This window comes from Mesorhizobium sp. RCC_202 (genome assembly GCF_041355295.1).
Classification (GTDB): domain Bacteria; phylum Pseudomonadota; class Alphaproteobacteria; order Rhizobiales; family Rhizobiaceae; genus Mesorhizobium.
This window is the reverse complement of record NZ_JBFUPO010000007.1, coordinates 164,086-272,938: the sequence shown is the minus strand read 5'-3', so window position 1 is coordinate 272,938 and position 108,853 is coordinate 164,086. Positions and strand designations below refer to the sequence as shown.

Here is a 108,853-nt window from a genome sequence, read left to right as displayed (position 1 = left end):
ACCACCTTCGCCACCATGATCGTATCCGTCGCGGTCGGCTGGCAGATCTATGACCTGACGCGCGATCCTTTCGATCTCGGCATCGTCGGCATCGTCCAGTTTCTGCCGTCGCTGTTGCTGGTTCTGGTCACCGGTGTCGTTGCCGACCGCTTCGGCCGCCGCCTGATCATGGCGCTGTCGACCGTGATTGAGGCAGGCTGCGCGCTCGTTCTCCTGTACCTCACGCTGCGTGGCCTCGTCAGTCCGCTGCCGATCTTCGTCGTCTTGGCGCTGTTCGGCATGGCGCGCGCCTTTTTCGGACCGGCCTCTTCCTCGCTGTTCGCCAATCTGGTGCCGCCGGAAGATTTCGGCAACGCGATTGCCTGGAACTCGTCGGCCTGGCAGACGGCGACGATCATCGGCCCGGTCGCCGGCGGCCTGCTCTACGGCGTCTCGGCCGAGATCGCTTACGCCGTTGCCGCCTTGCTGATGCTGATTGCCGCCTTGCTGATCTTCACCATTCCCAAGCCCGCTCAGCAGAGCGCCACCGACAAGCCGACCATGGAGACGCTGTTTGCCGGCTTCCGCTACATCTGGAGCGAGAAGATCGTGCTTGGCGCCATCTCGCTCGATCTGTTCGCCGTGCTTCTGTCCGGCGCCTCGGCGCTGCTACCGGTCTATGCCCGCGACATCCTGCAGCTTGGCCCCTGGGGCCTCGGCCTGCTGCGCTCGGCGCCCGGCGTCGGCGCCATCTGCGTCGCGGTCTGGCTCGCCGGCCACCCGCTGCGTGACAATGCCGGCAAGATCATGCTGGGTTTCGTGGCGGCGTTCGGCGCCTTTACCGTGCTCTTCGGCCTGTCGACCGTCACCTGGCTGTCGATCGCGGCACTTGCCTTCCTCGGCGCCACCGACATGTTCAGTGTCTACATCCGCGAGACGCTGATCCAGCTGTGGACACCGGACGAGGTGCGCGGCCGCGTCAACGCCGTCAACCAGGTCTTCGTCGGCGCCTCCAACGAAGTCGGCGAATTCCGCGCCGGCACGATGGCGGCGCTGATCGGCACGGTGCCCGCCGTGGTGATCGGCGGCATCGGGGCGATTGCGGTGGCAGGGTTATGGGCCTGGCTGTTCCCGGCGCTCAGGCAGGTGCGGCATCTGAATAGCCGGCACTGATCGAGCGCTTGACCTAACCGCTGCACTCGACGCTCGGGCCGGTTAGGCCGCGCTCGTGATGGCCGGAATTGGAAGCAGACCCGCTGCCCTTCCCGCATCGATGACGTCGTCACGAAAGCGACCCGTTCCTTGCCGGGACTTCGTAAAGTTCGAGCGGCAAGTCGTCGGGATCTCTGAAGAATGTAAACCGTTGGTGGGTATACGGGTCGATTCGGATTGGCTCAACGGCAACGTTGGCGGCTTCCAGCCGCGCTTTGACCGGATCAAGATCCGCCACGGAAAATGCCAGATGTCTCAAGCCTGTCGCCTCTGGATGGGACGGTCGCGCCACTGGTGCGGGGAAGGAGAACAATTCCAGCTGGACCGATCCGATCCGCAGATCCGCCTTCCATGACTGCCGCTCCGCCCGGTAGACCTCGCGGATCAGATCGAGGCCGAGGAGTTCGACGTAGAAGCGTCGCGACCGGTCGTAGTCGGTGCAGATGAGCGCGACGTGGTGAATAGCATTTAGCATGGTACCAACTCTAGCCAGCCAGGGATTTGCGGCCAAGGTTGCAAAGTTCTGATTTGGCTTCTTGCAGCCGACATCAGTCGCCCCTTAAACGTCGCCCAAGCAATATCGGCTTTGGAAGCTGTCCAGCGTAATTAGGGTCTACCCTATCCCTCGGCCGGCTTGCCGAAAATCCGCCCCAGAAACTCGCTCAGCCAGCGCTTCAGATGGATATCCCAGATCAGCCGGCCGCCGAGATGGTCGCGGCCGGGCTGGGCTCCGGGCAGCTCGAAGCGGTGCGCGCCGCGCACCACCCAGCGCTGCATCATCACCCTTGTCAGTTCGCCATGGAACTGGATGCCCCAGGCATTGTCGCCATAGCGAAATGCCTGGTTGGGATAGGTTTCGGCCGTCGCCAAGAGCGTTGCATCCCTGGGCAGCGAAAAACCCTCGCGATGGAACTGGTAGACCATCTCCGGCCAGTGCATCAGCTTCTTGCCGGCCTCGGTTGCCTTGAGCGGATACCAGCCGATTTCGACCAGCCCCTCGCCATGCCCTTCCACCTTGCCGCCGAGATGATTGGCAAGCATCTGCGCGCCGAGGCAGATGCCGAGAAACGGCCGGTTCTCCTTGAGCGGGATTTCCAGCCAATCGGTCTCGCGGCGCACGAACTCCTCGTCATCATTGGCGCTCATCGGCCCGCCGAAGACGACGGCGCCGGCATGATCGGCGAGCGTGCAGGGCAAGTCGTCGCCAAGCGGCGGCCGGCGGATGTCGAGATCGAAACCGTCTTCCAGAAGCATGTGGCCGACGCGACCGGGGCTCGAATTTTCCTGGTGCAGCACGATCAGGATTTTCGGTCTCGGCCTTGGTGTCGATGCCATGGAAAAGGAAAGGCCCTTATTCGTCGCTCGATTTGCCGCTCGCGCCGGGCACCTCGGCTGCCGCCTTGCGGCGCGCCTCGATGCGGTCATGGCGCTCGACGCCGATCAGTTCGGCGACGCGCCAGACCGTATTGTCCTCGAGTTCATGGAGTTCGCCATCGGCATAGACGATCTCCCACATCAAGCCGATGAACCCCTTGCGCGCCTCGGTGTCGAGATGGCGCTTGAGCACGCTGGTGAAGGCGTAGAGGTCGATCGCTTCATTGTCGGCGCGCTCGCCGGCCGCGGCCAGCGCATCGAGCTCCGCCCCACTTACAGAATAGGTCTCGGCTAAGATATCCTTGAACCGCTCCCACTCGACGTCCTGGCGTACGCCGTCGGCGTTCATGACGTGGTAGAGCAGCGCGGATGCCGCGACGCGCGGATCGTCGGCGCTGGGCTTGGCCTCGCCACCCGGCAGATCCCTCAGGAATGAAAGCACGCGTTCGAACATCGACGGTTTTTCCCTATCCACCAAACCCAGCCTCAAAACAACCGAAACCGGCGTGGCGATTTTTCCGCCTCGTCTTCCGGCGCGACACCGGGATCGTCTGGCAGCCGGGTCAATTCCTCGGCCGGCCCAACCGGTTCGGCATCGGCAGACACCGCGGCAAAGCCGGCAGCCGTGACCGGCCTGACCGGATCGCCGCCGGCCGAACTTGCCGGTTCGTCCGGCCTGTCGGCCGAAACGGAGTGATTGTCGGCATCGACAACGCTCTCTTTGGCCAGTTGCGCGGGCGCGGGAATCGCAGCCGCCGGCCTATCCTCATGGCTGTCGATCAACTGTCCCAGCCGCTCCATCGGCGCGCGCCAGGTGAAGGCATCGAGCCTGCCGGTCGCCGGCGATACCGGCGCCCAGCGCTCCGAGACCACGCCGTCGGCAACCCAGGCCGGATCGCGCGGCGCGCGCACCGCCTTGGACAGAAGCTGCCGCACCTTGCCCTGGTCGCCGGTCTCGGCTTCCTCGATATCGGCGAGCAGCAGATAGGCGCCCTCGCGGCGGTCCATGCGGATCGCGGCCTCGGCCTCGCGACGTGCGGTGGCGAAATCCTGCGCATCGAGCGCGGCGCGCGCCACGACCATCGAGGATTCGGCATGGTTCTTCTTCAGATCCTGCAGCTTCTTCGCCCGGTTGAGGCGGTCGAGCACGGCATCACCCGGCCTTGCATGCGTGTAGAGCTCGGCAACGTCCGGATGCGGCTCGGCCTTCCACGCCGTCTCCAGGATCTTGGAGCCCTTGCGCACATCGTTTTGCCGGAAAACCATGTCGGCTGCGATAACCGCCGCCGGCGCGAAATCGGGCGCCAGCTTGTTGGCTTCGAGCGCCGCGGTCCGCGCGGCATTCGGGTCGCTGTCGACCAGCGCCTGCGCCTTGGCGGTGAGCAGGACCGCACGGCGGCGGTTGGCGGCGTCGCGCTCGATCTGCCGAGTCGATTTCTGCGTTTCGACCAGCTTCAACGCGCCGTCCCAGTCGCCGCGCTCGGTCAATTCCTCCAGCGTCGATTCCGCCGCCCAGGCAAGCTGCGGCGCGACAGCCGCGGCGCGGCCGGCATAGTGGCGCGCGGCGTTGCGGTCGCCCAGGCGCTCGGCCTCGAGATAGAGCCCGCGCAGGCCGAGCAGCCGCATTTCGGGATCGTCGAGCATACGCTCGAATTTCTCGCGCGCGCCTTCATGGTCGCCTTCGAGCAGCGAGGCCTGCGCGTCGAGCAGGTTGATCAGCGGCTCCTGGTCGGAGCTGATCAGTTTCGCCGCCTCCTTGGTCTTCTTGCGCGCCAGCGCGCCGTCGCCGGCGCCGGCCGCGATCATGCCGGTCGACAGTGCCTGATAGCCGCGATCGCGGCGGCGCACCCGGAAATAGCGCGAGATCGTGTAGGGGCTGTTCCACAGCGACTTGACCAGCCACCACAGGATCATCACCGCGGCGACCACGGTAACGATCGCCACCGCCGCCACCATCAGGCTGATCTGGTACTGGTAGCCGCCGAAGGTGATGAGCATCTCGCCCGGGCGATCGGCCAGCCAGGCAAAGCCCAGCCCCAGCGCAAAGACGACAGCGAGGAAGATGAGGATGCGGATCATCTGGCCACCTTCACGTCTTCATCGCGCCGGCAATCAGCGAATCGATCTGCTTCTCGACGTCGATCCGCGCCTTTAGTTTGCCGGCAAAATCGGCGCCGGCGGCCTTCACGGCATCGGGCAGCGTGTCGTATTCGGTGAGCGCCTTGGCGTAGTCGCCCTGGTTGACCGCCACCTCCATGCGCGCCACGGTTTCGGGCGCGCCTTTGCCTTCGACGGCGCCGACCGGCCGCACCTTGACCAGCGATTGCGCACTCGACACCAGGCTCTGGAAGAAGCCGGCATTCTGGTCGACCGGCGTTGCCGCCTCGACCATGGCGTTGGCGGCCGCATCCATTTCCGAAGCGATGACGGCGCGGGTGGAGACGCCCTTTTCGGCATAGGGGCGCAGCGCCGCGACTTCGGGCGCATTCGGCGCGATCGCGGCGAAGGTCTCGAGTTCCGTCGCAAACGGCGCGCCGCGATCGAGCGCGGCCTTCAGCGCCGAGGCGCCGATGGCCAAGGCGATCTTCGGCTGCGAGGCCTGCGCCTCGACCTTGCCGGAAAGCTGTGACACCGACTGCTCCAGCGCCGCGACCCGGCCATCCTCGGCCTTGGCGGCGTCGCCGGCCGATTTGACCAGAGTGTCGAGGCCGGTGATCTTTTCGTTGAGCGGGGCGAGATCGACAGGCGCGGCGTTGCCGGATTTTTGCAGAGCGGCGACAGTCGTCTCGATCTGCCCGACCTTGTCATTGAGCGCCTTCAGCGCCGTGCCGTCGCTGCCGGCCTGTCCTGCGGTGGACTTCAGCGCCGCGATGTCCGTCTTGACCTGCTCCAGCGCCGAGGAGAGACCATCGACCTTGGCTGCGGCGCCGGTATCGCTGCTTTCCTTTAGGGTTGCGATCTCGCTCTTCAACGAAGCGATCTCGCCATTGACGCCGTCGAGCGATCCAGCGCCGGAGCCCGGCGCGCCGAGCAGGCCGACGGCCTGCAGCAGGCCGGCGCCGGCCAGCGCGATCACGCCGCCGATGACGCCGGCGGCGATAGCGTTGACGCCTGTTCTGCGTGATGGCTGCAACACGCGATCAGCGCTCCTCGTCTCGTTTGCCTTGGAAGCCGAGGCGTTGGCCGATGACGCGGCCGACGCGGCATCCTGGAAATCATAGCCTGAACTCCCGACATTGCTCTTGGCCGAGCTCTTGGGCGCATCCGATGAAGCCGGCGAGCCGCCGGGATAGGGCGCCTCCGGCTCATCCTTGCCGCTGGCTTCGGACTTGTCGGGTCCCGCCTGTCCAGTATCGCTGTGTTCCCACGGCTCGATGTCGGCCTGCTCGGCATGGATCGGTTCTTGCGGAACATCCGGCTGCGGTACCGCTGCCTCTTCCTCGGCTCTTGCCTCTTCGGCCGGCGCATTTGCGGCCTCGGCCTTGGCGGCATCCTCGTCGGTGATTCGCGAGACGGCGCCGGGCTCGAGTTCGATCGTCACCGGCTCCCGCCGGCTCTTCGAATGTCGCATCTTCGGCGTCTTGACCATGCTTGGGCTCCACGAACTGGCTTGAGGATGGTTCAATGGGTCTAGAGGATGCTCTAGCACATCACCATGCGGTGAAAAGGGGCGGTGTGATGACGCGGCCTATCGCTGCGGCGACAAAAGCTTGAGAAGCGCGTCTTCATCCGGTTGCTGCGCGATCCGGATCTTGCGTCCGGCGATCCGGTCGAGGGGCGCGGCAACCCGGTTTGAAAGTGCCAAAAATTCAGCTGTTTCGAAGAGATGGCGAAGCGCCGGGCGCCCTATCAGCTTGATAAGCGCCGCGGTCGCCTTGGCCGAATAGAGCAGCACGGCCTCCACCGTCTCGTTCGACAATCGCGCCAGCACATCGGCATCGTCATAGTCGATCTCGACCGTGTCATAGGTCTCGACGGCCTCGACGCCTACGCCCGCCGACGCCAGCCGCGCTTCGAAGGCCGGGAACCGCACGCGGCCGCAGAGATAGACGATCGCCTTGCCGGCCAGGTCGACGGCGATGGCATCGGCCAGCGCTGCTGCATCGCCCGGGCCTTCGCTGACGGATGAAAATCCCGCCGCGCGGCAGGCCTCCGCTGTCCTTTTGCCGACCGCATGGCAAGGCAGCGCGGCAAGCGCCGCGATCAGCGCCTTCGGTGCATGGCGCACCGCATTGGCGCTGGTGACGGCGATAGCGATTGCATTGCCCGGGTTGGCTTCGACGGTGAGAGGCACCGTCTGCGTCAGCGGCAGCAGGATCGGCTGAAAACCCTGGGCCTCGAGCAGCGCGGCTGTGCGCGAAGCGCCCGGCTCCGGCCTCGTCACCAGGACGCGGACCATATCAAGCCCAGCCGTCGAAGAATGTGGCACCTGCCTTGCCACGAACAATTCCCGCCGCTTCCGCGCCGATGTCGGCGGCATCGTGTGCCTGGCCGTCCAACCGGACCTCATGCCATTGCGTGCCGTCCGGCGAAATGATCAGGCCGGCAAAGGACAATTTTTCGCCGGCGGCCGTCGCATAGCCGGCGATCGGCGTGCGGCAGGAACCGTCGAGCGCGGCCAGGAAGGCGCGCTCGCAGGCGAGCGCCTGGCCGGTCGGCACATGGTGAACTGCCTCAAGCATCTTTTCGACGTCGCGGTCGCCAATGCGGGTTTCGATGCCGATCGCGCCTTGCCCCGGCGCCGGCGGAAAATCCTCCAGCGGCATCAGGTCGGTGACGACGGTTTCGAGTCCGAGCCGCCTCAGACCGGCATAGGCCAGGATGGTGCCGTCGGCGATGCCTTCATCCAGCTTGCGCAATCTCGTCTGCACATTGCCGCGGAACATCACCACGTCGAGATCCGGCCGCATGCGCCGGATCAGCGCCTGGCGCCTCAGCGACGACGAGCCGACCCGGGCGCCTTGCGGCAGGTCGGCGATCCGCTTCGCCGCCTTGCCGATAAAGGCGTCGCGCGCGTCTTCGCGCGGCAGGAAGGCGGAAAGCTCCAGACCACCCGGCAGCACCGTCGGCATGTCCTTGGACGAATGCACGGCGATGTCGATGCGGCGTTCGAGCAGCGCCTCCTCGATCTCCTTGGTGAACAGGCCCTTGCCGCCGGCTTCCGACAGCGGCCGATCCTGGATGCGGTCGCCGCTGGTCGAGATGACCATCACCTCGAACGCCTGCTCGGGCAGGCCGTGCGCCTGCATCAGCCGCGCTTGCGTCTCATGCGCCTGGGCCAGCGCCAGCGGGCTGCCGCGTGTTCCGATTTTCAAAGTTTGCATGGCGCGCGGTCCGTGATAACCCCCGAGAGAACTCGAGGTCTGCAAGGCCTGTTCCTAATTGGGAATGGCCAGTGACACAATCTTTAGGAACAGCGACCAATTGATCCGCGTTCTGGGCATTGAAACGAGCTGCGACGAAACGGCGGCCAGCGTGGTGGCGCTGGACGGCGACGCCGCGCCCGAGATTCTGTCCAACGTGGTGCTTTCGCAGATCGAGGAGCATGCCGCCTTTGGCGGCGTCGTGCCGGAGATCGCCGCGCGCGCCCATGTCGAAGCGCTGGATGGCATCGTCGAGGCCGCGCTTGCCGATTCGTCGGTGTCGCTCGACGAGATCGACGCCATCGCCGCAACGGCGGGCCCAGGCCTGGTCGGCGGGCTGATCGTCGGCCTGATGACGGCCAAGGCCATCGCCGCCGCTGCCAACAAGCCGCTGATCGCCATCAACCACCTCGAGGGCCACGCGCTGACCGCGCGGCTGACCGACGGCCTCGATTTTCCCTACCTGCTGTTGCTCGTCTCCGGCGGTCACACCCAGATCGTCGCGGTGCGCGGCGTCGGCGACTATCAGCGTTGGGCGACCACCATCGACGACGCATTGGGCGAAGCCTTCGACAAGACCGCCAAGATGCTTGGCCTGCCCTATCCGGGCGGCCCGAATGTCGAGAAGGCGGCAGCCGGCGGCGATGCCCGCCGCTTCGCCTTCCCGCGCCCGATGAAAGGCTCGGCGCAGCCCGATTTCTCGTTCTCCGGCCTGAAGACGGCCGTGCGCCAGGCGGCGACCGCGATTGTGCCGTTGAGCGACCGGGACGTCGCCGATATCTGCGCTTCCTTCCAGGCGGCAGTGGCGGACGCGCTGGGCGATCGCGTGGCGCGCGCGCTCACCCGCTTCCGCCAGGAATTTCCCGACGCGAAGCAGCCGGCCCTCGTCGTTGCCGGCGGCGTTGCCGCCAACCGGACGATCAAGGCGACCCTCGAAACGCTTTGCGCCGACGCTGGCTTTGCTTTTATCGCGCCGCCGCAAAAGCTCTGCACCGACAACGCCGCGATGATCGCCTGGGCCGGCATCGAGCGGCTGCGCGCCGGCATCGCCGGCGAGAACACCGCCGACTTCGTGCCGCGTTCGCGCTGGCCGCTCGACAGCATTTCCACACCCCTGGTCGGCTCGGGCCGGCGCGGTGCCAAGGCATGAGCAGCAAAAGATCGGAAAGCGGCTGGCGCGTTGGCGTGCTCGGCGGCGGCGCCTGGGGCACCGCGCTGGCGCTCGCCATGTTGCGCGCCGGCCATTCCGTGCGACTCTATGCGCGCGATGAGGAAACCATCGCCGCCATCCGCCGCGGCGAAAACCCGCGCTATTTGCCCGGCGTCAGGATCGAGCCCGGCATTGTTGCAACCGGCGACATTGGCGCCGCGCTTGACGGTGTCGACTGCGTGCTGGCGGTGACGCCGGCGCAGTCGTTGCGCGCGGTGCTCGCGCAAGCGGCCGGCCATGTTCCTGGAGGCGTGCCGCTGGTGCTGTGCGCCAAGGGTATCGAGCGCGATACCGGCGCGCTGTTATCCTCCATCGTCGAAGAAAACCTGCCTGGCAATCCGGTCGCGGCACTCTCCGGCCCAAGCTTTGCCAGTGACGTCGCCCGCGGCCTGCCGACGGCGGTCGTAGTGGCTGCCCGCGAGGCGGAGCTGGCGGCCGACCTTGCCGCCCGCTTCTCAGCCGAAAACCTGCGCTGCTATTCCAGCGACGATTTGATCGGCGTCGAGATCGGCGGCGCGCTGAAGAACGTTTTTGCCATCGCCGCCGGCGCGGTGACCGGCGCCGGGTTAGGGGCCAGCGCCCAGGCCGCCATGGTGACGCGCGGTTTTGTCGAACTGCGCCGCATCGGCGCCGCTTTTGGGGCCAAGCCGGAGACGCTGATGGGCCTTTCCGGCCTTGGCGACCTGTTGCTCACCTGCTCATCGTCGCAGTCGCGCAATTTCGCCTATGGCCTGGCGCTCGGCCAGGGCAAGGAGCTTACCGGCCTGCCGCTGGCCGAGGGTGTGCCGACGGCAGGTATCGCTGCCCGCATCGCGGTCGAGCGCGGCGTCGAGGCGCCGATCATTGCCGCCGTCGCCGCCATTCTCGATGGCAAGGTGACCATCGGCCAGGCCGTCACGGCGTTGATGACGCGGCCGCTCAAAACCGAAACCGACATCTGAAACCAGCGGAGTTGAAAAAGATGCTTTTTGCGTTTGTTTGCAAGGATAAACCCGACAGCCTGCAGCTGCGTATCGACACGCGGCCGCCGCATGTTGCCTTCCTCGAGGGCCTGAACGCCGAGGGTAAGCTCGCCTTTGCCGGCCCTTTCCTCAATGCCGAGGGCAAGCCTGACGGCAGCCTGGTGGTGGTCGAAGCGCCGGATCTGGCCGCGGCTCAGGCGCTGTCGGCGGCCGACCCTTATGCCAAGGCCGGCCTGTTCGCGAGTGTCGAAATCCGCCAGTGGAACTGGACCTTCAACAAGCCTGCGGCTAGTTAATTCGGATCGATCGCGCCAGACGCAATTTCAGGAAAAGTGTCACACGGTTTTCCGTCAGGAATTGCGTCAAAAAGACAGAGGAGCAACAATGAACTACTGGCTGTTCAAGTCCGAACCCTCGGTCTTTTCCTTCGAGGCGCTGAAGGCCAAGGGCAAGGCCGGCACGCAATGGGACGGTGTGCGCAACTACGCCGCCCGCAACAACATGAAGGCGATGCAGATCGGCGATCTCGGCTTCTTCTATCATTCCAATGAAGGGCTGAACATCGTCGGCATCGCCGAAGTCTGCGCGCTTGCCCATCCCGACACCACCACCGACGATCCACGCTGGGAATGCGTCGACATCCGTGCCTTCAAACCCGTGCCGAAGCCGGTGACGCTGGAAGAGGTCAAGGCCAATCCGAAGCTCGCCGACATGGCGCTGGTGCGCCTTGGCCGGCTTTCCGTGCAGCCGGTGACCCCGGCCGAATGGAAAGAGGTCTGCCGGATGGTCGAGCTCCACCCGGCGCCGTGACCAGGCTGACCCCGGACACGGCAAGAAAATTCATCCTCGACAACACGGCGCTGATGGCGCCGCCACATGTGCCGGAAGTGTTTTTGCACCTCGCCGACGAGGCACATGCATTGTGGCTGCGCACCGAGGAGGAGCTGGCCGAGATCGGCCTGCCGCCGCCTTTCTGGGCCTTTGCCTGGGCCGGCGGCCAGGGCCTTGCCCGCTACGTGCTCGACCACCCGGAGTGCGTGCGCGGTAAGCGCGTGCTCGACTTTGCCTCCGGTTCGGGTCTGGTCGCCATCGCGGCCGCCAAGGCCGGCGCGGCGAAGGTGATCGCGGCCGATATCGATCCGTTCTGCGAGACGGCAATCGCCCTCAACCTGGAGGCCAACGGCGTGAAGGCGTCTTTCCGGGGCACGGACTGCATCGGCATGGATGAAGGCTGGGACGTCGTACTTGCCGGCGATGTCTTTTACGACAAGGCTTTCGCCGACAGGCTGATGCCATGGTTCACCACGCTGGTGGCGCGCGGCGCCGACATCCTGGTTGGCGATCCCGGCCGCGCCTATCTGCCCAAGGCCGGGCTGCAATCGCTCGCCATCTACCAGGTGCCGGTGACGCGTGTGCTTGAGGACGCCGAGGTCAAGCGCACGACGGTGTGGCGCCTGATGCATGTCGCGCAAAAGTGACCTCGGTTTTGCGACAACGACATGCATCAAGCAAAAAGAGCCTGCTGCTTGACGCCGCCGCCGAACAGGGATTCCATCGGCCATCGAGCAGGCATGTCGTTGCCAGCCCCGCTGCGCATCCACACGACACGCATTCAGGAGGGGGTTCATGGATTTTTCGGTGGTGAATTGGCTGGCGGTGATTGTCGCCGCCGTGGTCGCGTGGCTGTTTGGCGCGGTCTGGTACATGGCGCTGAGCAAACCCTGGATGAAGGCGGCCAAAATCGAACCGGCAAACAAGAAGCCCTCCATTGCTCCCTTCATCATCAGCTTCGTTGCCGAGGTGGTCATGGCGTTCGTCCTCACCCTGGTGGTCGGCGCGATGACCGGGGGCGAGCCAAACCCGCTTGCCGGCGTCATCTTCGGCTTCGTGCTCTGGCTGGGCTTTGTTGCCACCACGATTACCGCCAACCACCGCTATCAAGGCTTCGGCTGGGATCTCACCCTGCTCGATGCCGGCCATTGGCTGGGCGTGCTGCTGATCATCGGCGCCGTGATCGGCTGGTTCGGCGCGCCGGCCGCACCGGCGGGCTGAGCCGACGTCGAGATCGAGGTCAGGCCGCACTTGCAGATCGGCCACACCTGAATCCTATGTCGGCGTTTTCGCCACCTCGTCCAGCAACCACGCGCGAAAGGCGATGATGCGGGCATCGTCTTTCGTTGCCTGCGGATAAACCAGGAAATAGGCGAAGTCCGCCGCGACCTTGATTCCGAGCTCGAAGGGCCGCACCAACCGCCCCTGCGAAAGATCGCTGGCGACCATGGCGAAATCGGCCAGCGCCACGGCATTGCCGTCGAGCGCGGCTTGCGTGGCGTCGGTTGACGACCCGAACACGAGCGTGCGGCTGTCGTCGAAGTCCTCGACGCCGGCCGCCTGCATCCACATGCGCCAGTTCGGCCAGGTCACACCCTGCCGCGACCATTCGATATGCGCCAAGGTGTGATGGAAAAGGTCGCGCGGTTCCTTGAGCGGCGGACCTGACGCCAACAGCCTCGGGCTGCAGACCGGGATGATGATGTTTTCGAACAGCCGATGCGCGACAAGCCCCGGATATTTGCCGGTGCCGAAGCGGATGCCGACATCGACGTCGTCGAGATCGAAATCCCTGACATCGTAGCTGATGTCGAAGCGCAGCTCGATGCCGGGTTTGTATTTGTGGAAATCGTCGACGCGACGCATCAGCCACTTCGTCGCGAACTGCGCGTCGAGCGTCACCTTCAACAGCGCCGTGCCACGCGTCATCTTGCGGGCGCGGCTGACGGCTCGGTTGAGCAGGTCGAGCGCGTCGACCGAGGCATCGAGCAGCACAGTGCCCGCCTCCGTCAGCCGGATCGTCCGGCTGGTACGCGTGAACAGCACCAGATCAAGCTGATCCTCGATTTCCTTGATCTGATGGCTGACCGCCGCCGGCGTCAGCCCGAGCTCATCGGCGGCGCGCGTGAAATTGAGATGTCGGGCGGCTGCCTCGAAGGTCCGCAGCGCACGCGTCCCGGGCAACAGGTTGGACATCCGATCTCCAAATTAAACTTGATGATCTGAAAAGAACTACTCGTTTCCCGTTTGTTTTTCAATCCGTAATGATGGACGCAATCGAAACACCATCAAACCGGATTTGATATCCGGAGAAGCCGGAAAGCACCATGTCGGAGATCGTTCTGAAGTCTCACACCGCCCTGAAATCACCCGTATCGCATTGGCTGCGGGCAATTTTCGACTGGCTGCGTCAGGCCAATGTCGCCGCGCGGCTTCCGCTGGAGTCGGTCGACGACCTCTCCGACCGCCAGTTGCGCGACATCGGCGCGGGGCGTCACGATATCGCCAAGGCAATAGACCGGGAACTTCGTGAGATCGGGCTGCTGGGCACGGGCTGGCAGCAGCGCAGATAGGCAATAGGCGTTAGGGAGTAGGCAATAGGGGAAAGAGAACCCCTACTCCCTACTCCCTACTCCCTACTCCCTACTCCCTATTCCCTACTCCCCTACCTCACCACCTTCACCACCGTCCTGTCCGACAGCAACGGCAACAGCCTCGCCATGGTGCGCGCCGTCACCGCCACGCAGCCCTGGGTCGGCGTGAAGCCCGGGCGCGCCAGGTGGAAGAAGATCGCGCTGCCGCGCCCGCGCCGGCGCGGCGCGATGTTCCAGTCGAGCACCAGGCAGACATCGTAGAGGCGGTCGTCTCGCTTCATCCGCTCGTGGCTGGCGCCATAGGGGATCTTCACCGGACGGTTGTAGTTGCGGTCGTCCGGTACCTCGCACCAGCCGAGATCCGGGCCGATCGGCGCCATCGCAAGCCGCGTCCTGCGGCCGCCTGGAAAATGATCGCCCCGAAAATAACCCGACAGGATGCGCATCGACGCCAGGGGCGTCGCGCCGTCGCCCTCATGCTTGTTGGCGGTGATGCCGCTGCGCCCCAAGGCGCAGGGAAACACCGTTTTGCCGGCTTGCAGGAACCCTTGAGAGGGGTTGCCGGGCCGCGCCCGCACCACCAAAACACGCAAGGCTTTTGGCAAAAATGCGCCTGCCGCATTGCGCGCGCGTTTTTTCTTGTATGATCGTGTCACGGAACAAATCACTGTGATCGGCTGTTGCGCCGGTGAGCTTCCGCATAAATGGGGGGAGGTCAACTGAATATTCTTTTTAAAACAACGGATTGATCCATGACATCACGCACCATTCTGATCGTTGACGATGACGACGACCTGCGCGCCACTCTTGTCGAGCAGCTAGCCCTCTACGAAGAGTTCGACGTCCAGCAGGAATCCACTGCCGCCAAAGGCGTCGCCGCGGCGCGCAGCGGCGTTGTCGACCTGCTCATCATGGATGTCGGCCTGCCCGATATGGATGGCCGCGAGGCGGTTAAGATCCTGCGCAAGGGCGGCTACAAGGCGCCGATCATCATGCTGACCGGCCACGACACCGATTCCGACACGATTCTCGGACTCGAGGCCGGCGCCAACGACTATGTGACCAAGCCGTTCCGCTTCGCGGTGCTGCTTGCGCGCATCCGCGCCCAGTTGCGCCAGCATGAGCAAAGCGAGGATGCCACCTTCTCGGTCGGCCCCTATACCTTCAAGCCGAGCCAGAAGCTTCTGATCGACCCGCGCGGCGCCAAGGTGCGGCTCACCGAGAAGGAAGCCTCGATCATCAAGTACCTCTATCGCGCCGACCAAAAGGTGGTGACGCGCGACGTGCTGCTTGAAGAAGTGTGGGGCTACAATTCAGGCGTCACCACGCACACGCTGGAAACCCACGTCTACAGGCTGCGCCAGAAGATCGAACGAGATCCTTCCAATGCCGAAATTCTTGTGACAGAAAGCGGCGGCTACAAGCTGGTTCCTTAAACATTTAATGATCTAAGGCAATTCCAGGAAAAGTGTGACGCGGTTTTCCGTCCGGAATTGCGCCAAAGAGACAGAGCGGTCGGGCGGGACCGCTTCAGGTTCGATCCTGGTGCTGGAGGGTGATGGATCGGCTCGCTGGATGCCTCGCACGAAATGCGCGGGCTGTAAGTGTTGGAGCGAAACAGCGCGTCCCCAAGGACGCGCCGCTCCAAAGGAGGGACTGGACTGACCGCTCGGGGACACAGCTAGGATGGCGCTGGATGACGACATCCGCATCCTGTCCAGCGTGAAGCTTTTTCAGGGCTTTACGCAGGAACAGCTGCGCCTGCTCGCCTTTGGCGCCGAGGCCACCTCGCTCCAGGCCGAGCGTAAGCTTTACCGCGAGGACGACGAGGCCGATTCGGCCTATATCGTGGTCAAGGGCCGGATCGCGCTCTATCGCGAACAGAATGGCGAGCGCATCCCGATCGGCACCGCCGGCCCTGGATCGATGCTGAGCGAGCTCGCCTTGATCGCAGACACCAAGCGCCTGACCAGCGCGTCGGCTGCGGTCGATTCGGAAGTGATCCGCCTGAGCCGCAAAATGTTTCGCCGCATCCTGGAGGAGTATCCTGACGTCGCAGTGCAACTGCACGCGCGCATCCTGGAGGAATTCCAGCAGATGATCGCCCGCATCGAGGAACTGGCGCCGCGCTTTACGGGGTGATGCATAAAAGACGGCTCAATGGCGGCTCGTCATTCCAGGGCGGAGTAAGGACCAAAGCGACGCGCGCAGACCCTAGGATGACGAACGTGAGGGCTTGCGCCCCTTAACCGTCACTTGGCGTCAGTCCAAATCAAAGCGCGCAATCACCGGCACATGGTCCGACGGCTTGTCCCACCCCCGCGCGGCCTGCAGGATCTCGTAGCCGGTGAAATTCGGCACCAGATTGGCGGATGACCAGACATGGTCGAGCCGGCGCCCACGCCCCGAGGCCTCCCAGTCTTTCGCGCGATAGCTCCACCAGGTGTAGAGCTTCTGCTCGACCGGCACGTTGAGCCGCATCAGGTCGACCCAGCCGCCGGCCTTGCGCATTGCCTCGAAATTCTCCGTCTCGACCGGCGTATGGCTGACGACGTTGAGCAATTGCTTGTGCGACCAGACGTCGTGCTCCTGCGGCGCGATGTTCAAATCGCCGACCAGGATCGACGAGGACAGTTCGTCCTGGCTTGCCGGCATGCCGTTCATCTCGGCGACGAAATCGAGCTTGTGCCGGAATTTGCGGTTGATCTGAGGATCCGGTTCGTCGCCGCCGGCCGGGACATAGAAATTATGCACCAGGATCGATCTGTTGCCGGCCTGGACCTTGACCGACAGATGCCGGCTATCTTCGATCTCGCAGAACCGCCGCTTCTCGACCAGCTCGATCGGCCGGCGCGCGACGGTGGCGACGCCGTGATAGCCCTTCTGGCCGTGGAACAGGATGTGCCTGTAGCCGGCCTTGCGGAAAGCCTTTTCCGGAAACAGCTCGTCCGGCACCTTGGTTTCCTGCAGGCACAGCACATCAGGCGCGTATTCGTCCAACAGCCGCTCGACGATCGGCATGCGCAGACGCACGGAGTTAATGTTCCAGGTGGCAATGGTGAAAGGCATGCGGCGGGTCCGAAAGAAGGTCGCCGATCTACTGCCAGCCGCGCGTCAGAAAGACAAGCTGAGCGATAATTACCGGGGGCCAGCGCCGCCCCTCATTGCCCTGCCGGGCATTTCTCCCGTAAACGGGGAGAAAGAGCCTATCTTGTCTTCGTGTTCACCTCGCGGTTGGCCGTATAGTCGATGGCGAATGTATCGGCCGGGAAGCTGACGCCTTCCTTGGTGTTGAAGATCATCACCGTCGTGTCTTTGCCTTGAGCGTCGGTGATCGTCCACTGGCGCAAATCATAGGTTTTCGGGTCGAACATCATGGTGATCATCGCATTGCCGAAGACCGACTTGTCGGAGAGCTTGATGGTGGTGAGGTCGTCCTCTTCCTTGATTGCCTTCACGCGGCCGCCTGAGAGATCGATGCGGTCGTCGAGGAGCAATTTCAGCGGCGTCTTCGACAGCGGATAAAGGTCGGACGTGTTGAGCTTCTTGTTGAGGATGACCACCGACTTGCCGTCGGAAATGACACGGAAATTCGATGAGCCGTCATAGTTGAAGCGGATCTTGCCCGGGCGCTCGAGGAAGAATTTGCCGCCGGTCTGCTCGCCTTTCGGCCCGAACTGCACGAATTCGCCACTCATCGACTTCACCGAGGAGAAATGATCGGCGATCTTCTGCGCCGCCGGCGGCACGGCGGCCTGCGCGGCGGCCACAAGCTGGTATCCGGGCACGAGATTGAGAGCGGCAACCCCGCCAAGCATCAAACCGAAACCAAGCACCTGGCGGCGGGTAAGGGCGAATTCTGTCGGGGTCTTCATGCCGGTCACTTTCTGTGATTCGTGTCGTGGCAGTCTCTGGGCTCCCAGTAGGGCTTAAGTTTGGCGGCTGCGCGACAGTCCGTCGGTAAGGCGCGGGCGACAGTCCGTCGGTGAGGCGCGGGCGACAGCCCGTCGGCTAGGCGCGGGCGACAGCCCGTCGCCCAAAACGCGCCAGTCGACCTCAGGTTGCCTGAAACCGCCAGGCTAGAACTTGTCGTCTTCGGTCGGCACCAGAATTTCACGTTTCCCCGCATGATTGGCCGGGCCGACGATGCCTTCCTTCTCCATTTTCTCGATGATCGAGGCGGCGCGGTTGTAACCGATGCCGAGCCGGCGCTGGATGTAGCTGGTCGAGGCCTTGCCGTCACGCAGCACGACGGCCACCGCCTGGTCGTAAGGATCGTCGGAATCGTCGAAATTGCCGCCGCCCCCGCCGCCGGAACCACCTTTCGCCGACGGACCATCGTCGTCATCTTCGCCGTCGTCTTCGGTGATGGCGTCGAGATATTCCGGCACGCCCTGCAACTTGAGATGCCCGACCACCTTCTCGACCTCGTCATCGGAGACGAACGGGCCGTGCACGCGCTGGATGCGGCCGCCACCGGCCATGTAAAGCATGTCGCCCATGCCGAGCAGCTGCTCGGCGCCCTGTTCGCCCAGGATGGTGCGGCTGTCGATCTTCGAGGTCACCTGGAAGGAGATGCGGGTCGGGAAATTGGCCTTGATGGTGCCGGTGATGACGTCGACCGACGGACGCTGCGTGGCCATGATGACATGGATGCCAGCGGCACGCGCCATCTGCGCCAGGCGCTGCACGGCGCCTTCGATATCCTTGCCGGCCACCATCATCAGGTCGGCCATCTCGTCGATGATGACCACGATATAGGGCATCGGCTCGAGATCGAGATCCTCGGTCTCGTAGATCGCCTCGCCGGTCTGGCGGTCGAAGCCGGTCTGCACCGTGCGCGAGATTTTCTCGCCCTTCTTCTCGGCCAGTTGCACCCGCGCATTGAACCCGTCGATGTTGCGCACACCGACCTTGGACATCTTGCGGTAGCGGTCCTCCATCTCCCGCACCGTCCACTTCAACGCCACCACCGCTTTCTTCGGATCGGTGACGACCGGCGTCAAAAGATGCGGGATGCCGTCATAGACAGAGAGTTCGAGCATTTTCGGATCGATCATGATCAGCCGGCATTCCTGCGGCGTCAGCCGGTAGAGCAGCGACAGGATCATGGTGTTGATGGCGACCGACTTGCCCGAGCCGGTGGTGCCGGCGACCAGCACGTGCGGCATCTTGGCGATATCGACGATGACGGCTTCGCCATTGATGCTTTTGCCGAGGGCCAGCGCCAGCTTCATCTTGGTGGTCTCGAAGTCGCGGCTGGCCATGATCTCGCGCAGGTAGACCGTTTCGCGCTTGGCGTTCGGCAGTTCGATGCCGATGGCGTTGCGGCCTGGCACGACGGCGACGCGGCAGGCGATCGCGCTCATCGAGCGGGCGATGTCGTCGGACAGGCCGATGACGCGCGACGATTTGATGCCAGGCGCCGGCTCCAGCTCGTAGAGGGTGACCACCGGACCGGGGCGCACCGCGATGATCTCGCCCTTGACGCCGAAATCCTCCAGCACGCCTTCGAGCAGGCGGGCGTTCTGCTCCAGCGCATCCTTCGACAGGCTTGCGTCCTTGGCGATGTTCTTCGGTTCGGACAGGAAATGCAGCGACGGCATCTCGAACGTGTCGGAGCCGATCAGCGAGGTCTGCGCCTCGCGCTGCACACGGGCGCCGGGCACCGGACGCGCCGCCGGCGCCTCGACACGGGTCGCTGCATCGGAGCGGAACTGCTGCACCTTGGCGTTCGGCGCGGCGCGGCGCGGCGCCGGCGCCTCGTCATCGAGTTCGTCAAAGTCTGTATCGTCGTCGAAGATGTCCTGGTCGTCCGGATCGACGGACACGCTGCGGTCATTGACCATGGCGGCGAAGAATTCCGGCTCGACTCGGGCGCGGCCGTCCGGACTCATCCGCGCTTCGGCATATTCGGCCGATTCGACCCGCTCGGCGGCACGCCGCCAGGCGCTCGCCTTCGGCTCTATCGGTGGCTTGAACTCGTCGCGCTCCCGCTTGCGGCGCGCGGCGCGGCGATGCAGGAAGGCGCGGAACGACAGCCACCAATGGGTGATGGCGCCGAGCGCCAGGATCCCTTCGTCGCCGTCGTCCTCATCCTCGTCGAACAGCATCTCATCCTGTTCGCGCGGATCGGGCGCAGCGGCGCGCTCCATGACGGCAAAGCCGTTCTTGCGCGCAATCAGCGCCGAACCATAGGCGAACAGCCACAGCGTGGGCGCGGCGAGAATGACCGCGATGATGCTTGCGAAAAGCCCCTTCGGATAGCCGCCGACGGCAATGCCGGGGATCTTCAGCACCATGTCGCCGAACACGCCGCCAAGGCCGGTCGGCAGCGGCCAGGTGTTGGGCGGCGTCACGCAGCCGGCGATGGACGCGGCAAGCAAGGCAAAGCCGAACCAGGCGAGCCCGCGCTTCGGCAGCCTGTCGACACCGCGCGCGGTGAAGAGCAGAAAGCCCCAGACAACCGCCGGCACCAACCCGGCAACCGCGGCCAGGCCGAAGAACTGCATGGCAAGGTCGGAGAACACCGCGCCGGGATAGCCCATGGCGTTGGTGACGACGTTGCTGGTGGCGTGCGAGAAGCTCGGGTCGGCAACGTTCCATGTGGCCAGCGCGGCGACGCCGAAAGCCGTGAACGCGAACAGCCCGGCCCCGACCAGCCGCCCGACCTGGCGCCGCGCGAATGCCTGAAGACCGTTCCCCGTGCCGGTCAGCGCGAGCGGTGCTGAAGCGCCTGAACGCATGCCTCTTCCCCGTTAGTCCGTTGCCTGGCCGGGCGCATGGCGCACCCGGCAGATTCGAACATCAGACTATCGGGGGGAAGGTTAAGGCCGCATTAACCATGGCCATTTACCGGCACCGCGGACACAAAGATGGCGGACCGTTGGCCCGCCATCTTTCATTTGAAACGCCGAAACGATCAGGCCCGTCCGCACCCGATCTTGAGCATCACTTGCTGGCGCCGCCATACGCCATCAGGTTGGCGCAGAACTCGGCGTGAGGCTTGCTCATCGCCGCGTCCTGGCACTCCTTCATCATCTTGTCCTGCTTGTCCTTGGCCGTCGAAGCCCAGGCCGCCTTGAAGTCGGCTTCCGGCTTCATGGTCTTCATGCTGGAGTCGGTGAAGAACGGGGCCATGTTGTCCGGCTCATCGAGAGCACCGGCAAGTGCAACGCCGCTGATCATCGAAAGAGCCATCGCTCCCAAAATGATGTTCTTGAAGTTCATCAGGTAGTTCCTTCCCTTTTGTTTGGCGAGCACCACGTTGGCGCTCGCTATCCCAGTACGGAGCCAAGAGGGCCAACGTTTCATGCTGCCGCGATCAGATGAATGTGATCGAAACGCCACGTGCCGATCTCTTCGGGCAAAAAAGCAGCCCGGAATGGCTTCCGGGCCGCTCGCTTGCTGACAAAAAAGAGGCCCGGAATGGCTTCCGGGCCTCAAGGCGTGAGCCTCTTGCGAGAGCGTCACGACGGGATCTTGGGAGTGAACCTGAGTTAAGAAATTCGTGTCGGGAAATTCGGGCCGGCGGGACGAGGATCCGCCGGCCCCAGGTTAAGCGCGCCTTACGGCACCACTTCGCCATGCTGGGAGATGTCGAGGCCTTCGACCTCTTCCTGAGTCGTCGGACGCAGGCCGACCAGCGCCTTGACGATGTAGAGGATCACGAAGGTGGCAACCGCCGTCCACAGGATGGTGAAGGCGATGCCATAGAGCTGCTTGCCGACCGAAGCGTCCTTGCCGAGCGCATTGATCGCCGGATCGGCGAGCGCGCCGGTGAGCAAAGCGCCGACGATGCCGCCGATGCCATGCACGCCGAAGGCGTCGAGCGAGTCGTCATAGCCCAGCGCATGCTTGAGCTTGACCGCCGAGAGGTAGCAGATGACGCCGGCAAGGATGCCGACGATGAAGGCGCCGGTCGGGTTGACGAAGCCGGAAGCAGGCGTCACCGCGACGAGGCCGGCGACGGCGCCCGAGATGATGCCGAGCACGGAAGGCTTCTTGGCGACGATCCATTCGGCGAACATCCAGGCCAAGGCCGCGGCCGCCGTGGCGACCTGCGTGTTCATCATAGCCGCGCCCGCAAGGCCGTCGGCGGCGAGTTCCGAACCGGCGTTGAAGCCGAACCAGCCGACCCACAGCAGCGACGCGCCGATAACCGAATAGACCAGGTTGTGCGGCGCCATGTTGGTGGTGCCGTAGCCTTCGCGCTTGCCAAGCACCAGCGCGCAGACCAGGCCCGCGACACCGGCGTTGATGTGAACGACCGTGCCGCCGGCGAAGTCGAGAACGCCGGCCGAGCCGAGGAAGCCGCCACCCCACACCCAATGGGCGATCGGCGCGTAGACGAACACCAGCCACAGCCCCATGAAGAGAAGCAGCGCCGAGAACTTCATGCGCTCGGCAAAGGCGCCCGCAATCAGCGCCGGCGTGATGATGGCGAACGTCATCTGGAACATCGAGAAGACGAATTCAGGAATATTCGACACGCCCGGCAGCCACAGTGTCGAGACGGTGATGCCGTGGTGGAAGAGCCTCGAGAAGCCGCCGATATAGGCATTCAGGCCGGGGGAATCATTGGTCGTGAAGGCCAGCGAATAGCCGATGATGAACCACAGCACCGTCACCAGGCAGGTGATGGCGAAGCTCTGCATGATGGTGGCGAGCACGTTCTTCTTGCGCACCATGCCGCCGTAAAACAGCGCCAGGCCCGGGATGGTCATCATCAGCACCAGCGCCGTGGAGGTCAGCATCCAGGCGGTGTTGCCGGTATCGAGCACGGGTGCTGGCGTGGCCGGCGCCGCGGCGGTAGCGGCCGGAGCGGCTTCCTGCGCGAAGGCAGCGACGGTGCTTAGCGCTACCAGAGCGAGCGAAGCGGCCGCGCGCCCTGTCGTCTTCAAGGTGGAAGGAATAGTCATTGAACTCTCCGTTGAATTGGTGTTCGCCGCTTTAGAGCGCGTCGCTGTCTGTTTCGCCGGTACGGATGCGCACCGCCTGGTCGATGCCGAAGACGAAGATCTTGCCGTCGCCGATCTGGCCGGTCTTGGCGGCCGCGGTGATGGCTTCGACGGCCTTGTCGACGGTGTCGGCGCTGACGGCGACTTCGATCTTGATCTTCGGCAGGAAGCTCACCGCGTATTCGGCGCCGCGATAGATTTCCGTATGCCCCTTCTGACGCCCGTAGCCTTTGACTTCGGTGACGGTCAGGCCCTGGATGCCGACGGCGGTAAGCGCTTCGCGCACCTCGTCGAGCTTGAACGGCTTGATGATTGCCATCACGATTTTCATAAGGTTTCACCCTTTGCTGTTGCGGTCCCCCGCGTTTGCACGACTTCGCCGCCCCCTGAGAGCCGGAGAGTGCTCAGCAGGATTCAAGCTCCGTGCCAGTTGCCGAAACGGGGTGTTAACCTGTTGTAAACAAAGGGGATGAGTGACTCGTGCACGGTTTTCGTGCGCGGGTGCGAGGCGACAACTGATTAAGAAATAGGCAGAATTTGAGAAATGCCTGTTTAGTGGGCTTGGATTCGAATCGACTCATCGCTTCAGGCGGATGAGCCCTTCCTGGGCGACCGAGGCGATAAGGGTTCCGTCGCGCGCAAACAGCGAGCCGCGGGTAAAGCCGCGCGAGCCCTGCGTTGACGGGCTGTCCTGCGTGTAAAGGATCCAGTCGTCCAGCGAATGGCTGCGGTGGAACCACATCGCATGGTCGAGGCTTGCCGCCTGGATGTCGCGATCGAAGATGGCGCGGCCATGCGCGAAGGTAGAGGTGTCGAGCAGCGTCATATCGGAGAGATAGGCAAGCACGGCCGCCTGGATGGCGCGGTCTTTCGGTACCGGCCCGGTGGTGCGGATCCAGATGTTCTGTTCGGGCTCCAGCTTCTCGCGGCTTGTATAGTGCTTGAGCATCACCGGCTTCATCTCGATCGGCCGGTCGCGTTCCCAGTAGCGCTTGATGCCTTCCGGCACCGCCTCGCCGAATTTGCCGAGCAGTTCGCGCTGCGACAGAAGCGTGTCCGGCGCCGGCACGTCGCGCGGCATCGGGAACTGGTGCTCAAGCCCGACTTCGTCCTGCTGGAACGACGCTTCCAGCGAAAAGATCGCCTGGCCGTGCTGGATTGCCACCACCCGGCGCGTGGTGAAGGAGCCGCCGTCGCGGATGCGGTCGACCTCGTAGACGATCGGCAGCTTGGTGTCGCCGGGGCGCATGAAGTAACCATGCAGCGAGTGCACGTGGCGCTCCGGCTCGACCGTGCGCTGCGCGGCCACCAGCGCCTGGGCGATGGTCTGGCCGCCGAACACGCGCTGCCAATCGAGCTTGGGGCTGCGACCACGATACAGATTGTGTTCGAGCTGCTCGAGGTCGAGAATGCCGAGAAGCTCGTCCATCGCCGCGGTCATGTTTGAAATCCCTCAAAGATGTGCCATGGCCGGTTTCGGACAGGACGCGCGGGCAGTCAAGGCTGGAACGACAGCCGGCCAAAGCCGCGAAAGGATGATGCGATGGTCGACCGCAAGGCGAACGGAGCAAGCGAGACATCGCTCGATGTGCTGATTGCCGGCGCCGGCTATGTCGGCCTTACCGCGGCCGTATCGCTGAAACAGGCGCGCCCCGGCCTCGCCATTGCCATAGTCGACGCGGCGCCCGCCGGTGTGTGGCAAAAGGACGGCCGCGCCTCGGCGATCGCCGCCGCGGCCTGCCGCATGCTGGAGCAGCTCGGCGTCTGGGACGAGATCGCGCCGGAAGCGCAGGCGATCACCGAGATGATCATCACCGACTCGCGCGCCGCCGATCCTGTGCGTCCGGTGTTCTTGACCTTCGATGGCGAGGTCGCGCCCGGCGAGCCCTTCGCCCATATGGTCGCCAACCGCGACCTCAACGGCGCGCTGCGCCGGCGCGCTGAAAAGCTCGGCATCGATATCATAGCGGGCATGGCGGTCAACGGCTTCGACACCAGCGGCGCCGGCGTCACCGTGCATCTCGCCGATGGCTCGACGCTGAAGGCGCGACTGCTCGTCGCCGCCGATGGCGTCAATTCGAAATTGCGCGACATGGCCGGCATCAAAACCATCAAATGGGAATACGGCCAGTCCGGCATCGTCTGCACCGTCGCGCATGAGCGCCCGCATAACGGCCGCGCTGAGGAACATTTCCTGCCCGCCGGGCCTTTCGCCACGCTGCCGCTGAAGCCCGGCAAGGACGGCACCAACCGCTCGTCGCTCGTCTGGGTCGAGCGCGCCGAGGACGCCCGGAAACTTGTCGACGGCGACGACTTCGTTTTCGAGCATGAGCTCGAGCAGCGTTTTGGGCTGAAGCTGGGTGAAATCCGTGTCGTCGACAAACCCCGCGCCTGGCCGCTTGGCCTGACGCTCGCCCGCGCCTTCGTCGCGCCATGCATCGCGCTTGCCGGCGACGCCGCGCATGGCATCCACCCGATCGCCGGCCAGGGCCTCAACCTCGGCTTCAAGGATGTCGCCGCTTTGGCCGAAGTCGTGGTCGAAGCCGACCGGCTGGGCCAGGACATCGGCGCGCTCGACGTGCTGGAGCACTACCAGCAATGGCGCCGCTTCGACACGCTGCAGATGGGCATCACCACCGACGTGTTGAACCGCTTGTTCTCCAACGACATCAACCCGCTGCGCGCCGTGCGCGACATCGGCCTAGGCCTCGTCGAGCGCATGCCCAGGCTGAAGGAGTTCTTCATCCGCCAGGCGTCGGGCCTGTCCGCCGACACGCCGCGGTTGTTGAAGGGCGAGGCGATCTGACGTTACAGTTACAGCGCTGCCGCGCAAATTCAGGTCAGGCCGAGGCGAAAATGGTGGGTTCCGAGAACCGGAGCGGAGCGTACTTTTCGTACGTGAGCACCGGAAGCGAAGGAAGCCGCCATTTGCAGGCCGGCCTCACCTGAATTCTAGTTCACCTCGAAGCCGAGCTTCTGCCGCAGCCTCAGCATCCGCTGATCCGCAATCCGCAGGCTGTCACCGCCGCCTTGCGCGACCCGGTTCAGCATCTGCAGCAAATCTTCCCGCTCATGCGGATCGAGCCGTTCGCGCAGGAACGGCGCCAGCTTGTCGATGACGATCGTCGTGTCGTCGATCTGGGCTGCTGCCCATTTGGCGTAGACGACGGCCTCGTCGGTCTTCTTCGGGTTTTCCGCGATCTGCGAGATCACCTCGCGGATGACTTTTTCGCGCGGCGGCAGGACCGGACCTTGCTCCGAAACCATCGCGGTGATCAGCGTCGCCGCCGCCACCACCGGATCGTCGATCGCCGTCAATGGAGACAGTGCGGCCTGCTTGCGCAGCTTCTTGCGGCGGATGTTTCCCTGGACGCGCCCGACGACGTCGGCAACCTCGCGCGCCGCCTCGTTCATCGCCTTCATCCGGTACCACCAGAGCGCCGCCGCACCCAGGACGCCGAGAATAGCAATCAGAAAAGGCATGCGAACGTCCCCCGAAATCGCGACGACGATAGGAGAACTCTTGGATTGCTTCAACACGCAAGAGTTGCCGCCAATGACGAATCTTCGCGTCGTCGACGCCATGACTCGGCCGAGCGCCGCCCATTGTCCGGACCCAACCTTGCGGGACCAGCACAACAGGCGTTATCGCGCCTATTGCGGCCTTGCCGATACGCTGCGATCGTTCTGGGCCGAACAGGCCGCAGGACCGAGTAGAACACCGCAATGACCAAACGGCTCGATGGCGACTACGACTACATCATCGTCGGCGCAGGCACCGCCGGCTGCGTGCTGGCCAACCGCCTGAGCGAAAACCCGGCGACGCGCGTGCTGCTGCTCGAAGCCGGCGGCAGCGACAATTACCACTGGGTGCACATCCCGGTCGGCTATCTCTATTGCATCGGCAATCCACGCACCGACTGGATGATGAAGACCGCGCCCGAAGCCGCCCTCAACGGCCGCACGCTGGTTTATCCGCGCGGCAAGGTGCTGGGCGGCTGCACCTCGGTCAACGGCATGATCTACATGCGCGGCCAGGCGGCGGACTATGACGGCTGGCGACAGATGGGCAATGTCGGCTGGGGCTGGGACGACGTGCTGCCTTATTTCCTCAAATCCGAAGACCACCATGCCGGCAAGACCAACCTGCATGGTTCCGGCGGTGAATGGAAAGTGGCGCGGCAACGCCTGTCCTGGCCGATCCTCAACACGGTGCAGGAGGCGGCCAAGCAATTCGGAATCATGCCGCGCGAGGATTTCAACGACGGCGACAATGAGGGTTCGGGTTTCTTCGAAGTGAACCAGAGCAACGGTGTGCGCTGGAACACGGCCAAGGCGTTCCTGCGGCCGGTGCTGCGGCGGCCGAACCTGCGGCTGGTCGTCAACGCCCATGTCGAGAAGGTGCTGTTTGAAGGCAAGCGCGCGACAGGCATTCGCTACCGCGCCGGCAGCGAGACCATCGAGGCAAAGGCCGGGCGCGAGGTGCTGCTGACGGCCGGCTCGATCAACACCCCAAAACTGCTCGAGCTTTCCGGCGTCGGCCAGCCGGACCGCCTCGCCGGACTGGGCATCGAGGTCGTCCACGCCAGCCCTGATGTCGGCGAAAACCTGCAGGACCATCTGCAGATCCGCACCGTCTACAAGGTGTCGTCGGCGCTGACGCTCAACACGCTTGCCAACAGCCTGACCGGCAAGGCGCGCATCGCGCTGCAATATGCCTTTGCCCGCTCGGGGCCGATGTCGATGGCGCCGAGCCAGTTCGGCATGTTCTCGAAATCCGATCCGTCGATTGCGACGCCGGATCTGGAATATCATGTCCAGCCGCTGTCGACCGACCGGCTCGGCGACCCGCTGCACCCATTCCCGGCGATCACCATGTCGGTGTGCAATCTGCGCCCTGACAGCGTCGGCTCGGTGCACGCCACGACGCGCGAGCTGGCGGTGCAGCCGGAAATCCGGCTGAATTATCTCTCGACGGTGCGCGACCGCGAGGTCGCGCTGCGCTCCGTGCGACAGGCGCGCGAGATCATGACTGCCAGGGCGCTTGCAGCCTTCCAGCCGGAAGAAATCCTGCCCGGCCTCGCCCACCGGTCCGACGACGACCTGCTGCACCAGATCGGCTTGATCGCGACGACGATCTTCCATCCGGTAGGCACCTGCCGCATGGGCGTCGACAACCGCGCCGTCGTCGGCTCCGACCTGCGTGTGACCGGTGTCGAGGGTCTGCGCGTCATCGACGCCTCGATCATGCCGCGCATCGTCTCCGGCAACACCGCCTCACCGGTGGTCATGATCGCCGAGAAGGCGGCGGACATGATCCGCCGCGCGTGAGCCCGCGAAGGCTTTACGATCCCGGCACGTTATAGATTGCCCTGATTTCGACCGTGCCGATCTCGGCCAGCGGAATATCGGCGGCAATCTTCAACGCCTCGTCGAGATCCGCCGCCTCGATCATGACGAAGCCGAGCAGCTGCTCCTTGGTTTCGGCGAACGGCCCGTCGGTGACCAGCGTCTTGCCCTTGCGCCGGCGCAGCGATTTCGAGGTCCTCACCGATTGCAGCGCCTGCGCGATGATCAGCTTGCCTTGGCCCTCCAGCGTCCGGTTGTGAGCCAGCGAATCGGCGTCGAGCCTTGCGCCGCGTTCCGGGGTCAGCGCGTAAAGGTCCTTTTCCTCGCCATAGACCAGCAGCACATATTTCATTTGAAGCTCCCTTCCTGCGATGAACCATAAGAGGCGATGACGAGCGTGTCAGCCTTGCCCGCGACGTGGTCGAGAAGGCACGCGCCTATGCCAATGACAGCGACGGCCACAAGCAGCCGGCCAAAACCGGATGCCGGCGGACCGAGCCAGGGATCTTGCCGCCGGGCGATTGGGCGCTTCCAGAGTGTGAAAAGCAGATTGTCCATTTCGAACCTCCATCCGGCCGCGAAAATCCATGGCCGCCCGCAGGACGATCCGGCCGACCGGAAGTCGACATTTTTGCACGCGCATTTTTTCGGGAGATTTTTGGCGCCCGCCGGGAACCCTGGCGCGGTCGCTTCAACGGTATGGATGGTCTTCCGCCGCGCCCGCGCTATAGTCCTGAAGAACGCCGGCGTCCCGCTGGCGCAACCCTCGACACTCAAGGAGGAACTTCATGGACCGCACCGCAAACGCCGTCTGGAAAGGCAATCTGAAGGAAGGCAAGGGCACGATCGACACGCAGAGCGGGACGCTCAAGGGCACGCCCTATTCGTTCAAGGCGCGTTTCGAAGACGAGAGCGGCAAGTCGGGCACCAATCCCGAAGAGTTGATCGCCGCCGCCCATGCCGGCTGCTACGCCATGCAGCTCTCACACTTCCTCGCCGAAAACGGCACGCCGGCAACCGAGCTCGACGCCAAGGCGGTGGTGACCCTGGTTCCCGGCACCGGCATCACCGGCAGCGCCATCACCCTGGTCGGCAAAGTGCCGGGCATCGATGCCGCGAAGTTCAAGGAACTGGCCGAGAAGGCCAAGGCGGAGTGCCCGGTGTCCAAGGCGCTCGGCGCGATCAAGGTTTCGCTGGACGCGAAATTGGGCTGAGCTAGCGATCCATCGCACCAACGTTTCTGGTGAGCTAAGCGCCCAGCGCTTCGATCTTTGCCCGTAAGGCCGCGACCTCTTCCTCCAGCGCGCTGACCCGCGCCTCAAGGTCGGAGCCGGACACGACCGGCGCACTGCGCGGCAACGATAGCGCCGCAACGTCGACCGGGCCAGCGAGGAGGTGCACATAGCGGTCCTCGCGCTGGCCCGGCCCGCGCGGGATTTCCTGGACCAGCGGCGGTCTGCGGCCGATCAGCATATCGAGTTCACCGCGCAGCCCCTCGATCGACGAAAACCGCGCCATGCGCTCAGCTCGCGCCAACAGCTCATGCGCCGTCTGTGGCCCGCGCAACAGGAGCAGGCCGAGCACCGCGCTCTGCGGCGTGGTCAGCGAGAAGCGCTGCGCCATCTGATGCTCGTAGCGCTCGACGCGCGAGCCGAACATTTGCCGCACCAACCCCTTCTGCTCGAGCAGCTTGAGGGCCCGGTGCACCTCTGTCTGTTCAAGCGCCATGACAGGCTCGCGCGCCGTTTTCTGGTTGGCGGCGGCGAGTGCGGCATTGAGCGTCAGCGGATAGACATCCGGCGTCAGCTCCTTCTTCTCGATCAGGCAGCCGAGCACGCGCGCTTCGACGACGGAGAGGATGGGAAGGTCATCACTCATTGAGTTGCAATCCTTTCTAGCGCCGGCGGGGCAGCGCCCCCCTCTGTCCTGCCGGACATCTCCCCCACAAGGGGGGAGATCAGCAGCTTGGCCGACGACGCATCATCCTTCAACCTCGGAGATTGGCGAAAGCCGCGATGACAGCCAATCTCTCCACCTGTGGGGGAGATGTCCGGCAGGACAGAGGGGGGCGCGAAGGATCGCTGCGTTCGAAAGCGAGCGACCTAAACCCGCCGCTCCACCATCATCTTCTTGATCTCCGCGATCGCCTTGGCCGGGTTCAGCCCCTTCGGGCAGGTCTGCGCGCAGTTCATGATGGTGTGGCAGCGGTAGAGCCGGAACGGATCTTCGAGATTGTCGAGCCGCTCGCCCGTCGCCTCGTCGCGGCTGTCGATCAGCCAGCGATAGGCCTGCAAAAGCGTCGCCGGGCCGAGATAGCGATCGCCGTTCCACCAATAGCTCGGGCACGATGTCGAGCAGCAGGCGCACAGGATGCATTCATAGAGCCCGTCGAGCTTCTCTCGGTCCTCATGGCTCTGCAGCCATTCCTTAGCCGGCTGCGGCGAGACCGTCTTGAGCCATGGCTCGATCGAAGCGTGCTGGGCGTAGAAATTGGTGAGGTCGGGCACCAGGTCCTTGATCACCGGCATATGCGGCAGCGGGTAGATCTTCACCGCACCCGAAATATCGTCGCACCCCTTGGTGCAGGCCAGCGTGTTCGAGCCGTCGATGTTCATGGCGCAGGAGCCGCAAATGCCCTCGCGGCAGGAGCGGCGCAGCGTCAGCGTCGGGTCGATCTTGTTCTTGATCCACAGCAGCGCGTCGAGAACCATCGGCCCGCAATCGTCCATGTCGACGAAATAGGTGTCCATGCGCGGATTCTCGTCATCGTCCGGCGACCAGCGGTAGATGCGGTATTCGCGCAGGTTCGTGGCGCCGTCCGGCTTCGGCCAGGTCTTGCCCTGCTGGACCTTGGAATTCTTGGGGAGCGTGAGTTCGACCATTACCTGCGGTCCTTTCGGATGACGAGCTTCAGCCCGGACCAGATTTCGTTCACGGCGGCGACCTTGACGTCGACCAGGTCGCGCTTCAGCGCCTCGCCGCGGATCACGTCCTCGGTGACGTCGGTCGGCACCTTCGAGGCCTTCTTTGGCCATGAGACCCAGACCATGCCGTCGCGCTTGATCGCGGTCTCGATGCCGGCCAGGCTGTCCTCGATCTCGGCGCGCTGCTGGGTGAAGGCATGCACGGCATCGTATTTCTGGCTGCCCGAGATCGCCGACCACTTGGGGAGCCGATCGACGCCGGCAAAGGAGACGGCGCCGGCCAGCGCATCGAGCTCCGGCGGTAGCGCGATGAAAGCGGCAACCATGCCGTCCTTCAGGCCGAGCTTGGCCGGAAGCGGCGTGCCGGAATATCCTGAGGCCGCCGGCGCCATCATCAGTACACCCGCGCCTTCGGCGCGATCTTGGCCAGGCTGATGCCGCCGTCCTTTTCCGCCAGCAGCGGTTCGGTGTGCACCGGTCGGTAGGTGAGCGTCACCTTGCCGTCTTCGCTCAGATGGGCAAGCGTATGCTTGCGCCAGTTGGCGTCGTCGCGTGCCGAGAAATCTTCCCGCGCGTGCGCGCCCCGACTCTCCTTGCGCGCTTCGGCCCCGTGGACCGTGGTGATGGCGTTGGCCATCAGGTTTTCCAACTCCAGCGTCTCAACGAGGTCGGAGTTCCAGATCATCGAGCGGTCGGTGACCTTGATATCCTTCAGCTCATGCCAGATTTCCGAGATGCGCTTGCAGCCGTTCTCCAGCGATTCCTGCGTGCGGAACACGGCGGCGTCTTCCTGCATGGCGCGCTGCATCTTCTCTCTCAGCACCGCCGTCGGCGTCGAGCCGTTGGCGTGGCGGAGCCTGTCGAAGCGGTCCATGATCTTTTCAACCGAAGCTTCGTTGGGCGAAGGGATCGCCGATGTGCGGTCGATGACCTGGCCGGCGCGGATGGCCGCCGCGCGGCCGAACACGACAAGGTCGATCAGCGAGTTGGAGCCGAGCCGGTTGGCGCCGTGCACGGAAGCGCAGCCGGCCTCGCCGACCGCCATCAGGCCGGGCGACACGCGGTCGGGATTGTCAGTCGTCGGGTTCAGCACCTCGCCCCAGTAATTGGTTGGCACGCCGCCCATATTGTAGTGCACAGTCGGCAGCACCGGGATCGGCTCCTTCGTGAGATCGACGCCGGCAAAGATCTTGGCCGATTCCGAAATGCCCGGCAGCCGCTCATGCAGCACGGCTGGATCGAGATGGTCGAGATGCAGGAAGATGTGGTCCTTCTTCTTGCCGACGCCGCGGCCCTCGCGGATCTCCAGCGTCATGCAGCGCGAGACGACGTCGCGCGAGGCAAGGTCCTTGGCCGACGGCGCGTAGCGCTCCATGAAGCGCTCGCCCTCGGAATTGACGAGATAGCCGCCCTCGCCGCGCGCGCCTTCGGTGATCAGGCAGCCGGCGCCGTAGATGCCGGTCGGGTGGAACTGCACGAACTCCATGTCCTGCAGCGGGAAGCCGGCCCTGGCCGCCATGCCGCCGCCGTCGCCAGTGCAGGTATGCGCCGAGGTGGCGGAGAAATAGGCGCGGCCGTAGCCGCCGGTCGCCAGCACCACCATCTTGGCGGAGAAACGGTGGATGGTGCCGTCGTCGAGATTCCAGGCGACGACGCCGGTGCAGGTGCCGTCCGGCTCCATGATCAGGTCGAGCGCGAAATACTCGATGAAGAACTGCGCGTTGTTCTTCAGCGACTGGCCGTAGAGCGTGTGCAGAATGGCGTGGCCGGTGCGGTCGGCGGCGGCACAGGTGCGCTGCACCGGCGGCCCGTCGCCATAGTTCATCATGTGACCGCCGAATGGCCGCTGGTAGATCTTGCCTTCCTCGGTGCGCGAGAACGGCACGCCGTAATGCTCGAGCTCGTAGACCGCGGCCGGGGCTTCGCGCACCATATATTCCATGGCGTCGACATCGCCCAGCCAGTCCGAGCCCTTGACGGTGTCGTACATGTGCCACTGCCAGGAATCAGGCCCCATGTTGGACAGCGAGGCGGCGATGCCGCCTTGCGCCGCGACCGTGTGCGAGCGCGTTGGAAACACCTTGGTGATGCAGGCCGTGCGCAGCCCTTGCTCGGCCATGCCGAGCGTGGCGCGCAGGCCGGCGCCGCCGGCGCCGACGATGACCACGTCGAATTTGTGGTCGACGAAAGTATAGGCGTCCTTGGCCAAGGCTTCAGCCTCCGAATGCAAGTTTGAGCAGCGCAAACAGCGAAGCGACGCCGACAGCCACTGCGAAGAATGTGTTGAGCGCGATGAGGGCCAATTTCATGCCTTCGCCATGCACATAGTCCTCGATGATGACCTGCATGCCGATACGCATGTGATAGAGCGCGGAAATCAGCACCAGTGCCAGCACCAGGCCTACGAAGGGATTGGCGAGCGCCGTCCGCACGTCGGTGTAGCCGTGGCCGTTGATGGCGATGAGGAAGCCAACGAAGAACAGGGTCAGCGGAATGTTGGCGATCGCGGTCAGCCGCTGGCGCCAGAAATGGCCGGTGCCTTCGCGGGCCGAGCCCAGGCCGCGCACCTTGCTCAGCGGCGTGCGCATATCGTTGGTTGAGCCGCTCATGCCAGGCCTCCGCGCGCCATATAGCCGGCGATCCAGATCAGAAGGGTGAGCAGAACCGAGCCGGCGAGCGTCGCCCAGGCGATCTTCGAGGCAGTGTGCTTCTCCAGCCCCGCGCCGGTGTCCCAGACGAGGTGGCGCACGCCGCCCAGCATGTGGTGCATCAGCGCCCAGGTGTAGCCGAACAGGACCAGCCGGCCGAGCCAGGTGCCGAAGGCCCAGTTCACCCAGTCGAAGGCGGGTTGCGAGGTCGAAGCCGCGATCAGCCAGGCCGCCACCAGAAGCGTGCCGAAATAGAGCGCGCCGCCGGTGATGCGATGGACGATCGACATCGTCATCGTGATCGGCGGGCGGTAGATCGTCAGATGCGGCGAGAGCGGCCGTTCACGTCTGGCAACTGCGCGGGTGGCTGGTGATTTGCTCATGGCTGCCCCAGTTCGGCGTCCTGGATGCCGCTACCGAAAATCGGCGCTCGCCGCTCTCATATATGGCTCTGGACAGCCGGTTTCTAATGCTCTTTTTGCACCGCGTCAAAGCCGGAAAATCGTTTTGGAAAAGTCATTTAGTCTGACAAATCGAGGGCCCGACGCTTCAATCGATTAGCGATCGTTTCGAAGCCGGCGCAGCGTTCGTTGCAGTGCAGCAAGCGCTCACCTCTTACAGGTCTGCGGCGTCGAACCTCTCTTCATCACCAGTGCTTCGCGGCCGTCGATCACGATTGCGTCATGCGTCGCCGCTTCCTGGTAGCGGCTGTTCTGATTGGCGGGCGATGCCGCGAACTCCTCGGTCGTGCCATCGGGCCTCACCACGCGCAGGGCGTTGCCTAGGTTCTGGATGGCGATCGTGCCGCCATTGCCGCATCTGTAAGTGGCCATGCCGACACTGGAGCGCGGCGCGGTAAGGTCAGTGATGGTCTTGGTCGGCGGCGCGGCGGGCATTGCTGCTGGCGTCGGCGATAGCAGGGAGGCTGGCGGTGCGCCGGACTCCGCAATCGGGGCAGGCGAGGCGGTGGGCGGGAGAGCGTTCGCCGACTTCGGCGCGCCGTTCTGCGCCACACAGGCAGCGACCGCCAGAAGCAGCGGGATTGTGATCGACATGCGAACCGTGCGGCCAAAAATCATACGCTGTCCCTTTTCGTGTGCGGCACGCTAGCCATGCGGCTCGCCAAGATCAAGTTCACCAGTAAATAAGCCACTGGCGACCGGCCGACGCCGAGGTGGATGCCGGGGACGCATCAGTCCCGCAAAATTAACCATGTTTGTTAAGTCCGCGCCTCGAAGACCGTCCCGGCCCTTAACAAAGGTTAAGAAAAGGTTAATTTCTGATTCGAACCGCAGTCCAGGCGCGATCTCGCGTCGACCAAGGGAGAGCGACATGCGTTTGAATTCAGTGCGGGCAAGCCTGGCGGCCGCAGCGCTGGCGGTCTTTGCCGTTGCGGCAGCCGCGCCGGCAGAAGCCGGTCGCCACCATGACCGCGTCTATGCCGACTCCTTCGGCAATCTCGTCATCGACAGCGCCGCCGGCTACAAGCGCATCATCGTCGGCGAGGGTAAGCTGGCCAAGAAACTTGCCGATTACACCGGCGCCGGCCAGCCGGCTGTCGTCTATGACGACGCCGACGAGCCGGGTTCCCCGGGCTGCTACCAGCCGCCGGTGCTGGTGAAGGGCCGCTCCTATATGTACGGGCTTTCCGACGGCGAGATGCCCAACCTCAGCCCTTGCCGCTGAAGCAGTTGCCGGAAAAGTGTGAAGCGACTTCCGTCCGGAATAGCGTGATCCTGATCTAGGGCGGCCGCCTGCCACGCGACCGGTGTCATTAGACAGCGACCGTCAGGAGACCGCCGCCAACAGCCCGGCGACGAACAGTTTGATCATCAGGATGAATTCGGCGCTGCCCATGTCTGCCGACCGACAGCAAATCATCGACCGGCGAAACCCACGTTAACGCGGGGAGGGTGTCGCTGGGGCCGCCTGCCTCAGCCGACCGCGAGCGGCTCCGCGGTGAAAGCCGTTTCAGGCCGCTCGTAGGAAAGCCGGACGCTGTCGCGGCCGTTCTTCTTGGCCTTGTAGAGCGCCTCGTCGGCACGCCGCATCATCGGCGGCAGCCCTTCCTTGCCAGTGCGGGCGGCAACGCCGAAGCTCGCGGTCACCTTGACGCCGGGCAGGCCGACGATAGTGCCGGCCGAATAGAAAGTGCGGATCGCTTCGGCGAACAATCGCGCCGCGGCCAGATCAGTCAGCGGCAGCAACACGGCAAACTCTTCACCGCCAATACGGCCGGCCGCCCCGCGAGCACCCGTGGCGGCGCGCAGCTTGGCCGCGAAGTCGACAATAACGCGATCGCCGGCTTCGTGCCCGTGCTGGTCGTTCAACGCCTTGAAGTGATCAAGGTCGGCGAGCACCAGCGCGACCGGAAATCCGGCCTTGTCGCATTGCTCAAGCAGGCGCGCGGCGCGTTCCTCGAAGCCACGGCGGTTCAGGATGCCCGACAGCGGATCGGTGTGGGTTTCGGCCTTCAGCGTCTTCATCACGTCGAGCGCCGCTGCCGAGAACAGGCAGAGCGCGATCAAAAGCGACAGCAGCGCGTGCGACAACAACGCGGTCGTCCAATAGGACGAGCCGTAGAACCCGTCATAGCTGGGGAACGGCCCGTGCGCGATGACGACGATCAAGGTGCGGGCGGTGAAGTTCAGTCCGGACAGCAGCGACAGAACGAACAGTATCTTTTCGGTCGGTCCATTGTTGCGCACCGGCCTGAGCTCGGCGGCAACCAGTAGGCTGAGACCGCCGAAGCCGAAATTCGTGGCAAGCACGCGCCAGGTGAGGTCAGGCTGGACGAACATGAACCAACAGAACGCCGCCAGCCCCCCGCCGACCATGACCGCGATGCCGATATAAGGCACGCGCCGGCCGTAGCGCGCGACGATCGCGCTGGACAGGCAGCAGGCTGCGATGGCGAAGCAGATGTTGGAGATGAGTTTGGTCATCGCCACGCCGACGGGAAGCGTAAAATACTGGAACAGAAAGCCCGGCGCCGACAAACAGTAGCTTACGGCCAACGCGGCGAGATACGGCCTGTGGCGCTGATAGGACCACAGCACGGCGAACGCAGCGCCAAGCGCCAGCGCTATCGTTGGATTGAGCAGCGCTATAAGCAGACCGGTATCCAAAGGACTGCGACTTTCCCCAACTTACCCAAGGGGAGATCGTAGTGCGCAAGCCCAAACAAGCGGTTAAGCACCGACAGACGCGTTGCAAATACAAGCGGAACCGGCTCACGCAAACAGCGTTGTCCGGGCACACAGGAGACAATGCAGATGGCCGATACCGTGACTTTGACCGACCACGATGAAATCCGCACCTGGGCGGCGGCGCGCGCCGGTTTTCCAGCCATCGTCGACGTCTCCCCCGAGCCGGGAACGCAGGCCATGCTGCGTTTGGTCTTCGATCAGCAGGCTTATGAGGACGAGGACAGGCCGGAGCGCCCGCCCAATGCCGGCGGCTACGATCTCGTCGAATGGGACGAGTGGTTCAAGATCTTCGACGAGCGCAAGCTGGCGCTGGTCGTTGCCGCCGATGAGCCCGGCCGGCGAGAAGAATTCCACGAGATCGTCCGCCGCTAGAGCGCTTCACCGTTTCATGGAAACGGCGAAACGCTGTAACTCTTTGCCGAAAAGGCAAAAAAGGCCCAGGCTTTTTGCACTGGGCCGTTTTTACGTCCGATGACGGGACGTTATTTCCAGTCGCGGATGTCGACGAAGTGGCCGGCGATCGCAGCGGCCGCCGCCATGGCCGGCGACACCAGATGCGTGCGACCCTTGAAACCCTGCCGTCCCTCGAAATTCCGGTTCGAGGTCGAGGCGCAGCGCTCATGCGGCTTCAACCGGTCGTCGTTCATGGCAAGGCACATCGAGCAGCCCGGCTCGCGCCAGTCGAAACCGGCGGCGAGGAAGATCTTGTCGAGACCCTCGGCTTCCGCCTGCTCCTTGACCAGGCCGGAGCCCGGCACGATCATGGCGTTGACGCGCGGATTGACCGTCTTGCCCTCAACCACCTTCGCGGCGGCGCGCAGGTCCTCGATACGGCCATTGGTACAGGAGCCGATGAACACGCGATCAAGCTCGATGTCGGTGATCCGGGTTCCGGGTGTGAGCCCCATATAGTCGAGCGCGCGGATTTTCGACGTCCGCTTGTTCTCATCCGTGATCTCTTCCGGATCGGGCACGACGCCCTGCACCGAGACGACGTCCTCGGGCGAGGAGCCCCAGGACACGATCGGCGGCAGTTTTTGCGCGTCGAGCACGACGACCTTGTCGAAATGCGCGCCTTCGTCGGACTGCAGCGTCTTCCAATAGGCAAGTGCCGCATCCCAGGCCGCGCCCTTCGGCGCGCGCGGCTTGTCTTTCACATAGGCGAAGGTCGTCTCGTCCGGCGCGATCAGGCCGGCGCGGGCGCCACCCTCGATCGACATGTTGCAGATCGTCATGCGGCCTTCCATCGACAGCGCGCGGATGGCTTCGCCGGCGTATTCGATGACGTAGCCGGTGCCGCCGGCAGTGCCGATCTCGCCGATGATGGCCAGGATGATGTCCTTGGCGGTGACGCCTTCCGGCAACTGGCCGTCGACACGCACCAGCATATTTTTGGCCTTGCGCTGGATCAGCGTCTGCGTGGCCAGCACATGCTCGACTTCCGACGTGCCGATGCCGTGCGCCAAGGCGCCAAAAGCACCATGCGTGGAGGTATGGCTGTCGCCGCAGACGATGGTCATGCCGGGCAGGGTAAAACCCTGTTCCGGACCGATGATGTGGACAATGCCCTGGCGGATATCGTTCTCGGAATAATACTCGATGCCGAAATCCTTGGCGTTCTTGGCCAGCGCCTCGACCTGGATGCGGCTTTCCTCGTTCTTGATGCCGAACTTGCGTTCCGGCGAGGTCGGCACGTTGTGGTCGACGACGGCCAGCGTCTTTTCCGGATGCCGGACCTTGCGGCCGCTCATGCGCAGGCCCTCGAAGGCCTGCGGGCTGGTCACCTCATGCACGAGGTGGCGGTCGATATAGAGCAGGCAGGTGCCGTCGTCCTGGCGGTCGACCGTATGGTCGTCGAAGATCTTGTCGTAGAGGGTGCGCGGTGCGCTCATGTGCGTAAATCCGTCGATATGAGAATAGGAAACTAAAACGCCGGCAATCCGGCGCGACGACTGCGATCAGTCGGCTTCAGCTAAGTCGGCTGGTGAGCGCGCCGCAAACGCGCGCGGAGAACCGCGACGGCAGGCGCTTTCTGTCCTGCAGCACGAAACCCTTATAGGCCGGATCGCTGAAAAGCTTTTCCATGGCGGGCTAGATAGCAATGTTTTGGCTTTTCGGCAATTGCGGCGCCTTCCCTTCTCCCCTTGTGGGAGAAGGTGGATCGGCGCGTCGCGCCGAGACGGAAGAGGGGTGTTCCAGCGGAGTGAGGCGTTGGCGTTCCCTGGAGCGCCCCTCATCCGGCCGCTTCGCGACCACCTTCTCCCACAAGGGGGGAAGGGAAGAAGCGCTCACATCACCTCAAAGACAAACGTCTTCACCAGCGCTTCCGGATCGCCGATCGCGTAGCAGCGGAACCATGGGCTCTGCTCCACCGCGCGCCATTTCCCTGCCTGCGTCAATTCATCGAACACAGCTTGAAACCCACCGCTTCCGAAAACCTGGTCGCGCACGGTGAAGATAGCGTGGCCGCCGGCTTTCGTGATGCGCACGAGATCATACAGGCCGGAAGCCGGCGCATGGCCGATGGTAAAGACACCGGTCGAGAAGAAGGCGCGGAAATGCCTGTCAGGCCAGGGCAGCGGTCCGCCGAGCATCGCTTTCTTAAGCTCGCTGTAGGCGTTGCGGCCGCCGGCGAGCTTCAGCATATCGTCGGAAAGGTCGAGGCCGGCAATGTCACTATAACCCAGCGCCTTCAGCGATGGCCCCGAAAGACCGGTGCCGCAGCCGGCGTCGAGCAATGGACCTTCGCCGGCAGGCACATGCCGCGCCACCCAGGCGGTGATGAGGAAAGGCAGGAGATAACCGAGCGACGCGGTCTCGCTGTCATAGGTCGCGGCCCATTCGGCATAAGCCTTGGCCAGGCCCTCCGGCGTGTCTGCCGAATACACCGAATCCAGCGCCGCATTGGCCTTGTCGAAATTCATGGGGTTGTTTTCTCCGCGATATCAAGCCGAAGGATCGTAGCGCGGACTTTGCCGGCCGCCTATTCCTGATGCTGCCTGCGCAACCGCTGCTCCAGCGCCCGCAATGCCAGTGACAGGCTGACCGTCAGGATGAGGTAGATATAGGCGACGATCGAATAGGTCTCGAAGAAGCGAAACGAGCCGGCGGCATAGACCTTGCCCATCTGGGTGATGTCGGCCACGCCAAGCACCGACACCAGCGAAGAATCCTTGACCATGGCGACGAAGTCGTTGCCGAGCGGCGGCAGGATCATGCGGATCGCCTGCGGGAAGACGATCAGCCGGAACCGCTGCACGCGCGACAGACCAAGCGCCTTGGCGGCCTCGATCTGGCCCTTCTCGACCGACTGGATGCCGGCGCGGAACACTTCCGAGATGAAAGCCGAATAGCCGATGGTCAACGCCATGATGGCGCGCCACAAGAGCGAGACGTCGCGCACCAGCAATTCGCCGATGAGGCCAGCGCTCTGCAGCGGCGCGGTCAGCGCATTCCAGGCCGCGACGAAGGCCGGCGCGCCGGCAAAGGCGATCCAGAACAACAGCACCAGGATCGGCACGCCGCGGATGATCTCGACATAGAAGCGCGCGATCTGGCGCAGCCACTGCGAGCCCGACAGCGCCATCAGCGCAATGCCGAGGCCGAGCGCGGAGGCGAACGCGAAGGCGACGGCGGTGACGAAGATGGTGATGAAGATGCCCTTGGCGACCGTGGCGAAGACCTGGGCATAGAGGTCGCTGGAGGCGATGGAGAGAGCGGCGGCCAATGCAAGCACAGCCGCGGCGGCCAGCCACCAGGGGAATTCGGGCTTGGCGGAGGATGATGCGGCGGCCATTAGGCGGTTTCGCCTGACAGGAAGTTCCGAAAGGGCGGTGCCCAGGCGCCCCTCTCTGGCCTGCCGGCCATCTCCCCCTCAAGGGGGGAGATTAGCAGCTTCGGCCCCGCCGCCCATTCTACGGCGTCTGAGATTGGCGAAGGTCGAGATGACATCCGATCTCCCCCCTTGAGGGGGAGATGCCCGGCAGGGCAGAGAGGGGGGCCTGGGCGCAATGTCAGCGCAATTTCCTGCAAGCCCACTGCGCGCAACAAAGACGAGCTCACTGCCCCATCTTGTAATCGAGGAACCACTTCTTGTTGAGCTTGTCGAACGTCCCGTCGGCCTTGAGCGAGGCAATCGCGGCGTTGACCGGCTTCACCAGCTCCGAGCCTTTCGGGAAGATGAAGCCGAAATCCTCGGTGCCGAGCGGTCCGCCGATCAGCTTCAGCTTGCCTTCGGAGGCATCGACATAGCCCTGGCCGGCGGTGCCGTCGGTGAGCACGACGTCGACGTCGCCCGTCTTCAGCGCCTGCACGGTCGCGCCGAAGGTCTCGAACAGTTTGATGCGCGGATTCTGCTCATTGCCGTCGAGCACGCTGTAGACGGCGGTGTAGAAAGGCGTGGTGCCCGGCTGCGCGCCGATCAGGCCATCCTTGAAGGCGCCGAAGCTCTTGGCGTCGGTGAAGCGGCTTTCGTCGCCGCGCACCAGCATGAACTGTTCAGAGCGCATATAGGGGTCGGAGAAATCGACCTTCTCCTTGCGGTCGTCCTTGATGGTGATGCCGGTCATGCCGATGTTGTACTGGTTGTCGGAAACCGCCTGGATCATCGCGTCCCAGGACGTGTTCTGGTACTCGACCTTGAAGTTCAGCCGCTTGGCGATCTCGTCCATCGCGTCATATTCCCAGCCGATCTGCTTGCCGGTCTTCTTGTCGATGAACTGCAGCGGCGGATAAGCGTTTTCGGTCACAACCACGACCTTCTTACCGGCGAGATCGGGCAGTGTGTCGGCCCAGGCAACGGCGGGCGCGAGAAGACAGGCCAGCAGGCCGGCCAGCAACAGTTTCGACTTGGTCATGATAAAAGCTCCAGGATGAAAAAGCCCTATTACAGAGCTTGGCCCCACATCAAAATCCGAGCGCGACTTTAGCCGTCCGCAGACGGCTTGCAAGCCGGTCCGGTGCTCGGCGCTATGCGAAAGCGGATTCCAATGCCTTCCGCCGATGCTGTCTTAGAACGCATCGCCATTGGTATTTATCGCGCGGCGGCAAACTAGGCATCTGAAAGACAGAAGGAAATCCGTCAAACGACGGTCAGGATGCTGACGCAACGTCACGCAGCTTGGCGACAAAGCCAGTTAAAGTCCGGTGCAGCGACTTAAGCTCCTCCGGCTCCAGCGGCATGCCGCAGGCGAGACCCGCCTGCACATCCTTCATGCTGGCGCGCAATGCCTCGCCCTTGGCGGTCGGCTCGACCAGCACCCGGCGCTCATCGGCGCTATCGCGCCGGCGCGTGACCAGTCCGCCGGCTTCCATGCGCTTGAGCAACGGCGTCAGCGTCGCCGAATCCAGCCCCAGCGCCTCGCCGAGCTCGCCGATCGTGCTCGGTGAACGCTGCCAGAGCGCCAGCATCACCAGATATTGCGGATAGGTGAGACCGAGCGGCTCGAGCAGCGGCCGATAGAGCTTGGTCATCAGGCCGCTCGCCGAATAAAGCGCGAAGCAGAGTTGCTGGTCGAGGCGCGGGACGGCAAAAGCCCCGGCGTCTTGCGGCGCCGGAACTTCCCTGGTTCTCGTTTCGATTTTTGTCGTCATGCAGCCTTTACCGAAAGCGCCACATCGACATTGCCCCTGATGGCGTTCGAATAGGGGCAGATCTTGTGCGCTTCCGATACAAGCGCTTCCGCTGCCGCCTGATCAAGGCCTTTCGTTTCGGCCGCCAGCGCGACGCCGAGCTTGAAACCCTCGCCGTTGGGCAGCAGGTTGACGGTGGAGGTCACCGCCGCATCCGCCAGCGCCAGCTTCTGCTTGCGCGCGACGAAGCGGATGGCGCTTTCGAAGCACGCGGCATAGCCGATCGCGAAAAGCTGCTCCGGATTGGTGGCGCCGCCCGGCCCGCCGAGCTCCTTCGGCATGGCGAGATCCACCTTGAGCAGACCGTCGCTGGTTTCGCCATGGCCGGCGCGGCCGCCGGTGACGTGAGCCTGTGCGGTGTAGAGTGCCATATCAAATCTCCAAATTATCTTGTACACGATTATTTAGTACACAAGGTAATTGGAGGTCAAGCCCCTCGCTGCTGTGTTTTTTCGCTATCTTGGGGACGGCGGAAATCCCAGACTTCGTCATCCTAGGGTGGAGCAGTCGCGAAGCGACGTCGCGGAAACCCTAGGATCCATGCCGTGGCGTTCGACACGCGCGCAGCGGTTCAGAATGAGAGTAGCGCTAACCAGCCGGTTCTGCACCGTAGCGGCGCTCAGAAGTCGCGGCATGGATCCTCGGGTCTGCGCCGCGTCGCTGCGCTCCTTGCTTCGCCCGTGGATGACGAAGCACTGATGTCACGGCTAATCGCCAAAGTATCCGCAAACACGAAGCGCCATGGTCGAATGCCTTGGCTGTTCGCCAAACGAAAAAAGGCGGCCGAAGCCGCCTTTTTAGAAATCATGCTTCTTGAAATCTTATTCGGCCGGGGTCGCTTCCGCGGCCTTGGCGGCCTCGTCGGCGGCCTTCTTCTCGGCGGCTTCCTTTGCGGCCGTCTCGGCGGCCAGCGCCTGCACGGCGGCGATCTTCTCGGCCTCGATGCGGGCCTTCTCGGCGTTCAGCGCGTCGCGCTCCTCATCGTTCAACTTGCGGGCGCGCACGCCGGTGTTTTCCGAAATACGGGCCGACTTGCCGCGACGGTCACGCAGGTAATAGAGCTTGGCGCGGCGCACCTTGCCGCGGCGCACGATCTCGACGCCCTCGACCATCGGCGAATAGACCGGGAAAACGCGCTCGACGCCTTCGCCGTAGGAAATCTTGCGGACGGTGAAATTCTCCTGGAAGCCGGAGCCGGCGCGGGCGATGACGACGCCTTCATAGGCCTGGACGCGGGTACGGGTGCCTTCGGTGACGCGCACCTGGACGCGCACGGTGTCGCCGGGCTGGAATTCGGGCAGCTTGCGCTTGGCTTCGATCTTGGCGGCCTGTTCGGCCTCGAGCTGACGGATGAGATCCATCTCAAAAATCCACTTCTTGTTCTTCCGACAGTCAGAGCGTCCTGCGCTCGCCTTGCAGTTCCTATGACCGCTCGGCTATGCCCTTTGTCGAAACATCGGGCAGGGACGACTACACCGCACTTGTTGACGGGTCCAGAAGATCGTTCTTCCGGTTCGGGCGGGCACATACAGCCATTTTGCCGCTTTGTCACGCCCTAATGCATGTCGCCCGGAAGTGTGAGCGGTTCTGGGGCGACGACATGCATCAAAAAGCATATTTTTGCGTTCGATGGCACCATGTTATTGGCGTCGTGCCGGGTTGCGCGAGGCCTATAAGCTTTCTAAGCCGGGAAAATGAGTTTTTTCGATGCTGTCCTGCTCTTTCTCTCGGGTTTCGTCTCCGGCGCGGTCAATGCCGTCGCCGGCGGTGGCACCTTCGTCACCTTCGGCGCTATGACGCTGGTCGGCGTGCCGCCGATCGTCGCCAACGCCACCTCCTCGGTGACGCAGTTTCCCGGCTACATCACCTCGACGCTGGCCTATCGCGACGACATCAAGCACTTCTGGCGTCAGGCGCTGCTGCTTTGCGTGATCTCCGCCTTCGGCGCGCTGGCCGGCTCTCTCATCCTGCTTGCGCTGTCCAACCCTTCCTTCCGCGCGCTGGTGCCGTGGCTGCTGATCGCCGCAACCGCGCTGTTCGCCGCCGGACCGTGGCTGAAACCGACGGCCGGACCGGAGCACCAGGCCTCGGTCGGTACGCTTGCCGGCTCGCTGGCGCAGTTCCTTACATCGGTCTATGGCGGTTTCTTCGGCGCCGGCATGGGCGTGATGATGCTGGCGACGCTCGGACTGACGCAGGCCGGCGACTATCACAAGCTCAATGCCTTGAAGAACATGCTGGCCGTGGTCATCGCGGCCATCGCCATCCTGGTCTTCGTCTCGGGCGGCGTCGTCGCCTGGCCGCAGGCGATCGTCATGATCCCCGGCGGCGCGCTGGGCGGCTACGCCGGCGTCTGGATCGCCAAACGCGTTCCGCAAGGCGTCGTGCGCGGCTTCGTGGTCGGCGTCGGCCTGTTTTTGGCTTTCTACTATTTCACCAAGGCCTGAACCCTATCCGTGCCCGGTGGCATTGCCGGCAAGGTCATCATGGAGTTCGCCAGCTCTCCGACGCGTCGTAGTGCCTGGCGATGGGCATCGTCCCAACGCCCGCCGAGCCCGAGCCTGATGCAGTGACCGAAATAGCCGGTGGCGCTGAACATCTTTCCCGGCGCAATGACGATGTTTTCCGCCAGGCAAACCTTGAACAGCTCCAGCGAATCGATCGCCGGCGGCAGCTCGACCCACAGGATGAACCCACCCTGCGGATCGGTGAGACGCGTTCCAGCCGGGAAATGCCGCGCGATCAAGCCGCGAGCTTCGTCGACCCGCGTCGCGACCGTCGCGCGCAACTGGCGGTATCCGGCTTCGATGCCTAGCTGCGTCAGAAGGTCGGCCAGCGCCCGCTCCAGAAACGCCGTCTGGCTGCCGCTGGTCGATTCCTTGAGGCGCACCAGCTTCGCGCCCCAGCGCCCGGCTTCGACCCAGCCCAGCCGCAGGCCCGGCGCCACCGTCTTGGAGAATGAGCCGCACATCATGACGTGCCCGCTGCTGTCGAAGGCGCGCACGGCGCGGCGCTGGTCCTCCTGCTCGGCGAGATCGTTGTAGAGCACGTCCTCGACCAGCGGGATGCCGCGTTGCGCGACCATCAACGCCAGCCGCTGCCGGTCGGCGAGCGGGATACTCGATCCTATCGGATTGGAGAGCGTCGGCACGCAGAGCACGGCCTTGACCGGCTGGGTGTCGAAAGCGAGTTGCAGCGCGTCGAGCGAGAAGCCGGTGCGCGGATGCGTCGGAATCTCCAGCGCCCGCAAATGCAGGTTCTCGAGGATTTCCAGGAAGGCGAACAGCGTCGGCGATTCCAGCGCGACGATGTCGCCGGGTTTGGTCACCGCGCGCAGGCACAGCGTGATCGATTCCAGGCAGCTGTTGGTGACGATGATGTCCTGCGGGTCAAGCTGGCAGCCCATGCGCAGCGCATGGCGCGCGATCGCCCGGCGCAGGCTCTCGTCGCCATAGCCGGTCGTATAGCTGCACAGCGTTGCCCGGTGGCGCTGCACCGCGCGGCTGACGGCGCGCCGCACGCGTTCCTCCGAAAACAGGTCCGCGCTCGGACAGGCTGCGCCGAAGGAGATGTAGCCGGGATCGTGCGCCAGATGCATGACGCGGGCCGCAAGCGAGCTGACATCGACCGCCATGGAATCGGCCGGCGGGTTCGACGTCTCCGGTTCGGGCAGGTTGAGCGGTCGGCTGGCGACGAAATAGCCAGAGCGCGGCCGCGCCTCGATGAGATGGGCGTCTTCCAGCATGCGATAAGCCTGCAGCACCGTGCCGATCGACACCTCGCGGCTGCGCGCCAGTTCGCGCACCGAGGGAATGCGTTCGCCGCGCATCAGCGTTCCCGCCCGGATCGGCGCCGCGATCGACTGCGCCAGCTGCTGGTAAAGGATCTCGGCGGATTGACTATCCTGCATGTGCAATGCCTAGCGCAAAATCGACCGCGCCGACTGACACAGATGGCCGGCACTTCGCCTGGTACAGATGCCCGTTGGATCGCACTGTACCACATCAGATGCCAGCTGGCTGTGGCTGTGCGGGCAAGCAGCCGCTCTCTATCGTTCAGCCCATGACGACCGGCGCGAGCTGTCCTTCAGATGCCCGATTGAAATCAGCAAGGACTGCCGCCGCCACCAACGCCTTGATGGGAGAATAGAGCCATGTTTCCGATCGATATCTGGCTGGCCTATACGCTTGCGAGCGTTCTTATCGTGCTTGCGCCCGGACCCGACATCGTGCTGTCGATTGCACGTGGGCTTAGCCAGGGCCGCCTGGCGGCCTCGGTGTCGGGCTTGGGCGCCGGCACCGGCATCCTGTTCCATTCGCTCGCCGCCACCTTCGGCCTGGCGCTGCTGATCCAGACCTCCGCCGCCGCATTCCTGGTGCTGAAGATCGCTGGGGCGGCTTATCTCATCTGGCTGGGAGCCAAGGCGTTGTTCTCGCGCAATCTGGTCAGCTTTGCGCCGACGACGCGGCGGCCGCTTTCCGCCATCTATCTGGCCGGACTGATGTCGAACGTGCTCAATCCGAAGATCGGACTGTTCGTGCTTGCCTTCATCCCGCAATTCGTCAGCGCCGAGCGGGGCCCGGTCAACACGCAGATGCTGACCTACGGAGCCTGGCTCGCGCTCATCGCCGCCATCGGTCTTTCCGTGATCGGCAGCTTCGCCTCGGTGCTGAGCCGATGGCTGCTGCGTCGGCCGCGCGTGGTTGCCGGGATCAACATCGGCGCGGGTTTGACTTTCGTCTTGACGGGCATCTCCGCCGCCGCGATCGGACACCGCTGAACCAACCAGGAATTCGGCCAATGGAGACGGCGATGACCAGACACTATGCCGGTGGATGCGCTTGCGGCGCGATCCGTTACGAGACAAGCAGCGAGCCGATGGTCGAGAACCACTGCCAATGCCGCGACTGCCAGAAGCGCAGCGGCACCGGCCACGGCTCCTATCTGACTTTTGACAGGCGCGCTGAAATGACAATCACGGGCGAAGCGAAAACCTGGCGTGTGAGAGGCGACAGCGGCAATGAAAAGATCCACGCCTTCTGCCCGACCTGCGGCACACCGGTCTACCTGACCTTCGCCGCGATGCCGGAGCTGATCGCCATCCACGCCACCAGCCTCGACGAGCCCGGCCAGTTCAATCCGCAAATGGTGACCTACGGCATCCGCGGCCATGTCTGGGATAGGATGGACCCGACGCTGCCGAAATTCGAGCGAATGCCTGGATGATGCCGGCTGCAGCGAGATCCTAGCGGTCTTTTACCATCAAATCCGGTCTGCGCGCTTGCGTCAGCTTCCGTGCCTCGGCGCGCCGCCATTCGGCTACTTTCTTGTGGTTGCCGGAGATCAGCACGTCCGGGATCGGCCTGCCCTCGAACTCCTGCGGCCGCGTGTAATGCGGATGTTCGAGCAGGCCGTTCTCGAAGCTCTCTTCCTCGCCGGACACGGCATTGCCCATCACGCCGGGCAGCAGCCGCACCACCGCGTCGAGCAACACCAACGCCGCCGGCTCGCCGCCGGACAGGATGTAATCGCCGATCGAGACTTCCTCTAATCCCCGCGCGTCGATCACCCGCTGGTCGACGCCCTCGAAGCGCCCGCACAGGATGACGGCGCCCGGCCCGGCGGCGAGCTGGCGCACGCGGGCCTGGGTCAGCGGTTTTCCACGCGGGCTCATCAGCAGACGCGGACGCAAATCGCCTTCAGGCGAGGCATGGTCGATCGCCTTGGCCAGCACATCGGCGCGCATCACCATGCCGGCGCCGCCGCCGGCCGGCGTGTCGTCGACGGTGCGGTGCTTGTCGGTGGCGAAATCACGGATCTGGATCGCTTCCAGCGACCAGGTGCCGGCCTCCAGCGCCCGCCCGGCCAGCGACAGGCCGAGCGCGCCCGGAAACATCTCCGGATAGAGCGTCAGCACCGAAGCGGCAAAGCTCACCGGTTGCCTCCGGCATCCTTCGGCCCGCGCGGACGGCCTTTCGGGTCGAAATCTTCCTCGCGCGGCGCATCCCCATCTTCATCCTCGACCAGACCGGCCGACAGCGGATCGATGCGGACGAAGCCCTCAGTGATCGACACGTCCGGGACCGCTGCCTGCGTGAACGGGATCAGCACGCCTTTGCGGCCGCCAAGCGTGACATCCAGAATGTCGCCACCGCCGAAATTGTGCACCGCGACGACCTTGCCGACAGCACCCGTGTCGTCGCGGACTTCGAGGCCAACAAGGTCGGCATGGTAGAATTCGTCTTCCTCGCCATCGTCGGGCAGCATCGAACGGTCGACGAACAGTTCGGTGCCGGCGAGCGCCTCGGCCGCATTGCGATCGCCGACGCCCTTGAAGCGCACCACGACAACGCTGTTGGCGGGCCTTATGTCGATGATCTGGAAGGCGCGACCGTCCTTGGCGTAGAGCGGCCCGTAATCGGCGAGCGCCAGCGGATCGCCGGTGAAGGTCTTCACCCGCAATTCGCCCTTGATGCCGTGCGCGGCGCCGATCACGGCCATCTGTACGGGGTTCTGGGGCTTGGACATGGTGGCTTTTCCTTTGCCCTGCTCTAACGCCGCGCGACGGTCATTTCAATGATCGCGCTCTTCACCGCTTCCTAACCAGCCTGCCGGACAATGGCGCCATGCAGGAATTCCTCATCCCGGCGAAACCCGACCTCCAGGCGGCGCGCGAAGCCTGGTTGAAGATGCTGGCGCGCGAACGCCGGCTGTCGCCAGAAACAGTCGAAGCCTATGAGCGCGACACGCGCCAGTTCCTGCATTTTCTAACCGGGCATAATGGCGGCCCGCCCGGCATTGCCGACATTGCCGACCTGCGCCCGGCCGATCTGCGCGGCTTCCTCGCCGCCCGCCGCAATGGCGGCGCCGGCGCCCGCACCCTGGGACGGGGCCTGGCCGGCATCCGCTCACTGCTGCGCTTTCTCGAGCGACGGGGTCTCGCCACTGCGGCGGGTGCGGCGGCATTGCGCGCGCCGCGCCAGCCGAAATCGCTGCCGAAGCCGCTGACGGCGGCCGACGCCAGACAAGTCGTCGCCATGGAAGGTCAACTGGCCGAAGAGCCGTGGATCGCCGCCCGCAATGCCGCAGTGCTGACGCTGCTCTACGGCTCCGGCCTGCGCATTTCGGAAGCGCTTGGCCTGACCGGCGCCGATCTCGCGACCGAGGCCGACACTGTGCTGCGCATCACCGGCAAGGGCGGCAAGACAAGGCTGGTGCCGGTGCTGCCGGTGGCCCAGAAGGCGGTTGCCGAGTACCGCCGGCTCTGCCTCTACCATATCGATGCCAAAGGCCTGCTCTTCCGCGGCGCGCGTGGCGGCCCGCTCAACCCGGCCATTATCCAGCGCGAGATGGTCAGGCTGCGCTCGGCGCTCAACCTGCCGGAGACGGCGACGCCGCATGCCTTGCGCCATTCCTTCGCCACGCATCTGCTTGGCCGCGGCGGCGACCTGCGCACCATCCAGGAATTGCTCGGCCATGCCAGCCTGTCGACCACCCAGATCTACACCGGCGTCGACACGGCAAGGCTGCTTGAGATCTACGAGTCCGCCCACCCGAGGGCGTGATCACCAGCAGCGCCGCGCGGTTGGCGAAGCAGCCCCGCCTTCGTGATGGGCGTTTGCGCTAACCACTGGGCGATAGCGCTTGGGACAATTTCATTCTCCCAATTAACCGTTTTGCCGCTTTTTGATCCTAAGAAGCCCTCATGAAACGCGTCATCGCCATCGCCGACCGCGCGGCCCTCGTCTCGTTGCAGCTGCTCGCAGCACTCAACCTGCTGTTTTTCCTGTCGTTCGTCGCCGTCCTGCTGTTCGCCGTCCAGGCGCATGCCGAAGCCGTTTGCAGCGGCACCGATATGCTGGCGGCGCTGCAAAAGAGCGACCCCGCCGCCTTCAAGAAGGTCGAGGCGGAAGCCGCCGCCGTGCCGAACGGCAAGGGCTTGCTGTGGAAACTGGAGAAGCCCGGCGAAACGCCGTCTTACCTCTTCGGCACCATGCATATGACCGATACGCGCGTCACCACGCTGCCGCCGGCAGCCAAGCAGGCCTATGACGGCGCCGGCACCATCATCATCGAAACCACCGACATACTCGACAAGACCAAGATGATGGCGGCCCTGATGAAGGAGCCGGACCTGATGATGTTCACCGACAGCACAACGCTGTCGTCGCTGCTGTCGCCGCAAGACGTCGCGGTGATGGACAAGGGTCTCGACGCGCGCGGCATACCGCCGGCGACGGTCGCCAAGATGAAGCCATGGATTTTGTCGGCAATGCTGGCGCTGCCGGCATGCGAGCTGGCGCGCCAGACCGCTGGCGGGCGGGTGCTCGACGACAAACTCGCCACCGACGCGAAGGCCTCCGGCAAAACCGTCGAAGGGCTGGAGACAGCCGCCGACCAGCTGCGCGCCATGGCTTCGCTGCCGATCAGCTTTCACATGAAGGGCCTGGTCGAGACCTTGAAGCTTGGCGACAAGGTCAACGACGTCAACGAGACCATGATCATCCTCTACCAGCGCGGCGAGATCGGCATGATCGAGCCGCTGTTCAAGGCCGCCATTCCCGGAGAGGTCGACGACTACGCCGAATTCGACCAGACCATGATCGTCAGCCGCAACAAGGTGATGGCCGAGCATGCCGGGCCGATCCTTGCCAGGGGCAATGTCTTCATGGCGGTCGGCGCCATGCATCTGCCTGGACCCGAAGGCCTTGTCGAAGATTTTCGCAAGGCAGGGTATAGTGTTACCGCTGTCAACTGAGTCGCCTGGCGGCTGACGGGCTCGAAAACACCGGTTTTTCAGTGTTTTCTACCCGTCCGCGTGAAACCGATTACGGGATCAGCGCGTTGATGGCAGTTATTTTGATGCCTTTCATTCCAAGGAGGACACGTTTCATGGCGAACCCGAACGACCCCTTCACCACTCCGAGCACCCCGCCCCCATCAAGTGGCGGCGGCGGCAGCGGATGGCTGATCGCCCTAGTTGTCATTATCCTGGCCATTGTTGCGTATTATGTCTTTGGCAGAAGCGGCGGCGAGCATGCTCCGGCCCCCGCTGAGCCGCCGGCAGCCAGCACGCCGGCCCCGGCGCCCGCACCCGCGATGAAGCCCGCGGAACCGGCGCCAGCCCCTGCACCCGCGCCAGCTCCGGCGCCCGCTCCGGCCCCTGCACCCGCGCCGGCTCCAGCACCTGCCCCGGCCCCTGCGCCGGCTCAGTAATCGGGCAGCATTGAATAGCGAACGGCCCGCCTTTCGGCGGGCCGTTTTGTGTTTGGCGCTGTCCCGATGTCCAACTCAGCACGGGAGCCGTCACGCTTTTCCTGGAATTGCTCTAATTATTTGTTTTTACGCAATTCCGGACGGAAAACCGCACACACTTTTCCTGCTAGCCATTCGGCACGGAATTGGCCGGCCAGGGCAGCCGATGGCGCAGTTCTTCGACCAGCACCCGTTCATTCTCCGAGTAGTCGATCGGAACGACGACGAGATGCACGCCGCCGCCAGCAAAGGCCTGCTCAAGTGTCGGCTTGAGGTCGCCGATGGCGCTTACCCTGGTTCCCTTGGCGCCATAGGCTTCGGCATATTTGACGAAGTCGGGATTGCCGAAGGTCATGCCGAAATCGGGAAAATCGTCGACCGCCTGCTTCCAGCGGATCATCCCAAAGGCATGATCCTCGATGATCATAACGACGAGGTTGAGCTTCAGCCTGACGGCGGTTTCCAGTTCCTGGCTGTTCATCATGAAGCCGCCATCGCCGCAGACAGCCATGACGCGACGTTGCGGAAAGAGCATCGCCGCCATCATCGCCGACGGCAGGCCGGCGCCCATCGTGGCCAGCGCGTTGTCGAGCAGCAGCGTGTTGGCGACGCGGGTGCGGTAATTGCGCGCGAACCAGATTTTGTACATGCCATTGTCGAGCGCCAGGATGCCGTCGGCCGGCATCACCGCGCGTACGTCGTGAACCAGGCGTTGCGGCGTGAAACGATCCTCGGTGTCGCGCGCGGCGATGCGGCCCAATATCCCCTCGCGCAGCGGCAGCAATGCCTGCGCGTTGGGAATGTTGCCCTGCAGGCGGTCGGCCAGCAGCCTGAGCGATGCGCCGATATCGCCGATCACCTCGGTCTGCGGGAAATAGACCTGTTCGACATTGGCCGGCTGGTAACCGACATGGATGACCTGCGGCCCATCGGCGCCCATGATGAAAGGCGGCTTCTCGATCGTGTCGTGACCGATTGTGATGATGAGGTCGGCCCGCTCGATCGCCTCATGCACATAGTCGCGCTCGGAGAGTGCGGCCGTGCCCATATAGAGTTCGGTTCCGCCGGGCACCGTGCCCTTGCCCATCTGGGTGGTGAAATAGGGGATACCGGTCCGCAGCACGAATTGGGCGAGGTCCGAGGTCGAGCGCGGCCGCGATGCGGCGGCGCCCATCATCGCCAACGGACGTTTCGCCTCGATGATCATCCGGGCGGCGCGGTCGAGCGCGAACGGGCTGGCTGGCGCAAGTTCGACCGGATGCGGCGGGATCAGCGCCACCTCTTCGCATTCTTCCGCCGCAATGTCTTCCGGCAGTTCCAGATGCACCGGTCCCGGACGCTCCTCTGCGGCCACGCGGAACGCCTCTCGCACCACGGCCGGGATCATCCTGGGCGAAACGATCTGACGCGAGAGCTTGGTCAGGGGCTTCATCGCCGCGACGACGTCGACGATCTGGAAACGGGCCTGCCTGGACGACCTGATGCCCTTCTGCCCGGTGATCATGACCATCGGCATGGCGCCGAGCAGCGCGTAGGCCGCACCCGTCGTCAGGTTCAAGGCGCCGGGGCCAAGCGTGGTGATGCAGACACCGGGTCTGCCGGTGAGCCGGCCATGGGTGGCGGCCATGAACGCCGCCGCCTGTTCGTGGCGGGTCAGGATAAGCTCGATCGAGGAGTTGCGAATGGATTCGACGACGTCGAGGTTTTCCTCCCCCGGTATGCCGAAGATACGATCCACGCCCTCATTCTCGAGGGCGGCGACAAGCAGATCAGAACCTTTGGACACGAGATATCTCCTAAGCGAACGGTGCCAACCGGGCCCACCGAACGCTGATGCGCTTGTTGCGCTAGATATGGATCGGCTTGAAGAACGTCGCCAGCGCCGCTTCTTTTACCGCTTCCGACATCGTCGGATGCGCATGGGTGGTGCGGGCTAAATCTTCCGACGAGCCGCCGAACTCCATCAGCACCGCCGCCTCATGGATCATCTCGCCGGCGCCGTAGCCGACGATGTGGACGCCGAGCACGCGGTCGCTGGCCTTGTCGGCCAGGATCTTCACGAAACCGTCGGTGTGCAGCATGGCGCGCGCGCGGCCATTGGCGCTGAACGGGAACTTGCCGACCTTGTAGTCGATGCCGGCCTTCTTCAGCTCCTCCTCGGTCTTGCCGACCGACGCGATCTCCGGGCTGGTGTAGACGACGCTCGGGATGACCTCGTAGTTCACATGGCCAGCCTGGCCGGCGATGGTTTCGGCGACCGCGACACCTTCATCCTCGGCCTTGTGCGCCAGCATCGGCCCGGCGATGACGTCGCCGATGGCATAGATACCCGGCACGTTGGTCCGCAGATGCCCGTCGGTCTTGACCCGGCCGCGCTCGTCGATCTCGACACCGGCGTCCTTCAGCCCAAGGCTGTCGGCATAGGGGCGGCGTCCGGTGGCGACCAGCACCACATCGGCCTCGATGGTCTCGGCGGCACCGCCCTTGACCGGCTCGAAGGTGACGGTGGCGCCCTTCTTGGCCTTGGCGACGCCGGTGACCTTGGCGCCGAGCTTGAACTCGAAGCCTTGCTTGGAGAGCAGCCGCTGGAACTGTTTCGACACCTCGCCATCCATGCCGCCGAGGATGATGTCGAGGAACTCAACGACCGTGACCTTGGCGCCGAGCCGGGCCCAGACCGAGCCGAGCTCCAGGCCGATGACGCCGCCGCCGACGACCACGAGACGCTCCGGCACCTTGGCCAGCGACAGCGCGCCGGTGGACGACACGATCACCTTCTCGTCGAATTCGACCTTGACGCCCGGAATGCCGGCAACGTCGGAGCCGGTGGCGATGACGATGTTCTTGGTCTCGATCTCCTCGACCTTGCCGTCTTCGCCGGTCACCGAAACCTTGCCGGCGCCGACCACCTTGCCGGTGCCGCGGAAGCTATCGATCTTGTTCTTCTTGAACAGGAAGGCGACGCCGTTGACGTTGGACGCCACCGTCGTGTCCTTATGCGTCATCATCTTCTTCAGGTTCAGCTTCGGCGCCGGGATCTCGACGCCCAGCGTATCGAAGGCATGGCCGGCCTCGGCGAACATCTCGGAGGCATAAAGCAGCGCCTTGGAAGGAATGCAGCCGATGTTGAGGCAGGTGCCGCCGAAAGTGGCGTTCTTCTCGACCACCGCCGTCTTCAGGCCGAGCTGCGCCGCCTTGATGGCGCAGACATAGCCGCCCGGTCCCGATCCGATGATAACGACGTCATAAGCCATAATAGAATCCTTTTATCCGGTATCCGGCCTCAGCGGCCGCCGCTCACATTCAGGATCGCGCCTGTTATATAGGAGGCCGCATCCGACAGAAGATAGAGAACCGCGCTCGCGACTTCATCGGCCGTGCCGGCGCGCTTCAACGGCAGCATGTCCTGCATCCGCGCCACACGATCGGGCTGGCCGCCGGAGGCGTGGATCTCGGTTTCGGTGATGCCGGGACTGACCGCGTTGACGCGGATGCCTTCGAGCGCCACCTCGCGCGCCAGCCCGATGGTCATGGTGTCGATCGCACCCTTCGAGGCGGCGTAATCGACATATTCACCGGGCGAGCCCAGCCGTGAGGCGGCGGACGACAGATTGACGATCGCGCCGCCCTTGCCGCCATGCCGTGTCGACATGCGCCTCACCGCTTCGCCTGCGCACAGGAACGAGCCGGTGACGTTGATCCGCATCATGCGCTCCAGCCGCTCGACGCTCATCTCGTCGACCCGCGCCTTGACGTCGACGATGCCGGCATTGTTGACGAAAGCGTCGAGGCGGCCGAACGTCCGGTCGACAGCTTCGAACATCGCCACCACTTCGGCCTCGTGGCCGACATCGCCTTTCACCGAAAAAGCGTCGCCGCCATCGGCCTTGAGCTCGGCGACCAGCGCCTCGGCAGCCGCCTGGTTGGAGACGTAGTTGATGGCCACACGATAGCCGGCCCGGTTCGCCTGCCGGCAGATGGCGGCGCCGATGCCCCGGCTGCCGCCGGTGACCAGCAGCGTTTTTTTCTCCGTACTCATTCCTGGCAGCCTTTCAGCACGAAGATATCCCACGGCACTTTGGTGAAGCCGCCCGCACCCTGCGCGGTCGACCTCTCAAGCGCCGGCCCGAGATCCGGGAAGATCAGGTTTTTGGGCGCCTCGACGCCTTCCGCCGGCAGCAGCCCGGCAACACCCTTGTCATCGGCGCTGTAGATGACGCCTTCCCAAAGCGTGCAGGCGGCAAGCTCGTCGCCGGTGACGTCGCCCGTCGGGCATTTGTACATCAGCGAGCCGTGCGGCCGTCCGGCCGAGCCTTCGGTCCACATGGCGATGCCGTCGAGCACGACATTGTTGTCGAGGATCATGCGGAACGTGTTGGTGACCGTCGCCGAGGTGCCGGTCGGCGTGAAATCGATCTCCGCCCCGCTCCGCGTCTCGCCATAGACGGCAAGCTGGATCGGGCAAGCGGCCTGCGCGGCGGAATTCGTCGCCAGCAAAGCCAGCGATCCAGCCACAAGTCCGATCGTCGGCGAGCTGATCTTAGTCATCAGTTTGCCTGACCGCCCTCTCGACCATCGGCGTTGTCGAGCACGCCGAAGTCAGTCATCAGGACAAGCGGCTCGCCCGTCGCGTCGAGTCCCCAGAAGGTTGGGTATAGCCCGTCGCCCCAGCCGCTCCAGAACATGGCGATGTTGACCGGATTGCCGGCGGCCGGATGATGCATGACAAACCTGTCCTGGTTGGGCGCGAACTCGGCCGCCAAGACATCGTCATAGTAATTCTGGTCCGGCTTGAGTTTGTCTTGAGCGGCCGACATCAAGCCCATCGCTGTCTTGTCCATGAAGGACCCCAGACCCGCATCGACGGGGTAGCCGAAAATCTCGTTTCCATTCAGTGCCGAAACGTCCTGTCCAGGCAATGTGGCGAGCTCCCAACGCACTGGCACGCCGGGGCGGAAGCGAAGGAAGGCCGCCGCTACGCGACCCTGTGCCTCGAACAGCGTAACGGCGTAATGCCCGGGCTTTACCCTACGGCTCAGTGCTGGCCAGTCGTCGCCTGTGATCAGCGGATCGCAGGCAATGATCTCACCCGTCGGCAGTTCAAGATCGCCGATCGGTGTGACGATAATCTTGCGCTCTGCCAGTTGCGCATCGGTGAGCGCGAAGATGCCGAAATTGCTGCTGGCCGTCGCTGCATCCCATTCGGCCGCGAGGGCCAGCGACGGGATGGCGGTGGACAGGCCGACCGCAACGATGCTTCGATGGAAAACTCGTCGCCGGATGCTTCGCGCCACCCTGCCCAACGCGAACCCCAACTCTTCCAGCAAGTCGCTCACGGCGCGACTAGCCCGATCACAAATCGAGCACAAGTCGTTCCGGATCCTCCAGGCTGTCCTTGACGCGCACCAGGAAGGTCACCGCTTCCTTGCCGTCGACGATGCGGTGATCGTAGGAGAGCGCCAGATACATCATCGGCCGGATGACGATCTGGCCGCCGACCACGACGGGCCGGTCCTGGATCTTGTGCATGCCGAGAATGCCGGACTGCGGCGCGTTGAGGATCGGCGTCGACATCAGCGAGCCGTAGACGCCGCCGTTGGAAATGGTGAACGTGCCGCCTTGCATGTCGGCGACCGACAGCTTGCCGTCGCGCGCGGCAATGCCCAGACGGCCGATCTCCTTCTCGATCTCGGCGATCGACATCTGGTCGGCATCGCGCACTACCGGTACCACCAGGCCCTTTTCGGTGCCGACGGCGACGCCGATATGGGCATAGTTCTTGAAGATGATGTCGGTGGCGTCGATCTCGGCGTTGACCGAGGGGATTTCCTTCAGTGCGTGCGTTACGGCCTTGGTGAAGAAGCCCATGAAGCCGAGCTTCACACCATGCTTCTTCTCGAACACGTCCTTGTACTTGGACCGCAGCGCCATCACCGCGCTCATGTCCACCTCGTTGAAGGTGGTGAGCATGGCGGCGGTCGACTGCGCTTCCTTCAGCCGGCGCGCAATCGTCTGGCGCAGCTTGGTCATGCGCACGCGCTCTTCGCGCGATGCGTCGTCGCCGGACGACGGCGCACGAGCCACGACAGGCGCCGGAGCTGCCTTCGGTGTCTCGGCCGGCTGCGAGGGCGCCCCCCTGGCGATGGCGTCGAGCACGTCGCCCTTAAGCACCTGGCCGCGCTTGCCCGTGCCGGAAACCTGGTCGACCGCAAGATTGTTTTCGGCGATCAGCTTCGCCGCCGCCGGCGCCGGCGGCATGGTGCGAGGCTCGATCGGGCCGGCGTCGCCGGCGATCTTGGCGGTTTCAGCTGCGGCCTGCTTGGTGGTGTGCGCGGCGTCCGGGCTGGATGCCTGCGCGACGGCTTGCGGCTTGGTTGCCGGAGCCGCGTTTGCCCCACCCGCCGAAATCGAGCCGAGCAGCGCGCCGACGGCCACCGTCTCGCCTTCCTTGACGGCGATCTCGGCCAGCGTCCCGGCGCCCTGCGCCGGCACCTCGACCGTCACCTTGTCGGTTTCGAGCTCGACCAGCGGCTCGTCGGCGGCGATCGCGTCGCCGACCTTCTTGAACCACTTGCCGACGGTCGCTTCGGTGACGGATTCGCCCAGAGTGGGGACGCGGATTTCGGTAGCCATTGTGCCTGTCCGTTCTCTTCTCTTCTTGAGGTCTGTTCGTCCGGTCTTGTTATTCGCCCAAAGCGTCGTCGAGCAACGCGGCGAGCTGGCTGAGATGCTTCGACATCAAGCCCGTCGCCGGCGAGGCCGAGGCCGGCCGTCCCGTGTAGCGCACCCGCTGATGCTTGGCGTCGATATGCGCCAGCACCCATTCCAGATACGGGTCGATGAACGACCAGGCGCCCATGTTCTTGGGCTCCTCCTGGCACCACACCATCTCGGCATTGCGGAAGCGTGACAATTCGGTGATCAGCGCCTTGGCCGGGAACGGATAGAGCTGCTCGACGCGCAACAGATAGATGTCGTTGATGCCGCGCTTCTCGCGTTCCTCATAGAGGTCGTAATAGACTTTGCCCGAGCACAGCACGACGCGGCGGATCTTGGAATCCTTCACCAGCTTGATCGCCTGGTTGGGCAACAGCTGCCCGTCGTCCCACAAAAGCCGGTGGAACGAGCTCTCGCCCGACATTTCCGGCAGCGTCGACACCGCCCGCTTGTGGCGCAGCAGCGACTTCGGCGTCATCAGGATCAGCGGCTTGCGGAAGTCGCGCTTCAACTGCCGGCGCAGGATGTGGAAATAGTTAGCCGGCGTGGTGACGTTGGCGACCTGCATGTTGTCCTCCGCGCAGAGCTGCAGGAAGCGCTCGAGGCGGGCCGAGGAATGTTCCGGCCCCTGTCCCTCATAGCCATGCGGCAAGAGACACACGAGGCCCGACATTCTGAGCCACTTGCGCTCGCCCGACGAGATGAACTGGTCGAACACCACCTGGGCGCCATTGGCGAAATCGCCGAATTGCGCTTCCCACAAGGTCAGCGCCTTCGGCTCCGCCAGGCTGTAACCGTATTCGAAACCGAGCACCGCCTCTTCCGACAGCATCGAGTTGATGACTTCATAGCCGGCTTGCGCCGCCGAAAGATTGTTGAGCGGGATGTAGCGCGTCTCGTCGTTCTGGTCGTAGAGCACCGAATGGCGCTGCGAGAAGGTGCCGCGCTCGGAATCCTGGCCCGACAGCCGGATCGGATTGCCGTCGAGCAGGATCGCGCCGAAAGCCAGCGCCTCGGCCGTCGACCAATCGATGCCTTCGCCGGAGTCGATCGCCTGGCGACGGTTCTCGAGAAAGCGCAGGATCGTCTTGTGCGCCTCGAAATCCTTCGGCACCTCGGTCAGCTTCTTGCCGATTTCCTTCAGCGTGCGCGCCGGCACGGCGGTCTTGCCGCGCCGCTGTTCGTCCTGGTTGTCGGCGGTGCGCAGGCCTGACCACGCGCCGTCCAGCCAGTCGGCCTTGTTCGGCTTGTAGTGCTGGCCGACTTCCCACTCGGCTTCCAGATGCGCGCGCCAGTCGGCCCGCATCGTGTCGACCTCGGCCTGGGTGAAGTGGCCTTCGGCGATCAGGCGGTCGGCATAGACCTGCACGACGGTCTTGTGGGTGCGGATGTTGCGATACATGATCGGCTGGGTGAAGGACGGCTCGTCGCCTTCATTGTGGCCGAAGCGGCGGTAGCAGAACATGTCCACCACCACCGGCTTGTGGAACTTCATGCGGAATTCGGTCGCCACCTTGGCGGCATGCACCACCGCTTCCGGATCGTCACCGTTCACATGGAAGATCGGCGCCTCGATCATCTTGGCCACATCCGACGGATAGGGCGAAGAGCGCGAGAAGCGCGGATTGGTGGTGAAGCCGATCTGGTTGTTGATGATGAAATGCAGCGTGCCGGCGACGCGGTGGCCGCGCAGGCCGGAGAGCCCGAGGATCTCGGCGATCACGCCCTGGCCGGCAAACGCCGCATCGCCATGCAGCAACAGCGGCATCACCTTGGCGCGCTCCGACAGCGGCACGACCTCGCCACGCTCGCGGCCGGAGAGCTGGTCCTGCTTGGCGCGCGCCTTGCCCATCACCACCGGATCGACGATTTCCAGATGCGAGGGGTTGGCGGTCAGCGACAGATGCACCTTGTTGCCGTCGAACTCGCGGTCCGACGAGGCACCGAGATGGTATTTCACGTCGCCCGAGCCTTCGACCTCGTCGGGCGCGGCCGAACCGCCCTTGAACTCGTGGAAGATGGCACGGTGCGGCTTGGCCATGACCTGGGAGAGCACGTTCAGCCGCCCGCGATGGGCCATGCCGAGCACGATCTCCTTGAGGCCGAGCTGGCCGCCGCGCTTGACGATCTGCTCCAGCGCCGGGATCAGCGACTCGCTGCCGTCGAGACCGAAGCGCTTGGTGCCCTTGTATTTGACGTCGATGAACTGCTCGAAGCCCTCGGCCTCGACCAACTTCTGCATGATCGCCTTCTTGCCGGTGGCGGTGAAGGTGATCTCCTTGTCGGCGCCTTCGATGCGGGCCTGGATCCAGGCCTTCTCTTCCGGATCGGAGATGTGCATGAACTCGACGCCGAGCGTCGAGCAATAGGTGCGGGTGAGGATCTCCAGCATCTGCCGGATGGTGCCGAATTCGAGCCCCAGCACATTGTCGAGGAAGATCGGCCGGTCGTAGTCGGCGGCGGTGAAGCCGTAATTCTCCGGCGACAACTCGTTATAGTCCTCGAGCGGCTTGGCGATGCCGAGCGGGTCGAGATTGGCATGCAGATGGCCGCGCATGCGGTAGGCGCGGATCATCATGATGGCGCGCACCGAATCGCGCGTCGCCTGGTGCACGTCGGCATCCGAAAGCACCGCGCCGTTGACGACCGCCTTTTCCTTGACCTTCTTTTCAATCGTCTTCTCGACCAGGCCCCAATTGCCATCGAGCGCCGAGACCAGCTCGCCATTGGCCTGCAGCGGCCAGGACGGCTTTGCCCAGGAAGCGCCCTTGGCGTTCTTGCGGACGTCGCCCGCATCGTCCTTCAGCGCCGCGAAGAAATCCTGCCACTCGGGGTCGACCGAGGCCGGATCGTCTTCATAGGCGGCATAGAGCGCGTCGATGTAATCGGCGTTGCCGCCATAAAGGAATGAAGTAAGCGAGAATTGGTCGTTGGCCTGATCTTGTCGTGCCATTTTTTGTCTGCGGAGCCTGGCTCCGTCTCCTTTCGGGGGAATAGCGAGTAGTCATTAGTGAGTAGAAAAACGGCACTCACCACTCAGCTGCTGCTCACCTGTTGTCCCTTTTTCACTACTGACTACTTACCACTCACTACTGCCTAACCCTTGATCGCCTCGACCAGCGTCGTGCCGAGACGCGCCGGCGAGGGCGATACCTTGATGCCGGCCGATTCCATGGCCGCGATCTTGTCTTCCGCGCCGCCCTTGCCGCCCGAGATGACCGCGCCCGCATGGCCCATGGTGCGACCGGCCGGGGCGGTGCGCCCGGCGATGAAGCCCGCCATCGGTTTCTTGCGGCCGCGCTTGGCTTCGTCCTTGAGGAACTGCGCGGCGTCTTCCTCGGCCGAACCGCCGATCTCGCCGATCATGATGATCGACTTGGTCTCGTCGTCGGCAAGGAACATCTCGAGCACGTCGATGAACTCGGTGCCCTTGACCGGATCGCCGCCAATGCCCACCGCCGTGGTCTGGCCGAGGCCGACATTGGTGGTCTGGAAGACTGCCTCATAGGTAAGTGTTCCCGAGCGCGAAACAACGCCGACCGAGCCCTTGCGGAAGATGTTTCCGGGCATGATGCCGATCTTGCATTCGTCGGGCGTCAGCACGCCCGGGCAGTTCGGTCCGATCAGCCGCGAGGTCGAGCGGTCGAGCCGCGCCTTGACCTTGACCATGTCCATCACCGGGATGCCTTCGGTGATGCAGACGATGAGCGGGATCTCGGCCTCGATGGCCTCGAGGATCGCCTCGCCGGCGCCTGCCGGCGGCACATAGATGACCGAGGCATTGGCGCCGGTTTTTGCCTTGCCTTCGGCGACGGTGGCGAAAATCGGCAGGCTCTCGCCTTTCGAGCCGATCCAGGTCTCGCCACCCTTTTTCGGATGGATGCCGCCCACCATCTTGGTGCCGTGATAGGCCAGCGCCTGTTCAGTGTGGAACGTGCCGGTCTTGCCGGTCAGACCCTGCACCAGCACCTTGGTATTCCTGTCAATGAGAATGGACATGGGTAGAAACGCCCCTGACTTCAGCGATTAGAGAAAAGGATTGATGGCCCGGACCGAGCCATAGATCTGGTTGTGATTGAGATCCTCGGTGTAGAAAATCGGCGCGCCGAGATATTCCGCCGCGGCGAGAAGCGCGGCGTCGTAGTAGTGAATGCCGTAACGCCGCGCGAACTCCAATCCTGCGCGGACATAGCCTTCGTCGACAGGTGCCAATGGGCAGGTTCCGAGGAACGCCAGCCATTGGTCGAGTAGGTCATCGCCAACGAGAGACTTCCTTCGCGCGACGGCGACGAATTCAGCCAAAGTCTGTCCTGACACGCCAAAGACGGTTCGCGAGATAAGCTCTTCGGCGATCGGTGCGCGTCGCGGATCACGATTCTTCTCCGAAGCCGCGTAGATCAGGACGTTCGTGTCGAGAAAGCAGTCGATCTTCCCGGTCGGCATAGGCGTCCCTTCGATCCCACTTATAGGGGGTGTCGGCGCTGTTGCTTCGTTTCGCCGCTTCGTCCATCAGCCGCTTCATTCCAGCCTTCGCCCAGGCAATCCGGTCTTCCTGCTCGACCTCATGCGCGAGCAGTGACCGGATAAGGGCGTTAAGCGTCGTCTGGCGACGCCCGGCAAGACCGCGCGCCTTTTCGAGCAGAGCCTCGTCTATAGCCAAGGTGACGTTCTTCATCGTCCGTCTCCACATAAATACACACGCATAATATGTGTGATTATGTGTAATTCTTCAACCGCTTTGCTCGCCATCTCCATCGGTCAGCCTTCCTTTGCGGAAGGCGAGACGCGCCGATAGATGCCGCTCACCATGTCTTGCCAGACATCGCTGCCGGCCGGCTTGAACTGAAGTTTCATGCGGTAGGCGTCGGCGTCTTCAAAAACAAAGGTTACGCGGGCAGTACCGCGCGGCGACGACCGCTCCAGAACCAGCTCGCTGCCGTTCCACGCGCCCGTGGCCGGCGAAGCCGGCACGAAACCCATCGAATCGAACTGATGCATGGTCGTGGCGCCGTTCTGCTGGTCGAAGCCGAACACATTGTGCGCGCCGAACGAGATGGTGCCGTCGCGGCGCTGGCGATAGCGCTGCATCACGAACAGGCCGCCGAACTGCGCTTCCGCCACCACTTCCGCGGTCGCCGGGCCGGCATCGGTCCATTGCGTGGCCGCAACCTCTTCCTCGCCGCGCCAGGCGCCGACCAGCGCCTGCAGGCGCTGGTGACCGTCCGAGAGCGAGGAGAAAGACGCCGCGTTCATGGGTCAGAGCCGCTTCAGGTCGGAAACGGTGAGGTCACTTTTGGCATTACCGGTGTTCAAGGTCGTCGCCGGCTCGAACATCAGCACCACGGGCTCCGGGGTCAGCGAGCGCGGACGGTGCTCGACGCCGCGCGGCACGACGATGAAATCGCCCTCGCCGAGCTCGACCGGCCCGTCGCGGAAATCGATGGCGATGCGCCCGCGCAGGACGAGGAAGGCCTCGTCCTCATTGTCATGCGCGTGCCAGTCGAACACCTCGCCGAACTTGGCGACCTTGGCCTGGGCGTCATTGACGTCGCCGGCGATATGCGGATCGAAGACCTTTTTGATCTTTTGGTCCGCCGCCTCGACGAGGTTTATTTTGCGCGGAGGCATCCGCTCAGCCCTTGACCGCCTTGACGATCTTCTTGGCCGCGTCATCAAGATCGTCGGCCGACACGACATTCAAGCCGCTGTCGTTGATGATCTTCTTGCCGAGTTCGGCATTGGTGCCTTCGAGGCGCACCACCAGCGGCACCTTCAGCCCGACTTCCTTGACCGCGGCGATCACGCCCTCGGCGATGATGTCGCATTTCATGATGCCGCCGAAGATATTGATCAGGATACCTTTGACCGCCGGATCCCTGGTGATGATCTTAAAGGCCGCCGTGACCTTTTCCTTCGACGCACCGCCGCCGACATCGAGGAAGTTAGCCGGCTCGGCGCCATAGAGCTTGATGATGTCCATCGTCGCCATGGCGAGGCCGGCGCCGTTGACCATACAGCCGATATTGCCGTCGAGCGCGACATAGGCGAGGTCGTATTTCGACGCCTCGATTTCCTTCTCGTCCTCTTCCGTGGTGTCGCGCAGCTCGACCACGTCCGGGTGACGGAACAGCGCGTTGTTGTCGAACGACACTTTCGCGTCGAGCACGCGCAAATGGCCGTCCTTCATGACGATCAGCGGGTTGACCTCGAGCAGGCTCATGTCCTTCTCGACGAACGCCTTGTAGAGGATCGGGAACAGCGTGCCGCCGTCTTTCGCCGCGTCGCCGTCGAGCTTCAGCGCGGCGTTGATCTTCTTGACGTCGTCGGCGCTCACGCCCTTTTTCGGGTCGATGGCGACGGTGATGATCTTTTCCGGCGTGTCGTGGGCGACGCCCTCGATGTCCATGCCGCCCTCGGTCGAGACGACGAAAGCGATGCGGCCGACCGAGCGATCGACCAGGATCGACAGGTAAAGCTCGCGGGCGATGTCGGCGCCGTCCTCGATATAGAGCCGGTTGACCTGCTTGCCGGCAGGTCCCGTCTGCTTGGTGACCAGCGTGTGGCCAAGCATCTCATTGGCGTTGGCGACGACTTCGGCCACCGACTTCGCCAGCCGCACACCGCCCTTGGCGTCGGGGCCGAGCTCCTTGAATTTGCCCTTGCCGCGGCCGCCGGCATGGATCTGGCTCTTCACCACGTAAAGCGGGCCGGGCAAAGCCTTGGCGGCGGCTTCGGCCTCGCCGGCCTTGAACACCGGAACGCCGCTTGCCACCGGCGCGCCGAACGACTTCAGCAGCGCCTTGGCCTGATACTCATGGATGTTCATGCGCTTGGTCTCCGAGGACGGTTACTTGCCGGCGAGATTACTTGCCGGCCAGATTACTTGCTGGCGAGATGTGGGGCGATCTTGGTGCAGGCTTCGGTGAGGCCCTGAACGGCGGCCACCGAGCTATCGAACATCTTCTGCTCGGCCTTCGACAGGTCGATCTCGATGACGCGCTCGACACCGCCGGCGCCGATCACCACCGGAACGCCGACATAGGTGCCCTTGACGCCATACTGCCCCGACAGGTGCGCAGCACATGGGAGCACGCGCTTCTTGTCCTTCAGATAGGCTTCCGCCATCGAGATCGCCGAAGCGGCCGGCGCGTAATAGGCCGACCCGGTCTTCAACAGGCCGACAATCTCGGCGCCGCCGTCGCGGGTGCGCTGCACGATCTGGTCGAGCTTCTCCTTCGAGGTCCAACCCATCTTGACGAGGTCGGGCAGCGGAATGCCGGCCACCGTCGAATAGCGGATCATCGGCACCATCGAATCGCCGTGGCCGCCGAGCACGAAAGCGGTGACGTCCTCAACCGAAACCTTGAACTCCTCGGCCAGGAAATAGCGGAAACGCGAGGAATCGAGCACGCCCGCCATGCCGACGACATGGCTGCTCGGCAGGCCGGAAAACTTCTGCAGCGCCCAGACCATGGCGTCGAGCGGGTTGGTGATGCAGATGACGAAGGCTTTCGGCGCGTACTTCTTGAGGCCGGCGCCGACCTGTTCCATGACCTTGAGGTTGATGCCCAGAAGATCGTCGCGGCTCATGCCGGGCTTGCGCGGCACGCCGGCGGTGACGATGCACACATCCGCGCCCTCGATGCCGGCATAGTCATTGACGCCGGTCAGCCTGGAGTCGAACCCGTCAACGGGGGAAGACTGCGCGATGTCGAGACCCTTGCCCTGCGGAATGCCCTCGGCGATATCGAACAGCACCACGTCGCCGAGATCCTTGAGGCCGATCATATGGGCGAGGGTGCCGCCGATCATGCCCGAGCCGATGAGCGCTATCTTGTTGCGTGCCATGTGAGGATGTTTTCCCTTTGTCTGTGACGATGCCCGAAATCTGCGGGCTGGATGACGGGGCCGGGGAGGCCTAAAAAGGATGCGGGAAACCGCAAAATTTCGCCGCACGCAATAGCTCCGCCTGCCGAAAAATTCAAACGATTATTTTGAGCCCAGCATTTTCAATCGGTTAGATGCTTTGGGATTTACGTAAACGTCAAAGTTTGTGAGCCGACTGAGGAGAATTTACACAATGAACGTCGAAATCAGAAGGCTTCATCCCGGCAATGACGCCCTTGTGATGCAAGTGGCGGAAGAGGTGTTCGACGAGCCGGTCTGGCCGGACCGTCTCACCGCCTATCTCGCCTCGCCCGGCCATTTCATGATCGTTGCGATCTGTGACGATATCGTGATCGGCCAGTGCGCGGCCGTGATCCACCGCCATCCCGACAAGGTGACAGAGCTCTACATCGATGAGGTCGGCGTGGCCCCAGCCTATCGTCGGCAAGGCATCGCGCGAAAAATGCTCGACGCCATGTTCACGATCGGCCGCGAGCATGGCTGTGGCGAAGCCTGGGTCGGCACCGAGCCCGACAACAAACCGGCACGCACGCTTTATGAGACCAGCGGCGAGCCGCACGGGCCGGCGGAAACCTTCGTGATGTATGTCTATGATCTGTCGAGACCGGCGGCTCTCTGAAGACGCGGGCTGCCCTCAGCCCGGCGCGGCCAGGGCTTTTTCAATCTGCGGCAGCAGCTGATCGCGCGCCGAGTCCGGCGTCAGCGGCCCGACATGCTTGTAGACGATCTTGCCGTCCTTGCCGATGACGAAGGTTTCCGGCACGCCATAAACACCCCAATCGATCGCCGTGCGTCCGGCAGGGTCGACCCCGATCGCCTGGTACGGATTGCCGAGATCGCCGAGAAAGCGGCGCGCGTTCTCCGGCTGATCCTTATAGTTCAATGCCGCCATGCTGAAGCGTTTGTCCTGCGACAGGCCAAGCAGCACCGGATGCTCTTCGCGGCACGGCGCGCACCAGGAGGCGAAAACATTGACCAGCGTCACCTTGCCGGCGAAGTTTTTGGAATCGAGCCCCGGTAGATTGGCGCCGTCGAGTGGCGGCAAACTGGTTTGCGGCGCCGGCAGGCCGATCAGGGCCGAGGGGATTTCGGCGGCGTCGCGGCCGGACAAAAGCTGCGACAGAAACAGACCGGCCAGCCCCAGGAACACCAGCAGCGGCAAAAGCACGAACAGGCGGCGTCGCGGCGCCGGCGCTTCGGTCTCGCTGCTCATGGCTTTGCCGCTCCAGCCTTGTCGGAACGCCGCCGCACGCCGGCGGCCTCCAGCGCCGCGAGCTCACGCTTGCGCGCTCGCTGGTCGAGCAGGATCCAGCCGATCAGCCCGGCCAGCACGATGGCCGTGATGGCATAGGCGGCGGTGACGAAGACGGCGTGTGCGCTCATCCCTGTCGCTCCCTGACAATATCTTCCAGACCTGCCATCCGCTCGATCATGCCATTCCCTTAGCGCCGCACTATAGATCCCGCAATTCGCCTCGGTGCCGCATGATCAAACGATGGGGAGGCATCAATCCGTCCCATGCCGCAGCGCCAGCGCCGCAGCGATCGGTCCGAGCACGGCAAGAAACAAGGTCAGCGCGGCAAGAATGAGGAAGGGCTGCAGGAACGGCGCCGGGTTGGCGACGGCGCCATAGCTCGCCGAAACGCCGAAGATCAGCACCGGGATGGTCAGCGGCAGCACCAGCACCGAGATCAGCAGCCCGCCGCGCGGCAGCGCGACGGCAACCGCCGCGCCTGCAGCGCCAATGAAGGTGATGGCCGGCGTGCCGACGAGAAGGGTGAGCGCCGTGGCGCCGATGCCGAGTGGGTCCATGTTCATGAACAGGCCGAGCAGGGGCGCGGCGACCACCAGGGGCAGCACGCTGCCCGTCCAATGCGCCAGGCACTTTGTCAGCACCGTCAGTGCCAGCATATGGCTGTCGTTGTTGAGCACCAGCAGATCGAGCGAGCCGTCCTCGCGATCGGCCTGGAACAGGCGGTCAAGCCCGAGCAGGCAGGCGAGCAAGGCGGCGATCCAGAGAATCGCCGGCCCAATGCGCGACAGAAGGTTGAGATCGGGGCCGACGCCGAAGGGGATGGTAACGATGACGGCGAGGAAGAAGATGACGCCGACCAGCGCACCGCCGCCGGCGCGAATGGAGAGGCGGATATCGCGCAGGAAGAGGGCTAGCATGATTTGAGATGCCTGCGCCCAGGCCCCCCTCTCTGGCCTGCCGGCCATCTCCCCCTCAAGGGGGGAGATTGGATGCCATTTGGGCTTTCGCCAATCTCCAACGTAGAACCTGCGGGGCGCCGAAACTGCCAATCTCCCCCCTTGAGGGGGAGATGCCCGGCAGGGCAGAGAGGGGGGCCGTAGAGCGCTGACATCAAGGAACTGGCCCCATTCTCAATTCCTTCGCCCCCTCCAGCCCCAGCGGCAGATGCGTTGCCGCCACCACAATGCCCCCATCCCGCAGATGCCCCCGCATCAACCCCGCGAACCGCTCCTCGGACGCCTTGTCCAGCCCCGCCGTCGGCTCATCGAGCAGCCAAACCGGTCGGTGGCTGACCAAAAGCTTGGCGATCGACGCCCGCCGCCGCTGCCCCGTCGACAGATAGCCGAAGGGCAGGTGACCTAGCCCACCCAGCCCGACCGTCTCCAGCGCCTCATCCACGTTCAGCGCCGGCTCGCCCTGGAAGGCGCGCCAGAAAGCCAGGTTCTCCGCCACGCTAAGCGCCGGCTTCATCGCATTGAGGTGTCCGAGATAGTGTGAAGCCGAAGCCACCGTCGGAAATGATTCGCCGCCGCCTTCTATCAGCACGCGGCCATCCGCCACCGGCAGCAGACCGGCGATAATCCTCAGCAGCGTCGATTTGCCGGTGCCGTTCGGGCCGGTGACGATGAGTGCCTCGCCCTTGCCGAGCGCAAAGCCTATGCCGGAAAACACCAACTCGCCGCCGCGTTCGCCGCCTAGATTTTCGGCGATCAGCCGCATTCCTGCCCGTCCCGAAGCATCGCTTTGCGATCACCGCCGCATCGCACAAATTTGCCTGTCGCCTGTCTAGAACTATTCCAGGAAATTCTCTATATGCGGTTCATCCGTGCCAGCGGTCGGCGCGGGAACAGAATTTGCGCCGAACCAGCGCACGCGCCGCCTTGAACGGCTCGGGTTGCTTGGGAGCGGACAGCGGAAATGGCCGTACCCGCACCTTTGCGCGTGATTGCATGCCATCGGCGTCCGTTCCCTTTCAGGCTGAACAGACAAGGATCGCACGTGTCAAAATCCCTCGACAGTTTCAATTGCCGCCGCACCCTGACCGTGGGTGGCGTGGACTATGTTTACTTCAACCTTGTCGAGGCCGAGAAGAATGGCCTCACCGGGATCGCCCAGCTGCCCTATTCGATGAAGGTGCTGCTGGAGAACCTGCTGCGCAACGAAGACGGCCGCTCGGTCACCAGGGAATCGATCCAGGCGGTCGCCGCCTGGCTGACTGACAAGGGCACCGCCGGCGTCGAGATCGCCTATCGCCCGGCCCGCGTGCTGATGCAGGATTTCACCGGCGTGCCGGCGGTCGTCGATCTTGCCGCCATGCGCGACGGCATCAAGGCGCTGGGTGGCGATCCCGAAAAGATCAATCCGCTGGTGCCGGTCGACCTCGTCATCGACCATTCCGTCATCGTCGACGAATTCGGCACGCCGATGGCCTTCGCGCGCAATGTCGAGCTCGAATATGAGCGCAACGAGGAGCGCTACAAATTCCTGAAATGGGGCCAGCAGGCGTTCCGCAACTTCCGCGTCGTGCCGCCCGGCACCGGTATCTGCCACCAGGTCAATCTCGAATATCTGGGGCAGGTCGTGTGGACCAACAGCGAAGACGGCGAAACGACCGCCTATCCCGACACCTGCGTCGGCACTGATTCGCACACCACCATGATCAACGGTCTCGGGGTGCTCGGCTGGGGCGTCGGCGGCATCGAGGCCGAGGCGGCCATGCTCGGCCAGCCGGTCTCCATGCTGTTGCCGGAAGTCATCGGCTTCCGCCTCACCGGCAAGCTGAAGGAAGGCGTCACCGCCACCGATCTCGTGCTCACCGTTACCCAGATGCTGCGCAAGAAGGGCGTCGTCGGCAAATTCGTCGAGTTCTTCGGCCCAGGCCTCTCCAACATGACGCTGGCCGACCGCGCCACCATCGGCAACATGGCGCCCGAATATGGCGCGACCTGCGGCTTCTTCCCGGTCGACGGCGAAACCATCCGCTACCTGACAATGTCCGGTCGCGACGAAAGCCGCATCGCGCTGGTCGAAGCTTATTCGAAGGCGCAAGGCATGTGGCGCGATACCGGCTCGGCCGATCCGGTCTTCACCGACCTGCTCGAGCTTGACCTCGGCGAGGTCGTCCCATCGATGGCCGGCCCGAAGCGCCCCGAAGGCCGTGTTCCGCTCGAAGGCATTCCCGCCGGTTTCGCCAAGGCGATGGAGACCGAGTACAAGAAATCAGCCGAGATTTCGAAGCGCTATGCCGTCGAAGGCGCCGGCTATGATCTCGGCCATGGCGACGTCGTCATTGCCGCCATCACCTCCTGCACCAACACCTCGAACCCGAGCGTGCTGATCGGCGCCGGCCTGCTGGCCCGCAACGCCAATCGGCTTGGCCTGAAGCAGAAGCCGTGGGTGAAGACCTCGCTTGCCCCCGGCAGCCAGGTGGTGGCCGAATATCTGGAAAAGTCGGGCCTGCAGAAGGAGCTCGACCAGATCGGCTTCAACCTGGTCGGCTTCGGCTGCACCACCTGCATCGGCAATTCCGGCCCGCTGCCGGCGCCGATCTCCAAGACCATCAACGACAAGGGCCTGATTGCTGCCGCGGTGCTCTCCGGGAACCGCAACTTCGAAGGCCGCGTCTCGCCCGACGTGCAGGCCAACTACCTCGCATCGCCGCCGCTGGTGGTGGCGCATGCGCTGGCCGGCACGGTCACCAAGGACCTGACCACCGAGCCGCTCGGCGAGGACAGGAACGGCAATCCCGTCTACCTCAAGGACATCTGGCCAAGCTCGGCCGAGATCCAGGAGTTCATCGAGAAGAACGTCACCCGCGAGCTGTTCGCCCGCAAATATGCCGATGTTTTCAAGGGCGACGCATACTGGCAAGGCGTCAAGGCGCCGGAAGGCCAGACCTATGCCTGGGACGACAACTCGACCTATGTGCAGAACCCGCCTTATTTCGCCGGCATGGGCCGCTCCTTCGGCAAGGTCGGCGACATCAAGGGCGCGCGCGTGCTTGGTCTGTTCGGCGACAAGATCACCACCGACCACATCTCGCCGGCGGGTTCGATCAAGGCCGCCTCGCCGGCCGGCAAGTACCTCACCGAACACGGCGTCGGCGTCGCCGACTTCAACCAATACGGCACGCGGCGCGGCAATCATGAGGTGATGATGCGCGGCACCTTCGCCAACATCCGCATCCGCAACCACATGCTGGGCGAGAACGGCCGCGAGGGCGGCTATACGATCCACTATCCCTCGAAGGAGGAGATGTCGATCTACGACGCCGCCATGGAGTATAAGAAGGAAGGCGTGCCGCTGGTGATCTTTGCCGGCGTCGAATATGGCAACGGCTCCTCGCGCGACTGGGCGGCCAAGGGCACGAACCTGCTCGGTGTCCGCGCCGTCATCGCGCAGTCCTTCGAGCGCATCCATCGCTCCAACCTGGTCGGGATGGGCGTCATCCCCTTCGTCTTCGAGGACGGCACCTCTTGGGCCTCGCTCAACCTGAAGGGCGACGAAACGGTCGAGATCGACGGCCTGGAGGCGATCAAGCCGCGCCAGAAGATGGTCGCCAAGGTCACCCATGGCGACGGCACGGTGAAGAACGTGCCGATCATCTGCCGCATCGATACGCTTGACGAGCTCGACTACTTCAAGAACGGCGGCATTTTGCAGTACGTGCTGCGCGACTTGGCCGCGTAGAAAATAGCGAGTAGTGAGATCGGAAGTAGTCAGTAGTGAGGCACCCCCCACTACTGACTACTGACTACTGACTACTGACTACTGACTACTGACTACTGACTACTGACTACTCACCCGCCTTACCTCCGGCGCTGATGTCGGCCCAGATCGCCAATCTGGTCGCGAAGGTGTGAAACAGCGTCGAGCCGATGCCGATCGCCACCACCCACCATGCCAGGACCTCGGCGAAGGCGCCGGCTTGTGCCGCCGCGCCTGCCAGACGCCCGACAATCCGGCGGCAATGAAAGCAAGATTGGTCAAAGCATTAGCCGGCTCTGCCCAAAGTCCTGGACCGGTCCGTTCGCAATAGAGATCGACGGGGGTCAGGAGAGTTTGCCACATGGTGATGATGCCGTCCCCGAATCGAACCAAGACGTGAAATGCAGTGGCCTCTCCTATTGCCGCCTTACCTGCGGTTGCAATGGCAAGATTTCACCGCAACGTGACTTCCCGTTGACAGGCGCTTCTGCCACATATTTCAGCAACCAGAACAAGGCCGGCGTCACCGGCGGGAATTGGAAAAGTCATGGTATCTCCCGGACCGTTGCGGCTCGCGGCCTTTGCGCTGGTCCTTTCGGCATTCGCCGGCACGGCGCTGGCAGCCGAGCCTGAAACGTCGAAAGGCGACAAACCACAGTCCGAGAAGACCGCGGTCGACCGACCGCTGGGCGTGGTCGAGCTTTTCACCAGCCAGGGCTGCAGTTCTTGCCCGCCGGCCGACGAATTCTTCGCCGAGCTCGCCGGCAAGGACAACATCATCGCGCTCGCCTATCACGTCAATTACTGGGACTATCTCGGCTGGCAGGATACGCTGAGCACCAAGGAGAACACCGAGCGGCAGTACGACTATATGCGCGCCTTCAACAGCCGCTCCGTCTACACGCCGCAGGCCGTCATCAACGGCCGCAATCATGTCAACGGCGCCAGCCGCAAGGAAGTCGACGGCGCTCTGGCGCGGCTCGACAGGACCGGCGAGGGCATGCGCGTCGGCATCAAGGTGAGCCGCACCAGCGATCGCGTCATGATCGACGCTGGCGATGCCGGCAACGGCCCGAGCGATGCGCATGTCGTGATCGTCTATTTCGATCCGCCGCAGACGATCAGCATTGGCCAGGGCGAGAACAGCGGCCGCAGCCTGACCTATTGGAATGCCGTCTCCGACATCCAGACCGCCGGCATGTGGCACGGCAAAGCGCAGCGCTACGAGTTGCCGATGACGGAAATCGCCAAGAGGGGCGGCTGCGCGGTGCTTTTGCAGTCGGTCGGCAAGGACGGCATGCCCGGACCGATCCTCGGCGCGGCCTTCATCCGCAAGCCTGAGCCCCTTTAACCAGCGCACTCTGCTCCCTTTGCGCGAGAAGACGAATCGGCGCGCAGCGCCGAGAGAGTGAGGGGTCTTCCGGCTTACCCAACAGCTCGGAATTACCGCCGCCTCATTCCTTACAACATCCCTTATCAGACCAGGGCAATCGCGTATGGCGTTGCGAGTTCGGATAACCAGCATGCCTTGATTGGCGTCGCGTTGGCCGTCGATAAACCCATATGCGACCGCTTATCAGACGGAGCTTCGCCCGGCCGCCTTCCCTAATGCATGCCGCCTGGAAGTGTGCAGCGGTTGTAAGATCCGTTTCAGCGCGACGCGCTTTAAGGGGAGAGATGGCGCTCCGCCAGGCAATAAAAAACCGGCGTCAGCTTGCTTCTGACGCCGGTCATTAGGTTGGGATCGTCGCACCTGATTTTTCCAAGGAAAAACCGAGGTTGGTTCGATCCGACGCTGACCCGTGGGCGGGGGGCTTGGGGTTTACGAGCCGGTGCCGGACCGAACCGTCTCAGGCAACGCCGGTAAATTCGTCGGACATTGGGGCATGAGCGCGGATAATTTGTGGCGAGATTGTGGCAGAGCATCACCAATTCCAACATGTGTTTCGCAAACGTGACTGGACGTTTGGGAAACAGCGTGACGGCGGCGTGCTTTGCCGGGCCTTGCAATTCCACCGCGAAAGCGCGAACCTTGGCCGGCGCATGATTCAATCGAAGGATCGAGGCATGACCGATCACGGCGGCGGGACGGAGGATGGGGAAGCATCCGGAATATTGATCCCGTTGCACGAGGCGCGGCGCGAGCGCTTCGATCAACCGGTGCGTTTCGACCGACGCGAGCTCGACCAGATCCTGAGGCTTTACGGGCGCATGGTCGCGGCCAATGAATGGCGCGACTATGCGATCGACCATCTTGCTGATCGCGCTGTCTTTTCCGTCTTCCGCCGGGCCAGCGAAGTGCCGCTTTTCCAGATCGTCAAGGACCCCAAGCTCGCGCGCCGCCAAGGCGCCTTCGCCGTCATCGCCGCCGGCGGCCGCATCCTCAAGCGCGGCCAGGAACTCGGCCGTGTGCTCGGCGTGTTCGATGCCAAGCTCAAGGTTGTCTAGGCTTGAGGGGAACTGACGAACTGGAGAAATTGAGGAACTGGAGAACAAAAAGAAAAGGCCTTCAGGCACTTAGCTCATTCTTCCTCAGTTCCTCAATTCTCCAGTTCCTCAGTTCCCCTTCCGAAATCTCCGCTCCGGAAGCGAATCAGGGTCAGGCGGCAGTTCCTTGCCGCCATTCAACGGCAACTGCATGAACACCGTGTCCAGCCAGCGCCCGTGCTTGTAGCCGGATCCTTCCAGCCGCCCGGCATGACAAAAGCCGAGCTTTTCGTGCAGGCGCACCGAGGCACTATCCGCATGGCCATCGCCGATGACCGCTATGATCTGGCGGAACCCCGCCACGCGCGCCGCTTCGATCAGCGCCTGCATCAACAGCAGGCCAACACCTTGCCCCTTGGCCTCCGGCGCCACATAGACCGAATCCTCGACGACGAAGCGGTAGGCGGGCCGCGGCCGAAACGGACCGGCATAGGCGTAGCCGAGCAGAACGCCATCCTTTTCGGCGACCAGATAAGGAAAGCCACCGGTCGTTAAGCTGCCGAATCGGTTGCCCATTTCGACACGGTCGGGCGGCTCGAGTTCGTAGCTGGCAGTGCCGTTGCGCACCGCATCGGCATAGATTTCGGTGATTCGGTCGAGGTCGGCCGCCGTTGCAGCCCTGATCGAAATATTGCTCATAGTTTGTGCAAAGTCTTTCCTTGCCTCGATTACAGCAAAGGCCCGCACAAAAGGAAAGGGCGGCCATTGGGCCGCCCCTTCCGAAATCTATGATCCAGCCGAGGCGGGACTGTCGCCTTAGCGGCGCTGGCCCATGAACTGCAGCAGGAACATGAACAGGTTGATGAAGTCGAGATAGAGCCTCAGCGCGCCCATGATCGCCTTGCGGCCGGCAACGTCGGACTGGTCGCCCTCGTAATACATCTCCTTGATGGCCTGCGTGTCGTATGCGGTCAGGCCGGCGAAGATCAGCACGCCGATCGCCGAGATGGCGAAACCGAGCGCCGACGACTGCAGGAAGATGTTGATCAGCATCGCGACCAGCAGGCCGATCACGCCCATGACCAGGAACGAGCCGAACGCCGACAGGTCGCGTTTGGTCGTGTAGCCGTAGAGCGAAAGGCCGCCGAAGGCCGCGGCCGTGGCGAAGAAGGTCTGGGTGATGCTGGTGCCGGTGTAGACGAGGAAGATCGTCGACAGAGACAGGCCGACCAGGCCGGCATAGACCCAGAACGTCGTCTGCGCCGCAGCCACGCTCATCGACTGGATCCGGAACGACAGGAACATCACTGCGGCGAGCGGAGCCAGGATCACGATCCAACGGAACGCGCTTGCATAGATGAGCTGGCCGAAGGCGGTCAGCTGACCGTCGCCGGTGACGGCGAGCTGGAAGGCGCCGAAGGCGGCAAGGCCGGTGATTAGAAGGCCAAGCCCCATAAGGTTGTAGACTTTGATCATATAGGCGCGCAGGCCCTGATCGATATCGACGCGCGCGCCGCTGGCGGCGGTCTGGAAATTGCGGATGGGATCAGCCATTGAAATCCTCTGTTGCTTCTGCCCCGTCCGGTGACGGGTCCCTCGGGGGACCAGGCGCCGCTGGGGGGCTCCAGCATGCCTGACGCCAAATATGATGGTTCTTGGCGTCAAGAACAAGACGGTAACGAGGCGTAACGCTTTGTCAGAAAGCAAAAAAGCCGGTTTCAGGCCGCTTGGCGCGGCTTTCTTACAAAGATTTAACCGGACCGCTGGCTTGGCGCCCCCGGGAGTCAGAGATTGCGCAGCACCGGCGCCGCCTTGTGGCCAAGCACGCGCCAGGTGCCGGCAAGACCGATGCCGACCGTGACGACAAGCGAGACCAGGATCGTTATTACGGCCACTTCAGGCATGAAGTGCGACGGCAGCGTCATGATATGCGCCACGACGAACCATGCCGCGACACCGCCGGCGGCGAGCGCGAACAGCGCCGTGGCAAGGCCGATCAGCATGTATTCCAGCGAGAAGGCGGCAATCAGCGTCCGGCGCGTCGCCCCCAGCGTCTTCAGCACGACCGCGTCATGAATGCGCGCCCGGTTGCCGGCGGCCAAAGCACCGGAAAGCACCAGCACGGAGGCAATCAGCGCCACGCCGGCAGCAGTGCGGATAGCGGTGCCGAGCTGCGCGACCAGCCGGTTGACGATGTCGAGCGCGTCCTTGACGCGCACCGTCGTCACCGCCGGAAAGGCGCGCGTCACCGCATTGAGCAGCCGCGCATCGTCCGCCGTGCTGGCTTGTCTGTCGGTCAGCGTCGCCAGCCAGCCATGCGGCGCGCCGGCAAAGGTGTTGGGCGAGAACACCATGACGAAATTGATGCCCATCGTCTCCCATTGCACCTGGCGGAAACTGGCGATTTTCGCGGTCACGTTGCGACCGAGCACGTTGACGGTGACGGTGTCGCCGAGCTTCAAGCCGATCGCCTTGCCTTCCTCCGCCGAGAAAGACACCAACGGCTCGCCGGAATAATTGTCCGGCCACCAGGTGCCCTGCGTCAGCGTCGCGTTCTCGGGCTGTCTGGCGTCATAGGTCAGCCCGCGGTCGCCGCGCAGTACCCAGGCGCCGTCGGCAGGAATCGGAAGCTTGGCGACATCGACGCCGTTGAGCGCCATGATACGACCGCGCAGCATCGGCACCTTGACCAGCGTTCCTTGCGGCGATTCCTTGCCGACCAGCGCGGCGAACGCATCGACATCGGTGCTCTGGATATCGACGAAGAAGAAGTTCGGCGCCCGCTCCGGCAGGCTGCCCGAAATCTGCCGGCGCAGATTCCCGTCTATCAGCGCCAGCGTCACCAGCAGCGTCAGGCCGAGCCCGAGCGACAGCACGACCGAGGGCGTCAAAGCGCCGGGACGGTGGATGTTGCCGAGCGCCAGCCTGAGCGGAACCGAGCGCACGCGTGGGCTGCGGCGCGCCAGCCATTGCACCAGAAGCGCCACCAGGCGCAGCACCAGGAAGGCAAAGACCGTCGCGCCGACGAAGATCGAGGCGATGCGCTGGTCACCGGCGGAGAAAATGGCGAGCGCTCCAAGCAGCAGCACGATCGCCAGGGCGGCGCCGGCATAAGGCAGGCGCGGCAGGCCGCGGCTCTCAAAACCCATCTCGCGAAACAGCGCCGTTGCCGGCACGTCGCGAGCGCGCCCGAGCGGCAAAAGCGCGAAGGCCAGCGTCACCAGCAGGCCGAACAGCGCCGCCATGCCGAGCGCGCCTGGATAGAAGCCGCCTTGCGCCGGCACCGGGATCACCGATTGCAGCAGCGCGCTCGCCACGAACGGCATCGCGGCACCCAGGATCAGCCCGAGCACGATGCCAAGGCCGGCGATCAGGAGGATCTGCACGAGATAGACGGTGAAGACGAAGCCGCCCGAGGCACCGAGGCTCTTGAAGGTCGCGATGACGCCGCGCTTGCCGTCGAGATAGGCGCGCACCGCATTGGCCACACCGACGCCGCCGACGACCAAAGCCGTCAACCCGACCAGTGTCAGGAACTGCGAGAAGCGCTCGATGTTGGCGGAGAGCGCGGGGGCGGCGTTGCTGCGCGTGCGGATCGACCAGCCGGCCTGCGGGAAATCCTTGGCCGCCTGATCCTGGATCTCCTTGAGCCGCGCTTCGGATGTGCCGTCCGGCAGCCGAACCTTGTAAGCGTTCTCGACCAGGCTGCCGGGCTGCACCAGGCCGGACGCGGCAAGCCCGTCACTCGATATCATCAGCCGCGGCGCAAAACCGAAACCGTCCGACACTGCATCCGGCTCGTTGATCAACCTGGCGCGCAGCTCGAAAGTGGCGCTGCCCATTTTCAGCCGGTCGCCGATGTGAAGATTGAGCCGGTCGAACAACAGATCCGGCGCCGCGGCGCCGAACACGCCGGACCGCTCGCCGAACAACTCGTCCCTGGGCAGCGCCGGATCGGTCTCGAGTACACCGTAAAATGGATAGGCATCGTCGACCGCCTTGGCCTCGACCAGCGCCTGGTCGGAACCGTCCTCGAGCCGCGCCATCGAGCGCATGCCGGAATTGAGCGACACCGTGCCCAGGCTTTTCATGAAGCCGAGCTCGGCGTCGGAAGCGCTGCGCTGGTTGATCTGGAAGCGCAGGTCGCCGCCGAGCAGCGTCTGGCCCTGATTGGCAACGCCGGCGGTAATCGCCTGCGCCACCGAATTGACGCCGCCGATCGCCGCGACGCCGAGCGCGATGCAGGCAAGGAAGATCAGGAAGCCGGACAAGCCGCCGCGCATCTCGCGCAGCGAGAAGCGGATGGCGAGCTTCAAGGTCCGCATCAGGCCGGCACCTTCACAGGCTTCGGCGCGTCCTCAATCCGGCCCGAGCGCATCGACACCTGGCGGGCGCAGCGGCCGGCGAGCGCCGGGTCATGCGTGACCAGCACCAGCGTCATGCCGCGCTCGGCCGCCTTGGCGAACAAAAGGTCGGCGATCTGCCGTCCCGTCGCTTGGTCGAGATTGCCGGTCGGCTCGTCGGCGATGAGGATGCGCGGCGACGGCGCCAATGCCCGCGCGATCGCCACGCGCTGCTGCTCGCCGCCGGAAAGCTCGCCCGGATAGTGCGTCACACGGTCGCTGAGGCCCACCGCCTCCAGCTCCCGCGCCGCCACCCCGAACGGATCGGCATGACCCGCAAGCTCGAGTGGCACCGCGACATTTTCGAGCGCCGTCATGTTGGGGATGAGATGGAAGGACTGGAAGACGATGCCAATGTTACGGCCACGAAACGAAGCAATCTGGTCCTCGCTTTTGCCGTTAAGCACCTCCCCGGCGATTCGGACCGTTCCCGAATCGACCCTTTCCAGGCCTGCCAGAACCATGAGCAGCGTGGACTTGCCGGAGCCCGAAGGGCCGACAATTCCGGTGGCTTCACCGGCGGCGACATCGAGACTGACGCCTTTCAGCACATGGACGGAGGACGCGCCCTCGCCGAGCGTCAGCGATACATCCCTCAACGCGATGACGGCTTCTGTCACAATGAAAGCGTCCTATATGTGGAAAAAGGAGACAGGCCTGGGTTTCCCCCTGGGATTGTTCCGGTCATATGGGGCTCGCCACATGGCTTTCAAACACGCAATTGCCGCATGCCTCGTCCTTTTCCTCGCCGTTTGCGGCGCCGTTTCGTCGGCGCGCGCCGCCACCTTCACCATCGTCGGCTTCGGCGACAGCCTGATGGCGGGCTACAGCCTCGCCCCTGGCCAGGGTTTCACCGACAGGCTGCAGGCGGCGCTGAAAGCAAAGGGCCTCGATGTCAGCGTCGCCAATGCCGGCGTCTCCGGCGACACTTCGAGCGGCGGGCTGGCGCGCCTCGACTGGTCGGTGCCGGACGGCACCAGGCTGGTCATCCTCGAGCTCGGCGCCAACGACATGTTGCGCGGCGTTTCGCCCGACATCCCGCGGAAGAACCTCGACGCCATGCTGGGCAAGCTCAAGGCGCGCAAAATCCCGGTGCTCCTGGCCGGCATGCGCGCCGCACCCAACCTCGGCGCCGATTACCAGAAGGCTTTCGACGCCATCTACCCGAAGCTGGCGGTAAAATACGGCATCCCGCTCTATCCGTTCTTCCTCGACGGCGTCGCCGGCCATCCCGACCTGCAATTGGAGGACGGCCTGCACCCCAACCCCCGGGGTGTCGACGTGATGGTCGAACGTATCCTGCCGTTCGTCGAAAAGGCGATCGCCGACAATAAGGGGGCGTCATGAGGGGGCGGCGCGTCGTGAGGCCGAAACATCACGGTTTCCGCTGGGGAAACCTTGTGGACAACAAACCGCTTGCCCCGCGCGAATATCGATGATTCGCTAGGGACAAGAGTTCGATTCGAGGACAGGAGGCTTCCCATGCCACGTCTTTTCACCGCCCTCGAAATTCCCCGTGACGCCGCTCTTTCGTTATCGTTGCTCCGTGGCGGTTTGCCCGGAGCCCGCTGGATCGACGTCGAGAACTACCATCTTACCCTGCGCTTCTTCGGCGATATCGAGGGTCATGTCGCCGACGAAATCGCCAACGCGCTCGACCGGGTGGATCGCCCCTCCTTCCAGCTGACGCTGTCGGGCGTTGGTGCTTTCGGCGGAAAAAAGCCGCATGCGGTGTGGGCCGGCGTCGCTGCCTCGCCCGATCTTGTGGCGCTGCAAGGCGAGATCGACCGCATCAGTCAGCGGCTGGGGCTGCCCGCGGACCCGCGCAAATTCTCACCTCATGTGACGCTGGCGCGGCTGCGCAACGGCAGCCCGCTCGACGTCGCGCAATATCTGTCGGCGCGCGGCAATTTTTCCACGCTGCCCTTCCGAGTCGGCCGCTTCGTGTTGATGTCGTCGCGCGATTCGGTCGGCGGCGGCCCTTATATCGTCGAGGAGGCCTGGCCGCTGGTCTCAGATGCGCTGGCCTCGAGCCGTTTGGCCAGCGCCTCCGACGCCTCGCGGATCATGCGATAGACCGAAGCGAAGGCTTGCTGGTCGTCGTAATAGGGATCCGGCACGTCGTGGGCGTTGCCGGTGGCGAAATCCAGGTAGAGATGGACACGGTCGCGCGCGGCCGGCGGCGCCAGCGCCTTGAGGTCTCGCACATTGGCCCGATCCATGCCGAGAATCAGGTCGAAGCGCGAAAAATCCTCCGGCAGCACCTTGCGCGCCCTTTGCCCTGAGATGTCGATACCGTGCTGGCCGGCGACCGCGATCGAGCGCCGGTCGGGCTCTTCGCCGCTGTGCCAGCCGCCGGTCCCGGCCGAATCGGCCACGATGTCCTGGTCCTCTCCACGCTCCGCCAGCACGGCGCGTAAAACGCCCTCGGCCAATGGCGAACGGCAGATGTTGCCGAGGCAGACGAACAGAACGGATTTTATCGGCTTGGCGCTCATCGATCCGGCGGATCTAATCTTGTTTCCGTGCGTGTCGCCTTCCCAAACCGCTGCGCACTTTTGGGCGACATGCATTATGGTGTAGGCCAATTTCGAATAGCACAGGAAACGCATATGAACAGGGACAAACTGAGCAACGACGCCATCGCCGCCGCGCTCGCCGAGCTCGAAGGCTGGTCGCTGGCCGCCGACGGCGCCTCGATCAAGCGCAGCTTCGTCTTCAAGAATTTCTCCGAAGCCTTCGCCTTCATGACGCGCGTGGCTTTGGCCGCCGAGAAGATGGACCACCATCCCGACTGGTCGAATGTCTACAAGACCGTGGACGTGACGCTGAACACGCACGATGCCGGCGGCGTGACGGCGCTTGACATCGATCTCGCCAAGCGGATGAACCGCTATTTCGGCTGAGGCCTTTTCCTGGCAATAGCTTCACTTCGTCATCCACGGGCGGAGCAAGGAGCGTAGCGACTCGGCGCAGACCCGAGGATCCATGCCGTGACCTCGAAGTGTAGCTGCGGTCCAGAATTCTGCTCCGCTGCGTTCGGTGATGTCACGGAATGGATTCTATGGTCTGCGCCGCGTCGCTGCGCTCCTTGCTTCGCCATGGAATGACGATTGGATGGTGTGTTCCGGCAAATCTCCAACGTGGTGATTGCCAGATCAGTCTATCCATTGCCGGCGCTGCCGAGTCCGATTTCCCGGCCACGTAACCAGTCAAACTCTTGTATGAGCCTTGCCCTTTCACCACATTTTCTCGCAACGGGCCGCCGCCCAAGGACACGCGCGGCCAAGGAGTGACTGATGGCGCAAGGACCTGGCTTTGATTTCTTTGGCTTTGGCGACAAGCTCGCCGGCGAAGGCGAGGTGCGTGAGAAATTCTGGCGCACCGCAAAGAAGGCCGCCCGGCAGATCCCGTTCATGGACGAGGTGGTCGCCGCCTACTACTGCGCGATGGACAAGGACACACCGCTGCGCGCCAAGGCGATCCTGCTCGGCGCTTTGGGCTATTTCGTCCTGCCGTTCGATTTCATCCCCGATTTCGTCGTTGGCTTCGGCTTCACCGACGACCTTGCGGTGCTGACCGCCGCGATCACCGCCGTCAGCGCTCACATCACGCCTGCCCACAGGCAGGCCGCCAAGGACGCGCTGGCCGACAAGGGCTGATCGCCGGCCGGCAAACCCGGGCAACGAGACCGCGCAACCACCTCGCGCGAAAAGACAAACTCTTGCCGTTTTCGTGGCCTCCAAGTTCGCCGGGACACAGCGCCAGCCGCTTTCGACGGCGGTGGCGTGAATGGTGGCGGTTTCCTGGGGTGACATCCTTTTGTTGAGGAAAATTCACCGTTTGGTAACCCTGATTAAATCAAAATGAAGCGACGGCAGGACGCCACGCGGCCCGCCTCCGCACCATTTGGAATACGGGAAGAACGATGCGCGGATTGATAGCTATAGTTTCCAGCCTGGTCCTGGCGGCCTCGGCAGTGCCGGCTTTGGCGCAGCAGGCGACCAAGATCGGCCAGCACAATGCCTGGGGCACCTACAGCTATCAGTCGCAGGCCGGCAAGGTCTGCTACGTGCTGACCGTGCCGACCGACAAGCAGCCGCCGACGCTCGACCATGGCGACATGTTCTTCTTCGTCAGCCAGCGTCCTGGACAGCAGATTTCGTACGAGCCGCAATTCATTGCAGGCTACAATTTCCAGGACGGCTCCAAGGCCACCGTCACCATCGACAAGAAGACGTTCTCGATGTTCACCCGCGGCAAGTCGGCCTGGGTCGAGAACGCCGCCGAAGAGCCGGTGCTGATCGCCGCGATGAAAACCGGCACCGACATGAAGGTGCAGGCCAAGTCCGGGCGTGGCAATCCCACGTCCTACGTCTTTTCGCTGAAGGGCATCTCGGCTGCGCTGTCTTCCATCGCCAAGTGTAAATAGGCTGAGGCTCCCCTTGGCGGCGGACAGCAACATCGACACCACGATCCTGCAAATGGTGATGCAGAGGTGGCAGAAAACCGCCATGGTCATTGCCAAGACGGAAGAAGCGCTTCGCAAGACGGGCGAGGAGGTGTCCTGGGATGACATTGCCGAGCGAATAGAGTCTCTGGACGCACTCGGCGCAATTGAAAGCCAGGGGGACCTTACCCTGTGGCGCAACAGTGAAGTCCGCCTTCCGCAGGCAGAAGCCGAAGATCGCTACAGCAGGTCAGCTTCGCGCCGGCTCCGTCTCCGCCCTGCGCCTTCTGATCGCCTCGGCGATGAAAACCCGTGATAGCGCGTGATAGAGCGGCTCGTGTGAGATCAGCCGCGCCGTACCGTAGCCGAGCATGGCAGCACACATCAGCGCGATGACATTGTCGTGGTTGCCGGTCATTTCGAGGATGATGACGAAGGCCGTCATCGGCGCTTGCACGACGCCGGCGAAATAGCCGGCCATGCCGAGCAGCGCCGCCGTGCCGGTCGCGGTGCCGAAGACCAGCCCGAGCGTGCTGCCGAGACCGGCGCCCACCGCCAGCGACGGCGCGAAGATGCCGCCGGGAATGCCCGACACCATCGACAGCAGGCCGGCGGCGAATTTTTCGACGAAGAACAGAGCCGGCAGCGGCGTTCCCTCAATGGCGCCCCGCGCCTGGGTGTAGCCGGTGCCGAAGGTGAGGCCGCCCGAAGCAATGCCGATGACCGCGACCAGCAGCCCGCAGCCTGCCGCCACGACCAGCGCGCGCGGCAGCGGCTGCAGCGCGTTCCAGCGCCGGATGCGCCGTCCGATCTTGAGCGCCGAGAGCGAAAACAGCGCGCCGACACCGCCGCCGATGATGCCGCAGGCAAGCACCAGCGGCCAGTCGCTGGCAAACGCCACCGTCTCCTTGGCGACGCCGAAATAGGTGTAGTTGCCGATGAGGCCGAGCGAGGCGAGGCCGGCCAGGATCACCGCGGTCAGCACCAGGCCGTTGGTGCGCGATTCGTAAGCGCGGCCCATCTCCTCGATGGCAAAGACGATGCCGGCGAGCGGCGTGTTGAAGGCTGCGGCGATGCCGGCGGCCGAGCCGGCCAGGATCAGCCCGCGCGCCTGCGCCATGCCGCCCCAGCGCGCCGCCTGCAGCATCACCGAGGCGCCGACCTGCACCGTCGGACCCTCGCGGCCGATGGAGGCGCCACAGAACAGGCCGATGACTGTCAGCGCGATCTTGCCCACGACCAGCCTGAGCGACAGGATGTGGCTGCGGTCCTCATCGTCGCGCAGGTGCCGCGCCGCGATCGCCTGCGGAATGCCGCTGCCTTGCGAACCGGGAAAGAAGGCATGCGCCAGCCAGGCGCACAGCACGAAACCCAGCGGCGTCATCACCAGCGGCAGGTAGAAGCGCCAGCCGCCTGCATTGCCGGTCACCGCATGGAACAGCGCCTGCGCCTGGTCGGCGAGCAGCGCGAACAGCACGCTGATCAAGCCGATCGAGATGGCGCCGGCCCAGAAAACCAGCCGCGGCTGCCAGATGCGACGCGAAACCCACATCGCCTGCGAGCGGCGCAGCATCGGGTGTTTTCGCGATAGTCCGGCCATGTCGATCCTCGTGATGGAGGCCCAGCCCTATCACAGGCCGAGGGTCGATCAAGACTGCGAGGTCAGGCGCGGTTCGCGCATATGCTCAGGATTGTCCCGCCGACCCTATGCCGGCGGGAATGTCAGGCGAGACAGGCTTGAGCCTCACATGGCCATTTTTTCACATTCGGCCTGAGCCTTCTTGGTCGACGTATCGATCATGTAGGCTTTGCCCTTGGCGTCGGTCATCATCATCATGCAATGCTTGATCGGCTTGGCCATCTTCATCATCTCGGCGCCCATCTTGGCATCGGGCATCATGGTTCCCATGTGGCCGTCCGGCATGATCGCGGTCACTTGCCCGCCTTTCATCATGGTCATGCTGCCCATCGTATCCTCGGCCAAGGCCTGCGAAGCGGAAAGGCCGATGAAACCTGCGATAAGCACGAACTTGATCGAGTGCATCCAAACAACTCCCATTTGTGCAGGGGCATAGTCGCCCCTTTTCAGGTTCGCCGACGCGCTTCGAAAGGTTACGTCAACACGAATATGTGATCGATTGCCGGCGTGCGGGCGGCAGTTGAGGTCAAATTTTGTTGACCTCCGTTCCAGTGGAATTAGTTGCCGCTTCCCCCTAATCGGCAGAGACCCGCGCCGGCAGGTGAGTCCACCGTCACCGCGCAGACGCCAATCGTCACAAAGCGCCTGCATAATGGAATTGGCCAGACCTTTGGAACAGCCTCTCTTTGCGACCGAGCGTGATCCGCGGCTGAGGCTGATCATCCCTTCGATCGTCGCCATCGCCTTCCTGATGGAACAGCTCGATTCCACCATTCTCACCACCGCTATTCCCTCCATCGCGCATAGCCTCGACACGACGCCGGTCCGGCTGAACCTGGCCATCACCACTTACATCCTCACTCTGGCCGTCTTCATTCCGGTCAGCGGCTGGTTCGCCGACCGGTTCGGCGCGCGCAAGATCTTCGCGCTCGCGCTCTTCACCTTCACACTCGGTTCGGTCCTGTGCGGCGTCGCCTACAATGTCGGCATGCTTTTGGCCATGCGCGGACTGCAAGGGTTGGGCGGCGCCATGATGACGCCGGTCGGGCGGCTGATCCTGCTGCGCAGCTTTCCGCGCAGCGGCCTGATCACCGCCATGACCTACATGACCTTGCCGGCCATTATCGGGCCGGTGATCGGCCCGCTGCTTGGCGGCCTTTTGACCACCTACGCTTCCTGGCGCTGGATCTTCTACGTCAACGTGCCGTTCGGCCTTATCGGTATCTTTGCCGCCTTGCGCTTCGTCGACGATTTCCGTGAAGAGATCGTGCAGCCTTTCGACTTCGCCGGCTTCCTGATGGTAGGCAGTGGCGCGGCGCTGCTGCAGTTTGGGCTGGAGAATATCGGCCGTCCAGCGATCTCGACATGGGCGACAGTGCTGGTGCTGGCCGCGTCCGTCCTGCTCCTGCTCGCCTTCGGGCGTTATGCGCGTCGCGTCGCGGCACCAGCGTCGACCTGACGCTGTTCCGATACCGCTCCTTCTCGGTCGGCACGCTGGCTGGGGGCCTCTGCCGCGTCGGTCTTAACGGGGCACCTTTCCTGCTGCCGTTGATGCTCCAGGTCGGCTTCGGCATGAGCCCGATCACCTCGGGATCCCTGACCTTCGTCGGCACGTTCGGCGCTTTGCTGATCCGGCCGCTGTTGTCGTCGTTCCTGCGCCGCTTCGGCTTCAATGCCGTGCTGACCGGCAGCGCACTTCTCGGCTCAGCCACTGTCGCCGGCTTCGCCCTGCTGCGGGCCGACACGCCGCACTGGACAATTGCCGTTTACGTCTTCCTGTTCGGCATCATCCGGTCGGCCCAGTTCATGACCTCGAACACCTTGTCCTACGCCGACCTTCCAGGCGAGAAGCTCAGCCGCGCTACCAGTCTTGGCGGCGTGTTGCAGCAGCTCAGTGTTTCGCTCGGCGTCTCGATCGCCGCCATGGTGCTCAGCCTGGTATCCGGCCAGGCGCATGCGCCGACGGCCGACCAGTTCCACTGGACCTTCCTGCTCACGGCCATCATTCCGCTGCTTCCCATTCCGGGTTTCTTCTTCCTGCGCGCCGAGGACGGCGTCCAGGTCAGCGGCTACCGCCGCAAGGCGGAAGCTCGAGAGTGAGGCTGGAGCTATCTTCCCCTTCTCCCCTTGTGGGAGAAGGTGGATCGGCGCGCAGCGCCGAGACGGATGAGGGGTGTTCCAGGGAACGCCAACGCCTCATTCCGCTGGAACACCCCTCATCCGGCCGCTTCGCGGCCACCTTTCCCCACAAGGGGGGAAGGAGGAGCGCGCATGACTCCTGCGCCAAGCCGTGCTATGCGCCGCGCTTCCAATCGTCCGGCGGATGCTGAAATCGGCCGCAAATCGCTTATATTGGCACCACCATGACTGTTTCGCTTGATCTTACCGCCGAAGGCGCCCGCGATGCTTTTCGCGCCCGCACAGCCGAGAAGCCGTCGCTGATCGGCCTGACGCGCGCCGAACTCGGCGAGGCGCTCGTCGGCGCCGGCATCGTGCCGGAGCGCCAGGCCAGGATGCGCGCCCAGCAGCTGTGGCATTGGATGTATGTGCGCGGCGTCTCCGATTTCGCCGGCATGTTCAACATTTCCAAGGATCTGCGCGCTGAGCTGGACAAGCAATTTACGGTCGCGCGGCCGGAGATCGTCGAGGAACAGATTTCGGCCGACGGCACGCGCAAATGGCTGTTCCGCTTCCCGCCGCGCGGCGCCGGCCGCCCGGTCGAGATCGAGACCGTGTATATCCCGGAGGAAGGACGCGGCACGCTCTGCATCTCCTCGCAGGTCGGCTGCACGCTGACCTGCTCCTTCTGCCATACCGGCACGCAGAAGCTGGTGCGCAATTTGACGACGGAAGAAATCCTGGCGCAATTGCTGACCGCGCGCGACCGTCTGGGCGACTTTCCCGACCGCGACACGCCCGACGGCGCCATCGTGCCGGCCGAGGGCCGGAAGGTGTCCAACATCGTCATGATGGGCATGGGCGAGCCGCTCTACAATTTCGAGGCGGTGAAGAAGGCGCTGCTCATCGCCTCCGACGGCGATGGCCTGTCCTTGTCCAAGCGCCGCATCACGCTGTCGACCTCCGGCGTCGTGCCCGAGATCTTCCGCACCGGCGAGGAGATCGGTGTCATGCTGGCGATCTCGCTGCATGCCACCAATGACGATCTGCGCGACCTGCTGGTGCCGATCAACAAGAAGTATCCGCTGAAAGAGCTGATCGCCGCCTGCAAGGCCTATCCGGGCCTGTCCAATGCCAAGCGCATCACCTTCGAATATGTGATGTTGAAGGACGTCAACGATTCCATCGAGGACGCCAAGGGGCTGATCAAGCTGCTCAAGGGTATTCCGGCCAAGATCAATTTGATCCCGTTCAATCCGTGGCCGGGCACCAACTACCAGTGCTCCGACTGGGAGACGATCGAGAAGTTCGCCGACTACATCAACAATGCCGGCTACGCCTCGCCGATCCGCACCCCGCGCGGCCGCGACATCCTCGCCGCCTGCGGCCAACTGAAGTCGGAATCGGAGCGCATGCGCAAGGTCGATCGCCTGGCGCTGGAAGCCATGATGATCGCGGGGCACGGCGAGGCGTGAGACGCCTCATCGCTTATTTCGTCCGTTTTGCGATCATCCTGTTCGGCTATGTCGTGGCGGCGCTGGCGGCTAGCGCTTTCCTCAACATCCTGGTCCTGGCGCATCTCGGCTATACGCCGGCCAATCCCGAGCCGGCGGCCACCGCCTCGCTCTATTTCTCGGTGCCTTTCGTGGCACTGTTTGCGGCCTATTTCGCTTTCATACCGGCGATTGTCGTCATCCTGATCGCCGAACTGCTCGGACGTCGTGACTGGCTCTTCTATGCGCTGGCCGGCGCAGTGGTGGCGGGCGTCTTCCTCGCTTTCGTCCACCAGGATGCCGACGTCAATTTCGACATCACCGAGATCAACGCCAGGCTGGCGATAGTCGGGAGCGGTATGATCGGCGGCATTTTCTACTGGCTTTGCGCCGGCCGCTGGGCCGGTAGCTGGCGGCGCGCGCCATTGTCTGAGCCGGAGCCTTGATCTTCTACTTCGCCTGCGCCGTCAGGATCTTGAGCGCGAAGGCCGAGAACACGCCGGCAAACAGATAGTCTATCACGCGCGTGGCGCGTGGGCTCGCCTTCATCGCCGCCGCGAACTTCTCGGCCGCCAGCACCATCGGCGCCGTCACCGGGATCGACAGCACGACGAACATCAAGCCGAGGAAGAACAGTTTTCCGGACGCATTCGGGTCGTGCGCGGAGACGAATTGCGGCAGGAACGTCATGAAGAACAGGATGATCTTCGGGTTGAGCAGGTTGACGCCGAGCCCCGCCGCCCAGCTGCGCAACAGCGAGATCTGCGGCCCCGTCTTCTTCTCCGGCGAGAAGGCCGACCCTTTGGTCACCGCCTGCCAGGCCAGGAACACCAGATAACCGGCGCCGAAGATCTTCAAGACGAGGAACGCCATCGGCGAAGCGACGATCAGCGCCGAGATGCCGACCACCACCAGCGTGGTGTGGATCAGCGTGCCGCAGAGCGCGCCGGCCAGGGAAGCGAAGCCCGCGGCGCGGCCCTGGCTCAGCGTGCGCGAAACGAACAGCGTCATGTCAGGCCCCGGCGTGATCGCCAGGATCATCGTGGCGATGGCGAACGGGATAAGCGTCGAAGTGTCGGGAATGAAAGACATCGGTCAGCCCCGGTGAACAAGGATTGGCCCAGCCTATAACGCAGCCGTCAAGGCTACGCCAGCAAACCGACCGCCGCCTGTGGGCCGATAGCGCTGGCTGGATCAGCGTTGGTCCCTTGCGCTGCCTGGAAACGCCGTGATACCTCGCCCGCGAAACTTTTCCCTGCGGAACCGCCAAAGATGTCCAAGATCCAGAACGTCAAGAAAGTCGTGCTCGCCTATTCCGGCGGCCTCGACACCTCCATCATCCTGAAATGGCTGCAGACCGAGCTCGGCGCCGAAGTCGTCACCTTCACCGCCGATCTCGGCCAGGGAGGCGAGCTGGAGCCGGCCCGCAAGAAGGCCGAGATGATGGGCATCAAGGACATCCGCATCGTCGATGTGCGCGAGGAATTCGTCGCCGACTTCGTCTTCCCGATGTTTCGCGCCAACACCGTTTATGAAGGCACCTATCTGCTCGGCACCTCGATCGCCCGGCCGCTGATCTCAAAGCACCTCGTCGAGATCGCCAAGGAGACCGGCGCCGACGCGATTGCGCACGGCGCCACCGGCAAGGGCAACGACCAGGTCCGCTTCGAGCTTTCGGCTTATGCGCTGAACCCCGACATCAAGGTCATCGCGCCGTGGCGCGACTGGTCGTTCAAGTCGCGCACCGACCTGATCAACTTCGCCGAGCAGCACCAGATCCCCGTGGCCAAGGACAAACGCGGCGAAGCGCCGTTCTCGGTCGACGCCAATCTTCTGCACTCCTCCTCCGAGGGCAAGGTGCTCGAGGATCCGTGGAACGAGCCGCCGGAATTCGTCCACCAGCGCACCGTCTCGCCGATGGACGCGCCGGACAAGGTCACCGAGATCGAGATCGAATTCCTGAAGGGCGATCCCGTCGCGCTCAACGGCAAGAAACTGTCGCCGGCCACCATGCTGGCCGCGCTCAACGACCTCGGCCGCGACAACGGCATCGGCCGTCTCGACCTGGTCGAGAACCGTTTTGTCGGCATGAAGTCGCGCGGCGTTTACGAAACACCTGGCGGCGCGATCCTGATCGTCGCCCATCGCGCGATCGAATCGATCACGCTCGACCGGGGTGCTGCCCACCTCAAGGACGAGTTCATGCCGCGCTATGCCGAACTCATCTACAACGGCTTCTGGTTCTCGCCCGAGCGTGTGATGCTGCAGGCGATGATCGACAAGAGCCAGGACGACGTCGAAGGCACGGTGCGGCTGAAGCTCTACAAGGGCAATGTCATCGTCACCGGCCGCAAGTCGAAGAAGACGCTTTATTCGGATGCGCTGGTCACCTTCGAGGACGATCGCGGCGCTTACGACCAGAAGGACGCAGAGGGTTTTATCCGCCTCAACGGTCTTAGGCTGCGGACATTGGCGGCGCGCAATCGCAAGAATTGATTTCGAACGGAAGCCCGGTCTGCCACCGGGTTTTCTGCACCGTCAAATAGTGCAACGTCGAGCAGTTGTTCGACGCATTGTAACCGATTGACCTTTTGTTCAGCTGGTCTAACGTCCTTTCCAGTAAACTTGGGAGGGGTGGGTAATGAGGCTGCGTCTTTTGGCGATGCTGGTGATGGTTGCAGTAATGATCAGCTGCCAGAGCGGTCAAGCGACCGCGATAAAAGATCCCAAGGCGGCATTGGCAGGTTGTCTCAGCCGAATGAAGCTAACCGATATCTCTGCCAAGCATGAACTTGCCTCGTTTATGGGTGTTTCCATGGAACGCATGCCTGCGCTGTTTTGTCAGCGTTTGCTGAATGCGGCACTCAGCGGCCGACTTACTCTCTCCGACATAAACAGGCTTCAACTCAGCCAGCCCACGGAAGTCTGGAAGATCATAAAAGGCAAATGACCTTCATCGGGTCGCACGGCACCCCATCGAAGCGGTGACACTCGGCCCTCTTGCGCTGACTCCAACAAAAAGCCCGGCGCGAAGCCGGGCTTTGGTTGAACGAAACTCCTGATCAGTTGGCGTCGATGGCCTCGCCGATGCGCGCGATGGCCTGCTGGTAGACGCTTGCCGAATTCCAGCCGGCGATGGCGCCCATATTGGCCTCATAGCTCGCACCGGCATGCCAGCCATGCGCCTTGAGGTAGTTGGCGGTGGAAGCGAGCGCCGTATTCCTGTCGCGCAGGTTTCTGCTGCCGACGCCATATTTCATGACGTTTCCGGGCAGGAACTGGGTGTGGCCGATCTCGCCATGCATGGCGCCGACCGACGACGCGCTCAACGCCCCGCTGTCGACCAGCTTCAGCGCCGCTATGGCATGCGGTTTGAAATAGTCCGGACGGCGGCAGTCATAGGCCAGCGTCACGATTGCCGAGACCGTGTTCTGGTTGCCCATCGAGGCGCCGAAACCGGTTTCCATGCCCCAGATGGCCAAGAGCACGCCCGGCGGCACGCCATAGGTGCGCTCGATATTGGCGAACATCGCCGCGTTTGCCTTCTTCATCGCGCGGCCCCTGGAGATGATCGCGGACGCGCCGCGGCGCTGCATGAAGCTTTCCACCGAACCGCTGAAGGCCTTGTGGATCGCCCGGTCGGCAGCGATCGTCCTGGTCGCGTAGGTGGCGCCCGCCAGTGCCGACAGGCCCCTCTGGCCGACACCGTTGGCCTGGGCCTCGGCGGCAAAATCCTGCTTCCAGGCGTCGAAGCCGGCGCCGTTCTTGCCGCAGCTCGCGGCGGCTTCAGCGCCAGTCGCCAGCGCCAGCGTCGCCACAATGGCGGCCGCGAAAATCCTTCCCTTGGCAAAAAATGCCATGCTGCTCTCTCCTGATTGCCTGAATCACGTCCCGGTTGCGAATTTGCCAGCGAAACGTCTGGTTGTCACCGCCCCCACGGGGGAGACCGCCCGACACTGGCGAAAGACAGGCAATTTGCCTACGATCAAGGGCTAACTGTGGCGGGCTTGCCTCATGAAAAACGGCGATGTTGTGATCGTGCGCGCTTATTGGGAGCCCTGGACCGGTTCGCGCCCGCCCCGCCGTGGCGAAATAACATGGGAACGCTTGGCACCGGCCTGCGTTTGGACGAGGCTCCGCTCATTGCCCGTCCCCTGCATGTTGAAAACACGATGAAACTGTTCGACTGCCCAAACTGCGGCCACCGTCTTTATTTCGAGAATGCCCAGTGCCTGAATTGCTCCAGTCTGGTGCTCTACGACCCGGACAAAGCGCGTTTCCTGCTCTCCGGCGCCGATGACGTATTGGCATGCGCGAACGCCGACGAATGTGCCTGCAACTGGCGGGCCGAGCCGGACCACAGCTTCTGCCGCGCCTGCGTGCTCAATCAGCTGATCCCGGACCTGTCGATCGACGGCAATCGCCGGCGCTGGATCCGCGTCGAGGCGGCAAAGAAACGCGCCATCTATTCGCTGCTCGCCTTCGGCCTGCCGGTCGCGTCCAAGGCCAATGCCGGCGACGAGATTGGGCTCGCCTTCGACTTCCTCGCCGACCCTATCGGCAGCGGCCCGGGCGGCGAGCGCATTCTGACCGGGCATGACAACGGCCTGATCACGCTCAACGTCGCCGAGGCGGATTCGGCCGAGCGTGAACGGCGGCGTGTGGAAATGGGCGAGAACTACCGCACCTTGCTCGGCCATTTCCGCCACGAACTCGGCCATTACTACTGGGATCGGCTGATCCGCGACGATCCCGAACGCCTTTCGGCCTTCCGCGCCCTGTTCGGCGACGAACGAGCGGACTATGAGCAGGCGCTGAAGGCCTATTATGCCAATGGCGCGCCGCCGGACTGGCAGCGGCGCCATATCTCCGCTTATGCGACGTCGCATCCTTGGGAAGACTGGGCCGAGACCTGGGCGCACCACCTGCACATTACCGACACGCTGGAGATGGTGCACGCGCTGAACTTTTCGCTTGGACGGCTGGAGACGGTGGGCGCCGAGGCCCTGCCGCGCGGCGATACCGGCGGGCGCCTGCAACCGGCGCCTGACGATCCCGATCGCGCCCCGGAGCCGTTCGAAACGATCCTCGCGCGCTGGCTGGTGTTGTCGGAAGCGTCCAATTCGATCAACCGATGCATGGGGCTGCCCGACCTCTACCCCTTTGTCATTTCCGAGGTGACGGCGCAGAAATTGACCTTCGTGCACGATCTTTTGACCGGCACGCCGAAAAAGCCTGGAACAATTCGTGAGCAGGCGGCGGCACTTTAGTCGGAACGCATGGACAGTGGTTTCGTTTCCGAGCCCGAGGGAGCGTTAAAACGGAGAGAAACCATGAAACCCGTATTGTTGCCGGCGATCGCCGGCGCGCTGCTCGCCATGTCGGGCGCGGCTCTTGCCGAAACCGCGGTTTCCGCGGTGACCGACCTCAATGTCCGTGCCGGACCCGGCCCGCAATATCCGGTCATCGGTGTGATCGCCGCCGGACAGTCGGCCACGCTCAGCGGCTGCATCGAAAACAGCAAATGGTGCACCATCGCCGAAGCCGGTGGAAAAGGCTGGGTCTATTCGGATTACGTCACCGCTGACTTCAGCGGCAGCCGCGTGATCGTCACCCGCCGCCCGGCTGATGCCGGCATCGCGGTCGTGGCGCCGCCGGCGGACGACGTCTATGGCAATGACAATTACACAGGCGCCATCGTCTCCGACGACGATGCCGGCACCATCGAGTCGATCGGCAGACCGCCGGCCGAGGTCGGCACCTATGTCACCACCCACCGCGTCGATCCGGTCTATCTCGACGGCGAGGTCGTCACCGGCGCCACGCTGCCCGACACGGTCGAGCTGCGCGAGATCCCTGACTACCGCTACCGTTATGTCTATGTGAACAACCAGCCGGCGCTGGTCGATCCCGGCACACGTCGCATCGTCTATGTGATGCGCTGATTGCGTTCGATCATCTCAAAGGCGGCCGCCAGCGATGGCGGCCGTTTTCGTTCGCGGCGCGTGGCGGCCCCGCCCTACGGTAATCGGGTGGTAACTGCGATCGCCTAGACCGATATGCTTGAAAGCATTCGGCAGGGGACCCGCGTGACGATCGAAAGTGCTGCCTTCGAGCGTTACCGGCGCTCGCCCAACGCAAAGACCAATTTGCTCCGCCTGCTCTTCGGGACAGTGATTGTCGTTGCCTTCTGGATGGCCGCGACGGCTCTTGTGCTGTTTGCCGGCACCTATGCCTATATCGTCTGGCGTCTCGGCCCGTCGACCGGGCAGTACATGCAGGATTTCCTGGGATCGCCGGTCGGCATTCTGAGCGCGCTGGCCTCGTTTGCCGGCATCTGGATTGGCCTGTGGGCAGCGATGCGCTTCGTGCATGGCGAACCGCTGGCGGCACTTTTCGGCGTCACTCGCCGCATTGCGGGCGGCGATTTCGTCAAGGGCCTGGTCGCGGTGCTGATCACGTCGCTGTTCTCGGAGATCCTGCTCTACTGGCTGCAGCCGCAGATCGCGCGCGGGCCGATCGCCCTGTCGTCCTGGCTGCTCTTCCTCATACCGATCGTGCTGCTTACCTTCCTGCAGACGTCGTCGGAAGAAATGCTGTTTCGCGGCTACCTGCCGCGCGCGCTCGCCTATCGCTTCAGGAGCCCGCTGATCTGGGCGGTGCTGCCGCTGCTTGTGTTTACCTCGCTGCACTGGAGCTCGGCCTCGACGCCGGCCATCAATGCTTGTGTATTGGTCTCGATCGGCACCTTCGCGCTGCTTTTGACGCTGCTGGTCTATGTCACCGGCAATCTCGGCGCCGGTTTGGGCGCCCATCTCGGCAACAATCTGACCGGCTTCCTGGTGATCTCGCACCAGGAAGGCTACAATGGCTTCGCCCTGCTCAATGCCAAGCCGCTGGAAGGCCCCGGCTGGACCAACTGGGACGCCGCCCTGATCGCCGCCATCGGCATTGTCAGTACCTTGCTGACCATGCTGTTGTTGTTGCACAGGCGTTCTCCGCTCAGGGTTGGAACGGGCAAGCAAGACCTGGGCTGATCGCTCTCAAATCGCGGGTGTTGACCTGGATTCCGGCTTTGTTTTTTATGCATGTCGTTGCCGCAAAACCGCCGCGCACTTTTGCGCGACATGCGTTGGCCTTGACTCTGCAGCCGATTTCCTGTCTAGAGCCGCTGAATTCCGCGACGAGTACACCTTCGCGAAAGCCGACCAGGACGCCAATGCCTCATCGAGGCGGGTGCTGTAAAGAGATCCTGGAGGCCAACACCCGGCAGCGCGATGCGCCCCCGGGTGCTTTTTGGTTTTGGCTTTTGCTTGGACACTTGGCGCGAACGCATTACCTCTCGGATCGAACCCGAACCGAGATCAAGGACCGCAGATGTTTGAAGCACTTCAGGAGCACACAAGAGGCGTGGAGGGCCATTGGCCCGACAGGGATCACCATGAATCCAAGGCGCTCTCGCGCGGCGGGTTGACCAATGTTTGAGTCCCTACAAGAGCGCCTTGGCTCCATCCTGAACGGCCTGACCGGCCGCGGCGCGCTCTCCGAGGCCGATGTCTCGGCGGCGCTGCGCGAGGTGCGCCGTGCGCTGCTCGAGGCGGACGTGGCGCTGGAAGTGGTGCGTTCCTTCACCGACAAGGTGCGCGAGAAGGCGGTCGGCGCGGCTGTCCTGAAGTCGATCAAGCCGGGACAGATGGTCGTCAAGATCGTCCATGACGAGCTGGTCGACATGCTGGGCGCCGAAGGCGTCGCCATCGATCTCAACGCGCCGGCCCCGGTCGTCGTCATGATGGTCGGCCTGCAGGGCTCGGGCAAGACGACGACTTCGGCCAAGATCGCCAAGCGACTGACCGAGCGTCAGAACAAGAAGGTTCTGATGGCCTCGCTCGACACGCGGCGTCCCGCCGCGCAGGAGCAGCTGCGCCAGCTCGGCGAGCAGGTCAAGGTCGCGACGCTGCCGATCATTGCCGGCCAGAACCCGGTCGACATCGCCAAGCGCGCTGTGCAGGCGGCCAAGCTCGGCGGCCATGACGTCGTCATCCTCGACACCGCCGGCCGCACCCATATCGACGAGCCGCTGATGGTCGAAATGGCCGACATCAAGAAGGTGTCGTCGCCGCACGAGATCCTGCTGGTCGCGGATTCGCTGACCGGCCAGGATGCCGTCAACCTGGCCAAAAGCTTCGACGAACGCGTCGGCATCACTGGCCTCGTGCTGACCCGCATGGACGGCGACGGCCGTGGCGGTGCGGCGCTTTCGATGCGCGCCGTCACCGGCAAGCCCATCAAGCTGATCGGCACCGGCGAAAAGATGGACGGGCTGGAGGAATTCCACCCCAAGCGCATCGCCGACCGCATCCTCGGCATGGGCGACATCGTCAGCCTGGTCGAGAAGGCCGCCGAAAACATCGACGCCGAGCAAGCGGCGGCGATGGCCAAGAAGATGCAGTCGGGCAAGTTCGACCTGAACGACCTCGCCCAGCAGCTTCAGCAGATGTCAAAAATGGGCGGCATGGGCGGCATCATGGGCATGATGCCCGGCATGGGCAAGATGAAGGACCAGATGGCCGCCGCCGGCCTCGACGACAAGATGTTCGGCCGCCAGCTCGCCATCATCTCGTCAATGACCAAGGCCGAGCGCGCCAACCCCGACATGCTCAAGCATTCGCGCAAGAAGCGCATCGCCGCCGGCTCCGGCACCGATGCCGCCGAGATCAACAAGCTCTTGAAGATGCATCGCGGCATGGCCGACATGATGAAGGCGATGGGCGGCAAGGGCAAAGGCGGCGGCCTCATGCGCGGCATGATGGGCGGCCTTGCCTCCAAGATGGGCCTCGGCGGTATGATGCCTGGCGGCATGGGTGGCGGCATGCCGGACCTGTCCAAGATGGATCCCAAGCAACTCGAAGCCTTGCAGAAGCAGGCACAGGCCGCCGGCCTGGGCGGCATGAAGGGCCTGCCCGGTGGTCTTCCCGGCGGCGGTGGTCTGCCCGGCCTGCCTGGCGGCATGAAACTTCCGGGGCTTCCCGGTCTCGGTGGTGGCGGACTGCCGGGCCTTGGCAAGAAGAAGTGAGAATACGGATGAACGAAGACAAGGACATCGCCGACGCCCGCACCATCCTGGCCGGCTACCGCGCCTCGATCGACAACATCGATGCCGCCCTCATCCACATGCTGGCCGAGCGCTTCCGCTGCACCAAGGCGGTCGGCGTGCTGAAGGCCGAGCATGGCTTGCCGCCGGCCGACCCGGCGCGCGAGCAGCAGCAGATCGCCCGTCTTCGCCAACTGGCCAAGGACGCGCATCTCGACCCGGATTTCGCGGAGAAATTCCTCAACTTCGTCGTCCGCGAAGTGATCCGGCACCACGAACAGATCGCCGCTGCCAACGGCGTGACGAAAACCGGCTGACAGGTGCATGTCGCCCAAAAGTGCTCAGCGGTTTTGGGGTAACGACATGCACAAACAAAAGGACAGCTAACCCAATCAACGAAATCAGAGTTTTTAGGAGAAAAGAAATGGCACTGAAGATCAGACTGGCCCGTGCGGGCTCGAAGAAGCGTCCTTACTACCACGTCGTCGTTGCCGACGCCCGTTCGCCCCGCGACGGCCGGTTCATCGAGTCGCTCGGCTCGTGGAACCCGCTGCTGCCCAAGGACGGCGAGCGCGTCAAGGTCGACGCCGACCGCGTCAAGCATTGGCTGTCGCATGGCGCCCAGCCGACCGACCGCGTGCTGCGCTTCCTCGACGAGGCCGGCCTTGCCAAGCGCGACGCCCGCTCCAACCCGAAGAAGGCCGAGCCGGGCAAGAAGGCGCAGGAACGCGCCGCCCTTTTGAAGAAGGCGCAGGACGATGCCGCCGCCGCCGTTGCGGCCGCTGCCGCAGCGCCCGCCGAGGCGGAAGCCGCGACCGCAGAGTAAGTATTGCTTCATCGCATCGACAAAACGGCGGGCCTGTGCCCGCCGTTTTGCTATTGTCCGGCAATGTCATGGCGGCATTCAGGCTGGAGCTGATGGGCGAGCAGGAAGTCACGGAAGAAATCCTGTCCGGTGTCGTTGTCGGAACGCTGTTGCGATGCGCTGACGCCACGACGGGCGTCGTCGTGTTGAGCGGATCGAGCGGCCGCGTCGACGTAGTCCGCGCCAGGCTGTTTGCCAGCCAACATGTATCTGCCCTGGCTCTCCAGTGGTTCAGCGGCGAGGGCCAGGTCCCCGGCATTTGCGAGATCCCCCTCGAGACTTTTTTCACTGCGACCGACCATCTTGTCAGGTTGGGATGCCGGCGCATCGTCTATGTCGGCACCTCCAAGGGCGCCGAGGCGTCGCTGCTCGTGGCGGCTCGTGATCCACGTGTCGACGCCGTGGTCGCGATCGGTCCGACATCGGTCGTCTGGGGCAATATCGGGCCGGGCCGCGACGGCATCAGTTGGCCGGAACGATCGTCGTGGACGCTTGCCGGGCAGCCTTTGCCGTTTGTCCCCACCGACCCGAACTGGACCCCAAGCCTCATCGACGGCCTCGTGTCCTACCGAGGGCTTTTCGAGCATTGCTTGAAAATCTTCCCGGAGGCTGTGCGCGGAGCCGCGATTCCGGTCGAGCTGACGCAGGCGGAGATCGTCCTGGTTGCCGGGGGTGACGATGCGCTGTGGCCCTCGCTGGCCTTTGCCGAGGCAATCATGCGGCGCCGAAAGGATGCGGGAAAAAGCACGCGCCTCGTGACCGCGCCAAATGCGGGCCATCGGATCCTTTTGCCGGGTGAAAGCACCCCTCGGTCGCGCTTGCATGCGCATGGCGGCAGTGACGACGCCGATGCCAGCCTTGGTCGCGAAGCCTGGGATTTTATCCGGGACTTGCTGTAGCGCAGTTGCACGAAAACGGCGGGCCCCTGCCCGCCGCTCTCTTTATCGATCGCTTTAACCCGAACCTGGCTCAGTAGCCGGACGGGCAGCGCGCCACATAAGTGCGTCCGTAGCGGTCGCGATAGCGGCACTGGCCGCTTTCGCTGGCATGGCCGATCAGCGCGCCGGCGACCGCGCCGACAGCGCCGCCGACCACCGCGCCTTGGACCGGATCGCCCGCCACCGCAGCGCCGACCGCGGCGCCGCCCAGGCCGCCGATCGCGGCGCCTTTTTCCGTTTGCGAGCACGCGCCGAGCGCGGTTGCCAGCACAAGAATGGTAATCGCTTTCTTCATTGTCAAAATTCCTCTCTCACGCGGGTCGCCGTCCTCGCCGCCAAGGCCATAACTCGCGGACGGCCGATTTGATCCCTGGGAGCGTGAATATTGGCCGGCTTAGCGTCGATCGCGGACAAAAAATGGTTGAAATCGTTGGGTTTTATTGTTCCGCGACGCGCTTCGAACTGACCAGGGCGGTATAAACAAGCTCGGCGTGAATGATGATGACAAGGACGATAAGGGTCGTGGCTAACATCTTGTTCCCCCCTCAGGCTTGCCGGCCGAACGGGATCAGCGCGCGTACTTTCGGGTCGCGCAGGTAAAGCCCGCCCCACAGGATGATGCCGAGATAGACCCCGAACAGCGTGTGCGAGAAGAGCGGGTTGCCGATGCGTATATGCGTGGCGATGGCGCCGCCCATATAGCCGGTGAGCAGGATGGCGCCGAGCACGGAGGTGCGTGGCAGCGCATAAAGCGCCGTCGAGACCAGCCCGATGATACCGAGCAGACGCGCCGTGCCGACATCGGCCGGCCAGCCGATCTGCGTCATGGTTTCGGTTACGATCGCCAGCGGCGGCAGCTTGATGACGCCGTCGAAAATCATGAACAGGACGACGATGGCGCTAAGCACGCGCCCGGTCCACAAAGCGCCCCTCGAGGCAGACGCGGCTTCGGAAATGCTCATGGATACCCTCCGTTGGTTCAACGGCTGGCTCTCCGCCAGCTTCGAACCAAGGACGGGCAATCGCACCGCGATCCTACACGGCCGGAGTCATTTCGTTTGCGCTGCGGCACAACGCGCTGTTGACGTTTTCAAACGGGCTGTTGAGAAACATCGCGGAGCCACGCACATCCGGGAGGGAGACATGAGCGGCGAGACCGACCTGCAAAAGCTGCTGGCATCGATGACGCCGCATTTGTTTCCGGACATCTACGTCTTCGTGACCCTGTCGTCCGGCGCGTCTTTGCCGGACGGGCTGGAACCCGTCATGCGCTTCGGCGAACGCGAGGGCACGACGCTGATCTTGCCCGAAAACCAGGCGAAAGCGGCCGGTCTCGCCGGCACGTTCCGTTGCCGGATGATCACCCTCGACATCCACTCCTCGCTGGAAGCGATCGGCTTTCTTGCCGCGATCACCACTCGGTTGGCGACAGCCGGCATGGGCGTCAATCCGGTCTCGGCCTTCTATCACGACCATCTGTTCGTGCCGGCCGAAAGGGCGGAGGAGGCGTTAGGCTTGTTGCGGGATTTGGCCAAGGATAGTACCGGCTAAGTTTTGACAAAACTGCGTGAATTGCGTAATTTACGTGAAATACGTAAATTACGCGAAACTTGGAAAACCCACTATGCGTGAAGTACCGACGACAGAATTCACCCGCAATTTCGGCCGCTACCGGGAAATCGTGCAGCGTGAGCCGGTCGCAGTGATGAGCCATGGCCGGGCAACCGGCTATTTTGTTTCGGCTCTCGAGTATGAAGACCTGCAGCGCTACAAGAACTTGGCTCAGAAATCATTTGCGACCAAGAATCTGCAGCGTGAGGAGGTGGACGCTATCGCCAGCGGCCGCATGTCATCGGAGCACGACCATCTCAATGACCTGATGGACGCCAAATAAGGCATGCCGCTTCCCGATCCGCAGCTCGGACTCGTGATCTCTTACGCCTACCTGTGGCATCACGAGCACCAAGCCGGACAGGATGAAGGACGGAAGAACCGCCCTTGCGTTATCGTGCTGGCCATCGAGCGCAGCACCGAAGGCCCGGTGGTCACGGTTGTGCCCATCACACATATGCCGCCGGCGGACACTTCGCTGGCAATTGAGCTGCCGCCCGCTGTCAAACGCCATTTGGGTCTGGACGGCCAACGCTCCTGGGTGATGCTTCACGAAGGTAACCGCTTTGCATGGCCAGGCTACGATCTCCGTCCCCTGCCGCATTCAACCGATCGCTGCGATTACGGCTTCCTTCCACCACGGCTGTTCTCATTGATGGTCGAGCGCTTCAGGACTATTTGGCAAAGTGGCCGGGGAAACCAAGTGCCGCGCGACTGAACCCTCGTGTTCACGGCCTTCTAACGTAGAGAATGTCCGGCAGGCCTTCCTCATTGCTCGAGCCGTCGCCGAAGCTTTCGGCGCGAAAACCGTGGCGTTCGTAGAACCGGCGCGCGCCGCTGTTGATCTGGAAGCAATGCAGCTTGATGAACGGCATGCCGGCAGTGGCTTGGGTCAGCAGTCGGCTGCCGATGCCCCGGCCGGTCCAGGCCGGATCGAGATAGAGCTGCTCGACCCATTCGCCGCTGACGGCGATGAAACCGACGATCTGTCCACCGGCTTCGGCGACCGTCACCTGCTGGTTGGGTAACAGGATGTCGCGGATGAAGAACAAGTCTTCCTCCGGCGTGTGCAGGACCGGCATCCAGATCAGGGCGTTTAGCGAGGCGCGCATCATCTTGGCGATGGCGGCGGCGTCCGAGCCGATCGCTGGGCGCAGGGTGATTTCAAGAAAATTAGACATGCCGGCGCTGCCCCTCATCCGCCCTTCGGGCACCTTCTCCCCGTAAACAGGGGAGAAGGAAGAAGCATCCCGGCCGAAGGCCGAGCCTGCGACTGCAGGCCGCTGGTCGTCCGGCGCCCTCGCGGAGGGCCCGCCGCAGCAGCGGCGGAATAGCCCGTGAGCGCTAATTGAACAGCCGTCAGGCCGCCTTCTTCTTCGGCTGGATCAGGCCGCGCTCGACCAGGAGCTCGGCGATCTGGACGGCGTTGAGCGCCGCGCCCTTGCGCAGATTGTCGGAGACGACCCACATCGACAGGCCGTTGTCGACCGTCGAATCCTCGCGGATGCGCGAGATGAAGGTGGCGTCCTCGCCGGCCGATTCCAGCGGCGTGATGTAGCCGCCATCCTCGCGCTTATCGAGCACCTGGCATCCCGGCGCCTCGCGCAGGATGTCGCGCGCCTCGTCGGCGGTGATCGGCTTTTCGAACTCGATGTTGACGGCTTCGGAATGGCCGATGAACACCGGCACGCGCACGCAGGTCGCCGTCAGCTTGATCTTGGGGTCGAGCATCTTCTTGGTCTCGGCGACCATCTTCCACTCTTCCTTGGTGAAGCCGTCGTCGAGGAAGACGTCGATATGCGGGATGACGTTGAAGGCGATGCGCTTGGTGAATTTCTTGACCTCGACGCCGTCGGCGACGAACACCGCGCGGGTCTGCGTGAACAGCTCGTCCATGCCTTCCTTGCCGGCGCCGGATACCGATTGATACGTGGCGACGACGACACGCTTGATGGTGGCGAAATCATGCAGCGGCTTCAGCGCCACGACGAGCTGCGCGGTCGAGCAGTTCGGATTGGCGATGATGTTCTTGCGCGTAAACAGCGAGATCGCGTCCGGGTTCACTTCCGGCACGATCAGCGGCACGTCCTGGTCGTAGCGGAAGGCCGACGAATTATCGATGACGACGCAGCCCTGCTTGCCGATCTTGGGCGACCATTCCTTGGAGACGTTGCCGCCGGCCGACATGATGCAGATGTCGGTGTCGGAAAAATCATACTGGTCGAGCGTCCTGACCTTCAGCGTGCGGTCGCCGAACGACACTTCCGTGCCCTGGCTGCGCCGCGAGGCGAGCGCCACGACTTCGCTTACCGGAAAGCCGCGCTCTTCCAGTATGTTGAGCATTTCCCGGCCCACATTGCCCGTGGCGCCGACGACTGCAACCTTGAAACTCATCTGATATCTCCTGTCCCTCTCCGCTTGGTTTGTGGAGAAAACCCGCTGGCCTCATGCGAGTTTCGTCCCCCGGGCCGGACCCGGGAGAGGGTGGTTAGGCCAAGGGAATCACACCGTTTTGGTGGTGGTTTTGGCCGTAGTTTTATTGGAACGGACGGACGCGTCTGAGCGCCCGGCCCAATGCTTTACATTGTGGCTGGAGGCGTCGAATGCAATAAGAGCCATCAAAAGGCCGCGCATCGAAGACAATCCCGTTCGACGCGGCTTTTACGCGGTTTGGTAAAAGAGTCAATTGCGGCGGGGCGCGGCTCTTGCCCTGTACAACAGCGGCCGCAGGAAGTACGAACGCGCGAAATATCCTTTGGCTGGCTTGCGCCAGCCCGGCATGTGCTGCCCGATAAGCAAGCCCCGAATTCCGAAAGAAGACGATGTCCAGTTTCGAAACGATTGTTCCCGCGCTGGCAGAGGCGCTGGAAAAGCGCGGCTATGTCGCGCTGACGCCGGTGCAGAAGGCGGTGCTGGAGCTCGGCGCGGCCGACGCCCTGGTTTCGGCGCAGACCGGCTCCGGCAAGACCGTGGCCTTCGGCCTGGCGCTGGCGCCGACATTGCTCGAAGGCGCCGAGCGCTTTGGCCAGGCCGGCGCGCCGCTGGCATTGGCCGTGGCGCCGACGCGCGAGCTTGCCTTGCAGGTGACGCGCGAATTGCAATGGCTCTACGAAATGACCGGCGCGCAGATCGCCTCCTGCGTCGGCGGTATGGACATGCGCACCGAGCGGCGCGCGCTGGAGCGCGGCGCCCATATCGTCGTCGGCACGCCTGGACGTCTGCGCGACCACATCACGCGAAACTCGCTCGACATGTCGGCGCTGAAGGCCGTGGTGCTGGACGAGGCCGACGAAATGCTCGACCTGGGTTTTCGAGAGGATCTTGAGTTCATTCTCGACGCCGCGCCGACCGGGCGCCGCACGCTGATGTTTTCGGCAACCGTGCCGCGCTCGATCGCCACGCTGGCGCAAGGCTATCAACGCGATGCCGTGCGCATTTCGGCCGGCGGCGAGGAAAAGCAGCATCTCGACATCGAATACCGGGCGCTGAATGTCGCCCAGGCCGATCGCGAGAATGCCATCATCAATGTGCTGCGTTTTTACGAGGCCAAGAACGCGCTGGTGTTCTGCAACACGCGCGCCGCCGTCAATCATCTGACGGCGCGCTTCAACAACCGCAATTTCTCCGTCGTGGCGCTGTCGGGCGAGCTCAGCCAGAACGAGCGCAGCCATGCGCTGCAGGCGATGCGCGACGGCCGCGCCAAAGTCTGCATCGCAACCGACGTCGCGGCGCGCGGCATCGACCTGCCCAATCTCGAGCTGGTCATCCACGCCGATTTGCCGACCAACCCGGAAACGCTGCTGCATCGCAGCGGCCGCACCGGGCGTGCCGGGCGCAAAGGCGTCAGCGCGCTGATCGTGCCCGGCAGCGCCCGCCGCCGCACCGAACGGCTGCTGCAGAATGCCGGGCTGAAGGCGACATGGGCGAGCCCGCCCTCGGCCGACGATGTGCTGCGCCGCGACGACGAGCGCATCCTGGCCGATCCGGCTTTCGACGAGCCGGTGGCCGAGGACGAGCGCGGCTTCATCGAGGCGCTGCTGGCCAAACATGGCCCCGAACAGGTGGCGGCTGCTTTCGTGCGCCAGTGCCGCGCCAGCCGCTCGGCGCCTGAGGATCTGATGGAGGTCGCGGCGTTTTCGCCTTCGCGGGAAAGACCGGCGGGCGAAAAATTCGCGCACCGCGACGAGGCGCCGAGCCGCCGCGACGATTTCGGCGACAGCGTCTGGTTCTCGCTGTCGGTCGGCCGGCGGCAGAATGCCGAGCCGCGCTGGCTGATCCCTATGATGTGCCGCACCGGAAACATCTCCAAGCGCGAGATCGGCGCCATCAAGATGCAGCCGGAAGAAACCTTCGTGCAGATCGCGGCCGACTGGGCCGACCGGTTCCTGGCGGCGATCGGCCCCGACCGCAAATTGCAGGGCAACATCGCGGTGAAACGGCTGGACGGCACGCCGGACCTGTCGCGCGCCGGCTACCAGCCGCCGGCGCCGGACAAGAAGCCGCATCGCGGCAAGGCGCCGTTCGATCCGAATGCGCCAAAGCGCAAATTCGAGAACCGCCCCTCGGCAGCTGCCGACCAGCGCCCCAGCGCCGCGCATGAGGCAAAGCCGTGGGCGAAAAAGCCGGGCAAGCCGAAATTCGACAACAGCGGCCCGCCGAAGCACAAGAAAGCGAAGAAGCGCCCGTCCTGAGGCCTGAAGACGGCCTCCTTCGACTCATTGCCGGCGCTGCCGTCTCGGCGGTGCTGACACTTGGCCCTATAGGCGCGTTTGCTTTTGCCGACGCTCCCGCCGCCCTGCGTATCGACTAAACCGTCATAAGAACAATGAGTTGGCGCGGCTGGGCTCGCCAAAAGATTCCGCTTGCATTTTAATCCGCGCACAGATAGTCTGTGCGCAGATCAAATCATTGATCGGGCAAAGATGGAGCCGAGACAATGTGGACCAACGAATACACCGCAATTTCCTCCCTTCCCGCGCAAACCATCTGGAATGCGCTCAAGGCGTTGCATGAAGGCCGTCTCACCTATGAGGGGTCCGATACCTTCGTGCTGCATGGACCCTTCGCCAAGGGCACCCGCGTCTCGGTGACGCCGGTGGGCCAGGACACGTTCGAATCGACCATCGTCGACCTCGTCGACAACGTCACCTATGCCGACGAAACCTCGTTCGGTGACGCCAAGCTGCTGTTCCGGCATACGCTGGTGCCGGTCGAGGGCGGCACGCAGGTGACGCATCGTCTGGAGATTTCCGGCCCGTCGGCCGCCGAGGTCGGGCCCGAGCTCGGGCCGCAGATCAGTGGCGATTTCGATGTCTCGATGGCAAAATTGCTCGAGCGGGCAAAGGAGTTTGCGAACATTGGCTGAGACGCTGAACACCCGCTTCAAGCGCGGACCTTCGGAGAGCCCCGGATTGCTGTTGTGGCGAACCACCATGCGCTGGCAGCGCGTCATGACGGCGGCATTGGCGCCGCTCGACCTGACGCATGTTCAGTTCGTGCTGCTGGCCTCGGCGATGTGGCTCGGCCGCAATGGCGAGCCGCCCAACCAGGTGCAGCTCGCCGCCCAGGCCGGCACCGAGGTCAAGATGACCTCGGACGTCGTCGCCAGGCTCGAGGCGAAAGGGTTGATCGCGCGGGAGACCGATTCGCGCGATTCCCGCGCCAAGATGATCCGCATCACAGCCGCCGGGACGGCCGCGGCCCAGCGCGCCATCGTCGCCGTCGAGGCGGCGGACGCTGCTTTTTTCGAACCGGTCGATGAGGCGCAACTCGTCGGCCTGCTGCAGCAACTGGCGGGCGAGATCCGCTGAAACCGATTAACCCAGGAACTTGGCGATGATGGCGTCGCCCATCTCGGTGGTGCCGACTTCCTTCATGCCGGCGGAGAAGATGTCCTTGGTGCGCAGACCGTCGTCGAGCACCGCGGCGATCGCGCCTTCGAGCTTGTCGGCCTCGGCCACCATGCCGAAGGAGTAGCGCAGGCACATGGCGAAAGACGCGATCATGGCGATCGGATTGGCGATGCCCTGTCCAGCGATGTCGGGCGCCGAGCCATGCACCGGCTCATAGAGCGCCTTGCGCTTCTTGGTCTTCGCGTCCGGCGCGCCGAGCGAGGCGGACGGCAGCATGCCGATCGAGCCGGTCAGCATGGCGGCGATGTCGGAAAGCATGTCGCCGAACAGATTGTCGGTGACGATGACGTCGAACTGTTTCGGCCAGCGCACCAGCTGCATGCCGCCGGCATCGGCCAGCATATGGTCGAGCTTGACGTCTGAGTAGCGCGCCTTGTGCGTCTGGGTGACGACCTCGTTCCACAACACGCCCGACTTCATGACGTTGCGCTTTTCCATCGAGGTGACATGGTTCTTGCGGGTCCGCGCCAGCTCGAAGGCGACGCCCGAAATACGCTCGATCTCGAACGTGTCGTAGACCTGCGTGTCGATGCCGCGCTTCTGGCCGTTGCCGAGATCGATGATCTGCTTCGGCTCGCCGAAATAGACGCCGCCGGTGAGCTCGCGCACGATCAAGATGTCGAGCCCTTCGACCACGTCCTGCTTGAGCGAGGACGATGCCGCCAGCGCCGGATAGCAGATCGCGGGCCTAAGATTGGCGAACAGCTCCATGTCCTTGCGCAGCCGCAGCAGCCCAGCCTCGGGACGCACCTCGTAAGGCACCTTGTCCCATTTGGGCCCGCCGACGGCGCCGAACAGCACGGCATCGGCGGCCATCGCCTTGTCCATGTCGGCATCCGAGATCGCCGCGCCATGCGCGTCATAGGCGCAGCCGCCGACCAGCCCCTCATCGGTGGCAAAGCCGCTGCCAAGCTTGGCGTTCATGGCGGCGATCAGCTTCTTGACCTCGGCCATGGCCTCGGGGCCGATGCCGTCGCCGGCGAGCAGGAAGAGATGTTTCGAAGCCATGGAGAACCGTCCGGTGAGATTTGAACCGGCGTCTTGCTAAACGCCAAGCGCTTGGTGCGCAAGCCTTTCAAGTCTCACCGATGCGAGAGGATATTGACCAGCCTGCCGAACGGATCGCGCACATAGAAGCGCCGCACGCCCCAAGGCTCATCGGCCGGACCGTATTCGATGGCAAAGCCGGCCTTGCGCATGCCAGCAAGCGCCGCCTCGACATCGTCAACCTCGATCGACAGGTCCGGCACCGGCGTGCCAGAGCCGCCCTGGCTGGCGAAGCTCACCTGCACGGCCATCTCGTGGTCCGAGCCATAGGTGGCGATCCAGCCATGGTCCATCAGAAGATCGAGGCCGAGCACGTCATGGTAGAAGCGCTTCGCCGCGGCGATGTCGCTGGTCTCGATGTTGGCGATGATCCGGCGGACGGCCATGGCTTAAGCAGTTCGCCTGAGCGCAGTGACCTCGATCTCGATCTTCATTTCCGGCTTGTTGAGCTGGCAAACGATCATCGTCGCCGCCGGGCGGATGTCGCCGAAGGCCTCGCCGAGGATCGGGAACACCACGTCAACGAAGGCCTGGTCGGTGATGTAGTAATGCGCCCGCACCACATCGGCCATCTCGAAGCCGCCGTCGGCCAGCGCCTTGGCGATGGTGGCGAGGCAATTGCGCGTCTGTGCCTCGACCGTTTCCGGCATGGTCATGGTGGCATAGTCGTAACCGGTCGTTCCGGAGACGAAACACCAGTCGCCCTGCACCACCGCGCGGGAGTACCCGGCGGTTTTCTCGAAGGGTGAACCGGTGGAGATGAGCTTGCGC

120 protein-coding genes and 1 pseudogene (2 of these 121 running past the window's edge) are annotated in these 108,853 nt (G+C 63.8%); 49 read left to right on the top strand and 72 right to left on the bottom strand.

What is annotated here, in order from left to right; all coding sequences use genetic code 11:
- On the top strand, positions 1 to 1,152 hold the 3' portion of the coding sequence (locus AB6802_RS18460; RefSeq protein ID WP_371011592.1) for an MFS transporter. It extends 87 nt beyond the left edge of the window; only the last 1,152 of its 1,239 coding nucleotides appear in the window; its start codon lies off the left edge, out of view; it ends in the stop codon at positions 1,150 to 1,152.
- 109 nt (positions 1,153 to 1,261) lie between these two features.
- Here the strand turns inward: AB6802_RS18460 and AB6802_RS18455 are convergent, their stop codons facing one another.
- The 7 genes from AB6802_RS18455 to hemC form a co-directional block, all read right to left on the bottom strand.
- A complete protein-coding gene (locus AB6802_RS18455; protein ID WP_371011591.1) occupies positions 1,262 to 1,666 on the bottom strand; it encodes a VOC family protein in 405 nt (134 codons plus the stop codon).
- Between the two features lie 143 nt (positions 1,667 to 1,809).
- A complete protein-coding gene (locus AB6802_RS18450) occupies positions 1,810 to 2,526 on the bottom strand; it encodes a glutamine amidotransferase (RefSeq protein WP_371011590.1) in 717 nt (238 codons plus the stop codon).
- Between the two features lie 16 nt (positions 2,527 to 2,542).
- Positions 2,543 to 3,019 (bottom strand): TerB family tellurite resistance protein, encoded by a 477-nt coding sequence (locus AB6802_RS18445; RefSeq protein ID WP_371011589.1) that lies wholly within the window; start codon positions 3,017 to 3,019, stop codon positions 2,543 to 2,545.
- A gap of 32 nt (positions 3,020 to 3,051) precedes the next feature.
- On the bottom strand, positions 3,052 to 4,644 hold the full coding sequence (locus AB6802_RS18440; protein WP_371011588.1) for a heme biosynthesis protein HemY: 1,593 nt from the start codon (positions 4,642 to 4,644) through the stop codon (positions 3,052 to 3,054).
- Between the two features lie 10 nt (positions 4,645 to 4,654).
- Complete coding sequence (locus tag AB6802_RS18435; protein ID WP_371011587.1) at positions 4,655 to 6,154, bottom strand: COG4223 family protein; 1,500 nt, start codon at positions 6,152 to 6,154, stop codon at positions 4,655 to 4,657.
- Between the two features lie 99 nt (positions 6,155 to 6,253).
- Entirely contained in the window at positions 6,254 to 6,964 is a 711-nt protein-coding gene (locus AB6802_RS18430) for a uroporphyrinogen-III synthase (protein ID WP_371011586.1), read from the bottom strand.
- Between the two features lies 1 nt (position 6,965).
- The gene (hemC, locus tag AB6802_RS18425; protein WP_371011585.1) at positions 6,966 to 7,934 is read right to left on the bottom strand and encodes a hydroxymethylbilane synthase; all 969 of its coding nucleotides are present in this window, start codon (positions 7,932 to 7,934) and stop codon (positions 6,966 to 6,968) included.
- Positions 7,935 to 7,992: 58 nt separating this feature from the next.
- Between hemC and tsaD the strand changes: the two genes are divergently transcribed.
- The 6 genes from tsaD to AB6802_RS18395 all read left to right on the top strand — a co-directional run bounded on the left by tsaD (position 7,993) and on the right by AB6802_RS18395 (position 12,152).
- Complete coding sequence (gene tsaD, locus AB6802_RS18420; protein ID WP_371011672.1) at positions 7,993 to 9,078, top strand: tRNA (adenosine(37)-N6)-threonylcarbamoyltransferase complex transferase subunit TsaD; 1,086 nt, start codon at positions 7,993 to 7,995, stop codon at positions 9,076 to 9,078.
- Positions 9,075 to 10,079 carry an NAD(P)H-dependent glycerol-3-phosphate dehydrogenase gene (locus AB6802_RS18415; RefSeq protein WP_371011584.1) on the top strand — a complete coding sequence of 335 codons (1,005 nt, stop codon included), beginning with the start codon at positions 9,075 to 9,077 and terminating at the stop codon, positions 10,077 to 10,079. The genes tsaD and AB6802_RS18415 overlap by 4 nt, the downstream gene beginning before the upstream one ends.
- Before the next feature lie 20 nt (positions 10,080 to 10,099).
- The gene (locus AB6802_RS18410) at positions 10,100 to 10,396 is read left to right on the top strand and encodes a YciI-like protein (protein ID WP_371011583.1); all 297 of its coding nucleotides are present in this window, start codon (positions 10,100 to 10,102) and stop codon (positions 10,394 to 10,396) included.
- An 88-nt stretch (positions 10,397 to 10,484) separates the two neighbouring features.
- Positions 10,485 to 10,910, top strand: a complete 426-nt coding sequence (locus AB6802_RS18405; protein WP_371011582.1) for an EVE domain-containing protein — start codon at positions 10,485 to 10,487, stop codon at positions 10,908 to 10,910.
- Positions 10,865 to 11,578 carry a methyltransferase gene (locus AB6802_RS18400; protein ID WP_371011581.1) on the top strand — a complete coding sequence of 238 codons (714 nt, stop codon included), beginning with the start codon at positions 10,865 to 10,867 and terminating at the stop codon, positions 11,576 to 11,578. The genes AB6802_RS18405 and AB6802_RS18400 overlap by 46 nt, the downstream gene beginning before the upstream one ends.
- Before the next feature lie 148 nt (positions 11,579 to 11,726).
- The gene (locus AB6802_RS18395; protein ID WP_371011580.1) at positions 11,727 to 12,152 is read left to right on the top strand and encodes a DUF1761 domain-containing protein; all 426 of its coding nucleotides are present in this window, start codon (positions 11,727 to 11,729) and stop codon (positions 12,150 to 12,152) included.
- A 54-nt stretch (positions 12,153 to 12,206) separates the two neighbouring features.
- Here the strand turns inward: AB6802_RS18395 and gcvA are convergent, their stop codons facing one another.
- Positions 12,207 to 13,127, bottom strand: coding sequence for a transcriptional regulator GcvA (gene gcvA / locus AB6802_RS18390; protein ID WP_371011579.1), 921 nt, complete (start codon positions 13,125 to 13,127; stop codon positions 12,207 to 12,209).
- Between the two features lie 131 nt (positions 13,128 to 13,258).
- Between gcvA and AB6802_RS18385 the strand changes: the two genes are divergently transcribed.
- A complete protein-coding gene (locus AB6802_RS18385; RefSeq protein WP_371011578.1) occupies positions 13,259 to 13,504 on the top strand; it encodes a hypothetical protein in 246 nt (81 codons plus the stop codon).
- Positions 13,505 to 13,596: 92 nt separating this feature from the next.
- Here AB6802_RS18385 and AB6802_RS18380 read toward each other — a convergent pair whose 3' ends face one another.
- Positions 13,597 to 14,130: a L,D-transpeptidase gene (locus AB6802_RS18380; RefSeq protein ID WP_371011577.1), complete on the bottom strand. Its 534-nt coding sequence runs from the start codon at positions 14,128 to 14,130 to the stop codon at positions 13,597 to 13,599.
- Between the two features lie 147 nt (positions 14,131 to 14,277).
- On the opposite strand from AB6802_RS18380, the gene AB6802_RS18375 reads away from it, so the two are divergent.
- Both AB6802_RS18375 and AB6802_RS18370 read left to right on the top strand, forming a co-directional pair.
- On the top strand, positions 14,278 to 14,961 hold the full coding sequence (locus tag AB6802_RS18375; protein ID WP_112128661.1) for a response regulator transcription factor: 684 nt from the start codon (positions 14,278 to 14,280) through the stop codon (positions 14,959 to 14,961).
- A 250-nt stretch (positions 14,962 to 15,211) separates the two neighbouring features.
- Positions 15,212 to 15,667: a Crp/Fnr family transcriptional regulator gene (locus tag AB6802_RS18370; RefSeq protein ID WP_371011576.1), complete on the top strand. Its 456-nt coding sequence runs from the start codon at positions 15,212 to 15,214 to the stop codon at positions 15,665 to 15,667.
- Positions 15,668 to 15,787: 120 nt separating this feature from the next.
- Here AB6802_RS18370 and AB6802_RS18365 read toward each other — a convergent pair whose 3' ends face one another.
- From AB6802_RS18365 to tesB, 7 genes are all read right to left on the bottom strand, one after another.
- On the bottom strand, positions 15,788 to 16,594 hold the full coding sequence (locus tag AB6802_RS18365; RefSeq protein ID WP_371011575.1) for an exodeoxyribonuclease III: 807 nt from the start codon (positions 16,592 to 16,594) through the stop codon (positions 15,788 to 15,790).
- Positions 16,595 to 16,731: 137 nt separating this feature from the next.
- Positions 16,732 to 17,400 (bottom strand): outer-membrane lipoprotein carrier protein LolA, encoded by a 669-nt coding sequence (locus AB6802_RS18360; RefSeq protein ID WP_371011574.1) that lies wholly within the window; start codon positions 17,398 to 17,400, stop codon positions 16,732 to 16,734.
- Between the two features lie 204 nt (positions 17,401 to 17,604).
- Positions 17,605 to 20,271, bottom strand: a complete 2,667-nt coding sequence (locus AB6802_RS18355; RefSeq protein ID WP_371011573.1) for a DNA translocase FtsK — start codon at positions 20,269 to 20,271, stop codon at positions 17,605 to 17,607.
- Between the two features lie 205 nt (positions 20,272 to 20,476).
- Entirely contained in the window at positions 20,477 to 20,755 is a 279-nt protein-coding gene (locus AB6802_RS18350) for a hypothetical protein (RefSeq protein ID WP_371011572.1), read from the bottom strand.
- Positions 20,756 to 21,093: 338 nt separating this feature from the next.
- The gene (locus AB6802_RS18345) at positions 21,094 to 22,446 is read right to left on the bottom strand and encodes an ammonium transporter (protein ID WP_371011571.1); all 1,353 of its coding nucleotides are present in this window, start codon (positions 22,444 to 22,446) and stop codon (positions 21,094 to 21,096) included.
- Positions 22,447 to 22,477: 31 nt separating this feature from the next.
- Positions 22,478 to 22,816, bottom strand: a complete 339-nt coding sequence (locus tag AB6802_RS18340) for a P-II family nitrogen regulator (RefSeq protein WP_371011570.1) — start codon at positions 22,814 to 22,816, stop codon at positions 22,478 to 22,480.
- A 246-nt stretch (positions 22,817 to 23,062) separates the two neighbouring features.
- Entirely contained in the window at positions 23,063 to 23,926 is an 864-nt protein-coding gene (gene tesB / locus AB6802_RS18335; RefSeq protein ID WP_371011569.1) for an acyl-CoA thioesterase II, read from the bottom strand.
- Positions 23,927 to 24,028: 102 nt separating this feature from the next.
- Here tesB and AB6802_RS18330 point away from each other — a divergent pair, with 102 nt between their 5' ends.
- Positions 24,029 to 25,291 (top strand): ubiquinone biosynthesis hydroxylase, encoded by a 1,263-nt coding sequence (locus tag AB6802_RS18330; protein ID WP_371011568.1) that lies wholly within the window; start codon positions 24,029 to 24,031, stop codon positions 25,289 to 25,291.
- A gap of 146 nt (positions 25,292 to 25,437) precedes the next feature.
- Here AB6802_RS18330 and AB6802_RS18325 read toward each other — a convergent pair whose 3' ends face one another.
- A complete protein-coding gene (locus AB6802_RS18325) occupies positions 25,438 to 25,968 on the bottom strand; it encodes a hypothetical protein (RefSeq protein WP_371011567.1) in 531 nt (176 codons plus the stop codon).
- Positions 25,969 to 26,211: 243 nt separating this feature from the next.
- On the opposite strand from AB6802_RS18325, the gene AB6802_RS18320 reads away from it, so the two are divergent.
- Entirely contained in the window at positions 26,212 to 27,816 is a 1,605-nt protein-coding gene (locus AB6802_RS18320; RefSeq protein WP_371011566.1) for a GMC family oxidoreductase, read from the top strand.
- A gap of 13 nt (positions 27,817 to 27,829) precedes the next feature.
- Here AB6802_RS18320 and AB6802_RS18315 read toward each other — a convergent pair whose 3' ends face one another.
- Entirely contained in the window at positions 27,830 to 28,186 is a 357-nt protein-coding gene (locus AB6802_RS18315) for a YciI family protein (protein ID WP_371011565.1), read from the bottom strand.
- The gene (locus AB6802_RS18310) at positions 28,183 to 28,392 is read right to left on the bottom strand and encodes a hypothetical protein (protein ID WP_371011564.1); all 210 of its coding nucleotides are present in this window, start codon (positions 28,390 to 28,392) and stop codon (positions 28,183 to 28,185) included. Before AB6802_RS18310 ends, AB6802_RS18315 begins: the two co-directional genes overlap by 4 nt.
- A 230-nt stretch (positions 28,393 to 28,622) precedes the next feature.
- Between AB6802_RS18310 and AB6802_RS18305 the strand changes: the two genes are divergently transcribed.
- On the top strand, positions 28,623 to 29,048 hold the full coding sequence (locus tag AB6802_RS18305; RefSeq protein WP_371011563.1) for an OsmC family protein: 426 nt from the start codon (positions 28,623 to 28,625) through the stop codon (positions 29,046 to 29,048).
- A gap of 34 nt (positions 29,049 to 29,082) precedes the next feature.
- Here the strand turns inward: AB6802_RS18305 and AB6802_RS18300 are convergent, their stop codons facing one another.
- From AB6802_RS18300 to AB6802_RS18270, 7 genes are all read right to left on the bottom strand, one after another.
- Complete coding sequence (locus tag AB6802_RS18300; RefSeq protein ID WP_371011562.1) at positions 29,083 to 29,712, bottom strand: YceH family protein; 630 nt, start codon at positions 29,710 to 29,712, stop codon at positions 29,083 to 29,085.
- A 224-nt stretch (positions 29,713 to 29,936) separates the two neighbouring features.
- Positions 29,937 to 30,716, bottom strand: a complete 780-nt coding sequence (locus AB6802_RS18295; RefSeq protein WP_371011561.1) for a succinate dehydrogenase iron-sulfur subunit — start codon at positions 30,714 to 30,716, stop codon at positions 29,937 to 29,939.
- The gene (locus AB6802_RS18290) at positions 30,716 to 31,150 is read right to left on the bottom strand and encodes a DUF3052 domain-containing protein (protein ID WP_371011671.1); all 435 of its coding nucleotides are present in this window, start codon (positions 31,148 to 31,150) and stop codon (positions 30,716 to 30,718) included. Before AB6802_RS18290 ends, AB6802_RS18295 begins: the two co-directional genes overlap by 1 nt.
- Positions 31,151 to 31,152: 2 nt before the next feature.
- Complete coding sequence (gene sdhA / locus AB6802_RS18285) at positions 31,153 to 32,967, bottom strand: succinate dehydrogenase flavoprotein subunit (protein WP_371011560.1); 1,815 nt, start codon at positions 32,965 to 32,967, stop codon at positions 31,153 to 31,155.
- Positions 32,968 to 32,971: 4 nt separating this feature from the next.
- Positions 32,972 to 33,367: a succinate dehydrogenase, hydrophobic membrane anchor protein gene (gene sdhD / locus AB6802_RS18280; protein ID WP_371011559.1), complete on the bottom strand. Its 396-nt coding sequence runs from the start codon at positions 33,365 to 33,367 to the stop codon at positions 32,972 to 32,974.
- Positions 33,364 to 33,789 (bottom strand): succinate dehydrogenase, cytochrome b556 subunit, encoded by a 426-nt coding sequence (gene sdhC / locus AB6802_RS18275; protein WP_371011558.1) that lies wholly within the window; start codon positions 33,787 to 33,789, stop codon positions 33,364 to 33,366. The genes sdhD and sdhC overlap by 4 nt, the downstream gene beginning before the upstream one ends.
- Before the next feature lie 225 nt (positions 33,790 to 34,014).
- Entirely contained in the window at positions 34,015 to 34,461 is a 447-nt protein-coding gene (locus tag AB6802_RS18270) for a hypothetical protein (protein ID WP_371011557.1), read from the bottom strand.
- Positions 34,462 to 34,738: 277 nt separating this feature from the next.
- Between AB6802_RS18270 and AB6802_RS18265 the strand changes: the two genes are divergently transcribed.
- Positions 34,739 to 35,092 (top strand): hypothetical protein, encoded by a 354-nt coding sequence (locus AB6802_RS18265; protein ID WP_371011556.1) that lies wholly within the window; start codon positions 34,739 to 34,741, stop codon positions 35,090 to 35,092.
- 248 nt (positions 35,093 to 35,340) lie between these two features.
- Here AB6802_RS18265 and AB6802_RS18260 read toward each other — a convergent pair whose 3' ends face one another.
- Positions 35,341 to 36,534: a GGDEF domain-containing protein gene (locus tag AB6802_RS18260; protein ID WP_371011555.1), complete on the bottom strand. Its 1,194-nt coding sequence runs from the start codon at positions 36,532 to 36,534 to the stop codon at positions 35,341 to 35,343.
- Between the two features lie 147 nt (positions 36,535 to 36,681).
- Here AB6802_RS18260 and AB6802_RS18255 point away from each other — a divergent pair, with 147 nt between their 5' ends.
- Positions 36,682 to 36,987, top strand: coding sequence for a hypothetical protein (locus tag AB6802_RS18255; protein ID WP_371011554.1), 306 nt, complete (start codon positions 36,682 to 36,684; stop codon positions 36,985 to 36,987).
- A gap of 110 nt (positions 36,988 to 37,097) precedes the next feature.
- Here AB6802_RS18255 and leuC read toward each other — a convergent pair whose 3' ends face one another.
- The 7 genes from leuC to rplS form a co-directional block, all read right to left on the bottom strand.
- On the bottom strand, positions 37,098 to 38,507 hold the full coding sequence (gene leuC / locus AB6802_RS18250) for a 3-isopropylmalate dehydratase large subunit (RefSeq protein WP_371011553.1): 1,410 nt from the start codon (positions 38,505 to 38,507) through the stop codon (positions 37,098 to 37,100).
- Between the two features lie 396 nt (positions 38,508 to 38,903).
- Positions 38,904 to 39,539: a class I SAM-dependent methyltransferase gene (locus tag AB6802_RS18245; protein ID WP_371011552.1), complete on the bottom strand. Its 636-nt coding sequence runs from the start codon at positions 39,537 to 39,539 to the stop codon at positions 38,904 to 38,906.
- Positions 39,540 to 39,598: 59 nt separating this feature from the next.
- Positions 39,599 to 40,411 carry an amino acid ABC transporter permease gene (locus tag AB6802_RS18240; RefSeq protein ID WP_371011551.1) on the bottom strand — a complete coding sequence of 271 codons (813 nt, stop codon included), beginning with the start codon at positions 40,409 to 40,411 and terminating at the stop codon, positions 39,599 to 39,601.
- Positions 40,412 to 40,673: 262 nt separating this feature from the next.
- Positions 40,674 to 41,471, bottom strand: coding sequence for a transporter substrate-binding domain-containing protein (locus tag AB6802_RS18235; protein ID WP_371011550.1), 798 nt, complete (start codon positions 41,469 to 41,471; stop codon positions 40,674 to 40,676).
- A gap of 235 nt (positions 41,472 to 41,706) precedes the next feature.
- Positions 41,707 to 42,207 carry a MarR family winged helix-turn-helix transcriptional regulator gene (locus AB6802_RS18230; RefSeq protein WP_371011549.1) on the bottom strand — a complete coding sequence of 167 codons (501 nt, stop codon included), beginning with the start codon at positions 42,205 to 42,207 and terminating at the stop codon, positions 41,707 to 41,709.
- The gene (locus AB6802_RS18225) at positions 42,204 to 42,617 is read right to left on the bottom strand and encodes an organic hydroperoxide resistance protein (RefSeq protein ID WP_371011548.1); all 414 of its coding nucleotides are present in this window, start codon (positions 42,615 to 42,617) and stop codon (positions 42,204 to 42,206) included. The genes AB6802_RS18230 and AB6802_RS18225 overlap by 4 nt, the downstream gene beginning before the upstream one ends.
- A gap of 450 nt (positions 42,618 to 43,067) precedes the next feature.
- A complete protein-coding gene (gene rplS / locus AB6802_RS18220; RefSeq protein ID WP_371011547.1) occupies positions 43,068 to 43,607 on the bottom strand; it encodes a 50S ribosomal protein L19 in 540 nt (179 codons plus the stop codon).
- 333 nt (positions 43,608 to 43,940) lie between these two features.
- Here rplS and AB6802_RS18215 point away from each other — a divergent pair, with 333 nt between their 5' ends.
- Complete coding sequence (locus tag AB6802_RS18215) at positions 43,941 to 44,693, top strand: sulfite exporter TauE/SafE family protein (RefSeq protein ID WP_371011546.1); 753 nt, start codon at positions 43,941 to 43,943, stop codon at positions 44,691 to 44,693.
- Here the strand turns inward: AB6802_RS18215 and AB6802_RS18210 are convergent.
- Complete coding sequence (locus tag AB6802_RS18210; RefSeq protein WP_371011545.1) at positions 44,675 to 46,156, bottom strand: PLP-dependent aminotransferase family protein; 1,482 nt, start codon at positions 46,154 to 46,156, stop codon at positions 44,675 to 44,677. The two genes, AB6802_RS18215 and AB6802_RS18210, sit on opposite strands and share 19 nt — an antisense overlap.
- Before the next feature lie 243 nt (positions 46,157 to 46,399).
- Between AB6802_RS18210 and AB6802_RS18205 the strand changes: the two genes are divergently transcribed.
- Both AB6802_RS18205 and AB6802_RS18200 read left to right on the top strand, forming a co-directional pair.
- Positions 46,400 to 47,026 (top strand): LysE family translocator, encoded by a 627-nt coding sequence (locus AB6802_RS18205; RefSeq protein ID WP_371011544.1) that lies wholly within the window; start codon positions 46,400 to 46,402, stop codon positions 47,024 to 47,026.
- A gap of 32 nt (positions 47,027 to 47,058) precedes the next feature.
- Positions 47,059 to 47,472, top strand: a complete 414-nt coding sequence (locus AB6802_RS18200) for a GFA family protein (RefSeq protein ID WP_371011543.1) — start codon at positions 47,059 to 47,061, stop codon at positions 47,470 to 47,472.
- A 19-nt stretch (positions 47,473 to 47,491) separates the two neighbouring features.
- On the opposite strand, the gene trmD is transcribed toward AB6802_RS18200, so the two are convergent.
- Both trmD and rimM read right to left on the bottom strand, forming a co-directional pair.
- Entirely contained in the window at positions 47,492 to 48,181 is a 690-nt protein-coding gene (gene trmD / locus AB6802_RS18195; RefSeq protein ID WP_371011542.1) for a tRNA (guanosine(37)-N1)-methyltransferase TrmD, read from the bottom strand.
- On the bottom strand, positions 48,178 to 48,774 hold the full coding sequence (gene rimM / locus AB6802_RS18190) for a ribosome maturation factor RimM (RefSeq protein ID WP_371011541.1): 597 nt from the start codon (positions 48,772 to 48,774) through the stop codon (positions 48,178 to 48,180). The genes trmD and rimM overlap by 4 nt, the downstream gene beginning before the upstream one ends.
- A gap of 98 nt (positions 48,775 to 48,872) precedes the next feature.
- On the opposite strand from rimM, the gene AB6802_RS18185 reads away from it, so the two are divergent.
- Positions 48,873 to 49,811 carry a tyrosine recombinase XerC gene (locus tag AB6802_RS18185; protein ID WP_371011540.1) on the top strand — a complete coding sequence of 313 codons (939 nt, stop codon included), beginning with the start codon at positions 48,873 to 48,875 and terminating at the stop codon, positions 49,809 to 49,811.
- Between the two features lie 140 nt (positions 49,812 to 49,951).
- Positions 49,952 to 51,004 (top strand): TraB/GumN family protein, encoded by a 1,053-nt coding sequence (locus tag AB6802_RS18180; protein ID WP_371011539.1) that lies wholly within the window; start codon positions 49,952 to 49,954, stop codon positions 51,002 to 51,004.
- Between the two features lie 624 nt (positions 51,005 to 51,628).
- Here the strand turns inward: AB6802_RS18180 and AB6802_RS18175 are convergent.
- From AB6802_RS18175 to mdh, 14 genes are all read right to left on the bottom strand, one after another.
- Positions 51,629 to 53,287: an acetolactate synthase large subunit gene (locus AB6802_RS18175; RefSeq protein ID WP_371011538.1), complete on the bottom strand. Its 1,659-nt coding sequence runs from the start codon at positions 53,285 to 53,287 to the stop codon at positions 51,629 to 51,631.
- A gap of 61 nt (positions 53,288 to 53,348) precedes the next feature.
- Positions 53,349 to 54,755 carry a dihydrolipoyl dehydrogenase gene (lpdA, locus tag AB6802_RS18170; protein WP_371011537.1) on the bottom strand — a complete coding sequence of 469 codons (1,407 nt, stop codon included), beginning with the start codon at positions 54,753 to 54,755 and terminating at the stop codon, positions 53,349 to 53,351.
- A 29-nt stretch (positions 54,756 to 54,784) separates the two neighbouring features.
- Positions 54,785 to 55,540, bottom strand: coding sequence for an SDR family oxidoreductase (locus AB6802_RS18165; protein WP_371011536.1), 756 nt, complete (start codon positions 55,538 to 55,540; stop codon positions 54,785 to 54,787).
- On the bottom strand, positions 55,537 to 56,049 hold the full coding sequence (locus AB6802_RS18160) for a hypothetical protein (RefSeq protein ID WP_371011535.1): 513 nt from the start codon (positions 56,047 to 56,049) through the stop codon (positions 55,537 to 55,539). The genes AB6802_RS18165 and AB6802_RS18160 overlap by 4 nt, the downstream gene beginning before the upstream one ends.
- On the bottom strand, positions 56,049 to 56,783 hold the full coding sequence (locus AB6802_RS18155; RefSeq protein WP_371011670.1) for a DUF4241 domain-containing protein: 735 nt from the start codon (positions 56,781 to 56,783) through the stop codon (positions 56,049 to 56,051). The genes AB6802_RS18160 and AB6802_RS18155 overlap by 1 nt, the downstream gene beginning before the upstream one ends.
- A gap of 70 nt (positions 56,784 to 56,853) precedes the next feature.
- Positions 56,854 to 58,134 (bottom strand): 2-oxoglutarate dehydrogenase complex dihydrolipoyllysine-residue succinyltransferase, encoded by a 1,281-nt coding sequence (odhB, locus tag AB6802_RS18150; RefSeq protein ID WP_371011534.1) that lies wholly within the window; start codon positions 58,132 to 58,134, stop codon positions 56,854 to 56,856.
- Positions 58,135 to 58,183: 49 nt separating this feature from the next.
- Entirely contained in the window at positions 58,184 to 61,171 is a 2,988-nt protein-coding gene (locus AB6802_RS18145) for a 2-oxoglutarate dehydrogenase E1 component (RefSeq protein WP_371011533.1), read from the bottom strand.
- A gap of 143 nt (positions 61,172 to 61,314) precedes the next feature.
- Positions 61,315 to 62,217 carry a succinate--CoA ligase subunit alpha gene (sucD, locus tag AB6802_RS18140; protein ID WP_371011532.1) on the bottom strand — a complete coding sequence of 301 codons (903 nt, stop codon included), beginning with the start codon at positions 62,215 to 62,217 and terminating at the stop codon, positions 61,315 to 61,317.
- A gap of 27 nt (positions 62,218 to 62,244) precedes the next feature.
- On the bottom strand, positions 62,245 to 62,661 hold the full coding sequence (locus tag AB6802_RS18135) for a PIN domain-containing protein (protein WP_371011531.1): 417 nt from the start codon (positions 62,659 to 62,661) through the stop codon (positions 62,245 to 62,247).
- Positions 62,588 to 62,893 carry a hypothetical protein gene (locus tag AB6802_RS18130; RefSeq protein ID WP_371011530.1) on the bottom strand — a complete coding sequence of 102 codons (306 nt, stop codon included), beginning with the start codon at positions 62,891 to 62,893 and terminating at the stop codon, positions 62,588 to 62,590. The genes AB6802_RS18135 and AB6802_RS18130 overlap by 74 nt, the downstream gene beginning before the upstream one ends.
- Before the next feature lie 83 nt (positions 62,894 to 62,976).
- On the bottom strand, positions 62,977 to 63,471 hold the full coding sequence (locus tag AB6802_RS18125; RefSeq protein WP_371011529.1) for a DUF1579 family protein: 495 nt from the start codon (positions 63,469 to 63,471) through the stop codon (positions 62,977 to 62,979).
- 3 nt (positions 63,472 to 63,474) lie between these two features.
- Positions 63,475 to 63,846, bottom strand: a complete 372-nt coding sequence (locus AB6802_RS18120; RefSeq protein ID WP_371011528.1) for a cupin domain-containing protein — start codon at positions 63,844 to 63,846, stop codon at positions 63,475 to 63,477.
- A gap of 4 nt (positions 63,847 to 63,850) precedes the next feature.
- Entirely contained in the window at positions 63,851 to 65,044 is a 1,194-nt protein-coding gene (gene sucC, locus AB6802_RS18115) for an ADP-forming succinate--CoA ligase subunit beta (protein ID WP_371011527.1), read from the bottom strand.
- Positions 65,045 to 65,097: 53 nt separating this feature from the next.
- On the bottom strand, positions 65,098 to 66,066 hold the full coding sequence (mdh, locus tag AB6802_RS18110) for a malate dehydrogenase (RefSeq protein WP_371011526.1): 969 nt from the start codon (positions 66,064 to 66,066) through the stop codon (positions 65,098 to 65,100).
- Positions 66,067 to 66,298: 232 nt separating this feature from the next.
- Between mdh and AB6802_RS18105 the strand changes: the two genes are divergently transcribed.
- Complete coding sequence (locus AB6802_RS18105; protein WP_371011525.1) at positions 66,299 to 66,745, top strand: GNAT family N-acetyltransferase; 447 nt, start codon at positions 66,299 to 66,301, stop codon at positions 66,743 to 66,745.
- Between the two features lie 15 nt (positions 66,746 to 66,760).
- Here AB6802_RS18105 and AB6802_RS18100 read toward each other — a convergent pair whose 3' ends face one another.
- The 4 genes from AB6802_RS18100 to ccmA all read right to left on the bottom strand — a co-directional run bounded on the left by AB6802_RS18100 (position 66,761) and on the right by ccmA (position 69,100).
- Entirely contained in the window at positions 66,761 to 67,339 is a 579-nt protein-coding gene (locus AB6802_RS18100; protein ID WP_371011524.1) for a DsbE family thiol:disulfide interchange protein, read from the bottom strand.
- Entirely contained in the window at positions 67,336 to 67,509 is a 174-nt protein-coding gene (gene ccmD, locus AB6802_RS18095; protein WP_371011523.1) for a heme exporter protein CcmD, read from the bottom strand. The genes AB6802_RS18100 and ccmD overlap by 4 nt, the downstream gene beginning before the upstream one ends.
- A gap of 123 nt (positions 67,510 to 67,632) precedes the next feature.
- On the bottom strand, positions 67,633 to 68,298 hold the full coding sequence (gene ccmB, locus AB6802_RS18090) for a heme exporter protein CcmB (protein WP_371011522.1): 666 nt from the start codon (positions 68,296 to 68,298) through the stop codon (positions 67,633 to 67,635).
- 193 nt (positions 68,299 to 68,491) lie between these two features.
- On the bottom strand, positions 68,492 to 69,100 hold the full coding sequence (ccmA, locus tag AB6802_RS18085) for a heme ABC exporter ATP-binding protein CcmA (RefSeq protein WP_371011521.1): 609 nt from the start codon (positions 69,098 to 69,100) through the stop codon (positions 68,492 to 68,494).
- A gap of 279 nt (positions 69,101 to 69,379) precedes the next feature.
- Between ccmA and acnA the strand changes: the two genes are divergently transcribed.
- Positions 69,380 to 72,070: an aconitate hydratase AcnA gene (acnA, locus tag AB6802_RS18080; protein ID WP_371011520.1), complete on the top strand. Its 2,691-nt coding sequence runs from the start codon at positions 69,380 to 69,382 to the stop codon at positions 72,068 to 72,070.
- A 133-nt stretch (positions 72,071 to 72,203) separates the two neighbouring features.
- Here the strand turns inward: acnA and AB6802_RS18075 are convergent.
- Positions 72,204 to 72,451: pseudogene (locus AB6802_RS18075) on the bottom strand (ceramidase domain-containing protein); the annotation flags it as partial.
- Between the two features lie 184 nt (positions 72,452 to 72,635).
- On the opposite strand from AB6802_RS18075, the gene AB6802_RS18070 reads away from it, so the two are divergent.
- Positions 72,636 to 73,439 carry a DUF1223 domain-containing protein gene (locus AB6802_RS18070; RefSeq protein ID WP_371011519.1) on the top strand — a complete coding sequence of 268 codons (804 nt, stop codon included), beginning with the start codon at positions 72,636 to 72,638 and terminating at the stop codon, positions 73,437 to 73,439.
- A 716-nt stretch (positions 73,440 to 74,155) separates the two neighbouring features.
- On the top strand, positions 74,156 to 74,536 hold the full coding sequence (locus AB6802_RS18065; protein ID WP_371011518.1) for a DUF2794 domain-containing protein: 381 nt from the start codon (positions 74,156 to 74,158) through the stop codon (positions 74,534 to 74,536).
- A gap of 108 nt (positions 74,537 to 74,644) precedes the next feature.
- Here AB6802_RS18065 and AB6802_RS18060 read toward each other — a convergent pair whose 3' ends face one another.
- From AB6802_RS18060 to AB6802_RS18045, 4 genes are all read right to left on the bottom strand, one after another.
- Entirely contained in the window at positions 74,645 to 75,214 is a 570-nt protein-coding gene (locus tag AB6802_RS18060; RefSeq protein WP_371011517.1) for an N-acetyltransferase family protein, read from the bottom strand.
- Positions 75,215 to 75,331: 117 nt separating this feature from the next.
- A complete protein-coding gene (locus AB6802_RS18055) occupies positions 75,332 to 76,069 on the bottom strand; it encodes a Bax inhibitor-1/YccA family protein (protein ID WP_371011516.1) in 738 nt (245 codons plus the stop codon).
- Between the two features lie 230 nt (positions 76,070 to 76,299).
- Entirely contained in the window at positions 76,300 to 78,840 is a 2,541-nt protein-coding gene (locus AB6802_RS18050; RefSeq protein ID WP_371011515.1) for an ABC transporter permease, read from the bottom strand.
- On the bottom strand, positions 78,840 to 79,538 hold the full coding sequence (locus AB6802_RS18045; protein ID WP_371011514.1) for an ABC transporter ATP-binding protein: 699 nt from the start codon (positions 79,536 to 79,538) through the stop codon (positions 78,840 to 78,842). The genes AB6802_RS18050 and AB6802_RS18045 overlap by 1 nt, the downstream gene beginning before the upstream one ends.
- Positions 79,539 to 79,620: 82 nt before the next feature.
- On the opposite strand from AB6802_RS18045, the gene AB6802_RS18040 reads away from it, so the two are divergent.
- Positions 79,621 to 80,265, top strand: a complete 645-nt coding sequence (locus AB6802_RS18040) for an arylesterase (RefSeq protein ID WP_371011513.1) — start codon at positions 79,621 to 79,623, stop codon at positions 80,263 to 80,265.
- A gap of 135 nt (positions 80,266 to 80,400) precedes the next feature.
- Positions 80,401 to 80,994, top strand: a complete 594-nt coding sequence (thpR, locus tag AB6802_RS18035) for an RNA 2',3'-cyclic phosphodiesterase (protein WP_371011512.1) — start codon at positions 80,401 to 80,403, stop codon at positions 80,992 to 80,994.
- Here the strand turns inward: thpR and AB6802_RS18030 are convergent.
- Positions 80,901 to 81,416: a low molecular weight protein-tyrosine-phosphatase gene (locus AB6802_RS18030; protein WP_371011511.1), complete on the bottom strand. Its 516-nt coding sequence runs from the start codon at positions 81,414 to 81,416 to the stop codon at positions 80,901 to 80,903. The two genes, thpR and AB6802_RS18030, sit on opposite strands and share 94 nt — an antisense overlap.
- Before the next feature lie 114 nt (positions 81,417 to 81,530).
- On the opposite strand from AB6802_RS18030, the gene AB6802_RS18025 reads away from it, so the two are divergent.
- The 4 genes from AB6802_RS18025 to AB6802_RS18010 all read left to right on the top strand — a co-directional run bounded on the left by AB6802_RS18025 (position 81,531) and on the right by AB6802_RS18010 (position 83,684).
- Positions 81,531 to 81,824 carry a 4a-hydroxytetrahydrobiopterin dehydratase gene (locus AB6802_RS18025; RefSeq protein ID WP_371011510.1) on the top strand — a complete coding sequence of 98 codons (294 nt, stop codon included), beginning with the start codon at positions 81,531 to 81,533 and terminating at the stop codon, positions 81,822 to 81,824.
- Positions 81,825 to 82,217: 393 nt separating this feature from the next.
- Complete coding sequence (locus AB6802_RS18020; protein WP_371011509.1) at positions 82,218 to 82,580, top strand: YkvA family protein; 363 nt, start codon at positions 82,218 to 82,220, stop codon at positions 82,578 to 82,580.
- Between the two features lie 266 nt (positions 82,581 to 82,846).
- Positions 82,847 to 83,350: an invasion associated locus B family protein gene (locus AB6802_RS18015; RefSeq protein ID WP_371011508.1), complete on the top strand. Its 504-nt coding sequence runs from the start codon at positions 82,847 to 82,849 to the stop codon at positions 83,348 to 83,350.
- Positions 83,351 to 83,363: 13 nt separating this feature from the next.
- Positions 83,364 to 83,684 (top strand): hypothetical protein, encoded by a 321-nt coding sequence (locus AB6802_RS18010; protein WP_371011507.1) that lies wholly within the window; start codon positions 83,364 to 83,366, stop codon positions 83,682 to 83,684.
- On the opposite strand, the gene AB6802_RS18005 is transcribed toward AB6802_RS18010, so the two are convergent.
- Together AB6802_RS18005 and AB6802_RS18000 are read right to left on the bottom strand one after the other, a co-directional pair.
- Complete coding sequence (locus AB6802_RS18005) at positions 83,619 to 84,968, bottom strand: chloride channel protein (protein WP_371011506.1); 1,350 nt, start codon at positions 84,966 to 84,968, stop codon at positions 83,619 to 83,621. The two genes, AB6802_RS18010 and AB6802_RS18005, sit on opposite strands and share 66 nt — an antisense overlap.
- A gap of 144 nt (positions 84,969 to 85,112) precedes the next feature.
- Positions 85,113 to 85,412, bottom strand: coding sequence for a hypothetical protein (locus AB6802_RS18000; RefSeq protein ID WP_371011505.1), 300 nt, complete (start codon positions 85,410 to 85,412; stop codon positions 85,113 to 85,115).
- Positions 85,413 to 85,677: 265 nt separating this feature from the next.
- Between AB6802_RS18000 and AB6802_RS17995 the strand changes: the two genes are divergently transcribed.
- The 4 genes from AB6802_RS17995 (at position 85,678) to AB6802_RS17980 (ending at position 89,064) form a co-directional block, all read left to right on the top strand.
- Positions 85,678 to 86,466, top strand: coding sequence for an MFS transporter (locus tag AB6802_RS17995; protein WP_371011504.1), 789 nt, complete (start codon positions 85,678 to 85,680; stop codon positions 86,464 to 86,466).
- Positions 86,373 to 87,107, top strand: a complete 735-nt coding sequence (locus AB6802_RS17990; protein WP_371011503.1) for an MFS transporter — start codon at positions 86,373 to 86,375, stop codon at positions 87,105 to 87,107. Before AB6802_RS17995 ends, AB6802_RS17990 begins: the two co-directional genes overlap by 94 nt.
- A gap of 263 nt (positions 87,108 to 87,370) precedes the next feature.
- Positions 87,371 to 88,600 carry a 23S rRNA (adenine(2503)-C(2))-methyltransferase RlmN gene (rlmN, locus tag AB6802_RS17985; protein WP_371011502.1) on the top strand — a complete coding sequence of 410 codons (1,230 nt, stop codon included), beginning with the start codon at positions 87,371 to 87,373 and terminating at the stop codon, positions 88,598 to 88,600.
- Positions 88,597 to 89,064, top strand: a complete 468-nt coding sequence (locus AB6802_RS17980) for a hypothetical protein (protein WP_371011501.1) — start codon at positions 88,597 to 88,599, stop codon at positions 89,062 to 89,064. Before rlmN ends, AB6802_RS17980 begins: the two co-directional genes overlap by 4 nt.
- A 4-nt stretch (positions 89,065 to 89,068) precedes the next feature.
- Here AB6802_RS17980 and AB6802_RS17975 read toward each other — a convergent pair whose 3' ends face one another.
- Entirely contained in the window at positions 89,069 to 89,710 is a 642-nt protein-coding gene (locus AB6802_RS17975) for a LysE family translocator (RefSeq protein ID WP_371011500.1), read from the bottom strand.
- Positions 89,711 to 89,890: 180 nt separating this feature from the next.
- Between AB6802_RS17975 and AB6802_RS17970 the strand changes: the two genes are divergently transcribed.
- Both AB6802_RS17970 and AB6802_RS17965 read left to right on the top strand, forming a co-directional pair.
- On the top strand, positions 89,891 to 91,114 hold the full coding sequence (locus tag AB6802_RS17970) for an argininosuccinate synthase (protein WP_371011499.1): 1,224 nt from the start codon (positions 89,891 to 89,893) through the stop codon (positions 91,112 to 91,114).
- Between the two features lie 145 nt (positions 91,115 to 91,259).
- A complete protein-coding gene (locus AB6802_RS17965) occupies positions 91,260 to 91,568 on the top strand; it encodes a hypothetical protein (protein WP_371011498.1) in 309 nt (102 codons plus the stop codon).
- Positions 91,569 to 91,680: 112 nt separating this feature from the next.
- Here the strand turns inward: AB6802_RS17965 and AB6802_RS17960 are convergent, their stop codons facing one another.
- Positions 91,681 to 92,478, bottom strand: coding sequence for a lytic transglycosylase domain-containing protein (locus tag AB6802_RS17960; protein ID WP_371011497.1), 798 nt, complete (start codon positions 92,476 to 92,478; stop codon positions 91,681 to 91,683).
- A gap of 312 nt (positions 92,479 to 92,790) precedes the next feature.
- On the opposite strand from AB6802_RS17960, the gene AB6802_RS17955 reads away from it, so the two are divergent.
- From AB6802_RS17955 to AB6802_RS17925, 7 genes are all read left to right on the top strand, one after another.
- The gene (locus tag AB6802_RS17955; protein ID WP_371011669.1) at positions 92,791 to 93,888 is read left to right on the top strand and encodes a putative zinc-binding metallopeptidase; all 1,098 of its coding nucleotides are present in this window, start codon (positions 92,791 to 92,793) and stop codon (positions 93,886 to 93,888) included.
- Positions 93,889 to 93,951: 63 nt separating this feature from the next.
- The gene (locus AB6802_RS17950) at positions 93,952 to 94,563 is read left to right on the top strand and encodes a DUF1236 domain-containing protein (RefSeq protein ID WP_371011496.1); all 612 of its coding nucleotides are present in this window, start codon (positions 93,952 to 93,954) and stop codon (positions 94,561 to 94,563) included.
- Positions 94,564 to 94,707: 144 nt separating this feature from the next.
- Positions 94,708 to 95,655 carry a type II CAAX prenyl endopeptidase Rce1 family protein gene (locus tag AB6802_RS17945; RefSeq protein WP_371011495.1) on the top strand — a complete coding sequence of 316 codons (948 nt, stop codon included), beginning with the start codon at positions 94,708 to 94,710 and terminating at the stop codon, positions 95,653 to 95,655.
- 440 nt (positions 95,656 to 96,095) lie between these two features.
- A complete protein-coding gene (gene ffh / locus AB6802_RS17940; RefSeq protein ID WP_371011494.1) occupies positions 96,096 to 97,691 on the top strand; it encodes a signal recognition particle protein in 1,596 nt (531 codons plus the stop codon).
- Between the two features lie 8 nt (positions 97,692 to 97,699).
- On the top strand, positions 97,700 to 98,026 hold the full coding sequence (locus AB6802_RS17935) for a chorismate mutase (RefSeq protein WP_371011493.1): 327 nt from the start codon (positions 97,700 to 97,702) through the stop codon (positions 98,024 to 98,026).
- Between the two features lie 107 nt (positions 98,027 to 98,133).
- Positions 98,134 to 98,535 (top strand): 30S ribosomal protein S16, encoded by a 402-nt coding sequence (rpsP, locus tag AB6802_RS17930; RefSeq protein WP_006202710.1) that lies wholly within the window; start codon positions 98,134 to 98,136, stop codon positions 98,533 to 98,535.
- A 68-nt stretch (positions 98,536 to 98,603) separates the two neighbouring features.
- Complete coding sequence (locus AB6802_RS17925; protein ID WP_371011492.1) at positions 98,604 to 99,473, top strand: acyl-CoA thioester hydrolase/BAAT C-terminal domain-containing protein; 870 nt, start codon at positions 98,604 to 98,606, stop codon at positions 99,471 to 99,473.
- Positions 99,474 to 99,543: 70 nt separating this feature from the next.
- On the opposite strand, the gene AB6802_RS17920 is transcribed toward AB6802_RS17925, so the two are convergent.
- Positions 99,544 to 99,807: a YMGG-like glycine zipper-containing protein gene (locus AB6802_RS17920; protein WP_371011491.1), complete on the bottom strand. Its 264-nt coding sequence runs from the start codon at positions 99,805 to 99,807 to the stop codon at positions 99,544 to 99,546.
- A 250-nt stretch (positions 99,808 to 100,057) separates the two neighbouring features.
- The gene (locus AB6802_RS17915) at positions 100,058 to 100,474 is read right to left on the bottom strand and encodes a DoxX family protein (protein WP_371011490.1); all 417 of its coding nucleotides are present in this window, start codon (positions 100,472 to 100,474) and stop codon (positions 100,058 to 100,060) included.
- Positions 100,475 to 100,655: 181 nt separating this feature from the next.
- Between AB6802_RS17915 and AB6802_RS17910 the strand changes: the two genes are divergently transcribed.
- From AB6802_RS17910 to AB6802_RS17900, 3 genes are all read left to right on the top strand, one after another.
- On the top strand, positions 100,656 to 101,063 hold the full coding sequence (locus AB6802_RS17910; protein WP_371011489.1) for an ACT domain-containing protein: 408 nt from the start codon (positions 100,656 to 100,658) through the stop codon (positions 101,061 to 101,063).
- 73 nt (positions 101,064 to 101,136) lie between these two features.
- Positions 101,137 to 101,406, top strand: a complete 270-nt coding sequence (locus AB6802_RS17905; RefSeq protein WP_371011488.1) for a type II toxin-antitoxin system Phd/YefM family antitoxin — start codon at positions 101,137 to 101,139, stop codon at positions 101,404 to 101,406.
- A gap of 3 nt (positions 101,407 to 101,409) precedes the next feature.
- Positions 101,410 to 101,841, top strand: a complete 432-nt coding sequence (locus tag AB6802_RS17900) for a type II toxin-antitoxin system PemK/MazF family toxin (RefSeq protein WP_371011486.1) — start codon at positions 101,410 to 101,412, stop codon at positions 101,839 to 101,841.
- Between the two features lie 10 nt (positions 101,842 to 101,851).
- On the opposite strand, the gene AB6802_RS17895 is transcribed toward AB6802_RS17900, so the two are convergent.
- Positions 101,852 to 102,304 (bottom strand): N-acetyltransferase family protein, encoded by a 453-nt coding sequence (locus tag AB6802_RS17895; RefSeq protein ID WP_371011485.1) that lies wholly within the window; start codon positions 102,302 to 102,304, stop codon positions 101,852 to 101,854.
- A gap of 178 nt (positions 102,305 to 102,482) precedes the next feature.
- Complete coding sequence (locus tag AB6802_RS17890) at positions 102,483 to 103,517, bottom strand: aspartate-semialdehyde dehydrogenase (protein ID WP_371011484.1); 1,035 nt, start codon at positions 103,515 to 103,517, stop codon at positions 102,483 to 102,485.
- 428 nt (positions 103,518 to 103,945) lie between these two features.
- On the opposite strand from AB6802_RS17890, the gene AB6802_RS17885 reads away from it, so the two are divergent.
- The 3 genes from AB6802_RS17885 (at position 103,946) to AB6802_RS17875 (ending at position 106,933) form a co-directional block, all read left to right on the top strand.
- On the top strand, positions 103,946 to 105,814 hold the full coding sequence (locus AB6802_RS17885) for a DEAD/DEAH box helicase (RefSeq protein WP_371011483.1): 1,869 nt from the start codon (positions 103,946 to 103,948) through the stop codon (positions 105,812 to 105,814).
- A gap of 245 nt (positions 105,815 to 106,059) precedes the next feature.
- Positions 106,060 to 106,488: a polyketide cyclase gene (locus AB6802_RS17880; RefSeq protein ID WP_371011482.1), complete on the top strand. Its 429-nt coding sequence runs from the start codon at positions 106,060 to 106,062 to the stop codon at positions 106,486 to 106,488.
- A complete protein-coding gene (locus AB6802_RS17875) occupies positions 106,481 to 106,933 on the top strand; it encodes a MarR family winged helix-turn-helix transcriptional regulator (RefSeq protein WP_371011481.1) in 453 nt (150 codons plus the stop codon). Before AB6802_RS17880 ends, AB6802_RS17875 begins: the two co-directional genes overlap by 8 nt.
- A 6-nt stretch (positions 106,934 to 106,939) precedes the next feature.
- Here AB6802_RS17875 and leuB read toward each other — a convergent pair whose 3' ends face one another.
- The 3 genes from leuB to AB6802_RS17860 form a co-directional block, all read right to left on the bottom strand.
- Positions 106,940 to 108,043: a 3-isopropylmalate dehydrogenase gene (leuB, locus tag AB6802_RS17870; protein WP_371011480.1), complete on the bottom strand. Its 1,104-nt coding sequence runs from the start codon at positions 108,041 to 108,043 to the stop codon at positions 106,940 to 106,942.
- A 74-nt stretch (positions 108,044 to 108,117) separates the two neighbouring features.
- Positions 108,118 to 108,468: a VOC family protein gene (locus AB6802_RS17865; protein ID WP_371011479.1), complete on the bottom strand. Its 351-nt coding sequence runs from the start codon at positions 108,466 to 108,468 to the stop codon at positions 108,118 to 108,120.
- Positions 108,469 to 108,471: 3 nt separating this feature from the next.
- Positions 108,472 to 108,853 carry the 3' portion of a RidA family protein gene (locus AB6802_RS17860; RefSeq protein ID WP_371011478.1) on the bottom strand. It continues 2 nt past the right edge of the window, so only the last 382 of its 384 coding nucleotides appear in the window; the start codon is cut by the window's right edge — 1 of its three bases falls inside, at position 108,853; its stop codon occupies positions 108,472 to 108,474.

Bases quoted from the DNA above. Each gene is read 5' to 3' on its own strand.
- AB6802_RS18455 (WP_371011591.1), bottom strand. From the start codon at position 1,666: ATGCTAAATGCTATTCACCACGTCGCGCTCATCTGCACCGACTACGAC.
- AB6802_RS18450 (WP_371011590.1), bottom strand. From the start codon at position 2,526: ATGGCATCGACACCAAGGCCGAGACCGAAAATCCTGATCGTGCTGCAC.
- AB6802_RS18445 (WP_371011589.1), bottom strand. From the start codon at position 3,019: ATGTTCGAACGCGTGCTTTCATTCCTGAGGGATCTGCCGGGTGGCGAG.
- AB6802_RS18440 (WP_371011588.1), bottom strand. From the start codon at position 4,644: ATGATCCGCATCCTCATCTTCCTCGCTGTCGTCTTTGCGCTGGGGCTG.
- AB6802_RS18435 (WP_371011587.1), bottom strand. From the start codon at position 6,154: ATGGTCAAGACGCCGAAGATGCGACATTCGAAGAGCCGGCGGGAGCCG.
- AB6802_RS18430 (WP_371011586.1), bottom strand. From the start codon at position 6,964: ATGGTCCGCGTCCTGGTGACGAGGCCGGAGCCGGGCGCTTCGCGCACA.
- AB6802_RS18415 (WP_371011584.1), top strand. From the start codon at position 9,075: ATGAGCAGCAAAAGATCGGAAAGCGGCTGGCGCGTTGGCGTGCTCGGC.
- AB6802_RS18410 (WP_371011583.1), top strand. From the start codon at position 10,100: ATGCTTTTTGCGTTTGTTTGCAAGGATAAACCCGACAGCCTGCAGCTG.
- AB6802_RS18405 (WP_371011582.1), top strand. From the start codon at position 10,485: ATGAACTACTGGCTGTTCAAGTCCGAACCCTCGGTCTTTTCCTTCGAG.
- AB6802_RS18400 (WP_371011581.1), top strand. From the start codon at position 10,865: ATGGAAAGAGGTCTGCCGGATGGTCGAGCTCCACCCGGCGCCGTGACC.
- AB6802_RS18395 (WP_371011580.1), top strand. From the start codon at position 11,727: ATGGATTTTTCGGTGGTGAATTGGCTGGCGGTGATTGTCGCCGCCGTG.
- gcvA (WP_371011579.1), bottom strand. From the start codon at position 13,127: ATGTCCAACCTGTTGCCCGGGACGCGTGCGCTGCGGACCTTCGAGGCA.
- AB6802_RS18385 (WP_371011578.1), top strand. From the start codon at position 13,259: ATGTCGGAGATCGTTCTGAAGTCTCACACCGCCCTGAAATCACCCGTA.
- AB6802_RS18375 (WP_112128661.1), top strand. From the start codon at position 14,278: ATGACATCACGCACCATTCTGATCGTTGACGATGACGACGACCTGCGC.
- AB6802_RS18370 (WP_371011576.1), top strand. From the start codon at position 15,212: ATGGCGCTGGATGACGACATCCGCATCCTGTCCAGCGTGAAGCTTTTT.
- AB6802_RS18365 (WP_371011575.1), bottom strand. From the start codon at position 16,594: ATGCCTTTCACCATTGCCACCTGGAACATTAACTCCGTGCGTCTGCGC.
- AB6802_RS18360 (WP_371011574.1), bottom strand. From the start codon at position 17,400: ATGAAGACCCCGACAGAATTCGCCCTTACCCGCCGCCAGGTGCTTGGT.
- AB6802_RS18355 (WP_371011573.1), bottom strand. From the start codon at position 20,271: ATGCGTTCAGGCGCTTCAGCACCGCTCGCGCTGACCGGCACGGGGAAC.
- AB6802_RS18350 (WP_371011572.1), bottom strand. From the start codon at position 20,755: ATGAACTTCAAGAACATCATTTTGGGAGCGATGGCTCTTTCGATGATC.
- AB6802_RS18345 (WP_371011571.1), bottom strand. From the start codon at position 22,446: ATGACTATTCCTTCCACCTTGAAGACGACAGGGCGCGCGGCCGCTTCG.
- AB6802_RS18340 (WP_371011570.1), bottom strand. From the start codon at position 22,816: ATGAAAATCGTGATGGCAATCATCAAGCCGTTCAAGCTCGACGAGGTG.
- tesB (WP_371011569.1), bottom strand. From the start codon at position 23,926: ATGACCGCGGCGATGGACGAGCTTCTCGGCATTCTCGACCTCGAGCAG.
- AB6802_RS18330 (WP_371011568.1), top strand. From the start codon at position 24,029: ATGGTCGACCGCAAGGCGAACGGAGCAAGCGAGACATCGCTCGATGTG.
- AB6802_RS18325 (WP_371011567.1), bottom strand. From the start codon at position 25,968: ATGCCTTTTCTGATTGCTATTCTCGGCGTCCTGGGTGCGGCGGCGCTC.
- AB6802_RS18320 (WP_371011566.1), top strand. From the start codon at position 26,212: ATGACCAAACGGCTCGATGGCGACTACGACTACATCATCGTCGGCGCA.
- AB6802_RS18315 (WP_371011565.1), bottom strand. From the start codon at position 28,186: ATGAAATATGTGCTGCTGGTCTATGGCGAGGAAAAGGACCTTTACGCG.
- AB6802_RS18310 (WP_371011564.1), bottom strand. From the start codon at position 28,392: ATGGACAATCTGCTTTTCACACTCTGGAAGCGCCCAATCGCCCGGCGG.
- AB6802_RS18305 (WP_371011563.1), top strand. From the start codon at position 28,623: ATGGACCGCACCGCAAACGCCGTCTGGAAAGGCAATCTGAAGGAAGGC.
- AB6802_RS18300 (WP_371011562.1), bottom strand. From the start codon at position 29,712: ATGAGTGATGACCTTCCCATCCTCTCCGTCGTCGAAGCGCGCGTGCTC.
- AB6802_RS18295 (WP_371011561.1), bottom strand. From the start codon at position 30,716: ATGGTCGAACTCACGCTCCCCAAGAATTCCAAGGTCCAGCAGGGCAAG.
- AB6802_RS18290 (WP_371011671.1), bottom strand. From the start codon at position 31,150: ATGGCGCCGGCGGCCTCAGGATATTCCGGCACGCCGCTTCCGGCCAAG.
- sdhD (WP_371011559.1), bottom strand. From the start codon at position 33,367: ATGAGCGGCTCAACCAACGATATGCGCACGCCGCTGAGCAAGGTGCGC.
- sdhC (WP_371011558.1), bottom strand. From the start codon at position 33,789: ATGAGCAAATCACCAGCCACCCGCGCAGTTGCCAGACGTGAACGGCCG.
- AB6802_RS18270 (WP_371011557.1), bottom strand. From the start codon at position 34,461: ATGTCGATCACAATCCCGCTGCTTCTGGCGGTCGCTGCCTGTGTGGCG.
- AB6802_RS18265 (WP_371011556.1), top strand. From the start codon at position 34,739: ATGCGTTTGAATTCAGTGCGGGCAAGCCTGGCGGCCGCAGCGCTGGCG.
- AB6802_RS18255 (WP_371011554.1), top strand. From the start codon at position 36,682: ATGGCCGATACCGTGACTTTGACCGACCACGATGAAATCCGCACCTGG.
- leuC (WP_371011553.1), bottom strand. From the start codon at position 38,507: ATGAGCGCACCGCGCACCCTCTACGACAAGATCTTCGACGACCATACG.
- AB6802_RS18245 (WP_371011552.1), bottom strand. From the start codon at position 39,539: ATGAATTTCGACAAGGCCAATGCGGCGCTGGATTCGGTGTATTCGGCA.
- AB6802_RS18240 (WP_371011551.1), bottom strand. From the start codon at position 40,411: ATGGCCGCCGCATCATCCTCCGCCAAGCCCGAATTCCCCTGGTGGCTG.
- AB6802_RS18235 (WP_371011550.1), bottom strand. From the start codon at position 41,471: ATGACCAAGTCGAAACTGTTGCTGGCCGGCCTGCTGGCCTGTCTTCTC.
- AB6802_RS18230 (WP_371011549.1), bottom strand. From the start codon at position 42,207: ATGACGACAAAAATCGAAACGAGAACCAGGGAAGTTCCGGCGCCGCAA.
- AB6802_RS18225 (WP_371011548.1), bottom strand. From the start codon at position 42,617: ATGGCACTCTACACCGCACAGGCTCACGTCACCGGCGGCCGCGCCGGC.
- rplS (WP_371011547.1), bottom strand. From the start codon at position 43,607: ATGGATCTCATCCGTCAGCTCGAGGCCGAACAGGCCGCCAAGATCGAA.
- AB6802_RS18215 (WP_371011546.1), top strand. From the start codon at position 43,941: ATGAGTTTTTTCGATGCTGTCCTGCTCTTTCTCTCGGGTTTCGTCTCC.
- AB6802_RS18210 (WP_371011545.1), bottom strand. From the start codon at position 46,156: ATGCAGGATAGTCAATCCGCCGAGATCCTTTACCAGCAGCTGGCGCAG.
- AB6802_RS18205 (WP_371011544.1), top strand. From the start codon at position 46,400: ATGTTTCCGATCGATATCTGGCTGGCCTATACGCTTGCGAGCGTTCTT.
- AB6802_RS18200 (WP_371011543.1), top strand. From the start codon at position 47,059: ATGACCAGACACTATGCCGGTGGATGCGCTTGCGGCGCGATCCGTTAC.
- rimM (WP_371011541.1), bottom strand. From the start codon at position 48,774: ATGTCCAAGCCCCAGAACCCCGTACAGATGGCCGTGATCGGCGCCGCG.
- AB6802_RS18185 (WP_371011540.1), top strand. From the start codon at position 48,873: ATGCAGGAATTCCTCATCCCGGCGAAACCCGACCTCCAGGCGGCGCGC.
- AB6802_RS18180 (WP_371011539.1), top strand. From the start codon at position 49,952: ATGAAACGCGTCATCGCCATCGCCGACCGCGCGGCCCTCGTCTCGTTG.
- lpdA (WP_371011537.1), bottom strand. From the start codon at position 54,755: ATGGCTTATGACGTCGTTATCATCGGATCGGGACCGGGCGGCTATGTC.
- AB6802_RS18165 (WP_371011536.1), bottom strand. From the start codon at position 55,540: ATGAGTACGGAGAAAAAAACGCTGCTGGTCACCGGCGGCAGCCGGGGC.
- AB6802_RS18160 (WP_371011535.1), bottom strand. From the start codon at position 56,049: ATGACTAAGATCAGCTCGCCGACGATCGGACTTGTGGCTGGATCGCTG.
- odhB (WP_371011534.1), bottom strand. From the start codon at position 58,134: ATGGCTACCGAAATCCGCGTCCCCACTCTGGGCGAATCCGTCACCGAA.
- AB6802_RS18145 (WP_371011533.1), bottom strand. From the start codon at position 61,171: ATGGCACGACAAGATCAGGCCAACGACCAATTCTCGCTTACTTCATTC.
- sucD (WP_371011532.1), bottom strand. From the start codon at position 62,217: ATGTCCATTCTCATTGACAGGAATACCAAGGTGCTGGTGCAGGGTCTG.
- AB6802_RS18135 (WP_371011531.1), bottom strand. From the start codon at position 62,661: ATGCCGACCGGGAAGATCGACTGCTTTCTCGACACGAACGTCCTGATC.
- AB6802_RS18130 (WP_371011530.1), bottom strand. From the start codon at position 62,893: ATGAAGAACGTCACCTTGGCTATAGACGAGGCTCTGCTCGAAAAGGCG.
- AB6802_RS18125 (WP_371011529.1), bottom strand. From the start codon at position 63,471: ATGAACGCGGCGTCTTTCTCCTCGCTCTCGGACGGTCACCAGCGCCTG.
- AB6802_RS18120 (WP_371011528.1), bottom strand. From the start codon at position 63,846: ATGCCTCCGCGCAAAATAAACCTCGTCGAGGCGGCGGACCAAAAGATC.
- sucC (WP_371011527.1), bottom strand. From the start codon at position 65,044: ATGAACATCCATGAGTATCAGGCCAAGGCGCTGCTGAAGTCGTTCGGC.
- mdh (WP_371011526.1), bottom strand. From the start codon at position 66,066: ATGGCACGCAACAAGATAGCGCTCATCGGCTCGGGCATGATCGGCGGC.
- AB6802_RS18105 (WP_371011525.1), top strand. From the start codon at position 66,299: ATGAACGTCGAAATCAGAAGGCTTCATCCCGGCAATGACGCCCTTGTG.
- AB6802_RS18100 (WP_371011524.1), bottom strand. From the start codon at position 67,339: ATGAGCAGCGAGACCGAAGCGCCGGCGCCGCGACGCCGCCTGTTCGTG.
- ccmD (WP_371011523.1), bottom strand. From the start codon at position 67,509: ATGAGCGCACACGCCGTCTTCGTCACCGCCGCCTATGCCATCACGGCC.
- ccmB (WP_371011522.1), bottom strand. From the start codon at position 68,298: ATGCTAGCCCTCTTCCTGCGCGATATCCGCCTCTCCATTCGCGCCGGC.
- ccmA (WP_371011521.1), bottom strand. From the start codon at position 69,100: ATGCGGCTGATCGCCGAAAATCTAGGCGGCGAACGCGGCGGCGAGTTG.
- AB6802_RS18070 (WP_371011519.1), top strand. From the start codon at position 72,636: ATGGTATCTCCCGGACCGTTGCGGCTCGCGGCCTTTGCGCTGGTCCTT.
- AB6802_RS18065 (WP_371011518.1), top strand. From the start codon at position 74,156: ATGACCGATCACGGCGGCGGGACGGAGGATGGGGAAGCATCCGGAATA.
- AB6802_RS18060 (WP_371011517.1), bottom strand. From the start codon at position 75,214: ATGAGCAATATTTCGATCAGGGCTGCAACGGCGGCCGACCTCGACCGA.
- AB6802_RS18055 (WP_371011516.1), bottom strand. From the start codon at position 76,069: ATGGCTGATCCCATCCGCAATTTCCAGACCGCCGCCAGCGGCGCGCGC.
- AB6802_RS18050 (WP_371011515.1), bottom strand. From the start codon at position 78,840: ATGCGGACCTTGAAGCTCGCCATCCGCTTCTCGCTGCGCGAGATGCGC.
- AB6802_RS18040 (WP_371011513.1), top strand. From the start codon at position 79,621: ATGGCTTTCAAACACGCAATTGCCGCATGCCTCGTCCTTTTCCTCGCC.
- thpR (WP_371011512.1), top strand. From the start codon at position 80,401: ATGCCACGTCTTTTCACCGCCCTCGAAATTCCCCGTGACGCCGCTCTT.
- AB6802_RS18030 (WP_371011511.1), bottom strand. From the start codon at position 81,416: ATGAGCGCCAAGCCGATAAAATCCGTTCTGTTCGTCTGCCTCGGCAAC.
- AB6802_RS18025 (WP_371011510.1), top strand. From the start codon at position 81,531: ATGAACAGGGACAAACTGAGCAACGACGCCATCGCCGCCGCGCTCGCC.
- AB6802_RS18020 (WP_371011509.1), top strand. From the start codon at position 82,218: ATGGCGCAAGGACCTGGCTTTGATTTCTTTGGCTTTGGCGACAAGCTC.
- AB6802_RS18015 (WP_371011508.1), top strand. From the start codon at position 82,847: ATGCGCGGATTGATAGCTATAGTTTCCAGCCTGGTCCTGGCGGCCTCG.
- AB6802_RS18005 (WP_371011506.1), bottom strand. From the start codon at position 84,968: ATGGCCGGACTATCGCGAAAACACCCGATGCTGCGCCGCTCGCAGGCG.
- AB6802_RS18000 (WP_371011505.1), bottom strand. From the start codon at position 85,412: ATGCACTCGATCAAGTTCGTGCTTATCGCAGGTTTCATCGGCCTTTCC.
- AB6802_RS17990 (WP_371011503.1), top strand. From the start codon at position 86,373: ATGGGCGACAGTGCTGGTGCTGGCCGCGTCCGTCCTGCTCCTGCTCGC.
- rlmN (WP_371011502.1), top strand. From the start codon at position 87,371: ATGACTGTTTCGCTTGATCTTACCGCCGAAGGCGCCCGCGATGCTTTT.
- AB6802_RS17975 (WP_371011500.1), bottom strand. From the start codon at position 89,710: ATGTCTTTCATTCCCGACACTTCGACGCTTATCCCGTTCGCCATCGCC.
- AB6802_RS17970 (WP_371011499.1), top strand. From the start codon at position 89,891: ATGTCCAAGATCCAGAACGTCAAGAAAGTCGTGCTCGCCTATTCCGGC.
- AB6802_RS17965 (WP_371011498.1), top strand. From the start codon at position 91,260: ATGAGGCTGCGTCTTTTGGCGATGCTGGTGATGGTTGCAGTAATGATC.
- AB6802_RS17960 (WP_371011497.1), bottom strand. From the start codon at position 92,478: ATGGCATTTTTTGCCAAGGGAAGGATTTTCGCGGCCGCCATTGTGGCG.
- AB6802_RS17955 (WP_371011669.1), top strand. From the start codon at position 92,791: ATGAAACTGTTCGACTGCCCAAACTGCGGCCACCGTCTTTATTTCGAG.
- AB6802_RS17950 (WP_371011496.1), top strand. From the start codon at position 93,952: ATGAAACCCGTATTGTTGCCGGCGATCGCCGGCGCGCTGCTCGCCATG.
- ffh (WP_371011494.1), top strand. From the start codon at position 96,096: ATGTTTGAGTCCCTACAAGAGCGCCTTGGCTCCATCCTGAACGGCCTG.
- AB6802_RS17935 (WP_371011493.1), top strand. From the start codon at position 97,700: ATGAACGAAGACAAGGACATCGCCGACGCCCGCACCATCCTGGCCGGC.
- rpsP (WP_006202710.1), top strand. From the start codon at position 98,134: ATGGCACTGAAGATCAGACTGGCCCGTGCGGGCTCGAAGAAGCGTCCT.
- AB6802_RS17925 (WP_371011492.1), top strand. From the start codon at position 98,604: ATGGCGGCATTCAGGCTGGAGCTGATGGGCGAGCAGGAAGTCACGGAA.
- AB6802_RS17920 (WP_371011491.1), bottom strand. From the start codon at position 99,807: ATGAAGAAAGCGATTACCATTCTTGTGCTGGCAACCGCGCTCGGCGCG.
- AB6802_RS17915 (WP_371011490.1), bottom strand. From the start codon at position 100,474: ATGAGCATTTCCGAAGCCGCGTCTGCCTCGAGGGGCGCTTTGTGGACC.
- AB6802_RS17910 (WP_371011489.1), top strand. From the start codon at position 100,656: ATGAGCGGCGAGACCGACCTGCAAAAGCTGCTGGCATCGATGACGCCG.
- AB6802_RS17905 (WP_371011488.1), top strand. From the start codon at position 101,137: ATGCGTGAAGTACCGACGACAGAATTCACCCGCAATTTCGGCCGCTAC.
- AB6802_RS17900 (WP_371011486.1), top strand. From the start codon at position 101,410: ATGCCGCTTCCCGATCCGCAGCTCGGACTCGTGATCTCTTACGCCTAC.
- AB6802_RS17895 (WP_371011485.1), bottom strand. From the start codon at position 102,304: ATGTCTAATTTTCTTGAAATCACCCTGCGCCCAGCGATCGGCTCGGAC.
- AB6802_RS17890 (WP_371011484.1), bottom strand. From the start codon at position 103,517: ATGAGTTTCAAGGTTGCAGTCGTCGGCGCCACGGGCAATGTGGGCCGG.
- AB6802_RS17885 (WP_371011483.1), top strand. From the start codon at position 103,946: ATGTCCAGTTTCGAAACGATTGTTCCCGCGCTGGCAGAGGCGCTGGAA.
- AB6802_RS17880 (WP_371011482.1), top strand. From the start codon at position 106,060: ATGTGGACCAACGAATACACCGCAATTTCCTCCCTTCCCGCGCAAACC.
- leuB (WP_371011480.1), bottom strand. From the start codon at position 108,043: ATGGCTTCGAAACATCTCTTCCTGCTCGCCGGCGACGGCATCGGCCCC.
- AB6802_RS17865 (WP_371011479.1), bottom strand. From the start codon at position 108,468: ATGGCCGTCCGCCGGATCATCGCCAACATCGAGACCAGCGACATCGCC.